The 112758-nt window shown below is 64.0% G+C and carries 106 protein-coding genes, 1 tRNA gene, 3 pseudogenes and 1 riboswitch (1 of these 111 only partly in view); of the genes and pseudogenes, 63 read left to right on the top strand and 47 right to left on the bottom strand.

The window, feature by feature from the left end; translation table 11 throughout:
* On the top strand, positions 1 to 691 hold the end of the coding sequence (locus X741_RS159355; RefSeq protein WP_023776835.1) for a pyruvate dehydrogenase complex dihydrolipoamide acetyltransferase. It extends 713 nt beyond the left edge of the window; only the last 691 of its 1404 coding nucleotides appear in the window; the start codon falls outside the window, past its left edge; its stop codon occupies positions 689 to 691.
* 112 nt (positions 692 to 803) lie between these two features.
* Positions 804 to 1172, top strand: coding sequence for a hypothetical protein (locus X741_RS159360; protein WP_023776834.1), 369 nt, complete (start codon positions 804 to 806; stop codon positions 1170 to 1172).
* A gap of 23 nt (positions 1173 to 1195) precedes the next feature.
* Here X741_RS159360 and X741_RS159365 read toward each other — a convergent pair whose 3' ends face one another.
* Positions 1196 to 2167, bottom strand: a complete 972-nt coding sequence (locus X741_RS159365; RefSeq protein ID WP_023776833.1) for a sugar-binding domain-containing protein — start codon at positions 2165 to 2167, stop codon at positions 1196 to 1198.
* Positions 2168 to 2430: 263 nt separating this feature from the next.
* Here X741_RS159365 and X741_RS159370 point away from each other — a divergent pair, with 263 nt between their 5' ends.
* The 6 genes from X741_RS159370 to X741_RS159395 all read left to right on the top strand — a co-directional run bounded on the left by X741_RS159370 (position 2431) and on the right by X741_RS159395 (position 9442).
* Positions 2431 to 3417 carry an ABC transporter substrate-binding protein gene (locus tag X741_RS159370; RefSeq protein WP_023776832.1) on the top strand — a complete coding sequence of 329 codons (987 nt, stop codon included), beginning with the start codon at positions 2431 to 2433 and terminating at the stop codon, positions 3415 to 3417.
* Positions 3418 to 3506: 89 nt separating this feature from the next.
* Entirely contained in the window at positions 3507 to 5210 is a 1704-nt protein-coding gene (locus tag X741_RS159375; protein ID WP_023776831.1) for an iron ABC transporter permease, read from the top strand.
* Positions 5198 to 6271 carry an ABC transporter ATP-binding protein gene (locus tag X741_RS159380; protein WP_023776830.1) on the top strand — a complete coding sequence of 358 codons (1074 nt, stop codon included), beginning with the start codon at positions 5198 to 5200 and terminating at the stop codon, positions 6269 to 6271. The genes X741_RS159375 and X741_RS159380 overlap by 13 nt, the downstream gene beginning before the upstream one ends.
* The gene (locus tag X741_RS159385) at positions 6271 to 7431 is read left to right on the top strand and encodes an MBL fold metallo-hydrolase (RefSeq protein WP_023776829.1); all 1161 of its coding nucleotides are present in this window, start codon (positions 6271 to 6273) and stop codon (positions 7429 to 7431) included. The genes X741_RS159380 and X741_RS159385 overlap by 1 nt, the downstream gene beginning before the upstream one ends.
* 70 nt (positions 7432 to 7501) lie before the next feature.
* Positions 7502 to 8245, top strand: coding sequence for a 5'/3'-nucleotidase SurE (locus tag X741_RS159390; protein WP_023776828.1), 744 nt, complete (start codon positions 7502 to 7504; stop codon positions 8243 to 8245).
* A gap of 105 nt (positions 8246 to 8350) precedes the next feature.
* Positions 8351 to 9442 (top strand): DUF930 domain-containing protein, encoded by a 1092-nt coding sequence (locus X741_RS159395; protein ID WP_023776827.1) that lies wholly within the window; start codon positions 8351 to 8353, stop codon positions 9440 to 9442.
* Between the two features lie 19 nt (positions 9443 to 9461).
* Here X741_RS159395 and X741_RS159400 read toward each other — a convergent pair whose 3' ends face one another.
* Together X741_RS159400 and X741_RS159405 are read right to left on the bottom strand one after the other, a co-directional pair.
* Entirely contained in the window at positions 9462 to 10136 is a 675-nt protein-coding gene (locus tag X741_RS159400) for an HAD family phosphatase (RefSeq protein WP_023776826.1), read from the bottom strand.
* A gap of 80 nt (positions 10137 to 10216) precedes the next feature.
* Positions 10217 to 10858 carry a hypothetical protein gene (locus tag X741_RS159405; RefSeq protein ID WP_023763811.1) on the bottom strand — a complete coding sequence of 214 codons (642 nt, stop codon included), beginning with the start codon at positions 10856 to 10858 and terminating at the stop codon, positions 10217 to 10219.
* Positions 10859 to 11050: 192 nt separating this feature from the next.
* Between X741_RS159405 and X741_RS159410 the strand changes: the two genes are divergently transcribed.
* The 5 genes from X741_RS159410 to ptsP all read left to right on the top strand — a co-directional run bounded on the left by X741_RS159410 (position 11051) and on the right by ptsP (position 15864).
* On the top strand, positions 11051 to 11488 hold the full coding sequence (locus X741_RS159410) for a transcriptional regulator GutM (protein ID WP_013892732.1): 438 nt from the start codon (positions 11051 to 11053) through the stop codon (positions 11486 to 11488).
* Positions 11489 to 11540: 52 nt separating this feature from the next.
* Positions 11541 to 12302 (top strand): PTS glucitol/sorbitol transporter subunit IIC, encoded by a 762-nt coding sequence (locus X741_RS159415; protein ID WP_031249864.1) that lies wholly within the window; start codon positions 11541 to 11543, stop codon positions 12300 to 12302.
* A gap of 16 nt (positions 12303 to 12318) precedes the next feature.
* Positions 12319 to 13323 (top strand): PTS glucitol/sorbitol transporter subunit IIB, encoded by a 1005-nt coding sequence (locus X741_RS159420; RefSeq protein WP_023776824.1) that lies wholly within the window; start codon positions 12319 to 12321, stop codon positions 13321 to 13323.
* Positions 13324 to 13459: 136 nt separating this feature from the next.
* Positions 13460 to 13840 (top strand): PTS glucitol/sorbitol transporter subunit IIA, encoded by a 381-nt coding sequence (locus X741_RS159425; protein WP_023776823.1) that lies wholly within the window; start codon positions 13460 to 13462, stop codon positions 13838 to 13840.
* 56 nt (positions 13841 to 13896) lie between these two features.
* On the top strand, positions 13897 to 15864 hold the full coding sequence (gene ptsP / locus X741_RS159430; protein WP_023776822.1) for a phosphoenolpyruvate--protein phosphotransferase: 1968 nt from the start codon (positions 13897 to 13899) through the stop codon (positions 15862 to 15864).
* 9 nt (positions 15865 to 15873) lie between these two features.
* On the opposite strand, the gene X741_RS159435 is transcribed toward ptsP, so the two are convergent.
* Positions 15874 to 16674 (bottom strand): hypothetical protein, encoded by an 801-nt coding sequence (locus X741_RS159435; protein WP_023776821.1) that lies wholly within the window; start codon positions 16672 to 16674, stop codon positions 15874 to 15876.
* Positions 16675 to 16830: 156 nt separating this feature from the next.
* Here X741_RS159435 and X741_RS159440 point away from each other — a divergent pair, with 156 nt between their 5' ends.
* Positions 16831 to 17856 (top strand): sugar-binding transcriptional regulator, encoded by a 1026-nt coding sequence (locus tag X741_RS159440; RefSeq protein ID WP_023776820.1) that lies wholly within the window; start codon positions 16831 to 16833, stop codon positions 17854 to 17856.
* Here the strand turns inward: X741_RS159440 and X741_RS159445 are convergent.
* The 3 genes from X741_RS159445 to X741_RS159455 are packed head-to-tail and all read right to left on the bottom strand — an operon-like array spanning position 17843 to position 21021.
* Positions 17843 to 18694, bottom strand: coding sequence for a TIGR01459 family HAD-type hydrolase (locus X741_RS159445; protein WP_023776819.1), 852 nt, complete (start codon positions 18692 to 18694; stop codon positions 17843 to 17845). The genes X741_RS159440 and X741_RS159445 overlap by 14 nt on opposite strands.
* Positions 18691 to 19965, bottom strand: coding sequence for an FGGY-family carbohydrate kinase (locus X741_RS159450; protein ID WP_023776818.1), 1275 nt, complete (start codon positions 19963 to 19965; stop codon positions 18691 to 18693). The genes X741_RS159445 and X741_RS159450 overlap by 4 nt, the downstream gene beginning before the upstream one ends.
* A gap of 12 nt (positions 19966 to 19977) precedes the next feature.
* On the bottom strand, positions 19978 to 21021 hold the full coding sequence (locus tag X741_RS159455) for a class II aldolase/adducin family protein (RefSeq protein ID WP_023776817.1): 1044 nt from the start codon (positions 21019 to 21021) through the stop codon (positions 19978 to 19980).
* A gap of 179 nt (positions 21022 to 21200) precedes the next feature.
* Here X741_RS159455 and X741_RS159460 point away from each other — a divergent pair, with 179 nt between their 5' ends.
* The 9 genes from X741_RS159460 (at position 21201) to X741_RS1000000167420 (ending at position 29963) form a co-directional block, all read left to right on the top strand.
* Positions 21201 to 21983 carry a DeoR/GlpR family DNA-binding transcription regulator gene (locus tag X741_RS159460; RefSeq protein ID WP_023776816.1) on the top strand — a complete coding sequence of 261 codons (783 nt, stop codon included), beginning with the start codon at positions 21201 to 21203 and terminating at the stop codon, positions 21981 to 21983.
* Positions 21980 to 23359: an FGGY-family carbohydrate kinase gene (locus X741_RS159465; RefSeq protein ID WP_023776815.1), complete on the top strand. Its 1380-nt coding sequence runs from the start codon at positions 21980 to 21982 to the stop codon at positions 23357 to 23359. The genes X741_RS159460 and X741_RS159465 overlap by 4 nt, the downstream gene beginning before the upstream one ends.
* Positions 23356 to 24900 carry a sugar ABC transporter ATP-binding protein gene (locus tag X741_RS159470; RefSeq protein ID WP_023776814.1) on the top strand — a complete coding sequence of 515 codons (1545 nt, stop codon included), beginning with the start codon at positions 23356 to 23358 and terminating at the stop codon, positions 24898 to 24900. The genes X741_RS159465 and X741_RS159470 overlap by 4 nt, the downstream gene beginning before the upstream one ends.
* On the top strand, positions 24897 to 25907 hold the full coding sequence (locus X741_RS159475) for a ribose ABC transporter permease (protein ID WP_023776813.1): 1011 nt from the start codon (positions 24897 to 24899) through the stop codon (positions 25905 to 25907). The genes X741_RS159470 and X741_RS159475 overlap by 4 nt, the downstream gene beginning before the upstream one ends.
* A gap of 78 nt (positions 25908 to 25985) precedes the next feature.
* Positions 25986 to 26924 (top strand): ABC transporter substrate-binding protein, encoded by a 939-nt coding sequence (locus tag X741_RS159480; protein ID WP_023763825.1) that lies wholly within the window; start codon positions 25986 to 25988, stop codon positions 26922 to 26924.
* Positions 26925 to 26993: 69 nt separating this feature from the next.
* Complete coding sequence (locus tag X741_RS159485) at positions 26994 to 27887, top strand: sugar phosphate isomerase/epimerase (protein WP_023776812.1); 894 nt, start codon at positions 26994 to 26996, stop codon at positions 27885 to 27887.
* 127 nt (positions 27888 to 28014) lie between these two features.
* Positions 28015 to 28368, top strand: a complete 354-nt coding sequence (locus tag X741_RS159490) for a cupin domain-containing protein (protein ID WP_023763827.1) — start codon at positions 28015 to 28017, stop codon at positions 28366 to 28368.
* A gap of 205 nt (positions 28369 to 28573) precedes the next feature.
* Positions 28574 to 29038 (top strand): DUF2231 domain-containing protein, encoded by a 465-nt coding sequence (locus tag X741_RS159495; protein WP_023776811.1) that lies wholly within the window; start codon positions 28574 to 28576, stop codon positions 29036 to 29038.
* A 304-nt stretch (positions 29039 to 29342) separates the two neighbouring features.
* Complete coding sequence (locus X741_RS1000000167420; RefSeq protein WP_051410419.1) at positions 29343 to 29963, top strand: hypothetical protein; 621 nt, start codon at positions 29343 to 29345, stop codon at positions 29961 to 29963.
* A gap of 148 nt (positions 29964 to 30111) precedes the next feature.
* On the opposite strand, the gene X741_RS1000000170800 is transcribed toward X741_RS1000000167420, so the two are convergent.
* The 3 genes from X741_RS1000000170800 to X741_RS159505 form a co-directional block, all read right to left on the bottom strand.
* On the bottom strand, positions 30112 to 32031 hold the full coding sequence (locus X741_RS1000000170800) for a hypothetical protein (RefSeq protein WP_245272667.1): 1920 nt from the start codon (positions 32029 to 32031) through the stop codon (positions 30112 to 30114).
* Between the two features lie 317 nt (positions 32032 to 32348).
* Positions 32349 to 32425: transfer RNA gene (locus X741_RS159500), tRNA-Arg, on the bottom strand.
* Positions 32426 to 32543: 118 nt separating this feature from the next.
* Entirely contained in the window at positions 32544 to 33707 is a 1164-nt protein-coding gene (locus X741_RS159505) for a M20 aminoacylase family protein (protein WP_023776808.1), read from the bottom strand.
* A gap of 214 nt (positions 33708 to 33921) precedes the next feature.
* Between X741_RS159505 and X741_RS159510 the strand changes: the two genes are divergently transcribed.
* Positions 33922 to 35085 carry a D-alanyl-D-alanine carboxypeptidase family protein gene (locus X741_RS159510; protein WP_023763832.1) on the top strand — a complete coding sequence of 388 codons (1164 nt, stop codon included), beginning with the start codon at positions 33922 to 33924 and terminating at the stop codon, positions 35083 to 35085.
* Between the two features lie 5 nt (positions 35086 to 35090).
* Positions 35091 to 36191 (top strand): GTP-binding protein, encoded by a 1101-nt coding sequence (locus tag X741_RS159515; RefSeq protein WP_023776807.1) that lies wholly within the window; start codon positions 35091 to 35093, stop codon positions 36189 to 36191.
* A gap of 3 nt (positions 36192 to 36194) precedes the next feature.
* On the opposite strand, the gene X741_RS159520 is transcribed toward X741_RS159515, so the two are convergent.
* From X741_RS159520 to X741_RS159540, 5 genes are all read right to left on the bottom strand, one after another.
* A complete protein-coding gene (locus tag X741_RS159520) occupies positions 36195 to 36437 on the bottom strand; it encodes a sulfurtransferase TusA family protein (protein ID WP_023763834.1) in 243 nt (80 codons plus the stop codon).
* Between the two features lie 10 nt (positions 36438 to 36447).
* On the bottom strand, positions 36448 to 37746 hold the full coding sequence (locus tag X741_RS159525) for a murein L,D-transpeptidase family protein (RefSeq protein ID WP_023776806.1): 1299 nt from the start codon (positions 37744 to 37746) through the stop codon (positions 36448 to 36450).
* Positions 37747 to 38006: 260 nt separating this feature from the next.
* Positions 38007 to 38957, bottom strand: a complete 951-nt coding sequence (locus tag X741_RS159530; RefSeq protein ID WP_023776805.1) for an acetyl-CoA carboxylase carboxyltransferase subunit alpha — start codon at positions 38955 to 38957, stop codon at positions 38007 to 38009.
* A gap of 98 nt (positions 38958 to 39055) precedes the next feature.
* On the bottom strand, positions 39056 to 39973 hold the full coding sequence (locus X741_RS159535; protein ID WP_023776804.1) for a site-specific tyrosine recombinase XerD: 918 nt from the start codon (positions 39971 to 39973) through the stop codon (positions 39056 to 39058).
* A gap of 26 nt (positions 39974 to 39999) precedes the next feature.
* A complete protein-coding gene (locus tag X741_RS159540) occupies positions 40000 to 40152 on the bottom strand; it encodes a hypothetical protein (protein WP_013892767.1) in 153 nt (50 codons plus the stop codon).
* A 217-nt stretch (positions 40153 to 40369) separates the two neighbouring features.
* Between X741_RS159540 and X741_RS159545 the strand changes: the two genes are divergently transcribed.
* The 3 genes from X741_RS159545 to X741_RS159555 are packed head-to-tail and all read left to right on the top strand — an operon-like array spanning position 40370 to position 43012.
* Complete coding sequence (locus X741_RS159545) at positions 40370 to 40981, top strand: shikimate kinase (RefSeq protein WP_023763838.1); 612 nt, start codon at positions 40370 to 40372, stop codon at positions 40979 to 40981.
* Positions 40978 to 42114, top strand: coding sequence for a 3-dehydroquinate synthase (aroB, locus tag X741_RS159550; protein ID WP_023776803.1), 1137 nt, complete (start codon positions 40978 to 40980; stop codon positions 42112 to 42114). Before X741_RS159545 ends, aroB begins: the two co-directional genes overlap by 4 nt.
* Position 42115: 1 nt before the next feature.
* The gene (locus X741_RS159555; RefSeq protein WP_023776802.1) at positions 42116 to 43012 is read left to right on the top strand and encodes an HlyC/CorC family transporter; all 897 of its coding nucleotides are present in this window, start codon (positions 42116 to 42118) and stop codon (positions 43010 to 43012) included.
* 33 nt (positions 43013 to 43045) lie between these two features.
* Here X741_RS159555 and X741_RS159560 read toward each other — a convergent pair whose 3' ends face one another.
* From X741_RS159560 to X741_RS159570, 3 genes are read right to left on the bottom strand one after another with little or no spacing between them, the layout of a single operon-like run.
* A complete protein-coding gene (locus X741_RS159560; protein WP_023763841.1) occupies positions 43046 to 44590 on the bottom strand; it encodes a SpoVR family protein in 1545 nt (514 codons plus the stop codon).
* A gap of 10 nt (positions 44591 to 44600) precedes the next feature.
* Positions 44601 to 45911, bottom strand: a complete 1311-nt coding sequence (locus X741_RS159565) for a YeaH/YhbH family protein (RefSeq protein ID WP_023776801.1) — start codon at positions 45909 to 45911, stop codon at positions 44601 to 44603.
* Positions 45912 to 45930: 19 nt separating this feature from the next.
* Complete coding sequence (locus X741_RS159570) at positions 45931 to 47880, bottom strand: PrkA family serine protein kinase (RefSeq protein ID WP_023763843.1); 1950 nt, start codon at positions 47878 to 47880, stop codon at positions 45931 to 45933.
* Between the two features lie 179 nt (positions 47881 to 48059).
* On the opposite strand from X741_RS159570, the pseudogene X741_RS01000000166350 reads away from it, so the two are divergent.
* Both X741_RS01000000166350 and X741_RS159575 read left to right on the top strand, forming a co-directional pair.
* Positions 48060 to 48865: pseudogene (locus X741_RS01000000166350) on the top strand (alpha/beta hydrolase).
* A gap of 120 nt (positions 48866 to 48985) precedes the next feature.
* On the top strand, positions 48986 to 50539 hold the full coding sequence (locus tag X741_RS159575; protein WP_023776800.1) for an acetolactate synthase large subunit: 1554 nt from the start codon (positions 48986 to 48988) through the stop codon (positions 50537 to 50539).
* 24 nt (positions 50540 to 50563) lie between these two features.
* Here the strand turns inward: X741_RS159575 and X741_RS159580 are convergent, their stop codons facing one another.
* The gene (locus X741_RS159580) at positions 50564 to 50866 is read right to left on the bottom strand and encodes a BolA family protein (protein WP_023763846.1); all 303 of its coding nucleotides are present in this window, start codon (positions 50864 to 50866) and stop codon (positions 50564 to 50566) included.
* 181 nt (positions 50867 to 51047) lie between these two features.
* Here X741_RS159580 and X741_RS159585 point away from each other — a divergent pair, with 181 nt between their 5' ends.
* The 4 genes from X741_RS159585 to X741_RS159600 all read left to right on the top strand — a co-directional run bounded on the left by X741_RS159585 (position 51048) and on the right by X741_RS159600 (position 55722).
* Entirely contained in the window at positions 51048 to 51677 is a 630-nt protein-coding gene (locus tag X741_RS159585) for a J domain-containing protein (RefSeq protein ID WP_032927598.1), read from the top strand.
* 123 nt (positions 51678 to 51800) lie between these two features.
* On the top strand, positions 51801 to 52787 hold the full coding sequence (gene cobS / locus X741_RS159590; protein ID WP_023776798.1) for a cobaltochelatase subunit CobS: 987 nt from the start codon (positions 51801 to 51803) through the stop codon (positions 52785 to 52787).
* Positions 52788 to 52798: 11 nt separating this feature from the next.
* Complete coding sequence (gene cobT, locus X741_RS159595; protein WP_023776797.1) at positions 52799 to 54697, top strand: cobaltochelatase subunit CobT; 1899 nt, start codon at positions 52799 to 52801, stop codon at positions 54695 to 54697.
* Positions 54694 to 55722, top strand: a complete 1029-nt coding sequence (locus X741_RS159600) for an esterase-like activity of phytase family protein (RefSeq protein ID WP_023776796.1) — start codon at positions 54694 to 54696, stop codon at positions 55720 to 55722. Before cobT ends, X741_RS159600 begins: the two co-directional genes overlap by 4 nt.
* A gap of 109 nt (positions 55723 to 55831) precedes the next feature.
* Here X741_RS159600 and X741_RS159605 read toward each other — a convergent pair whose 3' ends face one another.
* From X741_RS159605 to rpmB, 3 genes are all read right to left on the bottom strand, one after another.
* A complete protein-coding gene (locus X741_RS159605; protein WP_023776795.1) occupies positions 55832 to 56509 on the bottom strand; it encodes a spermidine synthase in 678 nt (225 codons plus the stop codon).
* Between the two features lie 59 nt (positions 56510 to 56568).
* Positions 56569 to 57249: a queuosine precursor transporter gene (locus X741_RS159610; RefSeq protein WP_023776794.1), complete on the bottom strand. Its 681-nt coding sequence runs from the start codon at positions 57247 to 57249 to the stop codon at positions 56569 to 56571.
* Between the two features lie 190 nt (positions 57250 to 57439).
* Positions 57440 to 57736 (bottom strand): 50S ribosomal protein L28, encoded by a 297-nt coding sequence (rpmB, locus tag X741_RS159615; RefSeq protein WP_010911765.1) that lies wholly within the window; start codon positions 57734 to 57736, stop codon positions 57440 to 57442.
* 259 nt (positions 57737 to 57995) lie between these two features.
* On the opposite strand from rpmB, the gene X741_RS159620 reads away from it, so the two are divergent.
* The 3 genes from X741_RS159620 to X741_RS159630 are packed head-to-tail and all read left to right on the top strand — an operon-like array spanning position 57996 to position 60418.
* Complete coding sequence (locus X741_RS159620; protein WP_023776793.1) at positions 57996 to 58784, top strand: DUF3108 domain-containing protein; 789 nt, start codon at positions 57996 to 57998, stop codon at positions 58782 to 58784.
* Between the two features lie 48 nt (positions 58785 to 58832).
* On the top strand, positions 58833 to 59747 hold the full coding sequence (locus X741_RS159625; protein WP_023776792.1) for an EamA family transporter: 915 nt from the start codon (positions 58833 to 58835) through the stop codon (positions 59745 to 59747).
* On the top strand, positions 59744 to 60418 hold the full coding sequence (locus X741_RS159630) for a lysoplasmalogenase (protein ID WP_023776791.1): 675 nt from the start codon (positions 59744 to 59746) through the stop codon (positions 60416 to 60418). Before X741_RS159625 ends, X741_RS159630 begins: the two co-directional genes overlap by 4 nt.
* Here X741_RS159630 and X741_RS159635 read toward each other — a convergent pair.
* Together X741_RS159635 and gloB are read right to left on the bottom strand one after the other, a co-directional pair.
* Positions 60393 to 60833, bottom strand: a complete 441-nt coding sequence (locus X741_RS159635) for a cupin domain-containing protein (protein WP_023776790.1) — start codon at positions 60831 to 60833, stop codon at positions 60393 to 60395. The genes X741_RS159630 and X741_RS159635 overlap by 26 nt on opposite strands.
* Before the next feature lie 13 nt (positions 60834 to 60846).
* A complete protein-coding gene (gene gloB / locus X741_RS159640) occupies positions 60847 to 61614 on the bottom strand; it encodes a hydroxyacylglutathione hydrolase (protein WP_023776789.1) in 768 nt (255 codons plus the stop codon).
* A 164-nt stretch (positions 61615 to 61778) separates the two neighbouring features.
* Here gloB and X741_RS159645 point away from each other — a divergent pair, with 164 nt between their 5' ends.
* From X741_RS159645 to X741_RS159650, 3 genes and pseudogenes are all read left to right on the top strand, one after another.
* The gene (locus X741_RS159645) at positions 61779 to 62558 is read left to right on the top strand and encodes a methyltransferase domain-containing protein (protein ID WP_023776788.1); all 780 of its coding nucleotides are present in this window, start codon (positions 61779 to 61781) and stop codon (positions 62556 to 62558) included.
* A 137-nt stretch (positions 62559 to 62695) separates the two neighbouring features.
* Positions 62696 to 64469: pseudogene (locus X741_RS01000000166345) on the top strand (ABC transporter ATP-binding protein/permease).
* Between the two features lie 85 nt (positions 64470 to 64554).
* A complete protein-coding gene (locus X741_RS159650; RefSeq protein WP_023776787.1) occupies positions 64555 to 65358 on the top strand; it encodes a DUF1194 domain-containing protein in 804 nt (267 codons plus the stop codon).
* A 29-nt stretch (positions 65359 to 65387) separates the two neighbouring features.
* Here the strand turns inward: X741_RS159650 and X741_RS159655 are convergent, their stop codons facing one another.
* Positions 65388 to 66302 (bottom strand): glycosyltransferase family 2 protein, encoded by a 915-nt coding sequence (locus X741_RS159655; RefSeq protein ID WP_023776786.1) that lies wholly within the window; start codon positions 66300 to 66302, stop codon positions 65388 to 65390.
* Positions 66303 to 66677: 375 nt separating this feature from the next.
* Between X741_RS159655 and X741_RS159660 the strand changes: the two genes are divergently transcribed.
* On the top strand, positions 66678 to 66998 hold the full coding sequence (locus tag X741_RS159660; RefSeq protein WP_023776785.1) for a DUF1330 domain-containing protein: 321 nt from the start codon (positions 66678 to 66680) through the stop codon (positions 66996 to 66998).
* A 12-nt stretch (positions 66999 to 67010) separates the two neighbouring features.
* Here the strand turns inward: X741_RS159660 and metW are convergent, their stop codons facing one another.
* Positions 67011 to 67625, bottom strand: a complete 615-nt coding sequence (gene metW, locus X741_RS159665) for a methionine biosynthesis protein MetW (protein WP_084018396.1) — start codon at positions 67623 to 67625, stop codon at positions 67011 to 67013.
* A gap of 172 nt (positions 67626 to 67797) precedes the next feature.
* A pseudogene (locus X741_RS01000000166340) lies at positions 67798 to 68945 on the bottom strand (homoserine O-acetyltransferase).
* 120 nt (positions 68946 to 69065) lie between these two features.
* Positions 69066 to 69143: riboswitch (SAM riboswitch) on the bottom strand.
* A gap of 174 nt (positions 69144 to 69317) precedes the next feature.
* Between X741_RS01000000166340 and hisC the strand changes: the two are divergent.
* Both hisC and X741_RS159675 read left to right on the top strand, forming a co-directional pair.
* Positions 69318 to 70427 (top strand): histidinol-phosphate transaminase, encoded by a 1110-nt coding sequence (hisC, locus tag X741_RS159670; RefSeq protein ID WP_023776783.1) that lies wholly within the window; start codon positions 69318 to 69320, stop codon positions 70425 to 70427.
* Between the two features lie 39 nt (positions 70428 to 70466).
* The gene (locus X741_RS159675) at positions 70467 to 71402 is read left to right on the top strand and encodes a prephenate/arogenate dehydrogenase family protein (RefSeq protein ID WP_023776782.1); all 936 of its coding nucleotides are present in this window, start codon (positions 70467 to 70469) and stop codon (positions 71400 to 71402) included.
* On the opposite strand, the gene X741_RS159680 is transcribed toward X741_RS159675, so the two are convergent.
* Positions 71399 to 72328, bottom strand: a complete 930-nt coding sequence (locus X741_RS159680; RefSeq protein ID WP_023776781.1) for a sugar kinase — start codon at positions 72326 to 72328, stop codon at positions 71399 to 71401. The two genes, X741_RS159675 and X741_RS159680, sit on opposite strands and share 4 nt — an antisense overlap.
* A gap of 10 nt (positions 72329 to 72338) precedes the next feature.
* A complete protein-coding gene (locus X741_RS159685; RefSeq protein WP_023776780.1) occupies positions 72339 to 73337 on the bottom strand; it encodes a DUF2125 domain-containing protein in 999 nt (332 codons plus the stop codon).
* Between the two features lie 155 nt (positions 73338 to 73492).
* On the opposite strand from X741_RS159685, the gene X741_RS159690 reads away from it, so the two are divergent.
* From X741_RS159690 to X741_RS159700, 3 genes are all read left to right on the top strand, one after another.
* On the top strand, positions 73493 to 74014 hold the full coding sequence (locus X741_RS159690; RefSeq protein WP_023776779.1) for a gamma-glutamylcyclotransferase: 522 nt from the start codon (positions 73493 to 73495) through the stop codon (positions 74012 to 74014).
* Between the two features lie 117 nt (positions 74015 to 74131).
* The gene (locus X741_RS159695) at positions 74132 to 75079 is read left to right on the top strand and encodes an aldo/keto reductase (protein ID WP_023776778.1); all 948 of its coding nucleotides are present in this window, start codon (positions 74132 to 74134) and stop codon (positions 75077 to 75079) included.
* Positions 75080 to 75169: 90 nt separating this feature from the next.
* Positions 75170 to 75796: a LysE family translocator gene (locus X741_RS159700; RefSeq protein WP_023776777.1), complete on the top strand. Its 627-nt coding sequence runs from the start codon at positions 75170 to 75172 to the stop codon at positions 75794 to 75796.
* Positions 75797 to 75815: 19 nt separating this feature from the next.
* On the opposite strand, the gene X741_RS159705 is transcribed toward X741_RS159700, so the two are convergent.
* Both X741_RS159705 and X741_RS159710 read right to left on the bottom strand, forming a co-directional pair.
* Complete coding sequence (locus tag X741_RS159705) at positions 75816 to 76604, bottom strand: 1-acyl-sn-glycerol-3-phosphate acyltransferase (RefSeq protein ID WP_023776776.1); 789 nt, start codon at positions 76602 to 76604, stop codon at positions 75816 to 75818.
* Between the two features lie 77 nt (positions 76605 to 76681).
* Positions 76682 to 77587, bottom strand: a complete 906-nt coding sequence (locus tag X741_RS159710; protein ID WP_023776775.1) for a LysR family transcriptional regulator — start codon at positions 77585 to 77587, stop codon at positions 76682 to 76684.
* A gap of 98 nt (positions 77588 to 77685) precedes the next feature.
* On the opposite strand from X741_RS159710, the gene X741_RS159715 reads away from it, so the two are divergent.
* The 3 genes from X741_RS159715 to X741_RS159725 are packed head-to-tail and all read left to right on the top strand — an operon-like array spanning position 77686 to position 79441.
* Positions 77686 to 78237, top strand: a complete 552-nt coding sequence (locus X741_RS159715) for a peroxidase-related enzyme (RefSeq protein WP_023776774.1) — start codon at positions 77686 to 77688, stop codon at positions 78235 to 78237.
* Positions 78238 to 78292: 55 nt separating this feature from the next.
* A complete protein-coding gene (locus X741_RS159720; protein ID WP_023776773.1) occupies positions 78293 to 78763 on the top strand; it encodes a DUF1348 family protein in 471 nt (156 codons plus the stop codon).
* Positions 78764 to 78808: 45 nt separating this feature from the next.
* Complete coding sequence (locus X741_RS159725; RefSeq protein ID WP_023776772.1) at positions 78809 to 79441, top strand: pyridoxamine 5'-phosphate oxidase family protein; 633 nt, start codon at positions 78809 to 78811, stop codon at positions 79439 to 79441.
* A 7-nt stretch (positions 79442 to 79448) separates the two neighbouring features.
* Here X741_RS159725 and X741_RS159730 read toward each other — a convergent pair whose 3' ends face one another.
* The 3 genes from X741_RS159730 to ftsE form a co-directional block, all read right to left on the bottom strand.
* Positions 79449 to 80174 carry a YdcF family protein gene (locus tag X741_RS159730; protein ID WP_023776771.1) on the bottom strand — a complete coding sequence of 242 codons (726 nt, stop codon included), beginning with the start codon at positions 80172 to 80174 and terminating at the stop codon, positions 79449 to 79451.
* 121 nt (positions 80175 to 80295) lie between these two features.
* Positions 80296 to 81288, bottom strand: a complete 993-nt coding sequence (locus X741_RS159735; RefSeq protein ID WP_023776770.1) for an ABC transporter permease — start codon at positions 81286 to 81288, stop codon at positions 80296 to 80298.
* Positions 81281 to 81940, bottom strand: coding sequence for a cell division ATP-binding protein FtsE (ftsE, locus tag X741_RS159740; RefSeq protein ID WP_010911739.1), 660 nt, complete (start codon positions 81938 to 81940; stop codon positions 81281 to 81283). Before ftsE ends, X741_RS159735 begins: the two co-directional genes overlap by 8 nt.
* A 192-nt stretch (positions 81941 to 82132) precedes the next feature.
* Here ftsE and X741_RS159745 point away from each other — a divergent pair, with 192 nt between their 5' ends.
* From X741_RS159745 to X741_RS159755, 3 genes are all read left to right on the top strand, one after another.
* Complete coding sequence (locus X741_RS159745) at positions 82133 to 82771, top strand: hypothetical protein (RefSeq protein WP_023776769.1); 639 nt, start codon at positions 82133 to 82135, stop codon at positions 82769 to 82771.
* 23 nt (positions 82772 to 82794) lie between these two features.
* Positions 82795 to 83337 (top strand): hypoxanthine phosphoribosyltransferase, encoded by a 543-nt coding sequence (gene hpt / locus X741_RS159750; RefSeq protein ID WP_023776768.1) that lies wholly within the window; start codon positions 82795 to 82797, stop codon positions 83335 to 83337.
* A 118-nt stretch (positions 83338 to 83455) separates the two neighbouring features.
* Positions 83456 to 83827: a response regulator gene (locus X741_RS159755; RefSeq protein ID WP_023763880.1), complete on the top strand. Its 372-nt coding sequence runs from the start codon at positions 83456 to 83458 to the stop codon at positions 83825 to 83827.
* Here X741_RS159755 and X741_RS159760 read toward each other — a convergent pair whose 3' ends face one another.
* Positions 83828 to 84775, bottom strand: a complete 948-nt coding sequence (locus tag X741_RS159760) for a DMT family transporter (protein ID WP_023776767.1) — start codon at positions 84773 to 84775, stop codon at positions 83828 to 83830.
* A gap of 222 nt (positions 84776 to 84997) precedes the next feature.
* On the opposite strand from X741_RS159760, the gene X741_RS159765 reads away from it, so the two are divergent.
* Positions 84998 to 85876: a LysR family transcriptional regulator gene (locus tag X741_RS159765; RefSeq protein WP_023763882.1), complete on the top strand. Its 879-nt coding sequence runs from the start codon at positions 84998 to 85000 to the stop codon at positions 85874 to 85876.
* A gap of 22 nt (positions 85877 to 85898) precedes the next feature.
* Here the strand turns inward: X741_RS159765 and X741_RS159770 are convergent, their stop codons facing one another.
* Entirely contained in the window at positions 85899 to 88502 is a 2604-nt protein-coding gene (locus X741_RS159770; protein ID WP_023776766.1) for a TIGR02302 family protein, read from the bottom strand.
* A 116-nt stretch (positions 88503 to 88618) separates the two neighbouring features.
* Positions 88619 to 89560 carry a threonine/serine dehydratase gene (locus X741_RS159775; RefSeq protein WP_023776765.1) on the bottom strand — a complete coding sequence of 314 codons (942 nt, stop codon included), beginning with the start codon at positions 89558 to 89560 and terminating at the stop codon, positions 88619 to 88621.
* 50 nt (positions 89561 to 89610) lie between these two features.
* Here X741_RS159775 and X741_RS159780 point away from each other — a divergent pair, with 50 nt between their 5' ends.
* On the top strand, positions 89611 to 89913 hold the full coding sequence (locus X741_RS159780; RefSeq protein WP_023776764.1) for a metalloregulator ArsR/SmtB family transcription factor: 303 nt from the start codon (positions 89611 to 89613) through the stop codon (positions 89911 to 89913).
* A gap of 121 nt (positions 89914 to 90034) precedes the next feature.
* Here X741_RS159780 and lysA read toward each other — a convergent pair whose 3' ends face one another.
* From lysA to argH, 3 genes are all read right to left on the bottom strand, one after another.
* Positions 90035 to 91303, bottom strand: a complete 1269-nt coding sequence (gene lysA, locus X741_RS159785; RefSeq protein ID WP_023776763.1) for a diaminopimelate decarboxylase — start codon at positions 91301 to 91303, stop codon at positions 90035 to 90037.
* Positions 91304 to 91373: 70 nt separating this feature from the next.
* Positions 91374 to 91580: a hypothetical protein gene (locus tag X741_RS159790; protein WP_023763887.1), complete on the bottom strand. Its 207-nt coding sequence runs from the start codon at positions 91578 to 91580 to the stop codon at positions 91374 to 91376.
* A gap of 117 nt (positions 91581 to 91697) precedes the next feature.
* Entirely contained in the window at positions 91698 to 93098 is a 1401-nt protein-coding gene (gene argH / locus X741_RS159795) for an argininosuccinate lyase (protein WP_023776762.1), read from the bottom strand.
* Positions 93099 to 93135: 37 nt separating this feature from the next.
* Between argH and X741_RS159800 the strand changes: the two genes are divergently transcribed.
* Entirely contained in the window at positions 93136 to 93816 is a 681-nt protein-coding gene (locus tag X741_RS159800; RefSeq protein ID WP_023776761.1) for a TlpA disulfide reductase family protein, read from the top strand.
* A gap of 31 nt (positions 93817 to 93847) precedes the next feature.
* Here the strand turns inward: X741_RS159800 and X741_RS159805 are convergent, their stop codons facing one another.
* Positions 93848 to 96298, bottom strand: coding sequence for an EAL domain-containing protein (locus tag X741_RS159805; RefSeq protein ID WP_023776760.1), 2451 nt, complete (start codon positions 96296 to 96298; stop codon positions 93848 to 93850).
* A 503-nt stretch (positions 96299 to 96801) separates the two neighbouring features.
* Here X741_RS159805 and X741_RS159810 point away from each other — a divergent pair.
* From X741_RS159810 to X741_RS159830, 5 genes are all read left to right on the top strand, one after another.
* Entirely contained in the window at positions 96802 to 98154 is a 1353-nt protein-coding gene (locus X741_RS159810; RefSeq protein WP_023776759.1) for an extracellular solute-binding protein, read from the top strand.
* 141 nt (positions 98155 to 98295) lie between these two features.
* Positions 98296 to 99180: a sugar ABC transporter permease gene (locus X741_RS159815; RefSeq protein ID WP_023776758.1), complete on the top strand. Its 885-nt coding sequence runs from the start codon at positions 98296 to 98298 to the stop codon at positions 99178 to 99180.
* Between the two features lie 7 nt (positions 99181 to 99187).
* Positions 99188 to 100102 (top strand): ABC transporter permease subunit, encoded by a 915-nt coding sequence (locus X741_RS159820; RefSeq protein ID WP_023776757.1) that lies wholly within the window; start codon positions 99188 to 99190, stop codon positions 100100 to 100102.
* A gap of 10 nt (positions 100103 to 100112) precedes the next feature.
* The gene (locus tag X741_RS159825; protein WP_023776756.1) at positions 100113 to 101213 is read left to right on the top strand and encodes a sn-glycerol-3-phosphate import ATP-binding protein UgpC; all 1101 of its coding nucleotides are present in this window, start codon (positions 100113 to 100115) and stop codon (positions 101211 to 101213) included.
* Positions 101214 to 101277: 64 nt separating this feature from the next.
* Entirely contained in the window at positions 101278 to 102108 is an 831-nt protein-coding gene (locus X741_RS159830) for a phosphodiesterase (RefSeq protein ID WP_023776755.1), read from the top strand.
* A gap of 29 nt (positions 102109 to 102137) precedes the next feature.
* On the opposite strand, the gene X741_RS159835 is transcribed toward X741_RS159830, so the two are convergent.
* The 3 genes from X741_RS159835 to X741_RS159845 form a co-directional block, all read right to left on the bottom strand.
* Entirely contained in the window at positions 102138 to 103220 is a 1083-nt protein-coding gene (locus tag X741_RS159835; RefSeq protein ID WP_023763897.1) for an ABC transporter ATP-binding protein, read from the bottom strand.
* Positions 103217 to 104797 (bottom strand): iron ABC transporter permease, encoded by a 1581-nt coding sequence (locus X741_RS159840; RefSeq protein ID WP_023776754.1) that lies wholly within the window; start codon positions 104795 to 104797, stop codon positions 103217 to 103219. Before X741_RS159840 ends, X741_RS159835 begins: the two co-directional genes overlap by 4 nt.
* 172 nt (positions 104798 to 104969) lie before the next feature.
* The gene (locus tag X741_RS159845; protein ID WP_023776753.1) at positions 104970 to 105977 is read right to left on the bottom strand and encodes an iron ABC transporter substrate-binding protein; all 1008 of its coding nucleotides are present in this window, start codon (positions 105975 to 105977) and stop codon (positions 104970 to 104972) included.
* A gap of 320 nt (positions 105978 to 106297) precedes the next feature.
* Between X741_RS159845 and X741_RS159850 the strand changes: the two genes are divergently transcribed.
* From X741_RS159850 to X741_RS159860, 3 genes are all read left to right on the top strand, one after another.
* Positions 106298 to 106849: a sigma-70 family RNA polymerase sigma factor gene (locus X741_RS159850; RefSeq protein ID WP_013892831.1), complete on the top strand. Its 552-nt coding sequence runs from the start codon at positions 106298 to 106300 to the stop codon at positions 106847 to 106849.
* Between the two features lies 1 nt (position 106850).
* Positions 106851 to 107489 (top strand): NrsF family protein, encoded by a 639-nt coding sequence (locus tag X741_RS159855; protein ID WP_023776752.1) that lies wholly within the window; start codon positions 106851 to 106853, stop codon positions 107487 to 107489.
* Between the two features lie 162 nt (positions 107490 to 107651).
* Entirely contained in the window at positions 107652 to 109634 is a 1983-nt protein-coding gene (locus tag X741_RS159860; RefSeq protein ID WP_245272665.1) for a PAS domain S-box protein, read from the top strand.
* A 35-nt stretch (positions 109635 to 109669) separates the two neighbouring features.
* Here X741_RS159860 and X741_RS159865 read toward each other — a convergent pair whose 3' ends face one another.
* The 3 genes from X741_RS159865 to X741_RS159875 form a co-directional block, all read right to left on the bottom strand.
* Complete coding sequence (locus tag X741_RS159865; protein WP_013892834.1) at positions 109670 to 110548, bottom strand: 3-hydroxybutyryl-CoA dehydrogenase; 879 nt, start codon at positions 110546 to 110548, stop codon at positions 109670 to 109672.
* A 210-nt stretch (positions 110549 to 110758) separates the two neighbouring features.
* Positions 110759 to 111688 (bottom strand): electron transfer flavoprotein subunit alpha/FixB family protein, encoded by a 930-nt coding sequence (locus X741_RS159870; RefSeq protein ID WP_023776750.1) that lies wholly within the window; start codon positions 111686 to 111688, stop codon positions 110759 to 110761.
* A 20-nt stretch (positions 111689 to 111708) separates the two neighbouring features.
* On the bottom strand, positions 111709 to 112458 hold the full coding sequence (locus tag X741_RS159875) for an electron transfer flavoprotein subunit beta/FixA family protein (protein ID WP_023763904.1): 750 nt from the start codon (positions 112456 to 112458) through the stop codon (positions 111709 to 111711).
* Positions 112459 to 112758 lie beyond the last annotated feature (300 nt).

Raw genomic sequence — 112758 nt, 5'->3', positions numbered from 1 at the left:
CGACAATATGCGCAAGACCATCGCGCGGCGCCTGGTCGAGGCCAAGACCACCATCCCGCATTTCTATTTGACGCTCGACTGCGAGCTCGATGCGCTCTTGGCATTGCGCACGCAGATCAATGCGGCGGCGCCGATGAAGAAGACCGAAAAGGGCGATGCTCCGGCCTACAAGCTGTCGGTCAACGACATGGTCATCAAGGCGATGGCGCTGGCCTTGAAGGCGGTGCCGGATGCCAACGCCTCGTGGACCGAAAGCGCCATGGTCAAGCACAAGCATGCCGATGTCGGCGTTGCCGTCTCGATCCCCGGCGGCCTGATCACGCCGATCATCCGCAAAGCGGACGAAAAGACGCTGTCCACCATCTCCAACGAGATGAAGGACCTGGCAAGCCGTGCCCGCAGCCGCAAGCTGAAGCCGGAAGAGTATCAGGGCGGTACGACGGCGGTTTCGAATCTGGGCATGTTCGGCATCAAGGACTTTGCCGCCGTCATCAACCCGCCGCATGCGACGATCCTGGCGGTCGGTGCCGGCGAGGAGCGGGCGGTGGTCAAGAACGGCGAGATCAAAATCGCCACCGTGATGTCGGTGACGCTGTCGACCGATCATCGCGCCGTCGATGGCGCGCTCGGCGCCGAACTGCTCGTCGCCTTCAAGCGGCTGATCGAAAATCCGATGGGCATGCTGGTCTAGCCCTCTGTTGCAAGCCGGTGCCGATTGGTGCGCCGGCTTACGACGGAAATGACTTGTCAGGCGCCGACCCTTGACCCATCTTCTCTGTGGACCGCGATCCAGGGAGGCCAGCATGCCCGCATTCGACCCATCTGGTGTCAAAACCCTGTTTGGCAAGGTCATGGGCGCCTCGCCATCCGACATCAAGCTGGTGGCGCAGCGCCTGCACGACCATGCCTTCGAACCGCGCATGTCGGCGGAAGAGACGAAGCAGCTTGTCGCAAGCCTCGGCTACGACAACTTGGATGCATTCTGTGCCGATATCGGCCTGCCCATGCATATCGCCGAGCGGTGGAACCGGCTTGGCGTTTCCGGCGAGATGAAGCAGGTGTTCACGCTGCTGGCTGCCCAGCGCAAGCGAGTGGCCGAGGCGATCGCCGAATTCGAATCCATGACCCATGTCGGCGTCGAGGATTTTTTGCGCGAACGCGGACTTATCTAGCTCGAACAGGAATCGAAGCTCTCCTAACCGCTTTTCGCCAGCAGCGCGGTCGCCGTGTCGCTGTCGGTGATCAGCACATTGATGCTGACGGCCTTCAGCGCGGCGAGGATCGCGGCCACCTTGCGTTTTCCGCCGGCGGCCAGCACGACATTCGGCACCTGGCCGACCATTTCGAGATCGATGGCCATGACGCGCCCATTGACCTCGTGGTCGACCAGCCTGCCCGCGGCATCGACGAAGTAGCACAGCATGTTGGCGACCGCGCCTTTCGCCTTCAGCGACGCGATCAGCGACGACGGCACGATGCCGTGCCGGAAGATGGTGGCGTCCGGCGACATGTCGCCGACCGTGAGCAACGCGATGTCGGCGGCGGCCGCGCGCTGCCGCACATCCAGCAGGGTCGGCTGCGCCCACAGGAGATCGCGAAGCGAGGGATCGTCGACCGTCACCGGCGCGGTGATCTGATAGCTGTCGACCTCGAAGACATCGGCGACCTTGGCGGCGACGATCGACGGGTTGATCCATTGCGAATGCGGCAGGCTGCCGACCAGCGCCACCACCGAGGCGCGCTTCAACTGCCGGCGGGCGAGAAAGCCCAGGCTGGCATGCAGCGTCGCGCCGCCGCCGATGGCGAGCGTCATGCCGTCCTGCATCTGCTCGCCGAGAAAGGCGGCGACGGCGTGGCCGATCGCCTTTTCCAGATGGTCCTGGGCCGAGGGCGTCGGAATGACGACCGCGGCATTGAGGCTCCAGCGCTTCTCAAGCGCCCGTTCGAGCGCCACCTGCTCGGCGGTCGGCGCGTTGATCATGGTGACGACGATGCCTTCGGCGGTGCAGGCGGCCAGCGTGCGCATGACCTTTACCCGGGAGACATCGAGCTTTTCGGCGATCTGCTCCTGCGTGAAGCCCTCGACGTAGTAGAGCCAGGCCGTCTTGACGTTGAGATCGGACGACACCATCGGCAAAAGGGCCGGTGTGGATTTCTGCGTGGGCATGTCTTCTCGTCCCTCATCAGCCATGGCCGGGCCGCGTTCTCCTCATCGGAGAAACGCCGGCCGGATGTCAACCGGATGCCGGGTTGCGGCCTGCCGATAGTTGCACATCTCTGTTCATTTGTAATTGACATTGTACATATGAACATATTTTGTGCGTTTCACGCGCTATGTCATCCACCAGTCATATGCGCCGTGCAGGGAGGAAGAGACGGGGAGCCGGCCTGGGGCCGGACCGGTCATGCACAGACAAGACAGGAGGTCTCATGAAGACGCATTTCGTCAAGCTGCTGGCCAGCCAGCTGGCGCTCTCGGCAACTTTGTTTGTCGGCGTGGCAAACGCCGAAACACTGACGCTCTACACATCGCAGCCCGAGGCCGACGCGGCCAAGACCGTGGACGCCTTCAAGAAGGCGCAGCCCGGCATCGACGTGACCATCTATCGCTCCGGAACCAGCGACATCCTGACCAAGATGGCGGCCGAGTTCGCCGCCGGCAGCCCGCAGCCCGACGTGCTTCTGATCGCCGACGCGGTCTCGATGGAGCTGTTGAAGAAGGACGGCCGGCTGATGCCTTATCCCGAGGCAAAGCTCGACGGCATCGAGGCCGATGCCTATGATTCCGACAAGACCTATTTCGGAAGCAAGCTGATCACCACTGGCATCGTCTACAACACCGCGGCCGCCGAAAAGCCGGAGCATTGGGCCGATCTCGCCAAGCCCGCCTATGCCGATGGCCTGGTCATGCCGAGCCCGCTCTATTCGGGGGCAGCCGCCTACCTGCTCTCGGGCTTCGTCGGCGACGCCAATTATGGCTGGGATTTCTTCCAGAAGCTGAAGACCAACAACACCGTCAGCGTGCGTGGCAATGGCGCGGTGCTGAAGTCGGTGGCATCGGGCGAGAAGCCCTATGGCATCCTGGTCGACTTCATGGCGATGAATGCCAAGAAGAAGGGCTCGCCGGTCGAGTTCGTGTTCCCCAGCGAGGGCGTGCCCGCCGTGACCGAACCGGTCGCCATCATGAAGACCGCCAAGAATGTGGAAGGCGCCAAGAAGTTCGTCGACTTCATTCTTTCCGATGACGGCCAGAAGCTGGCGCTGTCCATGGGCTACCTGCCGGCGCGCGCCTCGATTGGCCGTCCCGACTGGATGCCGGAAGGCGTCAAGGTCAAGGTGATGTCGTTCGACACCAAGGCGATCGTCGCCAAGACAGACGCCGACAAGGCGAAGTTCTCCGAGCTGTTCGGCGGCTGAGCAGGCAATCGCTTCGGGGTGCCGCCTCGACGGCATCCCGAAGCGCTACGAACAAAGCCGATCGCGGATCGATCTCAGGAAAATCAATCATGTCCACACGGATAAGGGAAAGTCGGGGCCAGGAAACGGCCCTGACGGCGGCGGTGGCCGTCGTCATCGTGCTGCTTTCCCTGCTGCCGATGCTGCGGCTCCTCAAGGAGATCGTGGCGCCTGGCGGCACGATGTCGACCGTGGCCATCGAGGCCGGGCTGAGAAGCCCGGCGACCTGGATCGCCACCTGGCACACGCTGGTCATCGGCATCGGCGGCACCCTGCTTGCGGTGCTGTCGGGAACGCTGGTGGCAGTTCTCGTCTCGCTGACGGACATTCGCGGCCGGAGCGCCCTGGTGCTTTGCTACGTCATGCCGTTGATGATCGCCCCGCAGGTGACGGCGCTGGCCTGGCTGCAACTGTTCGGCCCGGCCAGTCCGTTTCTCAAGCTGTTCGGCGCAGCACCGCCGCTAGGCACGAAAAACCCGCTCTATTCGACCTCGGGCATCATCCTGCTGCTCGGCGTGCAGTATGGCCCGCTGGTTTTCCTGCTGGTGCGCGCCGGCCTGCGCAAGCTGCCGCGCGAACTGGTCGAGGCGGCCCGCGCCGGCGGCGCCGGCTGGTTCACCGTGCTGGTCACCATCGTGCTGCCCCTGATGACGCCGTCGATCATGGCCGCGGCAGCACTCGCCTTCGTCTCCTGCGTCGGTAATTTCGGCATCCCGGCCTTCCTCGGCATTCCCGCCAACTATCTCGTGCTGCCGACGCTCATCTACCAGAAGCTGGCCGGCGGCGGCCCCGCCGTGCTTGGCGAAACGGCTTTCCTGTCGGTGCTGATCGGCGTCATCGCCATGGCGGGCATTCTCGCCCAGGAGCTCATGAGCCGCCGCCGCGACTACCGCATCAGTTCCACCTCGCTGCCGGCCGAGCCCTACGAGCTTGGCCGCTGGCGCCCCGCCGTCCAGGCCGGCATGTGGCTGCTGATCGTGCTGGTGCTGTTCCTGCCCTTGTTCGGGCTGGTGCTGACCTCGCTGGTGCCCGGCTACGGCATTGCGCTCACCGCCAAGACGGCGACGCTCGACAATTATCGCTTCGTGCTGTTCGAGCACGATGCGGCGAGTCGCGCCTTCTTCAACAGTTTCTGGCTGTCGATCGCGGTGGCCTTCTTCGCGGTCCTCGTCGCCGTGCCGATCGGCTATCTGATCGCCTGGGGCAAGCAGCGCTGGGTGCGGCTGCTCAATCTATCGGTGGAGCTGCCCTATGCCTTGCCCGGCGTGGTGCTGGCGATCGCCTCGCTGCTGCTCTTCCTGCGGCCGATCCCGCTGACCGGCATCCAGCTCTACAACACCGTCTGGATCATCCTCTACGCCTACCTCGCCCGCTTCCTGGTGCTGGCGCTGCGGCCGACCATCAGCGGCTATCACCAGATCGACCGGGCGCTGGAAGAGGCGGCGCAGGTGGCGGGCGCCGGGCTGTTCACGCGCATGCGCACCATCATCTTTCCACTGGTGGCCCCGGCGGCGATCGCGGGCGGACTGCTGATCTTCATGACGGCGCTCAGCGAACTCACCGTGTCGGCGCTGCTTTGGTCGTCCGGGTCGGAGACGATCGGCGTCGTGATGTTTTCCTTCGAGCAGGGCGGCGATTCGAACTACGCGGCGGCGATGTCCGTCATCACGGTCGCGGTCGCCTTCGTGCTGATGCTGGTGACCAATCTGCTTGCCCCTCATCTTCCGAGTGGAGTTCTGCCATGGCGCGACTGACCCTGGACCATGTGACCAAGAGCTTCGCCGATTTCGACGCCCTGAAGGACGTATCGATCGACGTCGCCGACGGCGAGTTCCTGGCGGTGCTCGGGCCGTCCGGCTGCGGCAAGACCACGCTGCTGCGGCTCGTCGCCGGATTCGAGAAGGTGACGTCAGGCGAGATCCGCATCGGCAGCGAAATCGTGTCGGCCAAGGGCGGCAGCGTCGCGCCGGAAAAGCGGCGCGTCGGCATCGTCTTCCAGAACTACGCGCTGTGGCCGCATATGACGGTCGCCGAAAATATCGGCTATTCGCTGAAAGTGGCGAAGCTCGACAAAGCGGTGGCGCACCGGAAGGTCGAGGATGCACTCACCTTGGTCAACCTGCAGGGCTTGGGCGAGCGCAGGCCCGCCAATCTCTCCGGCGGCCAGCGTCAGCGCGTTGCCTTGGCGCGCTGTCTGGTCGCCGCGCCGTCGCTGGTGCTGTTCGACGAGCCGCTCGCCAATCTCGACGTGCATTTGAGAGCCTCGATGGAAGACGAGTTCGCCGCCTTCCACAAGCGCACGGGCACGACCATCGTCTACATCACCCACGACCAGGCCGAGGCGATGGCGCTGGCCGACCGCATCGCGGTGATGGATCACGGGCGCCTTGCGCAGCTGGCGACACCGCGCGAACTCTATCATGAGCCGGCAAATGAGATGGTGGCCTCCTTCATCTCGCAAGGAATTTTGCTCCCTGCCGATGTGCTGAGTGCCGAAAATGCCGGTCATTGCAAGGTCAGGGTTCTCGGAACCGAGTTGGTGGTGCGCTGCCGGGCCGGTGAGCAGCCACGCGCCGGCGCAAAGATATGCTGCCGCTCCGCCGATCTCGACGTTTCGCCTGACGGACCCGGCTTCGACGGCCTCGTCAAGCGGGTGATCTACCAGGGAGGTGCCGCGCGCATCGAATTCACGCCTTCCGCCGGTCCCGATCTCACCTTGCATTTCGAACAGCCCGATCCCGTGGTGCTGGAGAGCGGAGCCCAGGCTCGGCTGCGCATAAAGTCCGGTTGGCTGATCCCGGGGGCCGCACCGTGATGATGCTGGATTTGCTTGGCGGCTTTGGCGAAAAGGGCCGCACCAGCCTCGCAGTCAGCAGCGGCAGTGATCGCATCCTGCTCGATGTCGGCATCAAGGTTGGCGCGACGGGAGCGGAATACTATCCGGCGCTCGACGGTTCGGTCGCCGGCATCGACGCGGTCTTCGTCTCGCATGCGCATGAGGATCACGTCGGTGCGCTGAGTTGGCTGCTGTCGCGCGGCTATGCCGGCCCGATCTTCATGACGGCCGAGACCCGCGACGAGGCGCCGGCGACACTTGCCGCCTATGCCGATCCCGCGGACTTCAAGCGTTTTCCAATTCCAGACGATCGTATCGAAATCTTCGAACCCGGCGACACGCTGAAAAGCGGCAATCTGGCGATCAGGACGGGACGGTCGGGGCATGTCGTGGGCGGCGTCTGGTTCGCCGTCGATGACGGGAAAAGCCGTGTCGCCTATTCGGCCGATGTCGTGCCGGACAGCAACGTCTTCGTCATGGATATGATCCCGCACTGCGATCTCCTGGTCTTCGATGCCTCCTACGGCGCGGACCCTGTGCCGGGCGCGGCGCGGGCACGCGAAATTTCGCAGTGGGTGGCAAGGCATTCAAATGGGTGCCTGCTGCCGACGCCGCTGTCGGGACGATCGCTGGAGCTGATCGCGACCTTGCCGGGGCCGTTTGCCGTCCACGCCGGCATGCGTTCCTCGCTGGAAGCGCAGATCGGCGCCACGGCGGCCTTGCTGCCCGGGGTTTGCGAACTGCTGCGTGCCCGCTTGGCAAGTGCCGCCGACTGGACCGATGCGGATCCGTTGCCGCTTCTGCCGCTGCTCGCGGATGACGGCATGGGCGCCGCCGGTCCGTCGTCGCGCCTTCTGCCGCGCGCCGACCAGGCCGGGTTGCCGGTGCTTCTTACCGGACATCTGCCTGCCGGTTCACCGGGCGATCTCCTGCACAAGGCCGGCCGTGCCGACTGGGTGCGCATGCCCACCCATCCGACGCTTTCCGGCAATGTCGGTATCTGGGAGAAAGCGGGACGGCCCGACGCGCTCGGTCATTCCTGCACCACCGATCTCCTGGATGACCTGAAAAGCCACATCCCGTCGCTGCGCACTCAATGCCGTACCGGCCAACGCATCGCGGTGCCGCCTCTAAATTAAGGAGATCGAGCATGATGTCGTCCGAAAAACCGCTTCACACTTTTCGGCATCATGCTCTGGGGAGCGAACAATGAGAATCCTGATCTGCAACGATGACGGCATCGAAGCGCCGGGACTTGCCCGTCTCGTCAACGCCGTCACTGGTCTGAGCGACGACGTCTGGGTGGTCGCGCCCGACGGCAAGCGCACCGCCGCCGGGTCTTCGCTGACGATCGCGAGACCTTTGACGATGCGGCGCGTCAGGCCGAATTGGTATTCCTGCTCCGGCACGCCGGCCGATTGCGTGGTGAGCGCCATGACATGGCTCTTCGCCGATGAGAAGAAGCCGGACCTCGTGCTGTCGGGCGTCAATGACGGCCGCAACGTCGCCGAGGATCTCGCCTATTCCGGCACGCTCGGCATTGCGCGAGAAGCGACCTTCTGGGGCGTCCCGGCGATCGGCTTTTCGCGTGTGAAGAATCCTGATTTTACTGATGGCGACGACCACTGGCTCGGCACGTTGATTGCTTCATTGTGGGCATCGCGCGGGGATTGGACGAGCGAGGGCCATTGGCTCAGCGTCAACCTGCCGACTTCGCTGCCGGCCGAGATTCGTCAGCCACGCATTGGCCGCGACAAGATCGGGCGGACGGCCGAAATCCTGGAAAGCGGTGGCGATCGCACCGTCATCACCGTGCCGCGCGGTCGTGCCCATGCAAGCAAGCCGGGCGACGAGAACGCGGCGATCGATGCCGGCTTCGTCAGCATCAACCGGCTGAACTGGTTTGGCGAAACGCCGCTCGGCGAACGGTTTCTGGACGGGATTCTGGGCTGATCTTCTGCGCGTGATCATCCAGATCACCAAGCTGTCAGCGGCCAAATTGCGCCAAGCCTGTGCTTATGCTTGAAGCCGCCGCTATTTCATTCCACATCGGTCAGGATGAAGGACGAGGCACGAGAACGGCGTCGGAATCTGCTGTGGGGCATTCCCGCATCGCTGATCCTGCACGCGCTTATCGCGGCGCTGCTGGTTTATGGCCTGCGCGTGCCTCCCCCACAGCCGCTGGAGGAGCAGCCGGTCAATGTCGCGATCGTGCCGCCGCCCGAGACGCCTAAGCCGAAACCTGCGCCAAAGCCACCGGAGCCGAAACCTGAGAAGAAGGCTGAAAAGCCGCCTGAACAAAAGCCGCCTCCCGAACCGCCGAAACCATCAAACTACCACGTTCTGAAGCGCGTTTTCCAGTACGGCCAGAAAGATACCGGGCCGGAGAAATCGCTCGACGGTGGCAGCGCCAAGCCCAACACGCCGCCCACGCCGACCGAGCTTGCCCCGGCTGCAACGCCACAACAGAAGGCAGAGCCCAGCAAGCCGGACGAAAAGCCAGCCACCGTTGCGCCGGACGAAAAGCCCGCGCAAAGCGAGGAGAAGCAGGCGGCCGAGGGCACTGACAAACAGCCGCCGGAGGTCGCACCGCGACCCGCCGAAAAGCAAGCGGCCGTGACGCCAGAGCCATTGCCGCCTGAGACGGGTGGTAAGCCGGCGCCTCCAGCCTCGGCCGAAAAGGCAAAGCCCAAACCTTCAAAGCCTATGAAGTTCAAATCCGCAAGAGCCTTGAAGGCCCCAGGCGGGGATGCAGGGAAGCCAGGTTCGACGAACAACGAAGTTGCGGGATCGCCGATCTATTCCGGCCTTCCGGGTGTGCGAAAGCTCTACTCCCAGGGGGCAACCGGCAATGCGTTCGCCACAAGCTCCATGGAGAACGTGCCGCGCGATCAGCGCATTGCCAACCTTTGCGCCAACGTACTGAACCAGGAATTGCAGCAGGCCGACTATTCTCCCAAATGGCTGCCAACCATTCCGCTTAAGGCAGGCAACGTCCTCAGCCGACCGGAGGCCGCCTTCAGCACGATGACCACTTGGTACCAACTGAGCTTCCGGTGCGAGGTCGACACCGAGGCGACGAGGGTCTTGTCGTTCAACTTCCGTGTCGGCGCTGTGATCCCACGGAGCCAATGGCCGCGGCCTCTCTAGAATTGCTCCAACGCCTCGCCTAGGCGGGCACGCCGAGCCCAGATAATTGCCGGCTAACTTCATGCCAGTCGGCGCAGACGAAATCGGCGCCGGCCGCCGTCAGCCGCGCGCCATGCTCGGCATAGGTATGGCCGCCGCCGGTGTAGCCGATCGCCGTCATGCCGGCAGCGACCGCGCCCTGGATGCCGAAGGGGGAATCCTCGATGACGATGCAATCCGCCGGATTGGCGCCCATCCTGGCGGCGGCGAACAGGAAGATGTCGGGCGCGGGCTTGCCGTTCTTGACCATCGAGGAACTGTAGATCGCGTCACCGAAAAACCGCGCTAGGCCGGTGACGGCAAGGCTGTGGTTGATGCGCTCAACCGACGATGACGAGGCAACGCAGCGGTCGCCCTCGAGCGTTTCCAGGAACGCGGCGATCCCCGGCGTCGGGTTCAGCTCTTCGGAGAACAGGATCTTGGTCTCGGCCCAGATGTCGCCGTCCGCCGAAGCGGGAAACTGGTGACCGGTTAACTCTTTGATTCGGATGATGATGTCGGACTGCTTCATGCCGACGCACTGGGCGATGATGCCGCCATGGACGCCCGGCATGCCGTGCTTTTCATAGACGCGTTCATAGGCCTTGGCGGCCAGCGGCTCGCTGTCGACGAGGACGCCGTCGCAATCGAAAATGATGGGCCTTGGTCGCGCCACGCGCCTCTCTCCGGACTCGATCTCGCACATCGCTATCGGCAAAAAGTCAAATGTTCAATAGCGCGATGTTTGTGGTGGGGTCAAAGCTGGCGCAGCGCGTCGCTGGCGCGGGCGGATCCGAGCGCCCGTTGCATGGCTTGCCGGGACTGCGCGCGGTCCGGCGTGATCCAGTTCGGTTCGGCGCCGAGGAAGCGGTCGAGGAAAGCCACCGCATAGGCCGGCATCTCGGTGACGTTCTCGCGATAGGACCACCAGGTACGCAGATCGTCGGCACATTTGTCGATGCTGGGTGCCGTGCCGAATTCCTGCTCGTAGATCGCCGAAATGACCGAGACGCAGTAGTTGGTGTAGAGGAAGCCTTCCGGCCAGAAGCGGATGATTTCCAGCGTGCCGGCATTCTGGTCCGTCTCGATGAGCTGCGCGAGGCCCGAGATTTCCCTGGCCGGCGCCTGCTTGATCAATTCGCGCAGCACGAGGCCGGCGGCAAAGACGATGAAGTCGGCGCGGTCGACAGCGGCGAAGCGCTTCTGCTCTTCCATGATCTCGACCCAGTCGAGAAAAGCCCGGGTCAGCTTCGCCTCGTCGATCTCGAAACGCACGCCGAACGTGTCCGAGACCACCTTGGCGCTGCCGCGGAAGGTGGCGCGGAACCAGCGCAGCTGCCGCAACCGGTGGCGCAGGTCGGGCATGAGGGCCAGTTCGTCCCTGAAGGGCAGTTCCATTTCACGCATCCCGTTTCGTCACAGGCTAGCACAGCCGTGCCGCCGCCGAAATCGGCCGACGGCCCTGTGGATGACCGTGACCAGGGTCAATATCATACATATTGACATTCGCGGAAACAAATGTTCTCACTTTGCTGTTGTCGCGCGCCGGTCCAAGGTGAGCTTCAACTGAGACTTCGGGAGGAGAACCGAATGGCGATTTGGCAGTGGGGACTGCTTCTGCTGGTTATTGTGTGGGCGCTGCAGTCGCTCGGCGTCTGGCTGCAGATGCGGCACTATTCGGATGTCTTCCGCGGTGTCACCGACCAGTACAAGGACGGCTTCGTCGGAGCCGGCAATTTTCGCGGCCGGCTGGCCAAGGGCACCATCGCGCTGGTCGTGGTGACGCCTGACCTGGTCGTGCGCCGCGTGATGGTGATGAGCGGCCGTTCCGTCTTCACCAAATTCAAGAGATTTCAAGAATTCGAGGGCGTTGCCCTCGATCGACTCCGGTCCAACCCTGCAATCATGGGGGAGGGGGAACCCGGTGTGGCCGAGGCCGTGAAGCGCGCGATCGAGCAGATCGACAAAGCACGGTCGGAGCCGGGGAAGAAGCCGGGCCTATCCGGTTTGAACGTAGCAAGGGCCTAAAGCACGCCGCGCACCGACTGGGATAAACCGGCGGGCGGCATAAGGAGGAGAAATGTCTGTATTTTCGTTGTTGGTGCAGCATGCCGACATGGCCGTGCACAATCTGCATGTCGCAGGTGCCATGGTTTCGGATGCTGCTTTGCATGGCAAGCTCGCCGTCGAGCATGCCTCCGACCATCTCGTTGTCCTCGCACAGGCGGACAGCGGACCGATCACCGTCGATCAGTTCAAGGAAAAGCTGAAAGAGGTCCAGCAGGAAGAGCAGCTCGGCTGGCTGACCGCCATCGGCAAATACTTCATCGGCATCTTCCAGAAGGGCGGCGAAGTGTTCGCCGGCTTCGTCACCGGCATCATCCCGACGCTGGTGGTGCTGATGACCGGCTTCTACGCCGTCACCGAGCTGGTCGGCGAAGAACGCGTGCACGGCCTGGCGCGCGGCGCCGGCCGTATCGCGCTGACGCGCTACACGCTGCTGCCGCTGCTGGCGGTGTTCTTCCTCACCAATCCGATGGCCTATACGTTCGGATCGTTCCTGGAAGAAAAGCACAAGCCGGCCTTCTATGACGCGGCCGTGTCCTACGTGCATCCGCCGCTTGGCCTGTTCCCGCACATCAATCCCGGCGAATATTTCGTCTGGGGCGGCATTCTCGTCGCGCTTCTGGAGCTGGAAAAGAAGGGTGCGGTCGTTGCCGGTTACCACGTCAAGGTGGCGATCTGGTACGCCATCGTCGGCCTCGTCGTCATCCTGCTCAAGGGCATGCTGACCGAGCGCATCACCGCCATCATGGCACGCCGCCAGGGCGTAGAGCTGTAAGGGCGGGGAGGACAACATGGCCAAGACATACAAAGCCGTACGCATCTCCAGGGGCAACACAGGCTGGGGCGGCCCGCTCGTCATCGAGCCAACCGCGCAGCGCGACAAGATCGTCTCCGTTACGGGAGGCGGCATCCATCCCGTGGCACAGCTCATCGCCGACATGACCGGCGCCACGGCTGTCGACGGCTTCAAGGCGCCGCCTGTCGAAGGCGAGATGGCGGTCGTCGTCGTCGATTGCGGCGGTACCGCCCGCTGCGGCGTCTACCCGCGCAAGCGCATCCCGACCGTCAACCTGACGCCGGTCGGCCAGGCTGGGCCGCTCGCCCAGTTCATCACGGAAGACATCTACGTTTCGGGCGTGAAGCCGGCCAACGTCACAATGGCGGACGGATCTGAAACGGTCACCACTGCGGGGGGAGCAGCATCGATGGGTTCAAGCAATAGCAATGCAGCCGCGGCACCACAGCCGCTGCCGAGCGAAGGCGGGCTTATCGGCCTGATCAGCTCGATCGGCCGCGTCATGGGTCGTGTGGTCGGCATCTTCTTCAATTCCGGCCGCCGCACCATCGACCAGGTCGTGCGCAACGTGCTGCCGTTCATGGCCTTCGTGACCATGCTCATCGGCCTGATCCTGTACACCGGCATCGGCGACGTGCTGGCCCAGCCGATGGGACCGCTGGCCAACAACATCGTCGGCCTGCTGATCATCTCGGCAATCTGCGGCCTGCCGTTCCTGTCGCCCATCCTCGGGCCAGGCGCGGTCATCGCGCAGGTCATCGGCGTCGCCATCATCGGTCCGCAGATCGCCAACGGCACGATTTCGCCGGCGATGGCCCTGCCGGCGCTGTTTGCCTACAACACCCAGGTCGGCTGCGACTTCGTTCCGGTCGGCCTGGCGCTGGGCGAAGCCAAGCCGAAGACGATCGAAATCGGTGTGCCGGCGGTGCTCATCAGCCGCCAGATCATGGGTCCGGTCTCGGTGCTGATCGCCTGGGTCGTCAGCCTGATCGTGTTTTAAGAAGCAATTCCAGGAAAAGTGTTCCACGGTTTTCCGTCCGGAATTGCTTCAAAACAAAAGAGATAGAGTGGCTCGCCGTTTCCATAAAGCGATGAGCCACTCTATCTCAGGAGAGTTGGAAAATGAGGTTCGCCATATGACGGTTCTGTTGAGAACACGGGTCACAGCCATCGGACCCGAAGTGGCGGACCTTGCCGAAGGGGGCGTGGTCATCCTGTTCGCGGATGGCTCGCCGCCCGAGCTCGCCGAGGTTTCCGTGCTCCACAAGATGGAGCACGGACCCAGCGACGGCGCGCCCCAGAAGGGCGCGTCGATCACCCTTGGCGATGTTTCCGCGACCATAACCGCGGTCGGCTCCAGCGCATGGAGCAAGGTCCTGGAGATGGGCCACGTCGTGATCTCGTTCAACGGCGCCAGCGAGGCCGAGAGGCCGGGCGAGATCTGTGCATCGCAGGTCGATACACAAGCGCTCGTGACCGCCCTGAAGACAGACGCGATCATCACCATCGCCGCCTGAAAGCATCGCGCCGCGACCCATCTGGTTTTGGCGCGCAAAAAAGCAGAGTATTTGCCATGGAACGCTCGACCATCGTCAGAGTGCATGAAGGTCTGCACGCCCGTCCCGCCACGCGGTTCGTCAAGCTCGCCAAGGGTTTCGAATCCGATGTCGAGCTGGTCAAGGACGGCAAGGCGGTCAGCGCCAAGAGCTCCGTCAAGCTGATGCTGCTGGCGATCAAGGAAAACCAGGAAGTCACGGTGCGGGCGAACGGCGCCGACGCCATCGAGGCCATCGAGGCGCTGATCGGCTATCTGGAAAACCCCAAGGCCGGTCTCGACGATGAAGAACCGCAGAGCCCGGCGAATGATGCCGCACCTGCACCGGCGCCCCAACCGGCGCCGGCCGCATCCAGCGAAGCAAACAGCTTGCGCGGTGTCGCCGCGAGCGAAGGTGTCGCCATCGGGCCGGCCTTCGCGCATTTCCCGCCTGACATTGCCGGGCAAGGCCGCCTGTTGCAGGCCGATGAGATCGCCGGCGAGATCGACAGGTTCCGCGCCGCCATTGCCGCCGTCCAGGCGCGCATGGACCGGGCGTTGGCGCAGGACAGCCTGTCGGCCGGAGATCGCGGCATCGTCGCCGCGCTCAGGGATATCGCCGCCGACGACAGCCTGACCGGCGAGGCCGAAAAGGCCATCAGGGGCGGCAATGACGCGGTTTCGGCCCTCATCACCGCCGCCTCTACCATCGCCGCCGATTTCAGCGCCGTTGACGATCATTATCTCAATGCCCGGGCCGACGATGTCCATGCCGTCGGGCGGCAGATTTGCCTGGTGCTGCTGGGCCAAGACGACGTCAGCCTCGAAAACATTCCCGAAGGCGCCATTCTCATCGCCGACGACATCGGCGCCTGGGATCTGGCGCGAGCGCCGCTGAAACGCATCGGCGGGGTGGTTTGCGGCCATGGCGGCGCCACCTCCCACATCGCCATCATCGCCCGCTCGCATGGCATTCCGGCGGTGCTGGGCCTCGGCAACAAGGTCAATGCCCTGCGTGCCGCTCAAGAGGTGGCGCTCGACGGCAACAGCGGCCATGTGATCGTCGACCCCGATGCGGCGACGCGCGCCGATTTCGCGGGCCGCGTCGAGGCGGCGGCAAAGGAGCGTGCCGGGCTTAGCGTCTTCAAGACGGTGACGCCGAAGCGCGCCGACGGCAGGGTTATCGAGGTCGCCGCCAATATCGGCTCGCTGGAAGAGATCGAGGCGGCGCAGGAAGCCGGCGCCATGGGCGTCGGCCTGTTCCGCACCGAGCTTCTGTTCATGCGCCACATGCATCTCCCCTCGGAGGACATGCAGGCCGAGACCTATGCGGCGCTGGCCAAGGCCTTCGCGCCCCACCCGGTCATCGTGCGCACGCTCGACATCGGCGGCGACAAGCCGATTGCCGGCATCGAGTTTCCCGACGAGGAGAACCCCTTCCTCGGCTGGCGCGGCATCCGCATGTGCCTCGACCGGCCCGACATCTTCAAGCGCCAGCTCAGGGCACTGCTCCGGGCAGCCGTGCACGGCAACATCAAGGTGATGCTGCCGATGGTGTCCGATATTTCCGAAGTCACGCGCACCCGCGCACTGGTCGATGAATGCGCCGCCGAGCTGAAGGCCGAAGGCGTGCCTTACGCAACGTTCGACCTCGGCGTGATGATCGAGACCCCGGCCGCCGTGCTGATCGCGCCGGCGCTGGCAAAAGAAGTGGCCTTCTTCTCGATCGGCACCAACGATCTCACCCAGTACATCATGGCCGCCGACAGGCTGAACCCTACGGTGGCCAAGCTCAACGACGTCACCAATCCGGCCGTCATGTCGGCGATCGAGCTCACGGCCAAGGCTGGCGTCGCCGCCGGCATCATGGTCGGCATGTGCGGTGAAGCGGCCGGGCGGCCGGATCTCATTCCCACCTTCGTCGAGATGGGGCTGACCGAACTTTCGATGAGCCCGGCCTCGATCCAGCGCGCCAAGAAAACCATCACGGCCATGGCCGGGGACTAAATCCCTGAGCTACGGCAAATGCGCAAGCAAGGTGGCAAAGACGGGGGTCAGTTCAGCGACCGGGCTCGCCCTGCCGCAGGCCTGAACGATGCGGTCGTGACGGATATCGGCCGCCAGGATCGCGATCTCCAGCATGTCGGGCTCCGGCGCGCCGTCGCGGCCAGTTGTCGCCAGGCCGCAAGCCAGAACGACCGGCGCCAGGCAGCTTATGTCGAGCGCCCGGTCACCCGCCGCCGTCGTTTCCGGGGCGGTTTCGCCAAAGCGGACCGGACGCTGGCCGAGGCACTCGACCAGCAGCGCCGAACAGGTGGCCGCGATCGCCTGCAGGCCGGCACCGGGCGCGGTCAGGGCGGCCAGCAGATCGCCATGCCGCTTGCGCATCGTGGCATGAACGGCGGCGAAATCGGCTTCATGGATACGGGCATTGTCGATCTTCAACCCGGCAAGCACCGCCTTGGTCAGATAGTACATGTCGCGCCGGAACAGGCGCTCCGCGCTCAACTGCCGGTCCTCGTTTCCGGCCGGGAAATAGGTGCCGAGGCCCTTTACGGTCGTTCCATCGACCTTGATCGGGCGCTCGTGCGGGACAAAGGATTCGGCGATCGACAGGGCTTCGTCGACGGCACTGGCGGCGTGGCTGAGCAGGCCTTCGATGCCTTTGCCCGGAAATGGCGGCAGATGGCTGGTGGCTTCGCGCAGGAGGCTGGCGTCGCCGGTGCCGTCATGGCGGCTCTGGCGGATGATGTCGCGGACTTCCCGCAACCGGTCCTTCAGGTTGACGCGGACATCTTCGGAGATTTGTCGGAGCATCGCGGGTCGCCTCGAAAGTGCCGTGGAGGGCCGTCAGCAACGGCCGGCCACCAACACTACATTGTTCCTATCGATTGGCAGATCAATAGGCGATACTAAAACAGCATGCAGAATCGGCAATGGCGTGCTGGTCCATCGCTGCGGGGGAGGGATGATTTGGGCAGGCGACGACAAATCGGAGAGGGGCGGGCCGACGAGGGGCGGATAGGAGCCGAAGCGACCGAGCAGGTCGCCAGCGAGAGCCGGACGGATCGCCTCAGGATCCGCGCCGCCTGGATGTATTTCGTCGAGCAGATGACGCAGAACGAGATCGCCGACGTACTCGGTGTCGGCCGCGTCACCATCGTGCGCATGCTGGCGGAGGCCCGCGCGCGCAACGAGGTGAAGATCACCATCGAGAGCGAACTCCTGGAGATCGTGCGGCTGGAGCGCGCGCTCGAAAAGACCTTCGGCCTGCAGCAGGCGCTGGTGGCGCCGCTGACGGCGGCCAATGCCGATCCGATCCCGGCAATCGCCGCCAAGACCGGCATGTTCCTGTCCGATGCGATGAAATCGGGCATGCGGGTCGGTGTCGGCTGGGGTGTGACGCTGTTCCACACTTTGCCGTTCATCAGCGCCAAATCGCTGACCGATTTCAGCGTGATATCGCTGCTTGGCGGTGTTGGCGTCGCGCGCCGGGTCAACCCGGCCGAGTTCGCGTGGCGCTTCGCCCAGATCTTCCAGGGTGACGGTTATCTGATGCCGACACCGGCCGTGGTCGACAGCGTCGAGACCAAGATCGCGCTGGTCGAGCGCTGCGGCCTGCAGGAGATTTTCGAAATGGCCGACGCGCTCGATGCCGTCCTGCTGAGCGTTGGCGGCATCGCTTCTGCCACCACCTTCTCGCGCGGCGGCTTTCTCAAGGAAGCGGACCGGGAGGCGCTGCTTGCGCGTGGCGCCGTCGGCGACCTTCTGTTCCATTTCTACGACCGCAACGGCGATCTGGTCGACCATCCCGTCAACAGCCATGTGATGTCGGTGGATGTCGATCGCCTGCGCAAGGCGCCAATCCGCATCCTCACTTCCGGCGGCGAGGAGAAGACAGCGGCGCTGCTCGGCGCCATGAACCTGATCGCGCCGACGATCCTGATCACCGACGAGGAAAGCGCAAGGCGCATGCTCGATGCGGTCAGCGGAAGCTGAAGGAAGCCGTGATGTAGTCCGGCCAGGCCCGCTGTTCGTCGAAAACGGCGGCAAGATCCGATGTGTCGGCCAGGATTCCGCTCAGCACCAGCGCCGTGGCGACGCCGGCGCCATTTCCGCCCGCTATGTCGTGCTCGACGCTGTCGCCGACGCAGACCACGCTGCCACGGTCCGGCTCGCCGGCCAGCGCCAGCGCGGCGTCGAAGATCGCCGGATAGGGCTTGCCGATGCGGGTGACGCTGCCGCCAAGGCTTTCGTAGAGATCGGCGAGTTCGCCCGCGCCGAAGCGGGGGCCGACCGCCGTCAGCATGATCCTGTCGGGATTGGTGCAGAAGCATGGCACCTGCCGTGCCGCCGCCGGGGCAAGCAGCCTGCGGTAATGGTCGAACTCGTAGCGGTCGCCCTCGCTGGCCGAGATCAGCACCAGTTCGGCGTCTTCGCCGGCCTCGGTCAGCACAAAGGGCAGGCCGTCGATCGCCGTGCGGTCGCCGTCGCGGCTGATCAGCAGGCATTTTGTCCCCGGCCGCAGCTTTCCCGATGCCGCCATGTCATTGAAGGAGCGCCATGCCACCTCGCCGGACGACACAAAATGGTTCCAGCTTCCGGCGACGAAGCCGAGCTTGAGCAGGCGCTCCTCGTTGGGCCTTGCGCGCTTGCCGGAATTGGAAATCAGCACCACCGTCTTGCCGGCGTGCTTCAACGCCGACAATGCTGCCACCGCGCCGGGATAAGGAGCCTGGCCGTCATGCAGCACGCCGAACTGGTCGAGCAGGAAAACCTGGTAGCGCTCAGCCAGCGGCGCGATGCCGTCGAGACGTTCGATCCTTTTCGCGATCATGCCAGTCCTGCCTTGGCCGCGCCCTTCAGCGCCAGCTTGGCGGTGCCGGCGGCAGCCTCGTCGGACAGCGTGGGCAGGAAATCGACGCCGAGCTTGCGCTGCCGGATCGCCGTCCATGCCGGATTTGCCGCGCCGCCGCCGACGCTCCTGACCGATGTCAGCGCCGGCGCGCCAAGCTCTGCCAGCCTGCCGTAGCCGAGCGCCTCGATCGCGGCCATGCCCTCGAGCATCGCTTTGAGGTAGTCGGCGTCGTCTGCCGGCTTAGGGGTGAGGCGTGGCGGCAGGGCCGGATCGGCGATGGGGAACCGTTCGCCCGCTGTGCTCAGCGGATAATAATCGAGGCCGGTCTCGGTCGTAGGGTCGATCGCCGCACTGAGTTCGATGATCCGCGCTAGCGGAAAATGCTGGGCCAGTACCTTGCCGCCGGAATTCGAAGCGCCGCCCGCCAGCCAGGTGTCGCCGAGGCGATGGCTGTAGATGCCGAAGCGCGGCGCCGAGATAGGCCGGTCGGACAGGATCTTGATGGTCAGCGAGGATCCCAGTGCGGTGACGCCGTCGCCGATGGCCGTAGCGCCGGTCGCCAGGAATGAGGCGCAGCCATCGGTGGTGCCGGCAACCACGGCCACATCGCGCGGCAGGCCGAACAGATCCGCCATGGCTGGGGTGAGGGTGCCGGTGACATCGCCGGGCGCTACCACGCGCGGCAGCAAGTCCATGCGCATGCCGGCGGCCGCGATCCAGTCCGGCCAGCGCCGGGCCTCGACATCATAGCCTGACTTCAGCGCGTTGTTCTCGTCGCTGACGTCGAAACGTCCGGACAGGTTTCCCGCGGTCCAGTCGGCCTGGTGCAGCACCGCCGCGATGCCGGGCAGATGCTGGAATAGCAAAGCCTTGGCGAGGCCCGACGTCGCCCCGTGGGCGGCGCTCGCTTCCGGCGCCTCGCGCGCGATCACGGCCAGGATGCCGTCGTCGGCGACCTTGTCGTTGTACATCAGCGGTTCCGCCAGCGGCCGCCCGGCGGCGTCGACCGGCAGCAGCGTGCCCGACGTGCCGTCGACGGCGATGGCACGAACCGCGGCGCCGTCGATGCCCGAAAGCAGCTCCGTCAGCGCCGCCTGGACCGCTTGCCACCATGCCGAGGGCGCGCGTGGATCCTGGCTGAACGTGTCGAGGCGGACAGCGGACTGGCCGGCGATGGAAAAATCCGGACGCATGGCGACGGCGCGCGCGCCCGACGTGCCGATGTCGATGCCGATGACAAGAGGCATCATCTCAGTCCTTTGCTAGCCGCCGGCCGCGTTGAGCTTCTGGCGATACTGCTCGGCGTCCCAGTTGACCAGTTCGTCGTTCTCGGCGGCGGTGAGATAGTTCAGCCGCGCCGCGACATCGACGCGTGCCGTCACGTCGGCGAGGCAACGCTGCATGGCATCGGCGCCGGCACTGGCGTCACCGCGCATCAGGACCCCGGCGCCGGGAAACAGGATCGCCACCGGAGCAGCGCCGAGCCGCGCGATGACACCGGCCGCGCCTTCGCCTGGCTCGGCCACGACCGAGCCCTGGCCGAGGAAGATGACATGGTCGGGGTAGAGGCTGCCGACCTCGGCCATGCGGCGGCTTTCCGGATCGAGCGCGACCGCATGCGCCTCGATATCCGCCGGCAATCGGTAGACGCTGTCGCCGGCAAGCGTCGTCAAGGCCGCGATGTCTGGCGCGGCGGTAACGCGTGCCGGTCGCGCCAGGAGCGCGCGGACGCGGCGCAGCAGGAGGTCAGCCTCGGCCACGGTTTCGGCGGCGACGACCAGCCCGTGATTGCCAAGGATCAGCACATCGACACCGGGCCGCAGCTTCTCGGCAATGCCGCGGGCGAGCGGCAGACCTGGACGGAAATAGGGGACATAGGCCCATTCGATGCCGTCCAGCCGCCTGGCGACCTCGGTCTCGCCATTGGCCTGCACGGCAAGCGAAATCGTATCGACGCAGTGGACATGCAGAACCACGCGCTGCGGCATCAACGCATGCACCGTAGTCTCGATCGATGGGCGCAGGCCGCGCGGATTGAGTTCATCGATGGCAAAGGCCTGCGGCTTGTCGGCTGCCGGATTGCGCTCTTCGACCGCCTTGAGCAACGGCGCCATCGCCACCGGCACCATGATGTCGTCGCTGAGCGCATCCTTCAGCCATGTGCCCGAAGCCTTGATCCACAGCGTATCGCCGGCCTTGAGCGAGGTGTTGCCGCCCGCCGCCTGGGTCATGTGGGGGTTCAGCCCGATGCCGGCCGAAAGCGCCCGCAAGGCTGCCAGTTCCTGTGCATCAGCCTGGTTTGCCATGGCGCCTTCTTCTCCCTGCACGAAATCCCGTCGCCGGGACCGACATTTGGCGGAGATATCGCAGATATGAGTGATCTACGTCAACAATGATCTAATATCCTCAAAACAGCTTGCAATCCGACTAATGTTGAGTAAGTTGCGCCAATTGTCATGAAAAATGGCATTTCGGGAGGGAAGTGTTGAGCGACTTCGGCCGCCAGCGTCAGATCGTCGAACTGCTGCGGGACCGCCCGTTCGCCTCGGTACGCGAGTTGCAGGAGCGGCTCGGCGTTTCGGCGGCGACGGTCAGGCGCGATATCGACAGGATCGACGAAGCCGGGGAAGCACGGAAGGTCTATGGCGGCATCTCGGCGCTCGACGGCGCTGCCCATGCGGGCGTCGCCTATGCCCGGCCCTATGACGAGAACCGTGACCTCGCCGTCGAGGCCAAGCGGCAGATCGCAGCCGTTGCCGCGACCATGGTGCGCGACGGCGACGCGGTCATCGTCCATGGCGGCTCGACCTGTTTCCATCTCGGCGTCAAGCTCGCCGAACGCAACATCCGGCTCTACACCAATTCGATGCCGCTCGCGGCCTATCTCAGCGATCACGGCCATTGCAGCCTGACGGTTGCCGGCGGCGAGCTGCATCGCGAACCCGGCATCATCCATTCGCCGACCCAGGCCACCTCCTTCTACGCCTCAAAATTCTTTCTGGGCGCGCAAGGTCTCAATCAGGAAGGGCTATTGGAGTCGCACCCGCTGCTGGTGCGCTCGATCGTCGATCTCAGCCTGTGCGCCGACCAGATCGTGGTGCTGGCCGACAGCCGCAAGCTTTCCATCCACGCACGCAATGTCTCGCTGCCACTGTCGCGCATCGGCACGCTGATCACCGATGATGGCCTCTCCGATACCGATGCACGCATGCTGGACGATGCCGGCGTCATGGTGCGGATTGCTTCCACCTTGGGAGCCGTCCCATGAAACTGGCGGTGCTCGACTTCGGCAAGACCAATTCGAAGCTGTTCGTCTTCGGCCAGGACGGACGCATCCTCGACGAGCGCCGGACCCAGCCGAAATGGACGCGCCAGAACGGCTTCAGCGTGCTTGACGAGGCCGACCTCCACGATTGGGCGCTCAGCGCCGTCACTGACGCGGTCGACAACCATAGTGTCGAAGGGGTGATGGTATCCGGCCATGGCTGCACCTTTGCCCTGGTGGACGATGAGGCGCTGACGCACCCGATTCTCGACTACGAGCAGGAGCCGCCGGCCGAGATCGCCGCTCGGATCGATCCTCGCATTCCGGATTTTGCCGAGACGTTCTCGCCGCGCCTGCCGCTCGGTTTCAACTATGGCCGCCATATGCTGTGGCTGCAGGAGGTCGATCCCGGCGCATTCGCGGCGGCGACATCGATCCTCGGCTATCCGCAATATTGGAGCTGGCGTCTCGGCGGCAGGCCGGTTTGCGAAGTGTCCTATCTCGGCTGCCATTCGCATTTGTGGGCGCCGCGCCGGCGTGATTTCTCTTCGCTGGTCGACGCCGAGGGGTGGCGCGGCCGGATGCCGACCTTCGCGCGTGCCGGCGCCGTCATCGGCGAGCGGCATCTTGGCGGCGCCGCGCGGCCGGTCGCCATCCACAACGGCGTCCACGATTCGAATGCGGCTCTCCATGCCTATCGCCGGCAGGAGCTTGGCCCGCTGACCGTGGTGTCGACCGGCACCTGGGTCGTCGTGCTCAATCCCGATTGCCCGCTCGAGGCACTCGACCGGGACCGCGACATGCTGGTCAATGTCGATGTCGACGGCGGCCCGGTGCCGACCATCCGCTTCATGGGCGGGCGCGAATTCGCCGTCATCAGCGATGGCTGGCAAGGCGCGATCCCGAATGGCTCGATCCAGCAGGCAATCGACGCCGGCATCATGGCGCTGCCGAGCTTCGCGCCGGGCGGGCCGATGCCGGATCGTCCCGGCCGGCTAGTCGGGCGCATGCCCGATGCCGGGGAGCGCGCGGCCGTGGCACTGCTGTATGTCGCACTGATGGTCGATCTCTGCCTCGACCTGATCCATTCGCAAAACACCGTCATCGTCGATGGCGGGCTGAACGCTGGCGGACTGCTTGCCGGGCTGCTGGCGCAGCTGCGTCCCGGCCAGGGCTTTATGCAGGGCGCCTCGCTGGAAGGCAGCGCCACGGGTGCGGCAGCGCTCGCCTTTGAGAGTGTCGGGCGCGAATTCGCCGCCGAGGTGCCGGGACTGGTGACAGAGGCGCGCTTTACCGGCCTTGCCGGCTACCGTGACGACTGGCGCGATCTCGTCGCCGGCCGCGGCACGGCGGGCAAAGCGGCGGGAGGCGCGCGATGACCGCGATGGCCAAGGTCGAAACCACACGCCAGCCGGTGCTGGAGATGCGCCACATCTCCAAGACCTTCGGTGCGATCCGCGCCTTGCACGATGTCTCGCTCAGCGTCCATGCCGGCGAACTGCACGCGCTGATGGGCGAGAATGGCGCCGGCAAGTCGACACTGATGAAGGTCCTGTCGGGCGCCTATCGGCCAGATCCCGGTGGCGAGATCCTGATCGACGGCGTGCCCGCCGCGACTGGCGATCCGATCAAGGCGCGCGCTGCCGGCATCGCGGTGATCTATCAGGAGCTGTCGCTGGCCCCCAATCTGACGGTGGCGCAGAACATCTTTCTCGGCAATGAGCCGCGCCGCTTCGGCGTCGTCGATCGTGACCAATGCAACCGGCGCGCCAGCGAGATCGTCGGCCGGCTCGGCGTCTCCTTCTCGGCGCGCGTCCTGGTCTCCAGCCTGTCGCTCGGCGAGCGCCAGCTGGTCGAGATCGCCCGCGCTTTGTCGACCAATGCGCGCATCATCGTCATGGACGAGCCGACGACGTCGCTGACCTCGCGCGAGACCGACCGCCTGTTCGAGGTGATCGCGACGCTGAAGGCGCAAGGCATCGCCATCATCTATATCAGCCACCGCATGGAAGAGGTCTACCAGCTCGCCGACCGAGTCAGCGTGCTGCGCGACAGCGGCTATGTCGGCACGCTTGAGCGCGCCGACCTCAACGCCTCGCGCCTGGTGTCGATGATGGTCGGCCGTGACCTCTCGGCTTTCTACAAGAAGGATCATCGCCCGCCGGACGAGAAGCGCGCGGTCGCGCTCTCGGTGCGCGGAATGTCCGACGGGCGGCTGCTGAAGAACTGTTCGTTCGATCTCCACAAGGGCGAGGTGCTGGCCTTGGCCGGTCTCGTCGGCTCCGGCCGCACCGAACTCGCCCGGCTGATCTTCGGCGCCGACAAGCGAAGCGCCGGCACGATGGAACTCGACGGCAAACCGATCTCCATCGGCTCGCCGCGCGAGGCGCTCGACGCCGGCATCGCCTACCTCACCGAGGACCGCAAGGAACTCGGCTTGTTCCTCGACATGTCGATCTCCGACAACATCAGCATGGGCGTGCTGGCCAGGGACGCGCGGGCGGTCGGATTCCGCGACTTCACCGCCGCCGAGAGACGTGCGGCAAAGGCCATTGCGGACCTCTCGATCCGCACCCGCTCGGCGCAGGCCAATGCCGGCTCGCTGTCGGGCGGCAACCAGCAGAAGGTGCTGCTCGCCCGGCTGCTGGAGACCGACCCGAAGGTCGTCATCCTCGACGAGCCGACCCGCGGCGTCGATGTCGGCGCGAAGTCGGAGATCTACCGGCTGATCGACAATCTCGCCAACCAGGGCATCGCCATCCTGATGATCTCCAGCGAATTGCCCGAGGTGATCGGCGTCGCCGACCGCGTGCTGGTGATGCGCGACGGCGCCATATCGGGCGAGGTGACGGCATCCGGTGGCGAGCCGCTTCGTCAGGAAGCGATCATGGAACTTGCGACGGGAGCGGCCCAGGAATGATCGACAGAACGACCGACAAGACGACCGGGACGGCGGCAGTGGACCAGGCGGCGGTCAGGAGCCGGCGGCTGCGCACCGTTTTCGCCGCGCTTGGCATGCTGCCGGTGCTGGTGCTGCTGGCGGGCGGCTTCCAGTTCATCAATCCCCGCTTCCTCACCCAGACCAACTTGTTGATCGTCACGCAGCAATCGTCGATCAACATCGTGCTCGCCGCCGGCATGACCTTCGTCATCCTGACCGGCGGCATCGACCTGTCGGTCGGCTCCATCCTCGCCGCCTCGGCGATGGTGGCGGTGCTGGTGTCGCTGGTGCCAGACTGGGGCCTGCTCGGCGTGCCGGCAGCCATTCTCGTCGGCCTCGGCTTCGGCCTCATCAACGGGCTGCTCGTCGCCTACGTCAAGCTGCCGCCCTTCATCGTCACGCTCGGCTCGCTGACGGCGGTGCGCGGCGTTGCCCGCCTGCTCGGGCAGGACACGACCGTGTTCAACTCCGACCTGCCGTTCGACTTCATCGGCAATGGGTCGCTGTTCGGCATTCCCTGGCTGGTCGTCATCGCGCTGGCGGTGGTGGTGCTGTCCTGGCTGGTGCTCAAGCGCACGGTGCTCGGCACCTGGATCTACGCCGTCGGCGGCAATGCCGAGGCGGCGCGGCTGACCGGCATCAAGGTGCCGCTGGTGCTGCTCTTCGTCTATGGCGTTTCGGGCCTGCTCGCCGGCCTCGGCGGCGCCATGTCGGCGGCACGGCTCTACGCCGCCAACGGCTTGCAGCTCGGGCAGTCCTACGAGCTCGACGCCATCGCCGCCGTGATTTTGGGCGGCACCAGTTTTGTCGGCGGCGTCGGCTCGATCTGGGGCACGCTGATCGGCGGCCTGATCATCGCGGTGCTCTCCAACGGGCTCATCTTGGCCGGTGTCTCGGACATCTGGCAGTACATCATCAAGGGATTGGTCATCATCGTGGCGGTCGCCCTCGACCGCTACAGGCTCCAGGCAGGGGCAAGAACGTGAGTGACCTGGTCGCCGGCGCAAATGCCGGCTTGTGTAACGCACCGTGAGAGGCGCGGGCAATCGGAGGAAGTAAGCGTAATGAAGACCATCGCCAAACTGCTCTGCGGCGCCGCATTCGCGGCCGTCGCCATCGCACCGGCATCGGCCAAGGATCTCAACAAGGTCGGCATCTCTGTCGGCCTGCTCGGCAACCCCTTCTTCGTCGCCACCATCAAGGGCATCGAGGACGCGGCCAAGAAGATCAACCCGAAGGTCGAGGTGACGTCGGTATCGGCCGACTACGACCTCAACAAGCAGGTTTCGCAGGTCGATTCCTTCATCGCCGCCGGCGTCGACGTGATCATGCTCAACGCGGTCGACGCCAAGGCGATCGCACCGGCGGTGAAGAAGGCGCAGGCCGCCGGCGTCATCGTTGCCGCGTTCGACGTTTCGGCGCCGGGCGCCGACGTCACCGTGATGACCAACAACGTCAAGGCCGGCGAGGAGGCCTGCCAGTATCTGGTCGACAACACTGGCGGCAAGGGCGACTACGTCATCCTCAACGGCCCGGCGTCGTCGTCGATCCTGGAGCGGGTGAAGGGTTGCAAGAACGTGCTCGCGCAGCATCCCGACATCAAGATCCTTTCCGACGACCAGAATGCCGAAGGCTCGCGCGACGGCGGCCTGAAGGTGTTCCAGTCGCTGCTCACCCGCTTCGACAAGATCGACGCGGTGTTCGCCATCAACGATCCGACGGCGATCGGCGCCCAGCTTGCCGCCAAGCAGCTCAACCGTTCGGAATTCATCATCACCGCGGTCGACGGCGCGCCCGATATCGAAAAGGAGCTCGCTTCCGGCAAGTCGATGATCAAGGCCTCTGCCTCGCAGGATCCCTATGTGATGGCCGGCCAGTCGCTGACCATGGCGGCCGAGCTGCTGGCCGGCAAGAAGCCGGCGGAAGCCACCGTGCTGCTCGATCCCAAGCTGATCACCGCCGACAACCTCAAGGACTACAAGGGCTGGACCGCGGCCCGCTGATCATTTCAACAAGCGCGGCCGGTTGATCCCGGCCGCGCCCATCCTTTTCGCCGCAATCCGGAGACGATCATGTCGCGCATCGGAATCCATTCTTTCGTCTGGTCGGCAAGCTCGGCGCAAGGCGAGCTCGAACGCACGCTGGCCAACACAAGGGAGGCCGGCTTCGAGCTGATCGAATTCTCCTATCTCGACCCGGCGGATGTCGACATTGGCGGGCTTGCCAAACGCATCGCCGATCTCGGGCTTGGGGTGGCGATCAGCATCGGACTGCCCGCCGACGGCGACATATCGAGCGCCGACAAGGCGGTCGCGGCGCGCGGCGTCGAAATCCTCAACCAGACCATCGCGTTGACGCGCGACCTTGGCGGCCGAAAGGTCGCCGGCATCCTGTCGACCAGCCACGGCTTGCAGGTCGAGGCGCCGACACGCGATCAATGGAACCGCAGCGCGGCGGCACTGGCCAAGGTCGCCGAGACGGCCAAGGCCGCCGGCGTCACGCTCAATCTCGAAATCGTCAACCGCTTCGAAAGCAACCTCCTCAACACCGCCGCGCAGGGGCTCGCCTTCATCGAGGACACCGGCTCGGACAACATCTTCCTGCATCTCGACACCTTTCACATGAACATCGAGGAGGCCGATGTCGGGCTCGCCATCCGCCACGCGGCGGCCAAGATCGGCTATGTCCATATCGGCGAAAGCCATCGCGGCTTCCTCGGCACCGGCAACATCGACTTCGCGGCGATCTTCGATGCGCTGACGGCTATCGGCTATGCCGACGATCTCAGCTTCGAATCGTTCTCCTCGGAGATCGTCGACGAGAACCTGTCGAAGAAGACCGCCATCTGGCGCAATCTGTGGACGGACAACATGGCGCTCGCCAAGCACGCGCGCGCCTTCATCGGCCTTGGACTGGAGACGGCGCGGCGCAAGGCGGAACTCGTCTCGGCCAGGCACAAGCCATAGGTCCGTTCGTCGAGGCGACTGTCCGGGATGTCAGCCGCTTGCGGCGGCATTGCCGGTTGCGGGTGCATCGGATATCCCACCGTCCAGGCACATGATGCCAGCACAATTGACCAGACGGAGCCCTGACATGACAGACCAGACGATCTTCAAATTCGGCCCGGTCGAACACGCGGAGGCCGGCGATCTCGCCGGCTGGATCGTGGTCGAGGGCAGGCCGACCATGCAGACCGCCGTCCAGCACACGACCGAGGACGGCAAGGTGATGTCGGGCACGTGGCGGGCGACGCCGGGCACCTATCACGCGACTTATACCGATTATGAGTTCGTGCACATGATCGCCGGCCGCATCATCATCACCCCCGACGGCGGCACGCCGGTCGAAGTGGGTCCCGGCGACGCCTTCGTGGTGGAAGCCGATTTCAAAGGCACCTGGAAGATCATCGAGCCGGTGACCAAACATTTTGTGGTCAGGGTTGCCTGAGGCGGGGTGATCCGTCCGGCCGCATGAAAATCCCGCCATGGTTCGCCATGGCGGGCGAATGCTCAAGCGACGCCTTTCGTGCCTCGGGGGGCTCTGCCGTCCGGCTTGTGGAACATTCACCTGGTGCCAGCGTTTGCTTGTACGCTGTCTTTCAGGAATGAACTGCAGGCTGCGAAGGGGTGCGCTGCCTATTGGAGGCACTGCCATGAGCCGCAACCCACAAACCACGGCACGTGTTGCCGGCCATCCCATCCACCCGATGCTTATTCCGTTCCCGATCGCCTTTTTTGTCGCCACCTTCGTTTGCGACCTGATCTTCTGGCGAACAGGCAACCCGGGATGGGTCACCGCCAGCCTTTGGCTGCTTGGGGCGGGCCTGATAATGGCCGCCTTGGCCGCGCTTGCCGGCCTGACGGATGTCTTGGGCGATGTTCAGATCCGCAATCTGAGTGATGCATGGCTCCACGCTGGCGGCAATGTGGTCGTCGTCCTGATCGAACTCTACAACTGGTACTCGCGATACGCCCACGGCGAGGCGGCGGTGGTGCCCACCGGCGTGATCCTGTCGTTGATCGTGGTTCTCATCCTCCTGTTTACAGGTTGGAAGGGCTGGGAAATGGTCTACCGACACCGCGTGGGTGTCGCCGATGGCTCGGAGGAGGTGCGCTGACCCTGAGCCGCGGTAAGCGTGATCGCTGATCTGTGCATTTTCCTTCGCCGGGGCATCGGCCGGGCCACTTCCGCCATTGAGTCATAAAGGCGTCGGCGGCGTTGTCCAGACGGCCTCGACATCAGCGATGAGGCACTCGCCAGCCAAGCGATCTCATCGATCCCTACCAGCTAAGTATCCTTGATACACCGGATTCATCCCCTAGTTCCTTCACGGGCGCGGCAATCGCGAGGTTGCTCGGGGCAGCGGCGGTTCGCGCCGTTCTGACTGCACGCCGCGGAAGGACGGTTGGACCGACGCATCCATGGAGGTCGTCGTGCGTCAATCGCGTGGATTCACCTGTGCGTATTTCGTCTTAGCTTGCTCGATCGCGGTGCTTTGCGCAGGAGCTGCAACCGGCGGCCAGCACGGCGGCGGCCATGGTTCTGGCGGCAATGGCGGCGGAGGGCATGGCGCTGGCAGCCAAAATGGCGGCTCGCACAAAGGGACTGGTAACAATCCCGGCGGCTCCGGTTCGCCAGCGGACGATGAGACCAGCACAACCGGCACGACGACGGCCCCTGGGGCGGCCACTGCCACCGCTGTCGCGTCCGCAAGAGGCGGACAGGCGCTCGACCTCCCGGCTGCTCTCCAGCCTCCCAGCGACAGCAGCACTCAATCAACGGTCAGCCGAATCGAGGCGGTGCCGGGCGTCCCGGATGAAGTCGTTCGGGCCTGCCATGATGCCATCGAGTCGGCAGCCGCGCCGTTTGGCGCGACCAGCGTGCGCGTCAGCAGCGCGGGTTTCGTACAGTTGAGTCGGGATACGATCTCGGCTCCCGTTGAGGTCAGCATCGACTATGTACGGCAGGGCAGCGTGGAAACGCGGCAGGCGCCGATCAAATGCGAATTGAATGCGACAGGCAGCGTGATCGGGCTGACCTAGCGCATCGCGCAGAATTCCTCGCCGATGAGGGCGTGAATTCGAGCGCATTCATCCTTTGCCCGAAATGGCAGCAGGTCTCGCGCGTGCTGCCAAGGGGTGCGGGGCATTCAAAGACCCATGGCCTTCCACACAAGGGATCAGCCGGAAATCACTGCGATGTCGCGTATGTCGGCAAGAGCGAATAGGGAAGTGTGATCGAGCGCACCCGGGTCACCCGCGAAGGGTTGCGAACCTTGCCAGTCTTCTGGCTGACGGCCTTCACCTGGCCGGCGGCTGTCGCGCGGGCAGAACGTGGTTTCGCAGGCGGCTCGATCTGCGCGCTGCGGCGCTCGGTCCTGAGCCTGTCATTGTCCGCGCGCGCGGCGGTCAAGTCGCGGGCAAGAGAAACAGTGGCTTCGCGTTGCTTGTCCAGGGCCTCCTGCAGCTTGGCGACACGCAGCAAAAGAGCTTGGGTGGCCGCGCGCTCGATGCGAGCCTTGTCGGGATCCTTACGATTCAAGGCCGCTGCAGCACGTTCCCGTGCCAGAGCCTGTGCCGTCTCGGTCGTGGTCTGCTCAGCACGCTCTTTCGCTGAGACTGCTCTGGCTCGCTCCTGTTGAGCCGCCTCGCGCTCGATGCGAGCCTGTTTCAACTCTTCGAGAGTCGATGCTACCGCAGCGCGTTCTCGTGCCAGCGCCCGCTCCGTGTCAGCTGCGGTCCGCTCCACTTGCTGTCTCGCTGTGACCGTGCCAGTCCGTTCCTGCTCAGCCGCATCCGCACGCTTCGAGAGTGCGGCATTGGACAGGTTCGCTTCGGCGAGATCGCCACGAAGCTGCTCCGACTTCCGGCGCTCGTCGTCGAGCATGCCACTCGCCCGCGCCAGTGAAGCCCTGGCCGCGGCACGATCCTTGGCGGCCCCGGTCTCAAGCTGTTCAATTTGCGCCCGCGCTTGCGATAGATCGCGCGCCTGCCTCTGCGCTTGCTGCTGCTCGAGATGAGCAGCGGGCATCTCCTTGAAGACATAGCTGGTGGTCTCGTCCACCAGCGTGCGGGCATCTCCCGCAATGCGCTGTAACGCGTCAAGGGTGCGGGCTGCGGCGAGTTCGTTGCGCAATCGCTCCTCGCGTGCGTTGTCGGCAGCTGCCATGCTTGCCCTCAGCGTATCGATCTGCTTGCTCGATTCGAGGAGCGCTCCCTGCAGGGCGGCGCTCCTGGCACGCTCGCTTTCCGTCGCCCGGTGCTCCTGGTCGGCCAATTGTCTCGCGGCGGCCGCCTGAGCACGATCTGTCCCGGCCTGCACCTGGTTAGCCGTGAGATCCGGGCTTGGCAATTCGACACTCGCCGAAAGCTCCAAGGGGTGGGAAAGGTCTCGATCAGCTTCGCTTTGGGCTTGCGAAATGGCGGGGGCGCTTTCGACCCAGATTTGTCTCGTCGCCGCATAACCAATCGGCGCGGCCAGACAAATGGCGGCGAACCCTAGGCGGAGCACAAGACCGACCGGCCTGCGAACGCCAGGGGGTGAAGCAGGCGCTGGGTCGGCTTCTCCCGTTTGAGCTGTGAAATTCAAACCGCGATCGGCGGCAGAGGCTAACGGAACAATTTGTGGCGAAGCTTTATGGCGCAGTTGGTCCCATCCCGATCCGCAAATCCGCTTCCCATGTTCCGCGACCGCCTTGATGGGCGCTGCAAGTCTTCCAGGTTCCAGCCTGTTCGGGGCAGGAGCATTGGTCTGGACCGCCGACGAACCTCCCGAGGCTTCGGGCGTCACGTTGACATGCTCGACTCGCACTCCGAACCGAGAGTAGTTGGCGTTTTGAGCTCGAACATCCAGGTCGGCGGTACCCAAGGGATTGGCAGCCCTGGAAGAAGCAGGTTCGGCGACAAGCCTGGCCGGGCTTTCCCATTCCCAAGAAGCCTCGTCGGCGAGATCGGATCTGCCTTCGTCAAGCGATGCAAGGCGGCGTCGTCGCACCGCGGCAAGGATACGCCTGAGCACAAAATAGACGCCAACCGATACAAGCGTCACCACTGCGCCAAGAATGGCCAGATTTACGTCGTTCGCGTGAATTTCGGCAAGATAATTTGGCATTGCCGTGCCCGTGCGGTCTGGGGTGTATTGTCAAGTCCATAAAGCGATGTCTGTCGCTGCGGACAATTCGCCATCTCCCGGCTCTGGACTGTTCATCATGAACTTTAAGCTAGGTCACAGCCCACCACGGTCAACCATCACCTCGTAATGATCCTGCCGACAGCCTTCGGCCGGATAAAAAAGGCCATTGTAGCGGTCGTTCTTCGTGGCAAGGCTGGATCGTTCGTCCTGTGGAGATGCATTCCCGCAGACAATACAATTCGTCGTACTGTTTCGCGAAAAGTACGACGTCAACTTGCTAAGCCGTTGAAAATGCATGGTGATCCCGACAGGAATCGAACCTGTGACCTACAGATTAGGAATCTGCCGCTCTATCCTACTGAGCTACGGGACCACGCGGCCCGACACATAGCCGCTTCGGATCGTTTCGCCAAGAGGCTGGCCGAAGGCAATTCAAGAGGCCGGCCGAAGGCAATTCGGCGGCCTCTTGTCATCGTCCGTCAATGCGCGCCTCAGGCGGCCAGCGCGGTTTCGGCCAATTTCACCCAGTAGCTCATGCCGTGCGGGATGGCCTCGTCGTTGAAATCATAGGCCGGGTTGTGGAGGCCGGCGGTGTCGCCATTGCCGATGAAGATGAAGGCGCCGGGGCGGGCTTCCAGCATGTAGGAGAAGTCCTCGCCGCCCATCACCGGCTGGATGCCGCGGTGGACATGGGCGTCGCCGGCGACGTTGGCCGCGATATCGCTGGCGAACACCGTTTCTTCCGCATGGTTGAAGGTGACGGGGTAATTGGCCTGGTAGTCGACCTCGATCTTGGCGCCGAAGGCGATCGCCAGCCCGTCGCAGATGGTGCGGATGCGCTCTTCGGACTTCTTGGCTATTTCCTTGCGCAAGGTGCGCACCGTGCCGGCGATCTCGGCCGATTCCGGAATGATGTTGTAGGCATCGCCGGCATGGAACTTGGTCACCGACACCACCACCGCCTCGACCGGGTCGGTGCTGCGCGAAGCGATGGTCTGCAGCGCGCCGACCAACTGGCTGGTGATGACGATCGGGTCGATCGTGCCGTGCGGCATGGCGGCGTGGCCGCCACGGCCGTTCACCGTGATGGTGAATTCGGCCGTCGCCGCCATGATCGGGCCCGGGCGGATGGCGAACTGGCCGACAGGCAGGCCGGGCATATTGTGCATGCCGAACACCTTGGAGATGTCGAAGCGCTCCATCATGCCGTCCTTGACCATCTCGTTGCCGCCGCCGCCGCCTTCCTCGGCCGGCTGGAAGATCACCGCCACGGAGCCCGCGAAATTGCGTGTTTCGGCGAGGTATTTCGCCGCGCCCAGAAGCATCGCCGTGTGGCCGTCATGACCGCAGGCGTGCATCTTGCCGGGAACGGTCGAGGCGTAGGACTTGCCGGTGATCTCGTTGAGCGGCAGCGCGTCCATGTCGGCGCGCAGGCCGATGGTGGCGCCGTCACCCTGGCGGCCACGGATGATGCCAACGACGCCGGTCTTGCCGAGGCCGGTCACCACGTCGTCGCAGCCGAATTCTTTCAGCTTCTCGGTCACGAAGGCGGCGGTCTTGAAGACGTCGAAGTTCAGTTCTGGCGTCTGGTGCAGGTGTTGGCGCCAGCCGGCGACTTCGTCCTGCATTTCGGCGGCTCGGTTCAGGATTGGCATGGTGGTTCCATCTCGCTGTTGGAGCAGGCGGGCTGGCCCGCTGCCTTTCAATTGTGATCGTCAGGCACTTTGCCATGTTGGCGTCACATAGGGTAAATAGCACCGCAACGATGCGGTCCGTTTTTGAGGGGCGGACTCGTTATGCTGGCGGTCACGTAACGAAATCTTACGGAGCCAGGGGCGACTACGGCAAGAGGCGATTTCGGATTTGATCATGCGGCACAGGCATTTCCTCAAACTATTCTCGGCTGGCGCGATCGTGCTGTCGGTGCTGGCTGGGCCAGCGCTGGCCAATCCGGTGGTGGTCTTCGACCTGAAGAGCGGCCAGATCCTGCAGCATCAGGATGCCTTCAAGCGCTGGTATCCGGCGTCGCTGAGCAAGCTGATGACCGCTTACGTGACCTTCCGGGCGATCGCGGCCGGCGAAATCCAGCTCGATTCGCCGATCATGGTGACGAAACACTCCGCCGCCGAGCCGCCAAGCAAGATGGGCTTCAAGCCGGGCTCGGTGATGCGGCTCGACAATGCGCTGAAGATGATGCTGGTCAAATCGGCCAACGACATTGCGATGGCCGTCGGTGAGAATGTCGGTGGCTCGCAGGCAGCCTTTGCCGAGCGGATGAACGCCGAGGCGGTCCGGCTCGGCATGAACGGAACCCATTTCGTCAATCCGAACGGCCTTTATTCGCCGGACCAGTACACCACGGCGCGCGACCTTGCCGTGCTCGTGATGGCGATCCGCCGTGAGTTTCCGCAATATGCGCCATGGTTTTCGATCGAGGGGCTCGCGGTCGGCAAAAAGGCGATCCCGAACTACAATCTGCTGATCGGCCGCTATCCCGGCGCCGACGGCATGAAGACGGGTTTTGTCTGCCCTTCGGGCTTCAACATGATCGGTTCGGCGACGCGCAACGGGCGCACCCTGGTGGCGGTGGTGCTTGGCGAGAAGTCGGCCGTCAGCCGTGCCGAGACCGCGGCCAAGCTGCTCGACCAGGGTTTTGATGCGCCTGTCGCCGGCTCGACCACGGTCGCCATCCTGGCGCCTTACGGCGACACCACCTCGTCCAACGACATGAGTGACGAGATCTGCAAGAAGAAGAAGCCGCATGAGCAATCGGAGGCGCCGCCGGCTGTCGCCAAGGACGCGCCGAAATCGCCCTATCAGGAAAAGCTCGACCATGTGCCGACGCTGGTTGCCGTCGGTCTTGGCGGCGCCACCGGCCCGGCGCCGAAGGCGATACTCGACCAGGGCGGCCAGGAATATGCCGACGTGCCGATCCCGACCTGGCGACCGGACAAACCCCAGCCCGCGGGGACCGGTCCCAAGATAGCAGGCGCCGACGCGCAAGGTGACCAGTCCGCCAAGACCGCGAACTGACCGCAATGGCGGGCTTCCCGATACCCGTCTCGGTGCTGACCGGCTTCCTCGGCGCCGGCAAGACGACGCTGCTCAACCGACTGCTGAAGGATCCGGCGCTGGCCGACACGGCGGTCATCATCAACGAGTTCGGCGAGGTGGCGATCGACCATCTGCTTGTCGAGCAGGCCTCCGACGGCATCATCCAGCTTTCCGACGGCTGCCTGTGCTGCACGGTGCGCGGCGAACTGGTCGATACGCTGGCCGACCTGGTCGACCGGCTGCAGACCGGGCGCATCGCACGCCTTGCCCGCGTCATCGTCGAGACCACGGGGCTCGCCGATCCGGCGCCCGTGCTGCAATCGATCATGGCGCATCCGGCGCTGGTCCAGGCTTTCCGGCTCGACGGCGTCATCACGCTGGTCGATGCGGTCAATGGCGACGCCACACTCGATACCCATGTCCAGGCGGTCAAGCAGGTCGCGGTCGCCGACCGCATCGTGCTGAGCAAGGCCGACCTGGTTGCCGATCCCGCAGAGCTCGAAAGGCTGCGGGCGCGCCTACGGCAGATCAATCCGGGTGCCGAACTGCTCGATGCCGACGATACGGGGACGGGCGTGGCCGCGCTGTTCGACTGCGGCCTCTACAATCCAGCCACCAAATCCGCGGACGTGCGGCGCTGGCTCGGCGAGGAAGCGGCGCACGACCACCACCATCATGACCATGACGGGCACGATCATGATCACGGTCACCGGCACGACCAGCGCGTGCGCTCCTATTCACTGGCCCATGATGGTCCGGTGCCGTTTTCGGCCATCGAGATGTTCCTCGACCTGTTGCGTTCGACGCATGGCGAACACCTCTTGCGCATGAAGGGCGTCATCGAATTGCAGGAAGATCCGTCACGGCCGCTGGTCGTGCATGGCGTGCAGAAAATCCTGCATCCGCCGGTGCAGTTGCCCTCCTGGCCGGACAGCCAACGTGGCACGCGGCTGGTGCTGATCACGCTCGATATGCCGGAAGACTATGTGCGCCGGCTGTTCGCCGCCTTCACCAACCGGCCCTCGATCGACACGCCCGACCGCGCGGCGCTGGAAAACAATCCGCTGGCGATTGCCGGACGGTAAACGCTACGATCCCTGCGCGCCGCGTTCGACCAGAAAACGGTGGCCGCCCACGACCGCCGCCGTTTCGATCAACTGATGGCCGGCGTCGGAACAGAAAGCGGGAATGTCGATGACGGCGAGCGGATCGGTGGTCTCGAGCCAAAGCCTGCTGCCCGGCAGCATGCCGGCAAGACGTTTTTTAGCTTTAAGCACGGGTAGGGGACAGTTCAGCCCCTTGAGATCATAGATCGCGGTGCGTCCGGCCAAGGATGGAACCTCAGCCGCCGAACATGCCGAGCAGCTTGTTCTTGAGCTTGGTAACCCGGCTTTCATCGGCATTGGCGGCCTGCGTTTCGGCTTCCGGCGCGGCCTCGGTCGGGGCGGCTATGGTGGCGGTGGCGGCAGGCGCCTCCTTGGCGGCCTTGGCCGCTTCCTTCTCGGCGAGCGCCTGTGCCTTGGCGGCTTCCTTGGCCTGCTTGGCAGCCTCTATGGCGGCCAGCCTCTGCTCCTCAGCCTTTTGCTTGGCGGCTTTCTCGGCGTCGAGTGCAGCCATCTTGCGGCCGGCCGGCGAATCGATGCGGCCCATGCGCGCCGTCTCGGTCACCGTGCCGTTGGAATTGAGCGAGGGCGGCTCGATCGGCACGCGCTCGCCACGCGCCCTGCGCTTCGACCAGTCGGAGACGATGCTGGCTTCCTTGATGCCGGCGATGGTCGGCCTGGGCGGCGGCACGCTGGCCTTGAGCGCGCCGGTGAACGCCGCGTCATAGGTGCTTTGATAGGCGTTGTAAGCGCTCTTCAGCGAATCCGGCTGCGTGGTCGCCGGGCACGGTCCGGTCGGATCGAATGTCTGGCCGTCGGGGGCGACCTGGTTGAAGACGTAGCGCTTTTCGCAGACGTCGACCTTCGGCGGCACCTTGGTGATCTCGAAATTGTCGTAGCCGACCTTGAGCATCTTCCAGAACTCGTAGTTCGGGTCGCTGCGATAGCGCGCCATGTTGGCGGCGGTCATGCGGAACGGAAAGGCCTCGACCTGGAACTCGGTCTGCCCGCCCTGGAAGGCGTCGCGGCCGAAGGCATAGATCTGCTCGATCTGCGCGTCGGTCATCGAATAGCAGCCCGAGGACGAGCAGGCGCCGTGCACCATCAGGTTCTGGCCGGTGCGGCCGTTGGCTCGGTCATAGGCGTTGGGAAAGCCGATGTTGAAGGACAGATGGTAGTTCGAGCGCGGGTTCATCTGCGACGGGCGAACCGTGTAGAAGCCTTCCGGCGCCTGGCGATCGCCCTCGGTGTATTTCGGCCCGAGCTTGCCCGACCATTTGCAGATGTCGTAGCTGGCGACCATGTCGTAACGGCCGTTGGTCTTGGCCTTCCAGATTTCGAGCTTGCCTTCTTCCTTGAAGATGCGCGCCATCACCGAGGAGGTGCGCACCATCCCCTTGGCCTTCATGTCGGCCAGGATCTTGTCCGGCAGCGGCTTGTTGGCCTCCGGGGCAAAGTCCTTCATCGACGAATCATTGCAGCCGGCGATAGCGATCGAGGCGACGAGGACTCCGGTACGGGCGAGCTTGGCAAACATGGATACGGCTATGTCTTTTCCCTCGGGCCGATGGCTTCGAAACGGCCGAGCCCACATGCTGAACACCGACGGACCGTAAGCCCGTTAACCTTGAAAATTCCTTACCGCAAGCGTCGACTAGCCCCTCACGGCAACTTCCCAACCCTTCGTTGCAAATTTATTGACCCGAATGCGGCGGCATTTTTGTGGCGAAATTGCTCATTGACGCCACATTGCGGTGGGCAAGCCGCTTCCGATGACCACGTTCCGGCGTCAGCCGGTCAGAGGCTGCGGCCCATCGCCAGGTATTTCTCGCGGCGCTGCTCGCGGAAATCGGTGTTGGCGCCGGCAAAGTCCTTCATCGTCTTGGCAATGAGGTCGCCGGTCGCGGCAATCACCGTCTCGGGCGCGCGCTGGGCGCCGCCCATCGGCTCAGGAATGATGGCGTCGATGATCTTCAATTCCAGAAGATCCTGCGCGGTGATCTTCATGTTGGTCGCCGCGTCCTTGGAGCGGGTGGTGTCGCGCCACAAGATCGAGGCCGCGCCTTCCGGTGAAATCACCGAATAGATGGCGTGTTCGAGCATGTAGACACGGTTGGCGGTGGCGATCGCGATGGCGCCGCCGGAGCCGCCTTCGCCGATGACCACCGAAATCGACGGCACCTTGAGCGCAAGGCAAGCCGAGGTCGAGCGGGCGATGGCTTCCGCCTGGCCGCGCTCCTCGGCGCCGACGCCGGGATAGGCACCCGCCGTGTCGACCAGCGTCAGGAGCGGGATCTTGAAGCGATCGGCAAGCTCCATCAGCCGCACCGCCTTGCGATAGCCTTCGGGGCGCACCGAGCCGAAATTGTGCTTCAGCCGGCTGGTCGTGTCCGAACCCTTTTCCTGGCCGATGATCGCGATGGGCTCGCCGCGGAAGCGGGCAAAACCGCCGACGATCGCCTGGTCCTCGCCGAAATTGCGGTCGCCGGCGAGCGGCGTGAAATCGCTGAACAGACCCCTGATGTAGTCGACGCAGTGCGGCCTGTCGGAGTGGCGCGCCACCTGCACTTTCTGCCAAGGCGTCAGCGCCTTGTAGAGATCGCGCAGCGCGTCGCGCGACCGCTTCTCCAGCCTGGTGATCTCGTCGGCGACGTCGACCGCCTCGCCATTCTCGGCAAGCTTCTTCAGCTCGAGGATCTTGAGCTCAAGATCCTGCACCGGCTTTTCGAAATCGAGGTAATTGTACATGCGTGAGCGGACCGATACGTCGGAAGGCAATGACTGCGGAACCGTTTAATCCAAGGCCCCGGGCGGTGAAATGTCGTCCTCACATAGCGATATGAGGCCTAGTCGGCAAGCGGATGATGATCGTTGACCAGCCGCACCAGCCGCTCCTCCAGCACATGGGTGTAAATCTGTGTCGTCGATATGTCGGCATGGCCAAGCAACTGCTGCACGGCCCTGAGATCGGCGCCGTTCTGCAGGAGATGGCTGGCGAAGGCATGGCGCAGCACGTGCGGTGAAATCTTGGCCGAGGCGATGCCGGCGCGCGCCGCCAGCCCTTTCAGGTCGCGGGCAAAGACCTGGCGCGAGAGATAGCCGCTGTCGGAGGCGGCCGGAAACAGGAACGGGCTTTCGGCGAAGGCGGGCACTCCGGCCCGGGCGGCAAGCCAGGTTCGCATCGCCACGCGCGCCTTGGACGACAGCGGCACCATGCGTTCCTTGTCGCCCTTGCCGCGCACCGTGAAGAAGCGGTCGTCGCGCTGCGCCACCGTCACCGGCAGGCCGACCAGTTCGGAAACGCGCAGGCCCGTGGCGTAGAGCACCTCGACCAGCGCATGCAGGCGCAGGGCCGCCAGCCTGTCGGCATGGCCGAGCCCGGCGTCACCGGCTTCGGCCGCGGCGAGGTCGATCAGCCTGCCGGTGTCGGCCTCGGACATCGTCTTGGGCAGCGGCCGCCCCTTTTTCGGGCTGTCCAGCGTGCCGGTCGGGTCGTCGCCACGCAGGCCCTCGGCGTAGAGAAACTTGAAGAACTGGCGGATCGCAGACAGTTTGCGCGCCTGTGATGTCGACGCGAAGCCGCGGGCGGCAATGTCGTCGAGATAGCCGCGGATGTCGGCGGCGGCCGCACCGGCAAGCCCGCCATCGATCCCGTTCGAAGCGTCTTCGAGATCGCGGCGATAGGAGGAAAGCGTGTTCTCGGCGGCACCGCGCTCGGCGCTCATCATTTCCAGGAAGGCCTCGATGCGGGCGGCGCTGTTCATCCTTGAGGATCAGTTCTTCTTGGGACTCAGTTCTTCTTGGGATTCAGCTTTTCCAACGGGATGCGCACGCTCATCTCCGCTTTTTTCGGCTCGACGAACATCACCAGCGCGAACATCGTACCATAGGCAATGCCGGCCAGAATCGCGAGGGTCACGACAAAGCGAAACAGTGTCGGCATCAATTTTCGCCCGTCTTCTCGTTCTGCGTTTCCAAACCCTGTGCCCTTATGGGACGCCAATCCGGCCAATTCAAGGACGAAGCGGAGGCTTGTTAGCAACTTCTGACGCAGGCATTCCTCGGCCGATATAGGCTTGCCTTTACTCGGCATGCTTGACGCAAACGGGCTTTTCATGTCGATACGCCGGCAAAGAGGGTCCCGGAACCGTCATGGTGTCATGAACGCGCTACACGCAAATCCGCCAGGCGAGACCAGCGCCGCGCTGCTTGGCCGGCTGGGCAGCCGGTCCATTGTCTTTGTCGGGCTGATGGGCGCAGGCAAGACGGCGATCGGCCGCAAGGTGGCGACGATGCTTTCGCTGCCCTTCATCGACAGCGACCAGGAGATCGAAAGCGTCTCGCGCATGACCGTGCCGGAGCTGTTCGAGCGCTATGGCGAGACCGAGTTCAGGGCGCTGGAACAGCGTGTCATCCTGCGCGTGCTGGAAAATGGCCCCCAGGTGCTCTCCACGGGCGGCGGCGCCTTCATGAACGCACAGACGCGCGAGGCCGTCGCCACGCATGGCGTGTCGGTGTGGCTGAAGGCCGAGCTCGACCTCTTGATGGAACGCGTCTCCAAGAAGCAGAACCGGCCGCTGTTGAAGAGCGCCGATCCCCGTGCCGTGCTGGAGCGGCTGATGGGCGAGCGCTATCCAGTCTACGCAACCGCTGATGTCACCGTGCCGACCCGCGACGACCGCAAGGAAATCATCGCCGCCGAGGTGCTGGAGGCGCTCTGCCGGCATTTCGGCATCGAGGAAAATGCCGCGACAGGCGAGGTCGAATCGTGAGCGTGGATCAGCCTGTCACCGTCGAAGTCGGGCTTGGCGACCGGGCCTACGACATACTCATCGGCTCAGGGTTGCTGTCTCGCGCGGGTGAGGAGATCTCGCGCCGGCTGCCGGGCATGGGCGCGGCCGTCATCACCGACGCCAATGTCGCGGCGGTGCATCTCGAGGCGCTGAAGGCCGGGCTCGAAAAGGGCGGCATCCGGCCCGCCGTCATCACGCTGCCGCCCGGTGAGAAGACCAAGAGCTTCGCCCATCTCGAAGAGGTGGTCGACGGCGTGTTGGCCGCCAGGCTGGAGCGTGGCGACATCGTCATCGCCCTTGGCGGCGGCGTCATCGGCGACCTCGCCGGTTTTGCCGCCGGCATCGTGCGGCGCGGCATGAATTTCGTGCAGATCCCGACCTCGCTGCTGGCCCAGGTCGATTCCTCCGTCGGCGGCAAGACCGGCATCAACAGTCCACGCGGCAAGAACCTCGTCGGCGTTTTCCATCAGCCGAAGCTGGTGCTGGCCGACACTGAAGTGCTCGACACGCTGCCGATCCGCGAATTCCGCGCCGGCTATGCCGAGCTCGCCAAATACGGGCTGATCGACCGGCCCCAATTCTTCGCCTGGCTGGAAGAAAACTGGGGGCAGGTGTTCGCCGGCGGGCCGGAGAGGGCGCAGGCGATTGCCGAGGCCTGCCGCGCCAAGGCCGACGTCGTCGCCCGCGACGAGTTCGAGACCGGCGACCGGGCGCTGCTCAATCTCGGCCATACGTTCGGCCACGCGCTGGAAGCCGCGACGCGGTATGACGGCGCCCGCCTCGTCCATGGCGAGGGGGTCGCCATCGGCATGGCACTGGCGCATCGGTTCTCCTCGCGCCTCAATCTGGCCAGCCCCGACGACGCGGCCCGCGTCGAGACGCATCTGCGCGCCGTCGGGCTGCCGTGGCGCATGGCCGATATTCCCGGCGATCTGCCCGACGCCGAGGCACTGCTGGCCTTCATCACCCAGGACAAGAAGGTGTCGCGCGGCGCGCTGACCTTCATCCTGACGCGCGGTGTCGGCCAAGCCTTCATCGCCAAGGACGTGCCGGCCTCGGAAGTGCTGTCGTTCCTCCGGGAGAACCACCCGGCCAACGGGAAAGCCGGCTGAGATGAGCAACCAGACGGGCTGGGTCGTCGTCGCCGTCCTTGCAATCCTCGTCCTGCTGATCGTTGCCCTGCGCACGCGCCTGCTTGCCATGTTCGGCTACGAGCTGTCGCGCATTGAGCCGCAGCGCTCGAGCCAGGACGAGTTGCGCGGTGCGGTCGACGATTTCCGCCGCGACGGCCAGGTGGTGCGCGAGGATCGTGATCGCATTGGCGGTCTGTTCGATCTCGAGGAGCTCGAAGTCTCCGATGTCATGGTGCACCGCACCAACATGCGCTCGGTCAATGCCGACAATGCGCCGGAAGCGGTGGTGCGCGAGATCCTGCAGAGCCCGCACACGCGCATGCCGTTGTGGAAGGGCTCGCTCGACAACATTGTCGGCGTGCTGCACGCCAAGGACCTGCTGCGCGCGTTGAACGAAGTCGGCAATGACTTTTCCAAGATCGACGTGATGAAGATCGCCTCGAAACCCTGGTTCGTGCCGGACACCACGACCTTGCAGGAACAGCTCAACGCCTTCCTGCGCCGCAAGGCGCATTTTGCCGTCGTCGTCGACGAATATGGCGAGGTCGAAGGGCTGGTGACGCTGGAGGATATCATCGAGGAGATCGTCGGCGAGATCGCCGACGAGCATGATGTCGACATCCATGGCGTCAAACAGGAGGCCGACGGTTCCGTCGTCGTCGAGGGCACGGTGCCGATCCGCGACCTGAACCGGGCGCTCGACTGGAACCTGCCCGACGAGGAGGCGACCACCATTGCCGGCCTCGTCATTCACGAGACGCAGTCGATCCCCGAGGAAAAACAGGCCTTCACCTTCCACGGCAAGCGCTTCACCGTGATGAAACGCGACAAGAACCGGATTGCCCGGTTGAGGATCAGGCCTGCCGCCGACACTTAAGCGCGTCGCGCTGAAACGGAGCCCGTCCGGCGCTCAGCAGTCCTTGGTCCAGCGTTCGCTGAGCGTTGCGTCTGTTTCCGCATCGACCGACGCCAGGCTGACCTCATAGCCCCAAAGGCTTCGGATGTGGCGAAGTGTTGCGTCGCGGCTCTCATTGTCGAGCAGGACGCCGTCCTTCACCTTGTGCTGCAGTCGCAAATGCCGGTCGCCGAGCAAGTCCACGTCCACGATCTGGATGTCGGGCCGGTTTGCGCCCCAATCATAGTTTTGGGCCAGCGCGGCTCGTATCTTGTTGTAGCCCCGCTCGTCGTGGATCGATGCGACTTCGTAGTGCGGTCGGTCGGATCCGTCGGCCAGCACGAAGAGCCGCCATTTCCGGATCAGGGTCGGACTGAGATATTGGCGAATGAAGGATTCGTCACGGTGATTGGCCCAGGCGTCGAGCAAGGTTTCGAGCCAGTCGCCGCGGCCGGCAATGTCGGGGAACCAGTCGCGGTCTTCCGCCGTCGGCTCGGTCGAGATGCGCTGGATGTCCTGCATCATGTCAAGGCCGAGGGCATAGGGGTTGATGCCGGAAAACCGCGGATCGTCGAAGGACGGCTGGAAGATCACGTTCGAGTGATTGCGCAGGATTTCGAGCATGGTGCCTTCATTGATCCGGCCACGATCGAACAACATGTTCATCAAGGTATAGTGGACGAAAGTGGCGCAACCCTCATTCATGACCTGGGTTTGCCGCTGCGGGTAGAAATACTGTGCGATGACCCGGACGATGCGGAGGATCTCGCGTTGCCAAGGTTCCAGGACGAGGCTGTTCTTTTCCAGGAAATAGAGCAGGTTCTCCTGGGGCAGGCTCAGCGATTTTTTCCGTTCGGCCAAGACTTCTTCCCCGGCTTCGGCGTTGTCGGCGCCCTGCACCGGAGGCAGCGTCCGCCAAAGATCATTGTAGGAGCGCTCCTCGTATTCGAGACGTTCGCGTAGGCCTTCGCGTTGCTGCTCCGACGAGAGTTTCGGCGGCCGGTGGTATCGGAACACGCCTTGCTCCATCAGCGCGTGAGCCGAATCGAGAACCGCTTCCACGGCGGCGAGGCCGTAACGCTCCTCGCACCGGGCAATGTAGCCTTTCGCGAAATCCAGATAGCTCAGGATTCCGCCTGCGTCGGTCCACTGGCGGAAAAGGTGATTGTTCTTGAAGAAATGGTTGTGTCCGAGTGCCGCATGGGCCGTCACCAAGGCTTGCAGGGCCATGGTGTTTTCTTCCATCAGGTAGACGATGCAGGGATCGGAATTGATGACCAGCTCATAAGCCAGACCGCGTCCGCCTTTGCGGTAGAGAAGCTCGTTGTAGAGGAAATGCTTACCGAACGACCAATGCCGGTACATCAGCGGCATGCCAACCGAGGAGTAGGCGTCGAGCATCTGCTGCGAGGAAATGACCTCCATCTGCACCGGGTAAGTGTCGAGGTGAAGCTGATCAATCGCGATTGCCTCGATCTCGTCATAGGCTCGCGACAGTGTCTTGAAGTCCCAGTCGGACCCTGAGAAAAGCAACCTGGATTTGCCGGCTTGGCTTGCCATCCGACAGACCTCACGCGCTCGCATGCATCGCCGGCTGCCTGGCGAAGAGCTGGCGAAAGACGGGGTAGATATCCGCTGGGGATGCGATGCGCCGCATCTGGAAATTCGGCCATCTCTGATCGATGGCGCTATAGGCACGCCAGAGCGACGTGCCATTTTCGGTCGACCCAAAAATATGGCTTTCGCGCTCGTCGATGATCTCCACATAGGCGAAATACTGGCACAACCGCATCAGCTTGCCGCCGAGCAGCTCGATGCAGCGTTCGGAATCGGTGGCGAAATTGTCGCCGTCGGAGGCCTGGGCGGCATAGATGTTCCATTCCGTCGGGGGATAGCGCTGTTCGATGATGCGGTGCATTTCCTCGAGCGCCGTGGAAACGACCGTGCCGCCGCTCTGGGTATGGTAGAAGAACGTCTGCTCGTCGACCTCCTGGGCCTCGTGGGTGTGACGAATGAAAACGATGTCCGTCCGCTCGTAACGCCGCGTCAGGAACAGGTGGAGCAGCACGAAGAAGCGTTTGGCCAGATCCTTTTCGCGCTCCCCCATCGATCCCGACACATCCATCAGGCAAAACATGACGGCGCTGGCATTGGGCTGCGGCTGGGGGTCGAAGCGGTTGAAGCGGATGTCGACCGGGTCGACATAGGAAATTCGCCGGCGACGACGCTCCATCAAATCGAGTTCTTCGCGCAGGGCAGCGATGCGTTCGCGCCCCGCCGCGTTCGGGGGTTGCGCTTCGAGCAGTGCAAGCTGGCGGGCGATCTCATCCAATTGCGCCTGTTTGGGACGCCGGAGCGCAATGCGGCGACCATGGCTGTTGCGCATCGTGCGGCCGACATTGATGTTGGTCGGCGAGCCGCTGGCGCTGAAGCCCGCCCGCTTCGGCTTGAACGTCAATATCTGCTTGAGATTGAGCTTGACCAGATCTGGCAGTTCAAGATCCTCGAAGAAAAGATCGAGAACCTCCTCGCGTGACAACATGAAACGAAAATCGTCTTCGGATTCGCTGTTTCCCGGAGACGAAGAGCCCACGCCTCCCAGGCCTGGCTTTGGGATCAGATCTCCGGAAATGTAAGTTCTGTTGCCAGGCAAGATGTGCTGGCGCCGGCCGCTGTCCCTGGCGTCGGTGAAGACCGGCTCGCTGGTGCCTTTGCGAGGCATGGGCACGGCATGCTCCCGGTCAACCTCGGCGATGCGGCCGGCGCGGACCTGGTCGCGGATATTTCGCTTGAGTTCCTCCCGCGCGCGCTTCAGAAACCGCTGGCGGTTGCCCAGGCTTTTGTCCTTCGGATTCAGGCGTCTGTCGATAAAGATCGGCATGGAAGCATCCGGGCCTGCCTCAACCCGCCTTGTTCACACGCATGTACCAGTCGACAAGCCGGCGCACCTGCCGCTCGGTGTAACCACGTTGCACCATGCGCTGCACGAATTCATTGTGGCGTTTTTCCGTGACGCTGTCCTGTTTGGAGCCGAAACTGATCACCGGCAGGAGGTCTTCAACCTGTCCGAACATCCGCTTCTCGATCACTTCACGCAGCTTTTCATAGCTGGTCCATGACGGATTGCGGCCATGGTTGCGCGCCCGGGCGCGCAATGTGAATTTGACCACTTCGTTGCGAAAATCCTTGGGATTGGCGATGCCGGCCGGCTTTTCGACCTGCGACAGTTCCTTGTCCAGGATCTCGCGGTCGAGGATCTGGCCGGTATCGGGGTCCTTGTAGTCCTGATCCTCGATCCAGGCATCGGCATAGGCGATGTAGCGGTCGAAAAGGTTCTGGCCGTATTCGCTGTACGACTCCAGATAGGCCTTCTGGATTTCGTGGCCGATGAACTCGGCATAGCGGGTCGCGAGTTCCGACTTGATGAATTCGAGATAGGCGGCTTCCGTTTCCTTCGGGAACTGCTCGCGCTTGATCGCCTCTTCCAGGATGTACATCAGATGCACGGGGTCCGCCGCGACCTCGTTGGTGTCGTAGTTGAACGTCTGGGACAGTATTTTGAAGGCGAAGCGCGTGCTTACGCCGGTCATGCCCTCGTCGACGCCGGCTGCGTCGCGATACTCCTGAACGGACTTGGCCCTGGGATCGACCTCCTTGAGGTTTTCACCGTCATAGGCGCGCATCTTGGTATAGAGCGGCGAATTGTCGTGCTCGGCAAGGCGAGTCGAGACGGTGAACCGGCTGAGAATGTCCAGCACTTCAGGTGCGCAGGGGCTGCCGGCCAGTTCGCTCTCGCGCAGCAATTTCTCGTAAATATGCCTCTCTTCGGTGATCCGCAGGCAATATGGCACCTTGACCACGAGGATGCGGTCCAGAAAGGCCTCGTTGTTTTTGTTGTTCTTGAACTGCTGCCACTCCGATTCGTTGGAATGGGCAATGATGATGCCTTGATAAGGGAAGGCGCCGAAATTCTCGGTGCCATTGTAGCTGCCTTCCTGGGTCGCCGTGAGCAGCGGGTGCAGGACCTTGATGGGCGCCTTGAACATCTCGACGAATTCGAGCAGGCCTTGCGTGGTCCGGTTCAGGCCGCCGCTGTAGGAATAGGCGTCCGGATCGGACTGGCTGAAATTTTCCAATTGCCTGATGTCGACCTTGCCGACCAAGGCCGAGACGTCCTGGTTGTTCTCGTCGCCGGGCTCTGTCTTGGCGATGGCGATCTGGCGCAGCCGCGACGGCATCAGCTTGACGACACTGAACTTGGAAATATCGCCGGACAGCTCATCGAGCCGCTTGGCCGCCCAGGGCGAGATAAGTCCGTTGAGACGGCGCCGGGCTATCCCGTATTTGTCTTCCAGCAGGTCGCCCATGCGGTCGGGATTGAAAAGGCCGAGCGGCGATTCGAAAATCGGACTGATCTGGCTGCCGACCTTCAGCGTGTAGATCGGCCGTTCCTCCATCAGTTTCTTCAGCCGTTCGGCAAGAGAGGATTTGCCGCCGCCGACGGGGCCGAGAAGATAGAGGATCTGCTTGCGCTCCTCCAATCCCTGGGAGGCATAGCGGAAATATCCGGCGATGCGCTCGATCGTATCCTCCATCCCGTAGAACTCGGAGAAGGATGGATAGACCTTGACGGTGCGGTTCGAAAAAATGCGGCCGAGCCGTTCATCCTTGCTGGTGTCGACCAGGTTCGGCTCGCCGATTGCCTCGACCATCCGCTCGGGGGCGGAGGCATACATCGACTTGTCTTCGCGGCAGGCCAGGAGATATTGCTGGAGGCTGATCTCTTCCTGAGCCGCATTGGCATAAATCTCCGAAAACAGATCGAAGATGTCGGACTGATTCTCGCGCATGATGGTTGCCCTCAGAGCCGTTTTGGCTGCCGGACGGCTCGTCACCTATTCAACTGCCGGGACGCATTGTTGTTCCCTTCACATCAAGGCGAGTATGCGTATTTGGCCATGAAACCGGGATGCCGCCCCGCGCGTTTGGACGTTTGCTGAGGATTATGGTTGATGGTGGTGGGAGCACGATGATCGATCGACGAAGCTTTGTTCTGGCTTCGATGGCGGCGCTGCTGCCACTGCGTGTGTCGGCGGGTTTGTGCGAGCCCCAACTCGTGCCAACGACCTTCGATTACGGCCCGGCCAAGCTCGACATCTACGCGCCGGATGGCGCGAAAAACCTGCCGGTGGTGTTTTTCGTCCATGGCGGGGCCTGGCAGTTCGGCAAACGCAGCCAGGTGGGTGCAAAGGCGGCTTTCCTGCTCGCCAATGGGTTCTGTTTCGTTTCCATCGATTATCGGATGCTGCCGCAGGCGGATGTCTCCACCCAGGCCAGCGATGTCGAAAAGGCCTATGCCTATGTCAGGGCCAACATTGCCGGGCATGGCGGCGATCCCAAGCACATCGTCGGCATGGGGCATTCGGCCGGCTGCCATCTGATTGCGCTGACGGGAATGCGCGGCGGGCTGCCAGGCGTCGCCGGGCTGCTTCTCGACGATACCAGGGCCTATGATCTCGCCAGGCTTGAGAAAAATGGCGGCATGGTGCGGGCCTATGCCCGGGTGTTTTCCGATCCATCGCAATGGGCGGCACTGTCGCCGGCCAACTATGTCGAGGGCCGCAACCATCCGCCGACCTTCATCGCCTATTCTCGTGCCCAAGGTCGCGGCGAGGAGTCGAAAGCCTTTGCCGAGCGCTTGCGCGCCACCGGTACCAAGGTCACGCTGTTCGACGGCAGCGCCTATACGCATCGTCGATCAATCGCGATTTCGGCGAGGACGGCGACGCGCTGACTGTCGCCGCGCTGGCATTCCTGAAGTCGACGGTCGGCTGATCTCACCTTAACGAAGGGCAGGCGTCAGCTGCACTGGATCAGACCAAAAGCGACGGCGGGATATTGCCGTGCGGCCATCGGCGAGTGCTATTTGTGTTCGTGAATGGGGAGAAAAATTGCATGAATGGCGCCGATGTCCTGTGCGATGTGCTTTTGGCCAATGACGTGACGGTCTGTTTCGCCAATCCCGGCACATCCGAAATGCATTTCGTCGCCGCGCTTGACCGCAAACCGCGGATGCGTTGCGTGCTCGGCCTGTTCGAAGGCGTGGTGACCGGTGCCGCCGACGGCTATGCGCGCATGACCGACCGTCCTGCCGCGACTTTGCTGCACACTGGGCCCGGTCTGGCCAACGGGCTGGCCAACATGCACAATGCCCGGCGTGCGCTGAACCCGATGATCAACATCGTCGGCGACCATGCGTCCTACCATTTGCCGCTTGATGCGCCGCTGACCAGCGACATCGAGGGCCTCGCGGCACCGATGTCCAATTGGGTCCGCCGCATCTCGGGACCAGCCGATGTACAACCCGCCACGGAGGCGGCGTTCCGCGCTTCGCTCACGCCGCCCGGCGTCACCACGCTGATCCTGCCGGCCGATGCCGCTTGGGGTGGTGCCAACCCGGCCGCGCCAGGCAAAGTCGTTCTCTCGCCACCACCACCCGTCGACAAGGACGCCGTGCGCGCGGTGGCGGCAGCGGTCCGGGCCAAACCGGGCCGCGTCGGCATGATCGTTCGTGGCCGCGCGGCGCGCGCCGATGCGCTCGACATCGCTGGCCAGATTTCCACCGCTGGCGGTGTCCGGCTGCTGAGCGACGTCCTGATCGCGCGGCTGCAGCGCGGACGCGGGCGCGTGGCGCCGACCCGCATCCCCTATCCTGTCGATGCGGCGACGGCGCTGCTCAAGGACATCGACGTCCTGGTGCTGGTCGGCGGCAAGGAGCCGGTCGCCTTCTTCGCCTATCCGGGAAAACCCGGACGGCTGGTCCGCGAAGACTGTCAGGTGCTGACGCTTGCAGCCCATGGCCAGGATCTGCACGCGGCGCTGGAGGCGCTTCGCGATGAACTCGGCATCAAGCCATCGCAGCAGACGATATCGGCGACGGCTTTCCCGGACGAAGCAACGCCGAACGGCGGACTGACGGACGATGCCATCGCGCTGTCAGTGGCGCGCAAGCTGCCCGACAATGCGATCGTCTGCGATGAAGCGGTCACCTCGGCGCGGCGTTTCTTCGCGCTGTCGGCCTTTGCCGCACCGCACGACTACATGATGGGCACAGGCGGGGCGATCGGCGGCGGCATTCCGATGGCGACCGGGGCGGCGATCGCCTGTCCCGACCGCAAGGTGATCAATCTGGAGGCCGATGGCAGCGGCATGTACACGGTGCAAGGGCTGTGGACGCAGGCCCGGGAAAATCTCGATGTGGTGACGATCGTCTTTTCCAACCGCACCTACGCCATCCTGCATGGCGAGATGAAGAACGTCGGCGTCGGGGCGATCGGCGAGAACGCCAGGCGCATGCTCGACCTCGACCATCCGTCGCTGGACTGGGTGTCGCTCGCCAAAGGCATGGGCGTGGAGGCGGCTCGCGCCGACACTTGCGAACGGTTCGACGCGCTGCTGGATGGCGCCTTGTCGCGACGCGGGCCGTTCCTCATCGAGGCGGTGCTCTGAGCGCCTGTCGCAGGGCCGGCTGACTTACCAGCGCGTCTTTTCGCCGGGAGCCGCCGGTTCGATCGCCAGCGCGTGCACGCCGGCCTTCAACTCGTCGGCGAGCAGTTCGTTGACGGCGCGGTGGCGGTCGATGCGGTTCATGCCGGCAAAGGCGGACGAGACGACACGGACGCGAAAATGCGTTTCGCCGGTGCCATCATAGGTGCCGTGATGGTCGGAGCCGTCATGATGGTGGCCGGCATGGAGATGGCTTTCGTTGATGATCACCAGCCGCTCCGGCGAAAATGCCTTGTTGAGCTTGTCTTCCATGGTCGCCTGTATGGACATAGTCGTCTCCGTTCACCACATATGGCCGGCACGCCAGCGTGAAAACCGCAAACCGGTTCATACGGGGGTCGCTACCGCGCAACAAAATCCGCCATTCGCCTGCTTTATGCCGCGATTCAGCGGTTAGGGCGATGATCGCGAAAATGTCAATTCTTGTTTCGCATCTGCGAACGCCCCATAAATGGGTAAGATGAAGCCGTATCCCAAATATTTCGAGAAGATTCGCGTCCGCCCTGACAAGGACGCGGAGCTGAAGTCGCATTCGCCGATTTGCCAGTGGGACGGCTGCAAGGAGGCGGGGACCCATCGCGCGCCGGTCGGGCGGATGAAGGAGGGCGAGTATTTCCGCTTCTGCTTCGACCATGTGCGCGAGTACAACAAGGGCTTCAACTACTTCTCCGGCGTGCCGGACACCGAGGTCGCACGCTTCCAGAAGGAAGCGATGACCGGCCACCGGCCGACCTGGAAGATGGGCGTCAACGGCGCCTCGACACGTTCGTCGCCCGATATGGCGCAGATGCGCTCCGGCCGCGCCGGCTACTACAACCGCATGCGCGACCCGTTCGATCTGTTCAAGGGGCCGAAGGATCCGCGTGAGGCGCGCGAGCGCAAGGCCAAGCCGCTTGAGGCCAAGGCGCTGGAAACGCTTGGCCTTGATACAAAGGCGACTGGCAAGGATATCAAGGCGCGCTATAAGGAACTGGTGAAGCGCCACCATCCGGATGCGAATGGTGGCGACAGAGGTTCGGAAGACCGGTTCCGCGATGTGCTGCAGGCCTATCGCGTGCTCAAGCAGGCGGGCCTGTGCTGAGCGACCCAATGGTTTGTGTCGTTTTCCAACTTTCATAAGGGTGGAAAAGGCTTTAAGACCGCCCCCGAACAAAATCGATTGCCGGCGAAACGGGACGTTTCGCCCGTGGAGACGTTGAGAGATATGAACAAGGTCGATCGCGACATCGCCAACCTGCCCGACACGACGGTCTCGGTGAAGGACAAATTCGGCTTCGACTCCAAGATGGTGGTGCCGGCCTATTCGGTAACCAGCGAACATGTGCCGGATGTCGATCCGGACTATCTGTTCGACAAGGCGACCACCTTGGCGATCCTTGCCGGCTTCGCCTACAACCGCCGCGTCATGGTCTCGGGCTATCACGGCACCGGCAAGTCGACCCATATCGAACAGGTCGCCGCCCGGCTCAACTGGCCCTGCGTGCGCGTCAACCTCGACAGCCATGTCAGCCGCATCGATCTCGTCGGCAAGGACGCCATCGTCGTCAAGGACGGGTTGCAGATCACCGAATTCCGCGACGGCATCCTGCCATGGGCCTATCAGCACAATGTCGCGCTGTGCTTCGACGAATATGACGCCGGCCGTCCGGACGTGATGTTCGTCATCCAGCGCGTCCTGGAATCGTCGGGCCGCCTGACGCTGCTCGACCAGAGCCGGGTCATCCGTCCGCATCCGGCGTTCCGGCTGTTCTCGACCGCCAACACGGTGGGTCTCGGCGACACCACCGGCCTCTATCACGGCACGCAGCAGATCAACCAGGCGCAGATGGACCGCTGGTCGATCGTCACCACGCTGAACTATCTGCCGCATGACAATGAAGTGAACATCGTACTGGCCAAGGCCAAGCACTATCGCGACGGCAAAGGCAAGGACATCGTCAACAAGATGGTGCGCGTCGCCGACATGACGCGCTCAGCCTTCATCAACGGCGATCTGTCGACGGTGATGAGCCCGCGTACCGTCATCACCTGGGCCGAGAATGCCGAGATCTTCGGCAATATAGGCATGGCGTTCCGGCTGACCTTCCTCAACAAGTGCGACGAACTGGAACGCTCGGTGGTGGCCGAGTTCTACCAGCGTGCCTTCGGCGAGGATCTGCCGGAGAGCGCGGCCAACGTGGTGCTGGGCTAAGCAGAGTCTCGATGGCGGGTCCGGGCGACAACACGCGCAACAAGTCGAAGACGGGGTCTGAAGCCGATACCTTCAAGCGCGCCGTCACCGTCTGCATGCGCGCCATTGCCGGCGACAAGGAAATGGAAGTCGGCTTCGCCAAGGATAGGCCGGCGCTCGCCGGCAGCCGCGCGCGCTTGCCCGAACTGCCGAAGAAGGCATCGAAGACCGACATTGCGATCACCCGCGGCCTCGGCGATTCCATGGCGCTGAAGCGCGCCTGCCACGATCAGCGCATCCACACCAAGCTGGCGCCGGAAGGCAAGGCGGCCCGCGCCATCTATGACGCGGTCGAGCAGGCCCGTGTCGAGGCGATCGGCAGCCGCGCCATGCAAGGCGTCGCCGACAATATCGGCTCGATGCTGGAGGACAAATACGCCAAGGCCAACCTCATCGACGTCAAGGACAAGGCCGACGCGCCGATCGAGGAAGCGCTGGCGCTGATGGTGCGCGAGAAGCTGACCGGCCGGTCGATCCCGAAGAGCGGCGAGCGGCTGGTCGAGCTCTGGCGCCCCTGGGTCGAGGAAAAGGCCAAGGCCGATCTCGAAGGCCTGTCGGCCAAGCTCGACGACCAGCAGGCCTTCGCCCGCGTCGTGCGCGAGATGCTCGCCTCCATGGAAATGGCCGAGGAACTCGGCGACGACCAGGAGACGGAAGACTCCGAGGACAATGACGACAACCAGCCGCAAGGCGAGGAGCAGAGCGAGGAGGGCGGCGAAGAGGATTCCGGCTCCGAGCAGTCGCAGTCCGAGGATGCCGAGGCTTCGGCCGACGATGAGCAGTCGTCGGAGACGGAAGCGTCCGACGCCACCGCCGACGATCTCTCCGACGACGACGATGCCGATGCCGAGACGCCCGGCGAGGCGCGCCGCAACGACAATCCCTTCACCAACCTGCCGAAGGAAATCGACTACAAGGTCTTTACCACCGCTTTCGACGAGACGGTCGGCGCCGAGGAGCTTTGCGAAGAGGAAGAGCTCGACCGGCTGCGCGCCTTCCTCGACAAGCAGCTTGCCAATCTGTCCGGCGTCGTCGGGCGGCTCGCCAACCGGCTGCAACGCCGCCTGATGGCGCAGCAGAACCGGTCCTGGGATTTCGACCTGGAAGAGGGCTACCTCGACCCGGCGCGGCTGGTGCGTGTCGTCATCGACCCGATGCAGCCGTTGTCCTTCAAGCAGGAGCGCGACACCAAATTCCGCGACACGGTGGTGACGCTGGTGCTCGACAATTCGGGCTCGATGCGCGGCCGGCCGATCACGGTCGCCGCCACCTGCGCCGACATCCTGGCGCGGACGCTGGAACGCTGCGGCGTCTCGGTCGAGATCCTCGGCTTCACCACGCGTGCGTGGAAGGGCGGGCAGGCGCGCGAGAAGTGGCTGAAGGACGGCAAGCCGCCGAACCCCGGCCGCCTCAACGATTTGCGCCACATCATCTACAAATCCGCCGACCATCCGTGGCGGCGGGCACGGCGCAATCTCGGCCTGATGATGCGCGAGGGCCTGCTCAAGGAAAACATCGACGGCGAGGCGCTGCTGTGGGCGCACAACCGCCTGATCGCCCGGCCGGAGCAGCGCAAGATCCTGATGATGATCTCGGACGGCGCGCCGGTCGACGATTCGACGCTGTCGGTCAATCCGGGCAACTATCTGGAACGCCATCTGCGCGCCGTCATCGAACTGATCGAGACGCGCTCGCCGGTCGAACTCTTGGCCATCGGCATCGGCCATGACGTCACGCGCTACTATCGTCGCGCCGTCACCATCGTCGATGCCGAGGAGCTGGCCGGCGCCATGACCGAGCAATTGGCCTCGCTGTTTGCCGAGGAAAGCGCGCGCGACACGCGGCGTGGCGGCATGCGGCGCGCCGGATGATCCTTTCGCGGGGCGGTTTTCGACGGACGTTTTTCGCTGCCATCGCCCTGTTCGCCGGCATCGCTTCGGCGCCGGCCGGTCCGGTCCGCTCCAGCTCTGTCGAGCCGGTCGAGATCTCGGCCCGCCCGATCACCCGGTTTCATATCGGTCGCGCCGACAAGCAGTTCGGCCCGCTCGAATTTGTCGGCGGCCTGGAGATGACCTCGCCGACGCGCGATTTCGGTGCGTTGTCGGCCTTCCGCTTCGTGAAGGCGGGCGGCGATTTCATCGGGGTGGCCGACACCGGCTTCTGGTTCTTCGGCACGGTGGTTCGCGACGCCGACAAGCGGCCGTCCGGCATCCAGAATTTCCGCATCCAGCAGATGGTCGATGAAAACGGCCAGCTGATCGACGAGAAATGGATGGTCGACGCCGAAGGGCTCGACGTCAAGGACGGCATCGCCACTGTCGGCTTCGAACGCAACCATCGCGTCGCCCAGTTCAAGATCGACCCGAGTGACATGAAGGCGCCGTTCAAGCAGCTGGATTTCCTCATTCCAGCCTGGGAGTTGCGCCAGAATCGCGGTTTCGAGACCGTCACCCATGCCAATGCCAATAGCCAGCATGAGGGCGGGCTGGTGGTGGTGTCGGAAAAGAGCCTCGACAAATCAGGCAACATCTATGCCGCCATCATCGAAGGGCCGCACAAGGGCGTGTTCACCGTCAAGCGCAACGGTGATTTCGACATCACCGACGGTGCGTTCCTGCCGGATGGCGACCTGCTGCTCCTGGAGCGCAGCTTCTCGATGGCAGGCGGCCTCAAGATGCGGCTGCGGCGTATCTATGGCGAGAGTGTCGAGAAGGGCGCGGTCGCCGACGGGCCGGTGCTGCTGGAAGCCGACATGGGCTACCAGATCGACAATATGGAAGGGCTCGACGTCTGGACCCGCGACGACGGCGCGCTGATGGTGTCGCTGGTCTCCGACGACAACCACTCGATCCTGCAGCGCAACCTCTATCTGGAATTTATTCTCCACCAGGACTGACGTTGAGGGTCTTCAACAGCGGGTTCGATCTTCGGTGGAATTCGATTTTGGTCGGGCGCCTTCCCCCACTCCGGCTCGGCGAAGCCGAGACGGAGTGGGGGTCGACTGCTCATCGCGAGCCGTTGGTAGCGATCCAGATGACGTGACGCGCGCCGCGCTTGCCGTTGGCGCGCGTGGCGACCTCTTCGACGACGAAGCCAGCCTGCTTCAGCCGCCGCGTGAAGCCGCTGTCCGGGCCTTGCGACCACACCGCCAGCACGCCGCCAGGCTTCAGCGCCGTGCGTGCGGCCTTGAGGCCTGTCAGGCTGTAGAGCGCATCGTTGCCCTTGTGGACGATGCCTTCGGGGCCATTGTCGACATCGAGCAGGATGGCGTCCCAGCGGGAGGGCTCGGACCGTATCAGATCTCCGACATCGGTCTCCCGGACCTCGACCCGGGGATCGTCGAGACAGCCGCCAAACACTTCCGCCATCGGGCCACGTGCCCAGGCGACCACCGCCGGCACCAGTTCCGCGACGACGATACCGGCGTCACTGCCCAATTCGGCGAGAGCGGCGCGCAGGGTAAAACCCATGCCAAGTCCGCCAATGAGGACCCTCGGTTGGCGATGGCGGGCAATCTTCTGGCAGGAAAGCCTGGCCAGCGCTTCCTCGGAGCCGCTGAGGCGGCTGTTCATCAGCTCGTTGGTGCCGAGCATGATCGAGAATTCGGAACCGCGCCGCTTGAGGCGAAGCTCCTGCGCGCCATCCCCGGTCTTTGCCGAATCGAGCTGGACCCAGGGGATCATGGGCTTTGTCTGACCACGATCTTTTCGGAAAACCGGAGGCCACTTTTCGGGATCATGGTTTAAGCCGCGACCGCCGGCTGGCTCCAGCGGGCAGCGAGCAGCCGGTAGGGGATGAGTGCGACAACGGCGATGATCAGCTTCACCGAGAGGTCGCCCAGCGCCCAGGAAACCCAGCGCATCGCGTCGACATGGAAAACACCCATCAGCGGCGCCGTTTCGAGCGCAAAACCGTCATTGGGGCCGGCGAAGGCGAAAGCGGCTGAGAATGCGACGGTGAAGAAGACCATCGTGTCGAACACGGAGCCGACCAGCGTGCCGACGATCGGCGCCCGCCACCAGCTCTGCCGACGCAAACGGTTGAACACGGTGACGTCGAGCAATTGCGCGGAGAGGAATGCCGCCCCGGAAGCCGCCGCGATGCGCACCAGCCGGTCGGCGGCGGTCTCGAATTCGATCAGGCCATGACGGAACAGGAAGGGCGGAACGAGGATCGAGCAGACCACCGCTGTCATGAAGCCGACAAAGACGATCCGACGCGCCACGGCGGGGCCATAGCGGCGGTTGGCGAGGTCGGTGACCAGGAAGGAGAAGGGGTAGGTGAAAGCGCCCCAGGTCAAAAGGTCGGCCAGCGACAGGCTGCCGATCTGGCCCTGCATCGGGAACTGCACGAGAATGTTCGATGCCACGACGACAAGCGCCATGGCGGCCACGAAGGGCAAATACCGCGAAAATGAAGTCATTTTTTTATCCTGGGTAATGGAACCAGCGGAGCATTATGCTCGCTCGTATTCGAGCATCGGATTGTCAAACCTTGCGGCTTCTATCCGATGCCCCAGAGGCCAACAAGGGGTTGGCCAGAGACCAACAAGATGTTGACCGGAGACCAACAAGAGGTTGGTCAGGGCGGTTGTCCCCCGCCTTTAAACGATGTCAGGCAGCGACCTGCTCGGCCAGCTTCTTGGCGATCTGCTTCTTCAGCAGACGCGCACGCTGCGACAGTTCCTTGACGTCGGCCTTGGCGAGGAAAGCATCGAGACCACCGCGATGTTCGACCGAACGCAGCGCGTTGGCCGAGATGCGCAGGCGCACGTTCTGGTTCAGCGCTTCCGAGATCAGCGTCACATTGACGAGGTTCGGCAGGAAGCGACGCTTGGTCTTGTTGTTGGCGTGGCTCACATTGTTGCCGGTCTGGACTGCCTTGGCAGTGAGTTCGCAGGTGCGGGACATGGTTCTAACCTTCAGTTCTCTCGGGACCTGCCAAACCTTTGTGCCCACGCCGGGTGGCGCGCGGTTCTGGTCAGGCGGCCTTATGGAAAAAGTTGGCGTTCCATAGTTGCATTTCACCGGGGCGTCAAGCTCCGGCTTCCCCACGGAAGCGCCCGGCATTTCATATTAAGGCCGGAATTCACCCTATAAGCGGTCTCATAGGGACATGCCAGACCGGAGTTGCCCGCCTCCGGCCGAAAATCAAGGATCCGATCCCGCCATGCCTCGTTCGTCTCGTGCATTTGTTGCCGTGCTTGCCATCGCCTTGCCCTCCACCGCATCGGCGGCCTCGCCGCAGTCCTTCAAGGGCGAGTACACCGTGTCGTTCCTTGGTCTCTCGATCGCGAGATCGACCTTCGCGAGCCACTACGAGAATGGCGCCTACGCGATCGAAGGCAGCGTTTCGGCCGCTGGCCTGGCCAAACTGTTCGACGATACGCGCGGCACGATCTCGTCCAAGGGCACGATTTCAGGCCAGAAGATGGTGCCGCAGGCGTTCCGCGCCGACTATACCTCGGGCAAGAAGGCGTCGGCGATCGACATCCGCTTCGCCAATGGCACGGTGACCTCGACGCAGGTCGTCCCGGCGCCGGGCAAGCGCGACCCCAAGGCCTGGGTGCCGATCGGCGCCGGCGACCTGGCGTCGGTGCTCGATCCGATGGCGGCGACCGTCATCCATGCCGACAGCCTCGACCAGGTCTGCGGCCGCAAGGTCAAGTTCTATGATGGCGAGATGCGCGCCGACTTGACGCTGACCTACGATTCGAAAGGGACGATATCGGTGCCGGGCTACAAGGGCGACACCGTCACTTGCCGGATGGGCTTCGAGCCGGTGGCCGGCTATCGCAAGGGCCGCAAGGCACTCAATTATCTCAAGAACAAAAGCCGCATGATGGTGACGTTTGCGCCGCTCGGCCAAACCGGGGTATATGCGCCGATCCATGCCACGGTCGGCACGCAGATCGGCACCTTGACCATCAGCGCCGGACGTTTCGAAGCAGTGCAATAGACCAGGCCCGCCACTGGCGACAGAATGAGGCGCGCCACTGGAGACGGAATGGGGCGCGCAACACTGATCGGCTTTTCGGCGGTCGCCATGTGGGCGCTTTTGGCGTTGCTCACGGACGCGTCCGGAAAGGTGCCGCCGTTCCTGTTGTCGGCGATCACCTTCTCGATCGGCACCGGGGTTGGGCTTGTCGCGCGCCTTTTCATGCCGGCCTCGGATAAAAGCCAGAAAATACCACCACAGGTCTGGCTGATCGGCATTGCCGGCCTGTTCGGCTACCATTTCTTCTACTTCACCGCACTGCGCAACGCGCCTGCCGTCGAGGCGAGCCTGATCGCCTATCTCTGGCCACTGCTGATCGTGCTCGGTTCGGCGCTGATGCCGGGCGAAAAACTGGCGTGGAACCATGTCGTCGGCGCGCTGCTTGGCCTTGCGGGCACGGTGCTGATCGTCACCAAGGGCGGTGGCTTGGCCTTCGACGCACGCTTTGCCTTTGGTTACGCCATGGCCGCCGTCTGCGCCGTATTATGGTCGTCCTATTCGCTTTTGTCGCGGCGTTTTCCGTCGGTGCCGACCTCGATCGTCACCTGGTTCTGCGCGGCTACGGCGTTGCTGTCGCTTGCCTGCCATCTCCTGTTGGAACAAACGGTGCTGCCTAACGGTGCCGGCCAGTGGCTGGCGGTGCTCGGGCTTGGCCTGATGCCGGTGGGCGCCGCCTTCTACGCCTGGGACATTGGCGTCAAGCGCGGCAACATCCAGGTGCTGGGCGCCGCGAGCTATGCGGCGCCGCTGCTGTCGACGCTGGTGCTGATCGCGGCCGGGGTCGCCGAACCGTCGCTGCGCATCCTGGCCGCTTGCGTGCTCATCACCGGCGGCGCTGCCTTGGCGGCAAAATCGCTGTTCCAGCGCAAGCCGGCAGCGGCCCAAAGCGAGGCCGGGGCATCCGAAACCGGAGCCCGGGCATGACGATGCCGTTTGCCGGCGGCATCGACGCCAATGCCAATGCGACGCTGATCTTCTCACTGGTGGCCGCGATCATCTACGCCTTCACGCTCGGCATGCCGCCGTCGCTCGCCCGTTCGGCGGCAAAGACGCTCGCCGTGGCGATGCTCGCCGTGCTTTCGGCGCTGCAAGGCGGCCCGCTGCTGCTGGTGGCTGCCCTTGCGCTCAGCGCGGTCGGCGACGCCTTCCTGTCGCGCGACGGCGAGAAGGCGTTTCTGGGCGGGCTGGCGAGCTTTCTCATCGCCCACATCGTCTATGTCGCGCTGTTCCTGCGCAGTGGCGGCGGATTGGGTGTTCTCGGCGCCGAATCCTGGCGCGGCGCGATCGCGCTGGCGATGGCGGTATTCGTGATCGTCATGCTGGCGGCGTTATGGCGCCGGGTCGGCCCAGGCCTGCGCATTCCGATCGCTATCTATGTCGTGGCGATCCTGGCGATGGGCATGTCGGCGCTGACGACGAGCAGCAGCTGGGTGATCGGCGGCGCCGTGCTGTTCATGGCGTCGGATGCTCTGCTCGCCACGGAAAAGTTCCTGGTCGCCGCGATCTCGCCGCATCGCGCCTGGATGCGCTTGGCCGTCTGGGTGCTGTACTATGCCGCCCAGCTCGCGATCACGTTGGGCTTCCTGCTGGGGTAGGCTGCCAGCCCGGCGCGGCCAGTTCGAAGGCGTCGAAATCAAAGCCCGGTGCCACGGTACAGCCGACCAGCGTCCATTCGCCCAGGCTGCGTGCCGATTGCCAGCAGCCCGCCGGCACGACGATCTGCGGCCGTTCGCCCGCCGTGAGTTCGATGCCGAGCACCTGCTCGATAACGGCACTGCCTTCTTCCCACATCGACAATGCCAGCGGTGCGCCGGCATGGAAATGCCAGACCTCGGCGGCGTCCTTGACCCGGTGCCATGCCGAGACCTGGTGCTGTTCCAGCAGGAAATAGATGGCGGTCGAATGGCCGCGCGCACCGCCGGCGGCGTCGCGAAAGGTCTCGGCGTACCAGCCGCCTTCCGGATGCGGTTTCAGGCCGAGCGTTGCGATGATTTCCGCGGAGCTGGTCATGCTGACGCGGCGCTCAGAAGTTGTCCTTGCGCTTGCGGATCTCGGCGAACACCTCGGCATCGCCGGCCTTTTCCATGCCGAGATGCTTGCGGATTGCCGGATCGTGCCAGCGCAGGAAGGGATTGGTCGACAGTTCCTCGCCGATCGTCGTCGGCAGCGTCGGCTTGTTGTCGGCCCGCAGCGCCTCGATCCTGGCGGCGCGCTCCTTCAACGCCGAGTTGGTCGGGTCGACGGTCAGCGCGAAACGGGCGTTGGCGAGGGTGTATTCGTGGCCGCAGTAGATGACCGTGGCAGCCGGAAGTGCCGCAAGCTTCTTCAGCGATTCATACATCACCGGCGGCTTGCACTCGAACAGCCGCCCGCAGCCGAGCGCGAACAGCGTGTCGGCGGTGAACGCCACCTTCGATGCCGGCAGGTGATAGGAGACATGGCCGGCGGTGTGGCCGGGGGTTGCGATCACCTCGATGCGCTCCTCGCCGAGATGCAGAACAGAGCCTTCTTCGACGGTCTCGTCGATGCCGGGGATCTTGGCCTTTTCCGCTTCCGGGCCGATGATGCGCAGCTTGAAGCGTTCCTTCAACGCCAGATTGGCCTCGACGTGATCCGTGTGGTGATGCGTGGTCAGGATCATCGTCGGCGTCCAGCCGGTGCGCTTGATCGCCGCCAGGATAGGCGCCTCCTCGGGCGCGTCGATGATCGCGGTCCGGCCGCTTTTGCGGTCATGCACCAGCACGCCGAAATTGTCGCTGCGGCACATGAACTGTTCGATTTCGACCGGCATTGCATCTCTCCATCTGTCGCCGCAGACATAGGGCGCCGGCGTGCGGATGTCATCCCGGAGATGACAAGTGTCACTCCGGGAGATGACAAGTGTCACTCCAGGGATATGGCGGCCGCCTCGGAGCCTTTGTTGAATCCGGCCGATTTCACGGCTACATCCCTCAAATGCATTCCGACATCGTCGATCTTCGCTCCTTCTATTCGACAACGCTCGGCCGGTTCGCCGAGCACTCGATCACCATGGCGCTGTCGTCGATATGGGTCACTGTCCCGAATGAGCGGCTGGTCGGCCTCGGCTACACATTGCCCTGGTTGGAGCGGTTCGGCTCCGACGCCGAGCGGGTCTTTGCCTTCATGCCGGCGACGCAAGGCGCCGTCGTCTGGCCGACGACGGGGCCGACGGCGACAGCCCTGGTTTTCGACGAGGAACTGCCGCTGGTCGATTCCTGCATCGACCGCATGCTGCTCGTCCATTCGCTCGAACATGTCGAAAACCCGCGCGAGACGCTGAACGAGATCTGGCGGGTGCTGTCGCCCGCCGGGCGCGTCGTCATCGTCGTGCCGAACCGGCGCGGGGTCTGGGCGCGGTTCGAGCATACGCCGTTCGGCAATGGACGGCCCTTCTCGCGCGGGCAGCTCACGGAACTGCTGCGCGAGGCGAATTTCACGCCGGCGGCCTGGTCGGATGCGCTGTTCTTCCCGCCATCGCGGCGACGCTTCATGATGCGCTTCCACAATATGCTGGAGCGCGCCGGCCGGCGGCTGTGGCCGATCTTTTCCGGCGTCATCGTCGTCGAGGCGCAGAAGCGGCTCTATCAAGGCGTGCCGGTGGCGCAGCGCGCGTCTCGCCGCGTCTTCGTGCCGGTGCTGTCGCCGCATGGCGCGACGCGGCTCGGCCGCCGGGCCGAGGGGACTGCAGCGGCCCGCCAGGTGAAACCTTCGTGATCACGGCGGAAATTTGCATCGTGCGGCATTTCCCAACCTATCTGTCGTGGTGAATTCGCAGCCAGATTGATATGCGAATGCCGCTTGTTCTCTTCATCCGGTTTCAGCACCGCTTCTGAACGTTAGGAACCTCCGATATGGCTGATCAACCGGAAAACGGCGCCGCGGTCCAGCCCGTCGCTGTCGAAGCCAGCAGCCTGCGCGACCAGGTGGCGACAATCAAACTGGCGCTGGTGGCGTCGCCGGTTCGCAAATGGTTGCTGTGGACGTCGGTCGGCATCATGGCCGTCATCATCGCGACGTCGATCGGCCAGGTCCTGCTCAATCGCTGGAACCAACCCTTCTACGACGCGCTCGCGCGCCGCGACATGGCGGCCTTCGTGCATCAGCTCGTCGTCTTTGCGATGATCGCCGGCGGGCTTCTGGTGCTCAATATTGGTCAGACCTGGCTCAATCAGATGATCCGGCTGAAGCTGCGCGAGGCGCTGACGCTGGACCTGATCGACCAGTGGATGCGGCCGACGCGTGCCTTCAGGCTCGCCAATGCTGGCGCCATCGGCGTCAATCCCGACCAGCGCATGCAGCAGGATGCCGCGCATCTCTCGGACCTGTCGACCGATCTCGGTGTCGGTCTCTTACAGTCGCTCATCCTTTTGGTGTCCTTCGTCGGCGTGCTGTGGCAACTGTCGTCGGGCTTCGTCTTCCACGTCAATGGCTGGTCGCTGGCCATACCGGGCTACATGGTCTGGGCGGCTTTCCTCTATGCCGGTACCGCTTCCTGGCTGNACCCGCGAAGCCGAGCTGCGCTCGTCGATGGTGCGCGTCAACGAGAATGTCGATGCCATCGCGCTTTACCATGGCGAAGCCGATGCCAAGCGACGGCTCGAACTCGACCTCGGTACGGTGCTGGGCGCCATGCGGCGGATCTATACCTCCCAGATCAACCTCTCCTGGGTGACCGACACCTATGGCTGGATCACGGTGGTGGCGCCGATCCTGGTTGCCTCACCGGTCTATTTCTCGGGCGATATCAGCTTTGGCGGGCTGATGATGGCGGTCGGTGCCTTCAACCAGGTCCACTCTTCGTTGCGATGGTTCATCAACAACATCGGCAGCATCGCCGACTGGCGCGCCACGCTGATGCGCGTCGCCGACTTCCGCATCGCGCTCTATGAAACCGATGTGCTGCACGACACCGAAAAGCGCATCACCTTTGAACAAAATACCAATGGCAGCCTGACGTTCGAGAAGCTCCAAGTGGCCTCGCCCGAAGGCTGCACCAAACTCTCCGACCAGCATGTCGAAATCCGCCCCGGCGAGCGCGTCATGATCACCGGCGAACCGGGCGCCGGCAAGACGCTGTTCTTCCGCGCCATTGCCGGGCTTTGGCCCTGGGGCAGCGGAAAGATCGGCCTGCCGGCTGGAGAAACCCTCATCTTCGTGCCGCGTGTCCCGTACTTGCCGGCCGGCACGTTGCGCGAGGTGCTCAACCACGCGAACGGGCATGCGCCGGCGAGTGATGCCGAGATTTCGGCTGTATTGGCCGAGGTCGGCCTTGAACGGCTGTCGGGGTCGCTCGACCGTGTCGGGCGCTGGGACCATGAGCTGGGCGATGACGAACAGCGCTTGCTGGGCGTCGCCAGGCTCGCCTTACGGCAGCCGAAATGGGTGATCATCGACGAAGCGATGGACGCGTTCGACGGTCCGTCGCTGCGGCGGGTGCTGGCAATGCTGGAAAAGCACCTGAAGGGAGCTGCGATCATCAACATCGGGCGAGGGCAGCACAACAACCAATTCTTTCCGCGCGGCTTGACGATCGTCAAGGATCCCGACGCGCCGGCGCTGAAGCCTGTCCATGTCAGGGCCGGCGCGATCGAACCGCCGCCGGCAGCGGCTCATCGCAAAAAATAGGCGTTTTCTCCGGTTGCGAGCGCAAAACCTTATTTTGCCTTGATCGCAATGGAAGATTTCCTGCAGAAACAACCTGGCATTGGCCATGCTTGATGCGCTGCGCCTGCTTGCTTGCCTTGCCTGCGCCCAGGCAACTCCCGTCGGCTCGCCACCGGAGGCATTGGCCGTCGACGTCGAGCTGGTGCTGGCGGTCGACATCTCCTTGTCGATGGACGAGACGGAGTTCGCCCTGCAACGCGCCGGCTATGTCGAAGCGCTGCGGCATCCCGACTTCATCCAGGCTGTCCGTTCCGGCAATACAGGCCGGATCGCGATTGCTTATTTCGAATGGGCCGGCACGGTGCGCGATGACGCGGTCATCAACTGGCAGGTCATCGACGGCGCCGAGAGCGCCAACCGCTTTGCCGACAAGGTCGCGGCGCGCCCGTTCCGGAGTTTTCGCGGCACCTCGATTTCGACCGCGCTCGCCTTCGGCGCCGGGCTGTTCGACAGGACGGATTTCGCCGGCGAACGCAGCGTCATCGACATATCGGGCGACGGTCCCAACAATATCGGGCCGCCGGTCACCGCCACGCGCGATGCGGCCATTGCCAAGGGCATAATCATCAACGGCCTGCCGATCCTGATCAAGCCGTCGCCGACCTTCAGCCATCTCGACCGGTATTATGCGCAGTGCGTGACCGGCGGTCCCGGTTCCTTCGTGCTGCCGATTTATGCGTCCGCGGAGTTCTCGACGGCGATCCGGCGCAAGCTGATCCTCGAAGTGAGCGGTATTCAGGACAAGGCCAAGGTCACCCCCATCGAGACGGATGCGCCGATCGACTGCCTGCAAGGCGAGCGGGACAGGCGGTTCCTGTCAGATCCGTATTTCCCGGAACTCGACCGGTAAATCGTCGGCAGCGCCGGCGCTGCGGCAAACTAGTCGCGAACTTCATCGTAGAGATCGCGACGCCAACGCCGGCCGTGGACGTAGCCATTGATCAGTTCCGGCAAGGAGTATCCAAGCGCTTCCGACGAGCGGTTAGCCATATAGCCTGCGAAGGCCTCTGGTATCCGACCTTTGAGAAGATCGGCGATGATCTGCCGCGTGATCATGAAGGGCGGGACGTGGGGGTAGCAGCGGGCGATATGCGGGTGCTTGCCAATCAGGTCCGCATAGGCTTCGACGTAACCCGCCCTGCGGCCAGAAATCGAATTCTGCGAACTGTGTTTCGTCCAGTCGATATCCCTGGACAATTGCGCGCCGAAGCGTCTTGCCAGGCGCAGCAACAATTCCCGATCCTGCATCCGGGTGATGTCGCTGTCGTAGCCGCCGATCGCCAGCAAGGCGTCGCGACGGGCCGTTATCGCGGAGCCGGCGACGAAGGCCGTCTGTGCCACCACCGCTCGCTCCAGCATTGACGGGGTCAGAAATGCAGTCCGGTTGACGCTGTTGGTGGCTCGGTTTCCCTTCATTGAAACGTATGAAGAGAGCAGCACCTGAAGCGCCGGATTGTCATCAAACCATTTCAAGGTCCGTTCGACCCGATGCGGCAAGTAGACGTCGTCCGAATCAAGGAAGGTCACCACCGGCGCCCGCGCCCGCTCGATGCCGGCATTCCTGGCGGCGTTGGCGCCCCGCCATTTCGCGCCGACATAGATCAGCCGTGGGTCGCGAATACGGGCCAGCGCCGCCTCCGTACCGTCGGTGGAGCCGTCGTCGACGACGATATGCTCTAGCCTCGGCATGCTCTGGGAAAGCACGCTTTCGACGGCGCGCAACACCTTGTCGCGTCGGTTGTGGGTCGGCGTGATGACCGTGATGAGGGGAGAGCGCTCCGTTTTCGCGGTCATGGCGCGTCAGCCGCTTCCAGCGCAAATGTGCGCTTCCTGTCCGGTCTATCGATCTTCAGGATGGTCGAATGGATCGGACTCCCCCTCCGTGACTCCTCGGTCGTGTTTGGCTGAGGCTATAAAAAACAGCCGCTCCTGTCACGCGTCGTGCAACGGTTCAATCCCGCGCGAGACGACGAATTGGTGCAGCGCGCGGTTCAAATGCAACACCGTCGCCCTCCAGTCTTCCCGTGAATCAGTCTTGCGAAGACGGCCCAGCCCGGAGCGGATTGCATGCATTCCTTTACGTCAGACGTAATCGCATCGCTGCCGGAGCTTGGGCAGATTATTCTGGCGAGGCCGGCTGATCGGCTTCGACCCGAAGGGAGCAAGATCATGACCGCCTACGCCGTTGCCCATATGCGCCAAGCCACAATGGGGCCGCAGATTGTCGAATATCTGCACAAGATCGATGCCACGCTGGAGCCCTTCGGCGGCCGGTTCCTGGTCCATGGCAGCGATGTCGAGGTGATCGAGAACGACTGGCAAGGCCACCTCATCATCATCGAATTCCCCGACAGGGAGCATGTGCGCGGCTGGTACAACTCGCTGGCTTATCAGGCGATCCTCGCCCTGCGGACCGACAATTCGCAATCCGACGTCGTCTTCGTCGATGGTGTCGAACATCCGCACAAGGCCATCGATGTCCTGGAATAGATGCGTGCTGCCTTATCGTTTCAGCAGGAACACTGCCTGCTGGCCGAAGAAGTTCCAAAACCACCAGGGCATCGACAGGGCGATCTTCTGACCGTTGGCGTCGAGCGCGGTTGCCTTTTCCACCGTAGCGCCAAGCTCCTCGCACAGATTGACGAAGTCGCGGATAGTGCAGAAGTGGATGTTGGGCGTGTCGTACCAGGAATAGGGCAGGTCCGAGGTCACCGGCATGCGGCCCTTGACGAACAGCGACAGCCGCACCCGCCAGTGGCCAAAATTGGGGAAGGACACGATCGCCCGGTTGCCGATCCGGAGCAATTCGTCGAGCACCAGCTTCGGGTTGCGGGTGGCCTGCAAGGTCTGCGACAGGACGACGAAGTCAAAACCCTTGTCGGGATAGAATTCGAGATCCTTGTCGGCATCGCCCTGGATGACCGAGAGGCCGCGTGCCACGCATTCGTTGACGCCACGCTGCGACAGTTCAAGACCGCGGCCGTCGACCTGCTTGGTGTCCTGCAGCAGTTCGAGCAGCGAGCCGTCGCCCGAACCGACGTCGAGCACCCGCGACTGCGGCGGGATCAGGTTGGCGACGACCTCGAGGTCGACGCGCTGGTTGCCGTTGACGCTCATGAGGTCGCCCCTTGCCTGGCGCATGATCCTGATCCGAAAAGTCTGCAACTTTTCGGGGTCATGCGCTGACGCCTGGCACATGATCCCGATCCGAGAAGTCTGCAACTTTTCGGGGTCATGCGCTGACGCCTGGCGCATGATCCTGATCCGAAAGGCCTGCAACTGTTCGGGGTCATGCGCTGAGCCCTCTCGCCCTTGCCGCCGAGCCGATGAAGCCGTTGATGGCGGCNGGAAGGCGTCGTGGCCGCGATCGGTCTCGATCTCGACGAAGGATACCGAGGCGCCGGCGGCGTTGAGCGCATGCACGATCGAGCGGCTTTCCTCGGTCGGAAACAGCCAGTCGCTGGTGAAGGACACCAGGCAGAACCGGGTCTTGGTGCCGGCAAAGGCGTCCGCCAACCGGCCGCCATGGTCGGCGGCGAGGTCGAAATAGTCCATCGACCGCGTCATGTAGAGATAGGAATTGGCGTCGAAGCGGTCGACGAAGGTCATGCCCTGGTGGCGCAGATAGCTCTCGATCTGGAAGTCGGCGTCGAAGCCGAAGGTCAGCGCTTCGCGATCCTGCAGGTTGCGGCCGAATTTCCGGTGCAGGGCGGCTTCCGACAGATAGGTGATGTGGGCGGCCATGCGCGCCACCGCCAGGCCCTTTTCCGGGCGCTTGCCGTGCTCGAAATATTTGCCGCCATGCCAGTCCGGGTCGGCCATGACGGCTTGCCGGCCGACCTCGTGGAAGGCGATGTTCTGCGAGGAATGGCGCGCGCCAGTGGCGATCGGCAGCGCCGAGAAGACGCGCTCGGGATAGCTCGATGCCCATTCCAGCACCTGCATGCCGCCCATCGAGCCGCCGAGCACGCAGAACAGCTTCTCGATGCCGAAATGGTCGATCAGCATCTGCTGCGCGCGCACCATGTCGCGGATGGTGATGATCGGCAGGTCGAGCCCGTAGGGCTTGCCGGTGGCTGGGTTGGTCGATGCCGGGCCGGTCGAACCCAGGCAGCCGCCGATGACGTTGGAGCAGATGACGAAGAAACGGTTCGTGTCGATGATCCGGCCCGGGCCGATCAGAACCTCCCACCATCCAGGCTTGCCGGTCACCGGATTGGTGCTGGCGACATGCTGGTCGCCGGTCAGCGCATGGCAGACGAGGATGGCGTTGGAGCGAGCATCATTCAGCGTGCCATAGGTCTGGTAAGCGATCTGGAACGGCGACAGCAGCGTGCCGGCGTCGAGCTTGAGCGGCTTGTCGGACCCGAAACGCAACACCGGGCTCGACGGCGTGTCGAACTCGTTGTTAGTCTTTCCTGCGCGCAGAGCGGCCATCAATTCTCTCTTGTTGCACCGTGCTTTTCTCGGAAATCGCTGCCGATCTCCGCGTCGCCGATGCGTTCGTCCGGCCGGCAGCGGACAACAAAAAACCGGCATTGCCTTCGCAAAGCCGGTTACGTCACGCAAACGGCCCTTTAGCGAATTGTTTAACGTGGCTGCAAGCCGACCGGCCAAATCACCACGGAACTGTCGCTGTCCTTCTAGAACTCGCCTGGCTCGCCGTCAATGCCGGTCCACTGGGCCGGTCACTGGGCCGGGTGCTGGGCCGGCCGCCGGCACCAATGGCACCTCTCGACATTGCGGGCCATGGCTTGTATTTCCGCAGCGGCCTCCGGGTGGAGGCGGTTTCGACGGATTTTGCAAAAAATGAACCAGACACCGGATCGGGCACGTCCCACCCCGCGCGCGGGCATCATGGACATAGATGCCTACGTGCCCGGCAAGAGCACGGCGCCAGCCGGGGTCGCCAAGGTCTACAAGCTGTCGTCGAACGAGAATCCGCTCGGCCCGTCGCCAAAAGCGATCGAGGCCGCGCGGGAGATTGCGGGAAAGCTCGACGTCTACCCCGATGGCACGGCGAGGCGGCTGCGCGAGGCGATCGCCGAGGTGCATGGCCTCAACCCGCAGAACATCATCTGCTCCAACGGTTCCGACGAGATCCTTGGCCTGCTGGCGCAGACCTACCTCGCGCCGGGCGACGAGGCCGTGTTCACCGAACACGCTTTCATGGTCTACAAGATCTACATCCAGTCGGCAGGTGCCGTGCCGATCGCGGTCAAGGAGACCGACGAGCGCGCCGACATCGATGCGATACTGGCCGCAATTACGCCGCGCACGAAGATCGTGTTCCTCGCCAATCCGAACAATCCGACCGGCACCTATGTGCCGTTCCAGGAGGTGCGCCGGCTGCATGCCGGCCTGCCGCGCAACGTGCTTCTGGTGCTCGACGCGGCCTATGCCGAATATGTCCGCCGCAACGATTATGAAGCCGGTATCGAGCTGGTAGGCAGTGCCGAGAACGTGGTGATGACGCGCACCTTCTCCAAGATCGGCCTCGGCGGGGCACGGATCGGCTGGATGTACGGGCCGATGCACATCGTCGATGCGATCAACCGCGTGCGCGGCCCTTTTAACGTCAATGCGACTGCGATCGAGGCCGGCATCGCGGCGATCCGAGACCGTGCCCATGTCGAGCGCAGCGTGGCGCATAACGAGACCTGGCTCGCCTGGCTGAGCCAGGAGATGACCGGACTTGGGCTGCGGGTGACGCCCAGCGTCGGCAATTTCATCCTCATCCATTTTCCCGACGACCAGAAGCATTCCGCGGCGGCGGCCGACGACTACCTGACGGCGCGCGGCTATATTTTGCGGCGCGTTTCCGGCTACGGATTTCCCAACGCGCTGCGCATGACCGTCGGCACCGAAGAGGCCAATCGCGGCGTTGTCGCGGCGCTTACGACATTCCTGAAAAGCTAGAACGCCTGAAAAGCCAGAACGCCCAGAGCTGGAAACACCATGACATCACCGATGTTTGAAAAGATCGCGCTGGTCGGCATCGGCCTGATCGGCTCGTCGCTGGCCCGTGTCATTCGCCGCGAGGGTCTTGCCAGCCATGTCGCCATCTCGACCCGCAGCGCCGCGACACTGGCGCGAGCTGAAGAGCTTGGGCTCGGCTCCTCCTACACCACGGATGCGAAGGAAGCGGTGCGTGATGCCGACCTGGTCATCGTCTCGGTACCCGTCGGCTCGTCCGGCACGGTGGCGCAGGAAATCGCGCCGGCGCTGAAGAAGGGGGCGATCCTCACCGATGTCGGCTCGACCAAGGCCTCTGTCATCGCGCAGATGCAGCCGCATGTGCCTGATGGCGTCCACTTCATTCCCGGACACCCGCTGGCCGGTACCGAAAAATCGGGGCCGGACGCCGGGTTTGCCGACCTGTTCGACAATCGCTGGTGCATCTTCACGCCGCTGCCGGATACCGATCCGGACGCAATGGAGCAGCTATCGGAATTCTGGCGCCGCTCCGGCGCCAACATCGACACGATGGACCCCCAGCATCACGACATGACGCTGGCCATCGTCTCGCATTTGCCGCACATCATCGCCTACAACATCGTCGGTACCGCCGACGATCTGGAATCGGTGACCAAGACGGAAGTGATCAAATATTCCGCCTCCGGTTTTCGCGACTTCACGCGTCTCGCCGCCTCCGACCCGACAATGTGGCGGGACGTCTGCCTGCACAACAAGGATGCCATCCTCGAAATGCTGGCGCGGTTCTCGGAAGATTTGGCGTTCCTGCAGCGCGCGATCCGCTGGGGCGACGGCGACAAGCTCTTCGACCTGTTCACCCGGACGCGCGCCGTGCGCCGGTCGATCATCGAGGCCGGCCAGGATATCGACGCGCCCGATTTCGGCCGCCAGGCCGTCGAGCATCCCGCAAAAAGCTAAGCCTGTCCAGGCCAGGTCGCGGCGACCATGGCCAGTGTCTCGGCCCGGTTTGGCGCGCCGAGCCTGCCGCCGAAGCGCAGGCATTTGAGCGCGGCGGCGGCGCTGGCAAAGCGCAAGGCCTGCTCGGCGGGCATGGCTTCCGCCAGCCCGACGGCAAAGGCGCCGTGAAAGACGTCGCCGGCGGCCAGCGTGTCGACCGCCTTTATTCTCGGCGCCTCGACATGGCGGATACCTCTGCCCGCACGATCGGACCACCATGTTCCGGACGCGCCGGCAGTCACCGCGACAAAAGCATCGGTGCGGGAGGCAAGGTCGGCGCAAGCGGTCTCCAGATCCAGCGCCTGGCCGCATATGATGCGGACCGCCGGCTCGGAGGCGACGATGTGCGAGGCCAGCGGCAGCAACTGCTCCAGCACCGCCAGCGGCGCTGTATCGGCATCGAGGATGGCCGGACGGCCGGCGGCGCGGGCGGCCTTCAGGGCAAGTGCCGCCGCGCCCGGCCAGCGCACGTCTGCCAGCACGGCATCGAAGGCGGAGAGGTCGGCGACCGGCAGCGCTTCGGGGTCGGCCTGGGCCTTGCTGTCGTAAAACGGCACGATGATGCGCTCACCATGCGCGTCGACCAGGATCGAAGCCAGCGCCGAACGGGCGCCGCTGACGCGGCGGACATAGGTGCAATCGACGCCCTCCGCCTCGATCCCGGCAATCAGCTGATCGCCGACGTGGTCGTCGCCGGCGCTCGCCCACAGCGACACTTCCGCGCCGAGGCGCTGCGCGGCGCAGGCAGCGCTCGTGGCCATGCCGGAGGCGATCTGGATGCCGTCGGAGGCGATGAATTTTCCCTGATGCGCGGGGAGGGTGTCGACCCGAAGAATGGTATCGAGCGTCAGCGCGCCGACGCTCAGAAGCTTTGCCGGTCTGTCCATGCCGGAATGCTTAATTGACAGGCTTGAGCTTGCCCAGCGGAATGAAGCCGAGCGAGGCCTTGCCCTTGACGACCTTCAGCGGCATCGACGGTTCGCTGCCAAGCATGGCGAGTGCTGCGAAACCCTGTTCGATTGCGTTCTTCTGCTCGGGTATGGCGCCGGCCAGAATGGCTGCCACGGCCTTGGGATCCTTGATCCTGATCATCAGATCGGCATTGACCAGGCCTTCGGCATCGACCGACAGCGGCCCGGAAAGGGTGACGCGTGCTGTCCCCGACGACAAATCGAGGTTGCGGATCTCGACGCTCTGGCCGCGCAGGCTTTTTACCTGTGTGCCGACCAGCGCAACGCCGTTGTTCAGGGTGACGTCGCCGCTTGCATCGAGCGCCGGCAGCACCCGGCCACCGATCGCGTCGGCGTCGATCTCCAGATCGCCAAAGCTGCCGGCATAGTCGAGATTCCCGCCATTCGGCTGCAATTGGCCCGATGCCTTGCCGGCGCTGAACAGTTCGACAGGGTCGGTGTCGTCGGCCGGATCGGTCTGGCCCGACAGGCCTTCGGCCTGCAGCGATATGCGGTGCGGCAGCGGATACCACAATTTGACATTGGCCTGCAGGTTGTCCCAGTCGATCCACAGCGGCATCATGCCCGGGACGGAAGTCCTGAGCGGACCGCGCAGACTGGCGACCGGCGACAAGGGCTGGACGATCTGGGCGACGGCATTGAAGCTGCCGGCAGACGCCGCAATGTTCTTGGCATCGTCCTCGTAGGCGAGATTGTCGCAGGAGACCGTGAAGTTCAGGGGATAGCCGCTGACCTGGAGATTGGCGCAGCCGGCCTCGATGCCGCTCTTGTTGAGCGTGGCAACCGCTTTGTCGGCCTCGGTCCTGACCCTGTTGGCCAGATAGAACCAGCCGGCGCTGTAGATGGCGAACAGCACAACCATAAACGCCACAAGCCAGAACAGGCCGCGGCGGGATTTTGGTTGGCGTTCGTCACTTGACGTCATGCTTTGGCTCTCATTAACGCAATGGGTATCGTGGACGGACCTTCGATTCCGACAACACCAGGTAGATATTGACGAACAGGTAGACGGGGACGGACGGAAAAAACACCGGTTTCCGGTGCGGCATTGTCATTCTTTTTGCAATCAGGCGCGGCGATATGGGCGATTTTTGGGTGTTTGGCTATGGTTCGCTGATCTGGCGGCCCGGTTTCGCGCATGTCGAGACACGACGTGCCCGCCTGCACGGCTACCGGCGCTCGCTTTGTGTCTATTCCTTCGTGCATCGCGGCACGCGCCGGCGGCCCGGACTGGTGCTCGGCCTCGACCATGGCGGTTCCTGCGTCGGCCTGGCGTTCCGCGTCCCCGGCGAACTGCGCGACGAGGTCATTGCCTATCTGCGCGAGCGGGAGCTCGTCACCAGCGTCTATCTCGAGCGGACGCTGAAGGTTCGCCTCGATGGTGGCGGGACAGTCGAAGCGGTGGCCTACATCGTCGATCGCAAGCATGAGCAATATGCCGGCGCGCTCGACGCGGCGGCTGCGGCAGCGGTGGTGCGGGGCGCGGCCGGCCAGTCCGGCGACAACGAGGATTATGTCCTCAGCACGCTGAAGCACCTGGAAGCACTCGGCATTCGCGATCACTGGCTGGAAGAGGTGGCGCGGGAGATAGCGCCTTTGTGAAGCGCTGGCTCTGCGGAAAAGGCGGCCAGGCCTTTGATCTCGAAGCCGCGAGACCTAGGTTAGGCTGCGAACCCAGCCAACGGGCGGCCTCCGCCCTGCCAATCACGGAGATCCGTCTTGCAGAAACGCCGTCTCGGTCGCACCGACCTTTCCATCGCGCCGCTGGTTCTGGGTGGCAATGTCTTCGGCTGGACCGCGGACGAGAAGACTTCGTTCGACCTGCTCGACCGCTTCGTCGGCGCTGGCCTGAACGCGGTCGATACGGCGGACGCCTATTCGCGCTGGGTGCCCGGTCACAAGGGCGGCGAATCGGAAACCATCATCGGCAAATGGATGAAAGACCGCGGCAATCGCGACAAGGTCGTCGTGGTGACCAAGGTCGGCTCCGACATGGGGCAGGGCCACAAGGACCTTTCCGCCGCCTATATCGAGAAGGCCGTCGATGCGTCGCTGAAGCGGCTGCAGACCGAAGTCATCGACCTCTATCTGTCGCACTGGCCGGATCCGGCCACGCCCTATGAGGAAACGCTAGGCGCCTACGAAAAGCTGCTCGCCAAGGGCAAGGTTCGTCATGTCGGCTGCTCGAACCTCGACGCCGGCCAGTTGCGCGCCGCTCTCGACGTGGCGAGCCTGCGCAGCCTGCCGCGCTACGAAGTGCTGCAGCCGGAATACAATCTCTACGACCGCTCGTCCTTCGAAGGTCCTCTGCGCGATCTCTGCGTGGCAGAGGATATCGGCGTCATCACCTATTTCAGCCTGGCCAAGGGTTTCCTGAGCGGCAAATACCGCAGCGAGGAGGATCTTGGCCAAAGCGAGCGCGGCGAAGATGTCGGCAGCTATCTGAATGCGCGAGGCATGCGCATCCTTGCGGCACTCGACGCGGTGTCATCAAGGCATTCCGCCAAACAAGCTGAAGTGGCGCTTGCCTGGGTGATCGCGCGGCCCGGTGTCACCGCACCGATCGCCAGTGCGACCAAGCCTGACCAGATGGATAGCCTGATCAGGGCAGTATCGCTGAAACTGACGGCGGACGACATGGCCGAACTCGACAAAGCGAGCGGCTGACGCTTCCGGCAACCACCGGCGCACGAACGTCCAAGACGATCCGCATCGCCTGCCATACCGTCCTTCGCACGGGGCAGGATAGAGGATCGGATGGCCGGACCGATTGTTTCGCAGCCGGAGCTTTGGCGCCAGCTGCTCGCGCTCGTGCTTGCCGCCACTGTCGTCATGGGCAGTCCCGGGCCGGCGACGATAAGCGTCACCGCCGTCGGCGCCGCCTTCGGCCTGCGCCAATCGCTGCGCTACACCTGCGGGATCGTGCTTGGCACCGTCGCCGTGCTGCTGGTCGTGGCGACCGGGGTCATGGCGGCGCTGACCTCGATGCCAAGGTTGGCGCCCGTGCTGGCGGTCGCGTCCGCCGCCTATATCCTCTATCTCGCCTTCAGGATCGCCACCGCACCGCCGCTGGCGGCGCATGCCGCCGAGACGTCGCGCCCGACATGGCTGGCCGGGTTTCTCCTGGCGATAGCCAATCCAAAAGCCTATGTGGCGATCGCCGCCGTGTTTGCCGGCGCCGCTCCAAAGCAAGGCGCCGCCGAGCTTGCCCTGTCGTTGAAGCTGACGGTCCTGGCGGCAATGATCATTGTCATCCATGCCGTGTGGCTGCTCGTGGGTGCCGCGTTCGCGCGTTTTCTGCGCCGGCCGGTGGCATCCCGGGTCATCAATCTGGTCTTTGCCGCGACGCTGGTGCTGACCACGGTGCTGGCTGTGTTCGGCTGACTTGTCTGGCAGCAAGGCTTCAGGATTTCGCGCCGAGTTCCCGCAGCCGCTTCAACGCCGTTGGCGGCAAGGCCGGCGGATTCGGCGCTTGAGACGCTTCGACGAGGAGCTGGTCGCAGGCGGCTTCCGTGTCGCCGATCAGTCGCGCCATGAATTCGTCCTTGCCCAGGCCCGGCGGGATCGGTGGCAGGAAACGCGCCTTGATGGTGCCGGGATAGCGCAGGAACTTGCGGCGCGGCCAGTACAGGCCGGCGACATGGGCAACCGGCACCACCGGAACGCCAAGCTGCGCATAGATTTCGACGATGCCGTATTTGTAGGCCGGCTCGTCGCCCGGCGCGCGGCGCGTGCCTTCGGGATAGATGATCAGCTGGCGCGGGTTGCGCGCCAGTTCCTCCCTGGTCGCCGCGACCACCGCCTTCAGGGCCTTGGAACGGCTGCCGCGATCGACCGGGATCATGCGCATCTTCATGATGTACCAGCCGAAGAACGGGATCCAGGTTAGCTCGCGCTTGAGGATGTAGAGCGGATCTTGGAGGAATGGGAAGAAGGCGATCGCGTCCCAGAATGACTGGTGCTTGGGTGCCAGGATAAAGGAACCCTCGGGCAAGTTTTCCAGCCCGGTGATGTCGTTCTTCGTTCCGGCGATCTTGTCGTAGAGCCACATGCAGGTGCGCGACCAGAATTTCGGCACGAACCAGGCGCGGTGACGGGGCGACAGGAAATAGTAGGGGGTCCAGAGGATCATCTGGACGATCAGATTGACGTAGAAGACGAAATTGAACGCCAGCGATCTGACATAGAGCATGGGGGAGGTCCGGTGAGGAAGTGTGCGTTGGTTACACCAAGCAGGCGCAAAAAGGAAACGCTACAATACGGCTCATTCTACCAGGTCGCCTGCGCCAGACGTTCCCTGAGGCGCGGGCCGGCAAAGTCCAGGAAGGCGCGCAGTTTCACCGGCAGCCGGCCCTGGCCGGCATGCACCAGGTTTACCGGCCACGGCTCAGGTTCGAAATCCTCGAGCACGGGCTGCAGTGCCCCTGAGCGTACAGCGGCGACGATCTGGTAGGAGAGCACGCGCGTCATCCCGACCCCGGCAGTCGCCGCATCGATCGCCGCCTCTGCGGTGTTGACCCGGAGCCTGGAACGGACAGGGACAGGAATGTCAGCCTTGTCCACCGCGAAGGTCCATGTGGCGAGTGAGCCCATGCCCTCGAAGGTGATGCAGCTATGCGTTTCAAGGTCTTTCGGGGTTTTCGGCGCCCCGTGCTCGGCCAGATACGCCGGACTTGCGCAGACGACATGCCGGATCGAACCGACCCTGGTCGCGACCATGCGCGAGTCCGGCAGCCGGCCGATGCGGATGGCGAGGTCGATATGGTCCTCGGCCAATTGGGCTATCCTGTCGCCGAGCGTCAGGCGGATATCCACCTGCGGGTAAGCGGCGAGAAACGCCGTGACGACCGGCAGTACATGGAGGCGGCCGAAAACGATCGGCGCGGTGATGATCAATTCACCTGTCGGTGCGCTGTACTCGCCACCAGCGGTACGCTCGGCGTCTCCGACGTCTTCCAGGATACGACGGCACGCGGCAAGATAGGCATGGCCCGCATCGGTCAGCGTCAGCCGCCGTGTCGACCGGTTCAACAAGCGTGTCTTGAGATGCCGTTCCAGTTCGGAAACCTTGCGGCTGACGGTTGCCAGAGGAGTGCCCAGATGACGCGCGGCGGCGGAAAGGCTGCCGGACTCCGCCGCTGCGACGAAAAGGGACATGGCTTCGAGGCGATCCATGGTTTTTCCAGAAATTGGAAGGATGAATTGCAATTATGGCACCTACATCCGCAAGATGGAAGGATGCATATAGGAGGGGCAAATCCAGAGGAATTCTCATGCCCCGCATCGCCACGCCTTCATCCATCGCCACCGCTCCCGCAGCCGCGCAGCCCATGCTGCGGGCAGTGGAAAAACAGCTCGGTGTCGTGCCGAACCTGTTTCGGATGGTCGCCAACAGTCCAGCCGCGCTTGAAGGCTATCTCGGCATGTCGGGTGCGCTGGCCAAGGGCCGGCTGCCGGCGCCGACGCGCGAGCGCATCGCGCTGGCGGTGGCCGAGATCAATGGCTGCAGTTATTGTCTTTCCGCGCACAGCTATCTCGGCAAGAATCTCGCCAAGCTCGACGACGCCGAGATGGTCGCCAATCGCCTTGGCGGTTCCACGGATCCCAAGGCGGCCGCGGCGGTGCGTTTTGCCGCCAGGGTTGCGCAAAGCCGCGGGCATGTCGGCGATGAGGATGTCGCCGCTGTAAGGCTGGCGGGCTACGATGACGGGCAGATCATCGAGATCGTCCAGCATGTCGCCCTGAACGTCTGGACCAACTATATCAATGAGGTAGCCCGCACCGCGATCGATTTTCCGGTTGTTTCCGCCCGCGATGCTGCCTGAATGAGGGCAGGGCCGGCGGTGTCAGCCGGTCCGCCCTTATGCCGCAGAGGAATCCATGTCTGAAAGCCGCCCGCCGCTTCCGCCCTTCACCGCCGAGACCGCAGCGCAGAAAGCGCGCATGGCCGAGGATGCATGGAATTCCCGCGATCCAGCACGGGTCGCGCTCGCCTACACGACCGACAGCCGCTGGCGCAACCGCGCCGAATTCCTGCAGGGCCGCGATGCCATCCAGGCTTTCCTGACCCGCAAATGGAGCCGCGAACTCGACTACCGGCTGATCAAGGAGGTCTGGGCCTTCCACGGCAATCGCATCGCCGTGCGCTTCGCCTATGAATGGCACGATGACTCAGGTTCGTGGTTCCGCAGCTACGGCAACGAGAATTGGGAGTTCGATGAACACGGGCTGATGCGCCTGCGCATCGCCAGCATCAACGACCTGCCGATCGGCGAGGCCGACCGCAAATATCACTGGCCGCTCGGCCGCCGGCCGGACGACCACCCGACATTGTCGGAGCTCGGGCTCTAGCATCGTCTCTCAAGTGTTTGGACCGGAGACATCAAGGAGGTTTCGATGAACGCACATGCTTTCACCAGCGACGTCGCCTTCACACCGACCGTCAAGGCGATCCAGGCCCGCAAGGGCTCGCGCCAGTCCTATGCGCGGGTCGAGGAGCGTGGCGGCTGGCAGGGCGTCATCACGCCCGACCTTGCGGCTTTCCTCTCGATGCAGACCAGCGTCTTCCTGTCGACGGCCAATGGCGATGGCCAGCCTTACATCCAGCACCGGGGTGGGCCGGCCGGCTTTCTCAAGGTGCTCGACGAAAAGACGATCGGCTTCGCGGATTTTGCCGGCAACAGGCAGTTCATCACCCAGGGCAATCTGGCCGACAATCCGAGGGCCTTCCTTTTCCTGATCGACTATATGCTGCGCCAGCGCATCAAGATCTGGGGCACGGCGCGCGTCGTCGAAAACGATGCCGAGCTGATGGCGAGGCTGATGCCGCAGGACTACAAGGCGCGGCCCGAGCAAGTCATCCTGTTCACGGTTTCGGCCTGGGATGCCAATTGCCCGCAGCACATTCCGCAGCGCTTCGAGGCGGCAGATGTCGCGGCAGCGCTTGGAGAGCGGGACCGGCGCATTCAACAGCTCGAACAGGAGATCGCGAGTCTCAAGGGAATTTCAGAGACTGCGGTCGAGGGCTGATACCGGCTCAGCCGCCAGCCGCGGTTTCGGCCAGCGCTATGCCGTCTGGGGTCGGCTTCACCGGCACGATGCCGCGCGCCAGCGCCAGCAGATATTTGGTGTATTCGGTAAACAGCACCCGCAACGCCCGCGGCTTGGTCAGCCAGCCGCCATTGTCGAGATTGGAATTGACCACCGGATAGGGCTCGAGCCTTGCGCCATGCAGCAGCCGGCCCATTTCCAGCAGGCTGCGCGGCATGTGATAGTTGTTGGTGACTAGGATCACCGTGCCATAGGCATGGTTTGTCACCCATTTGGCGCTTTGCTCGGCGTTGCCGATCGTGTCGAGCGCCGCGCGGTCGATGTCGACGCAGCAGGAAAACAGCTTCTTGTCGCCGCCGGTAGCCGCCTGGAGCTGGCGTCGGCTGGCGGAAGGATGCACACCGCTGATCAGCAGCCGCTCGCCCTTGCCGGATGCCAGCAATTCCATCGCGGCGTCGAGGCGCGACTGGCCGCCGGTCAGCACGATGATGGCATCGGCTTTGGTCGGATTGGTAGGCGTGGTCAGATGGCTGACCTTGTTGGCGAACCAGCCGAAGCCGCCGGCGAACAAGGTTGCGAGGACGAGGAGCGAGAGCGCGGAGATCCGAATTGCCGTCTTTAAACGGCTAGCCTTGTCGTGGTCGCGCGAACGAGCAACCACCACTGGCATCTGCCCAGCCGTCCCGGTCGAATCCCGCACGTCCATGGCCATATCGTTAATCCCGAAATGCGGCCTTTGATAGGTAAAAGACGCACTTTGCGTTACGCTGTTTCTCCATCCGTGATCCGTCTCGTTTCCATCCACGTCCTCGACCCAAAGACACGCTCCCTTTTCATGCGTCGGGTTGGCGGACGTCGATGTCGCTGAGATAGGTGACGACGGTGGCATGGGAGGTTGCCGCCGTCAGTGCGCCGATCACCAGCACCATCAGCACGACGCCGAAATAGCCGGCCGAGCCGATGGCGAAATTGCCGAACAGGGCAGTAGCCTGGTCGGCCTGCGGCGTTGCCATGTTGCGTGACGACCACCAGGAAAAGACGATGAAGACGAGCACCGCGGCCGCCCCGCCGGCGGCCGCGCCCTTCATGCCGGTGACCAGGAAATGCCGACGGAACTCGCGCGCGATGAAAGCCGCCTCGGCGCCGACGAAATGCAGCACCTCGATGATATGGCCGTTGCCAGCCATGGCGCCGCGGGTCGCGAACACGACCGTCAGCACGGTCGCCGCCAGCATCAGCGCCAAAACGGCGATACCGATGGTCACCGTGGTGCGGGCCATGGCCACCAGCCGGTCGACCCAGGTGCGGTGATCGTCGAGCGAGGCGCTCGGCAGCTTCGGCGTGATCGCGGCGCGCATGGCGGCGAAATCGGGCGGGCTGTTCTCGTCGATGGTGACGATGATCAGGCGCGGCACCGGAAGGTCGTCGATGTTGAGGCCCGAGCCAAGCCACGGTTCCAGCAGCCTGGCGGTCGCCTCGCGGTCGATGATCCGCGTCGACTTCACGCCGGGGAACTCGCCGGCGATCTGCGAGGCCTGGGTGAGCGCTGCCTCCATGTCGAGGCCGTCGGCCGGCTTGACCTGGATCGTCGCCTCGCGCGAGATCTGGTTCTCCCAGACCGAGGCCGTATCACGCACCAGCGTCACCGCGCCGAAGGTCAGGCAGGACAGGAAGGTCATGATGGCGATGACCAGCACCAGGGCGCGGCCGGCGATGTTCTGCGCCGGCACGATCGGCGCCATCTTGCGCTGGGCGCGTGGTCTTGCCTCGGCCGTGTCGGCTTCCTGTTCGTGCTCGTGGAGATGTTCGACGGACAAATCAGTCATAGATGTCCAGCCTTCCGCCGGCCAGGATCATGCGGCGCGCGTCGACCTGTTCCATCAGGCCGAGATCGTGGGTCGCGATCACCACGGCGGTGCCGAGACGATTGAGTTCGATGAACAGCCGCAGCAGCCGCCGCGCCAGTGGCGGATCGACATTGCCGGTCGGCTCGTCGGCGAGCAGGATCTCCGGCTGCTCGATCAGCGCGCGCGCTATCGCGGCGCGCTGCTTCTCGCCGCCCGACAGGACCGGCGGCAGCACATGCATGCGCTCGCCCAGCCCCACCCATTTCAACAGCTCGGTGACATCGGTGCGGTAGCTTGCTTCCTCGCGCCCGCGCACGCGCAGCGGCAGCGCGACGTTCTCATAGGTGGTCATGTGGTCGAGCAGGCGGAAATCCTGGAAAACCACGCCGATGCGGCGCCGCAAATGCGGCAGTTCGGTGCGCGAGATGCGCGAGCGGTCCTTGCCGAAGATGGTGATCAGCCCGCGCGTCGGCTTCAGCGACATGAACAAAAGGCGCAGCAAGGTCGTCTTCCCGGCGCCCGACGGCCCGCTCAGGAACTGGAACGAGCGCTCCGGAATATGCAGGGAAATGTCGCGGAGGATTTCCGGACCCATGCCGTAGCGGAGGCCGACATTTTCGAAGCGAATCAATTTCGACGACCTGAATTTCGTGGCAGCGCATAACCTGCCTGTTCTGCGAAAAGACCATCGGCCGGCATGGTTAACCGGCGGTTAATTCCTGGGTTCTTTCGGCTCGTCACAAGGGCTCCGGTGGGGAAGCGTTAACCATTTTTGTTTACGCAAAAGAAACGAAAAGCGAACACGTGCTGCAACGCTGGGGCCATGATGGCTGACGAACGAACCGCGCGCCCGGTTTCCGGCGAAATCATGACCGATCCCCCGGCAATCGCCGCGGCGGACCGGTTCATGCGCGGTCCCGCGGCCGACATCGTCGATGCCGATTATGTGGTGATGTCGCGGCCCCCGGCCGAAAGCGTTCCACCGCCGCCGCGCGCGATCGTCACGCCACCCATCGAGGGCATGGATATGCTGCGCAAGCCCGAGGCGCCGGTGGAGCGGCCGCCAGCCTCGCGCGGCGGGCCAATCTTCTGGATCGCCGGCATTGCCGCCGCCCTTGCCGCCTTCTGGGTCTCCGGCGGGCACGCGCTGGTGCGCCAGGCACCGTTTCTCTCCGGTGGGCAAACATCGGCGCTGACGATTTCGGGCGTCACCTCTCGCGTCGACGCCTCCGGACCCAATCCCGTGCTGTTCGTCGATGGCGAGGCCGCCAATGACGGGGCGAAGCCGGCACAGTTGCCGCCGCTCGAGATCCGGGTGACCGGCAATGATGGGCGCACGACCCGCTATACGTTGGGGACATCCAGCCATTCGCTGGCGTCGGGAGAAAGATTTGGCTTTGCCAGCCGGCTCGACGTGCCTAAGAACGGCGTAAGGACCGTTTTGGTCACTTTTGCGCAGTAGGCGATCACCGGGGAAGACGAGCAATGCCCATCGTACGCGACAAGGACATCGAGGTCCTATTTTCGGCGTCGGCGATTGCACGGCGCAATCTTGAGCTGGCCAAGGAGATCGCCGAGCACGACTATCACGATCTCCTGGTGATTTCGGTGCTGAAGGGCTCGTTCATCTTCGCCGCCGATCTGATCCGCGCCATGCACGACGTTGGCCTGTCGCCCGAGGTCGAGTTCATCTTCATCTCCAGCTATGGCGCCGGCACCAGCAGCGGCGAGGTGAGGGTGCTGCGCGACATCGACAATGAGGTCGCCGGCCGCGATGTGCTGCTGATCGACGACATCCTCGAATCAGGCAAGACGCTGAGCTTCACCCGTGACCTGATGCTGTCGCGTGGCGCGAAAAGCTGTTCCATCGCCGTGCTGCTCGACAAACGCATGCGCCGCCAGACCGCGCTCAACGCCGACTATGTCGGCTTCGACTGCCCGGATTATTTCGTCGTCGGCTATGGTATGGACGTTGCACATGCTTTTCGCGAATTGCCGTTCGTGGGTGTTGTGAAAGGCGATGCGTAAGGCCTTTGCCTCGCGTGGCAATTCTGAAAAAGGCCTTAACGGCGTCCAAGAAAATTAGCCCGCCGGCCAGCCGGGACTTTCAGGAAAAGTCAACGTTTGGCCGCCAAATATGCCGGCCATGGCAAAGCTTCTGATCGTCGAGGACGATGAGTCCGTCCGCACCCTCGCCGCCCGCGCGCTCGAACGCGCCGGCCACACAATCGATATCGCCGCCGATGGCGCGCAAGGGCTTTCGCTGATCCGCGCCGCGAATGGCGGTTACGACCTCGTGGTCTCCGATATCCGCATGCCGGAGATGGACGGCATCGAGATGGCGATCGCGGCGGCCGCGCTTTTCCCGGCGATGAAGATCCTGCTGATGACCGGTTATGCCGACCAGCGCGAGCGCGCCGAGGAGTTGAACGGCATCATCCTCGATGTCGTGCAAAAGCCCTTCACGCTGGCTGAAATCCGCTCGCGGGTCGAACGGGCGCTGATCTGCTTCGCCTGATCAGGCTGGGTCGGTGGCAGCCAACGCCGCTGCCGGGCTCTTGCGCAATCCGCTGTTGAGCGCCAGCAGGCCGGCGCCAATGATCAGGGCCGCACCGATGACGGTCGTCGACCGCGGCACTTCGGCGAAGAACAGAAAACCCCACAGCGGCGACCACAGGATGCCGGTGTATTCGAAGGTGGCGACGCGGTTGGCCGGCGCCAGCCGGTAGCCCTGCGACAACAGGATCATGCCGGCCGAAGCGACGAAGCCGCAGGCCGCCATCTTGAGGAAATCCGCCAGCGTCGGCCATATCCACGGCCGCACCAGGAATTCCAGGCTCGGGTGGACGGCGTGGGTGATGCCGGCAGAGTGGAACGAGCCGGCGACCATGGCAGCACCGATGAGATAGGCGCCGTTCTGATAGAAGGCCATGACGGTGGACGATTCGGTATCGCCGATCTTGCGGGCCATCAACTGCGAGAAGCCGTAGAGCGCCGCCGAGCCCAGCGATAGCAGGGCCGCCCAGTCGAACAGGCCGGCGCCCGGGCGCACCATCACGACGACGCCAAGCAGCCCGATCAGCACGGTCGCCAGCGTGCGCCAGGAGACGCGCTCGCCAAGATACGGCCCGGCCAGCGCCATGATGAACAACGGTGCCATGAAGTAGAGCGCCACGGCATCGGCCAGCGGCAGGGCGGCGATGGCCAAATAGTACATGGTATAGGAGGTGAACTGGATGAAGGCGCGTATCGTCAGCAGGCCGAACCGCCGCGACAGGATTGCCGGCAGGCCGACATCGGCGTGGACGAGAAGGATCAGGATCGGCAAGGCGACGATCGAGCGGGTCGCCATCACCTCGGTCACCGGATAGCCGCTCGACACTGCCTTGACGAGCGGATCCTGCAGCGAGAAGACCAGCACGCCGAGGCACAGGCTCAGGATGCCGCGCACCATCCTATTTTGCATCCGCGTTCAGGCTCCCGCGTGTACGACCGGAGGCCCCCGCCTGCAGATCAAAAAGAACCCGCCACCGTTTCGGGCAGCGGGCACGAGTGAGGACTCTCGATTGGTCCGCGGCTGATTCCGCAGCCGCATATCCAATGGGTGAGGCGACTATCGTCCGGTGTTTGACATGTTGCAAACGAATTGGAATGATACCAGCAATCAAATTTTCTTATGGCGGATTCCATGCGGCCGACCCTCGACAGCGATCTCCTGCGCACCTTCGTGGCCATTGCCGATGCCGGCAATTTCACCAAGGCGGCGGAGTTGGCCGGCCGCACCCAGTCGGCCGTGTCGATGCAGATGAAGAAGCTCGAAAGCCTGGTCGGCGACAGCCTGTTCGAGCGCGGTTCACGCGGCGTCGCACTGACGCGGCGCGGCGGCGAACTCATCGTCAACGCCCGCCGCATCGTCGCGCTGCTCGAGGAAACGGCGGCGTCGATGACGGCCGCGCCGCTCGGCGGGCCGGTGCGCATCGGCATTCCGGAGGAGTATGGCCACGCCATCCTGTCGCGGGCGCTCGGCGCGTTTTCGAAGCGCCACGCACAGGTCGAGGTCACCGTGCGCTATGCCCATTCCTGGGCGCAGATGGCGTCGCTCGCAGCCGGCGAACTCGATCTGTGCGTGGTGTTCGAATGGCAGGATGCTTCCGGCGGAGAAGTGCTGATGCACGATCCGACCGTGTGGGTGACATCGACCCTGCATCACATGCATGAGGAGCGTCCGGTGCCGATCGCGCTCTACAACCGGGCCGGCTGGTGCAAGGATTTCGCCATCAAATCGCTGGAGCAGCGCGGCCTTGCCTATCGCGTCGCCTATACCAGCGACACCAATGGCGGCCTGAAGCTTGCCGTCACCTCGGGGCTGGCGATCGCGCCGATTTCGCGCAGCAACATTCCGGACGGCTGCCGTGAGCTGACGTCGGCCGACGGGTTCGGCGACATCGATTCCTCCAATGTGGTGATGCATCGCAACCCGAACGCATCGGGCGAGGCGATCGACGGCATGCAAGAGGCGATCCGGGAAGCGTTCGTCAACAGGCAAGCCCAGCCTGCCGTTGCATAAAGCAGCCGGTTGCTCCGCTGTCCTATTTCAATTCCAGCAGCCGTTCGAGATAGCTGCGCTCGACATCGGGGCTGAGCGCATTGCCGAGCCGCTTGCGGATCGCTTCCAGGATCTGGCGCGCGCGCTGGACGTCGATCTCGTCGGGCACTTTCACCGAATCGCCGAAATCCGGCCCCTTGCTGGCGCGTGGCCTGCCAAGCGGGTCGCGGTCGGCATTCTGCTGGCGGCCGCCTTGCTCGCTGCCGCCCTGGTCGCCCTGCATGGCCTGCATCTGTTTCATCATGTCCTTGGCGCCCTTGCGCAGCGCCTCCAGAGCCCGGCCCTGATGGCCGACGGCTTCGTCGCCCTGGCCCTCGCCGAGCGCCTGCTCGGCGTGGCCCATGGACTTGCCTGCCTCGCCAAATCCTTCATTGGGCTCCATGCCCATGCCTTCGAGGCCCTTCTTCAGCTTGTCGAGATCGCTCTTCAGCTGGCCCTGGCCTTCCTGCAACTGCTTCAGCGCGTCGGCGAATTCCTGCGGCGTCATCGGCTTCTGCCTGGCGAGAGGATCGCGATCCTCGCCAACGCCCGGCTTGTCCTGGTCCTCGCCGCCGCCCTGGCCAAGCTGCTCGTCGCGGTTCTGTCCGCGCTGGCGCTCGCCGCGCTGCATCTGGTCCATGCGGAAGGTGTCATTCATCATCTCCTGCTGGCGCCGCAGGATTTCGCCGAGCTTGTCCATCTGCTGGCGCATCTCGCTGTCCTGCTGGCCGCCCTGCTGCTGACGGCCGGCCTGGAGGTTGTTCATCATGTCCTGCAGTTGCGACAGCAGTTGCTGCGCCTTGTCGCGATCGCCCGACTTCGCCAGGTTCTCGATCTGGTCCATCATGCGGTCGATGTCGCTCTGGCGCAGTTCCTGGCCATTCTGCTGCATCTGCGGCGCGTTCGGGTTCTGCTTGGCGCGTTCGGCGAATTCCTGCAGGAACTGGTTCATCGCCTCGCGCAGTTCCTTCATCGCCTTTTCGATTTCCTGGTCGCTGGCGCCGTTCTTGATGGCGTCCTGCAACGCCTGTTGCGCCTGACGCAGCCGCTTTTCGGCGGCAGAGAGGTTGCCCTCCTCGATGCCGAGCGCGATTTCCCAGAGATAGGTGACCTCGCTGCGCAGCTGATCGTCGCTTGCGGCCAGCTTCAGCCGGCTGCGCGCGCTCATGATGGCGAGGTAGTGGGACATGTTGTCGAACGTGTCTTCCGGCCGCAGCGTGATGGCGTCCATCAGGTCGAGCACGCGCGGCTTGGCATTGGCGTCGAGAGCCAGCAGCCGGCGCTGTTCGATCACCGCCCGGGCGAGCGGGTTGGAGAACGGCCGTTCGGGCATCACCAGCGTCTTGGTCTCGCTCGACGCGGTGTGCCCGGCGTCGTCGGTGGCGACGAGCGTCAGCTTGATGCTGCTGCCGGCCCAGACGTGCTCTGTCAGGTCCTTCGAGGTCTTGGCCGCATTCGACTTGCCGCCGCGGCGCGGGAGCGTCAGCGGCATCTCGGGCGGGCCGTAGAGCGGGCGTGCACCCGGCACCTGCGGGCCGGCCAGCGCGAACATCGCCTTGGCGTTGGCGGCACCGTAGTCGTCGTCGATCTGGTAGTTGAGTTCGAAGGCGCCGTTGGCGGCGCGTTTGGGCTCGCCGACGAAGCGGATCTGCGGCGGCTTGTCGGGCACGACGGCGAAGGCCCAGCGGCCGAGCTGATCCTCACCCGACTTCAGCGTCAGCGTGCCGTCGCCGGTCAGCTTGCCGATGAACTGGCGTATCTTCGACGGCGAAGAGGATGGCGCTGCGCCCGCGGCCGGCTTGGCGGAGGCAGCCTGCTGGCTGGCCGGGTCGATGGCGCGGGCGTTGCCGTCCTTGTCGGCATAGGCGAGCGTTTCCTCGCCCGAGCCTCCGGTGACGCGCAAGGAGACCTCGCTGCCCTCGGGGACATGAAACGTCGGCGTCGCCTGGTTGGCGTCGGCGGTCAGGAAGATCGGCGGCTTGCCGGTATAGGCCGGCGGCGTCACCCAGGCGTCGATGCGCGGCGGCACGGTGTCATATGTGCCATGGGCCATGAATCCATCGCTCAGCCGGCCACCCGTCGGTCCGAAGGAGAAGGCAAAGGCGGTGACGAGCAGAAGTGCGGCCACGGCGCGCAGCCCCCAGGGGTCGCGCTCCGGCACGCGCGTGCGCGGCAAATCGGCGCCGAGGCTGTCGAGCTTTGCGGCCATGCGCTTCTGATGCTCGCGCCAGAGCGCCTGGGAGAAGCTGCTTTCCCTGCCGCTTGGCCGGTCGGCCTGCGTCAGCACGGGGCTGTGCAGCAGGCTGTTGGCTGCCTCGATGCGGCGATCGATCTCGGCAGCACCTGGCATGCGGAAGAAGCGCAGCGGATAGAGGCCGGCGAGCCCGGCGACGCCGAAGGCGGCGACAAGGCCGATGCGCAGCATATCCGGCAGCCGGGAGAAAATGCCGAACCAGGAGGCGCTGAGGAACAGGGTGGCGAGGATGACGAGCGGGAGCAGCAGCGGCCAGCCACGCTCGACCACCATCGAGACCCGTGTCGCCAGCCGGCTCAAGGCGAGGCGCCCGGCCAGGCCGCGGTCGTTGCTGAAGATGGGTCGTTGCGTCATCGGCCCTTCCATGGGACGGGCAAAATAGCCCAAGCCTCACGACTCGAAGAATACCAGCAAACACGGCAAAGGCGAGGCAGTTTGAAAAAACGTGAAGCCGGCCGAAATGGTTGCAATCAAAAATTGGCGGGGTTTGCGTTGGCGCCGCAGACCAGCACGGCGACGCGTTCTCCCGATGCCGGCGCGTAGCGGCCGGACAGGATCGCGGCGAAGGCGGCGGCACCTCCCGGCTCGGAGATGATGCGCACGCTGCTCCACAGCGCTTTCTGCGCCGCGATGATGTCGTCGTCGCTGACCAGGATGGAGCGTTCGACGAAGGCTTCGGCGATCGGAAACATCATTTCGCCGACGCGCTTTGGCGCCAGCGAATCGGCGGCGATGCCTTCCGCCGGCGCATCGACGGGGTGACCCGCCTCGAAGGCGCGGTGAAGCGTCGGCGCGCCTTCCGACTCGACGGCGACGATGCGGATGCGGCCTGCATACCAGGCGGCGATGCCGCCGATCAGGCCACCGCCGCCGACCGCGACCAGAAGCGTGTCGATCTCGGGCAGGTCGCTCTCGATCTCCAGCCCGAGCGTGCCCTGGCCGACCAGCGTCTCCTCCTGATTGAAGGCGTGGATCTGCAGAGCGCCGGTTTCCTCGGCGAAACGTTCGCTGGCGGCCAGCGCTTCGGCATAGCGGGCGCCGCCGACGACCAGTTCGGCGCCATAGGAGTGAATACGCTCCAGCTTGGCCTGTGGGCTGACTTCGGGAACGAAAATGGTCGCCTTGTGCCCAAGCCGCATGGCGGCGTAGGCGACGGCGGCGCCATGATTGCCGCCCGACGCGGCGACGACGCCAGCCTCGGGGACCTGGCGTTCGAGAAGATTGGTAAAGGCGCCGCGTGCCTTGAACGAGCCGGAATGCTGCAGGCATTCAAGCTTGAGGTCGACCGCCAGCGGCGGCCGGTCGAAGTCGGCCATATCGACGCGCAGCACCGGCGTGCGCCTGATATAGGGGCGAATGCGCGGCTCCATCGCGGCGATGCGTTCGCGTGTGACGGTGTTGCCTTGCGGCATGGCGATCTCCTCGGGATTGACTGTAATTAGTAACTTGGCAAAATAGCTAAATGCAAGAGGTTGATATCTTCAAGGCGATTGCCAACGAGCGCAGGCTGCAAATCCTCGACTGGTTGAAGGATCCGCGCGCGCATTTCCCGGCCCAGGCAGATGGCGATCTTGTCGAGGACGGCGTTTGCGCGCTGCTGATCGCGGAGAAGCTCGGCATTACGCAGGCGACGCTCTCCGAGCATATGCGCGTGCTTGCCCATGCCGGCCTGCTGCGCACCAAGCGCATCAAGCAATGGACGTTTTATCGCCGTGACGAGGACAGGATCGCCGATACAAGGGCGCTCATCCAGAACCGGCTATAGCTCGACAGGCGGTGCGGCTTCTAGAGCAATTCCAGGAAAAGTGTGCGCGGTTTTCCGTACGGAATTGCGTCAAAACAAGGAGACAGAGCGGGTCGCCGTTTCGATGAAACGGTGAAACGCTCTATGCCAGCCAATCGGGCACCGAATCCAGCCCGATCAAATCGTCATAGGTCAGGCGCGGACGCACGACGTGGAAACGGTCGCCATCGACCAGCACCTCAGGCACCAGAAGACGCGTGTTGTAGGTGCCGGCCTGCACCGCGCCATAGGCGCCGGCCGTGGAAACCGCTACCAGATCGCCGGCCTTCAGCCTGGGCAGGTCGCGGTCGAGCCCGATATAATCGCCGGTCTCGCAGACCGGCCCGACCACATCGACCATCATGCGCGGCGTGTCGGCCGGCGGCTGGACGACCGGCCTGATGTCGTGGAAGGCATCGTAGAGCGTCGGCCGGATCAGGTCGTTCATGGCGGCATCGACGACCAGAAAATTCTTGGCGTCGCCTTCCTTCACGAAGATCACCTCCGAGACGAGGATGCCGGCATTCCCGACGATCAGCCGGCCCGGTTCGAACATCACCTTGAGCCCAAGCTTGGTGACATGCTTCCTGACGATCTGCGCATAGGCATCAGGCAGCGGAGGCGGGTTGTTGTCGACACGGTAGGGAATGCCGAGGCCGCCGCCGACATCGATATGCTCGATGGCGTGGCCGTCGTCGCGCAGTGCACCGACCAGATCGACAAGCAGCGCGAAAGCATCGTCGAAGGGCTGCAATTCGGTGATCTGGCTGCCGATGTGGGTGTCGATGCCGGTGACCTTGATGCCCGGCAATTCGGCAGCGCGGGCATAGACCTGACGCGCCCGCTGCCACGGAATGCCGAACTTGTTCTCCGCCTTGCCGGTGGAGATCTTCTTGTGCGTCCTGGCGTCGACATCGGGATTGATGCGCAACGAGATCGGCGCCACCTTGCCGAGAGCCACGGCGCGGGAGGACAGGAGTTCGAGTTCCGGCTCGGATTCGACATTGAAGCAAAGGATGCCGGCGGTGAGCGCAAAATCCATTTCAGGCGCCGTCTTGCCGACACCTGAGAACAGGATCTTGCCGGCCGGGATGCCGGCGGCCAGTGCCCGGCGCAACTCGCCTTCCGACACCACGTCGGCGCCGGCGCCGAGCCTCGCCAACGTCCGCAGCACCGCCTGGTTGGAATTCGCCTTCATGGCATAGCAGACCAGCGCGTCGAGCCCGGCAAAGGCCTGGGCGAATACGCGGTAGTGCCTGGTCAGCGTGGCCGTCGAATAGCAATAGAACGGCGTGCCGACCTCCGAGGCGATATCTGGTATCGCCACGTCCTCGGCATGCAGCACGCCGTCGCGGTAATCGAAATGGTTCACGAGAGTGTTTTCCGGAAAGTTGGGGCACTGTGAGATCAGGTTTGGAAGACCAAACCCGCTCTCTTCGGCTCTAGATCAGCGGGTCGAGGAAGAACTTCTTGTCCTTGACCGGTTTTTCCGGCTCCGGCGGCACGGGCTGCTTGGCCTTCTCGGCATCCTTGCGGGCCTGCACGGCCGCCTCGTAGGGCGTATCGAGGCCGGCCCTGCGGCCGCAGGCCGTCACCGCGGCGATCGCCACCAGAAGCGTCAGCGTCACCAAAATCCTGCTTCCGGTCATCGATCCATCCGTCCGAAACGTTTGCCAGCCGCCGCTTTTAGCCGAGTTCTCGGCGCATTGCACCCCGGATATTGCTGGTCGCAATATCCGAATATTGCCGATCGCAATATCCGGGTATTACGCCTTTGCGATGCGCTTTTTCCAGGCGCGGATCTGCTTCCTCACCTCCGATGGCGCCGTGCCGCCGAAACTGGTGCGGCTCTTGATCGAGTTCTGCACCGCCAGCACCGAGAAAATATCCGAGGTGATGCCGGGGTTGATCGACTGCAGATCCTCCAGCGAAAGCTTCTCCAGCCCGACCTTCCTCTCCTCGGCCAGCGCCACCGCGCGGCCGGTGACGTGATGCGCCTCGCGGAACGGCAGTCCGAGCGTGCGCACCAGCCAGTCCGCAAGGTCGGTGGCGGTGGCGTGCCCGGAACCGGCGGCTTTCTTCATCGCCATGGCGTTGACCGTCATGTCCGAGACCATGCCGGTCATCGCGGCGAGCATCAGGTCGAGCGTCTCGGCGGCATCGAAGACCGATTCCTTGTCTTCCTGCATGTCCTTGCCATAGGTCAAAGGCATGCCTTTCATTACCGTCAGCAGGCCGACAAGATGGCCGTTGACGCGGCCCGTCTTGCCGCGCACCAGTTCGGCGGCGTCGGGGTTCTTCTTCTGCGGCATGATCGAGGAGCCGGTGGAAAACGAGTCCGACAGCCTGACGAAGCCGAACTGCGGCGTCGACCAGATGATGATCTCCTCGGCGAGCCGCGACAGATGCGTGGCGCAGATCGCCGCCATCGCCAGGAACTCCAGCGCGAAATCGCGGTCCGAAACGCTGTCCAGCGAATTGCGCATCGGCTCGCGGAAGCCGAGCGCCTTCGCGGTCTGATGGCGGTCGATCGGGAAGCTGGTGCCGGCCAGGGCGGCAGCACCCAGCGGGCTCTCGTCCATTCGTTCGATGGCGTCGCGCACGCGCGACAGATCGCGCCCGAACATCTCGACATAGGCCATGCAGTGGTGACCGAAGGTCACCGGCTGCGCTGCCTGCATATGGGTAAAGCCCGGCATCACGGTCGCCGCGTGTTCCTCGGCGCGTTCCAGCAGCGCCCGGATCAGGCCCTTCAATGCTTCGGCGACGCGAAAGCACTCGTCCTTGACCCAGAGCCGCAGGTCGACCGCCACCTGGTCGTTGCGCGAGCGGGCGGTGTGCAGCCGGCCAGCCGCCGGACCGATGAGGTCGGCGAGGCGAGCCTCGATATTCATGTGGATGTCTTCCAACCGGGTCGAAAACTCGAAGCTGCCGGCCTCGATCTCTTTCAGGATCGTGTTCAGGCCGTGAGCGATTTTTTCTTGATCGGCCGCCGAAATAATGCCCGTTTGCGCCAGCATCTCGCTATGGGCGATCGAGCCTCTGATGTCCTGCGCATAGAGTTTGCGGTCGAACGAGATCGATGCGTTGATCGCTTCCATGATCGCGGCCGGACCCGAGGCAAATCGTCCGCCCCACATCTGGTTGCTGGTCTTCTTGTCGCTCATCGCTATAAAACCCGTGCTTCGGAGCAGTTTTGAGAAAATGGCAGACGGAAACAGATTTTTCCCGGCCCCGCGCCTGATCCTCGCCGCCCTGGTGGCGGGAGTGCTGGCCGGCGCGGTCGCGGTATATGTCAGCGAGAGCCGGTCTGGCAACAACGCCGCGCCGCAAGCGGCCGTCAACGACGGCAAGGACGACGTCGCCTGCGCCGCCAAGAGCGACCGTGCCAAGAAGGTCGCCGCCGCTGCCACCGGCGAGGTTGCGGCACTGTTGCCGGCCGATCCGCCGCAATCCATGAAGCGCCTCGCCTTCAACGGGCCGGACGGCAAGCCGATGACGATCGCCGACCATGCCGGCAAGACGGTGCTGCTCAATCTGTGGGCGACATGGTGCGCGCCTTGCCGTGCCGAAATGCCGGCGCTCGATGCCCTGCAGAAAGAGAAAGGCAGCGACGCCTTTCAGGTCGTCGCCGTCAATGTCGATACCGGCGACGATGTGAAGCCGAAGAAATTCCTCAAGGATACCGGTGTCGAGACGCTCGGCTACTACCGCGATTCGACGATGGCGCTGTTCAACGACCTCAAGACGCGCGGCCTGGCGCTCGGCCTTCCCGTCACCATGCTGATCGACGGCGATGGCTGCCTGATCGCCCATATGAACGGGCCGGCCGAATGGTCGGGTCGTGATGCCAAACGGCTGGTCGAGACGGCACTCGGATCGTGACCCAAGCAGGATTCGGCGTCGGGCGACCGTTTTACGCCGACCGTACGTTTGGCCTAGGCAATAGGAGGCTGCCACCCTGGCGGTCGGCGCGCAGCGACGCGCGCTTGCCGAGGCCGGTCAGGTCGTCGAACGCCTCGATCGGCGCCGGTTTGCCGAGATAATAGCCCTGGCCGATCTCGCAGGCCTCGGCGTCCAGGAACTTCAACTCACCAAGCGTCTCGACGCCCTCCGCCAGGACCGGCAGGCCAAGGCCGCGCCCCAGCCCCAGCACGGCGCGCACGATCGCCGCGACCTGGCCGTTGGTGTCCACCGCCTTGATGAAGGAAGAATCGATCTTGATCTTGTCGAAGGGGAAGGCGCGCAGGTTGGAGAGGGAGGAATAGCCGGTTCCGAAATCGTCCATGGCCACGCGCACGCCAAGCGCCTTGACCTGCCGCAGGGTTGCCAGGGCGCGCGGCATGTCCTTCACCAGCGCGGTTTCGGTGATCTCGAGTTCCAGCCTTGTCGCTGCAAGGCCTGTCTTCAGCAAGGTCTCATGGACCTTGCGGCTGAAATTGGGATTGTGGAGCTGTACGGCGGAGACGTTGACGGCGACCATGAGCGGGTTTTCCCAGCGGACGGCCTCCTCGCAGGCAGCCTCGAGCACCCAGTCGCCGATCTGCCCGATGGCGCCGCTGTCCTCGGCCACCGGGATGAATATGGCGGGTGAGACCTCGCCACGCTCGGGATGGCGCCAGCGGATCAGGGCTTCGAAGCCAACCATCCTGCCGCTGCTGATCTCCTTCTGCGGCTGATAGACGAGATAGAATTCGCCACGCGCCACGGCCTGGCGCAATTCGTGCTCCATCACACGCTTGTCGCGGGCCTCGGCACCCATCGACGCCTCGAAATAGCGATAGGTGTCCCTGCCTTCGATCTTGGCGCGATAGAGTGCCGTGTCGGCATGGCTGATCAGGCTGGTCTGGTCATCGGCATCGAGCGGATAGATCGCTATGCCGATGCTGGCCGAGACCAGACCGCCGCCGACGGCTGCCCGGTTTTCCTCGCGCATGGCGGCGAGCACTGCGCCCGCGATGCGGCCCGCCGCCTGCGGGTCGGGCAGGTTGGGGGCGATGATGGCGAATTCGTCGCCGCCGAGGCGCGCCAGCATTTGCCCGGGACGCAGAACGCCGGCAGCGCAGCTTGCCACCCTCTGCAGCATCGCATCGCCGGCGCCGTGTCCATAGAGGTCGTTCACCTCCTTGAAGCGGTCGAGGTCGAGCAGCAGGAGTGCAAGATGCCTGCCCTTGACGTCTGCGCCGGTGTTCCCGATGCGGTTCATGGACGCGATTTCCGCGTCGAGACGGCCGGAAAAGGAGCGGCGATTGGCAAGTCCCGTCAAGGGGTCGAAATGGGCGAGGCGAAGGATCTCCTGCTCCGCCTTTTTGCGTTCGCGGATGTCGCGGACGGCAATGACATTGTGGGGCTTGCCGCAATAATCGATGCTTCGGGCGATCAGCTCGACGGGAATTCGCGTTCCGTCGCGGTTTTTCAACTCCGCCTCTCGCGGCTGGCCTTCCAGGCTGGCCGTGCCGGATACGGCGTGTTCGTCGAAGAGACCGTCCAGCTCCGTGCCGTTCAGCATTGCGGCCACCGTGCCGGTCAGCTTGCCCATGCTGTCATTGGCGCTGACGATGCGGTTGCCGTCGCAGACGATCAGGCCCTCCACGGCGGCGTTGGCCAGGCCGTGCATGCGGTCTACCTCGAGCTTCTGGCGGCGAAAGCGCAGATCGATCCACAGCGCCGATGCCGACAACACCAGGATCACCAGCGTGGCGGCAGCGGCCGCGAAAGCCTGCGAGGTCGGCTCGATCGTGTATTCGGATATGACGATCGAGGAATCGGGAAAGATCGAGACCGCGCCCATGCCGATGAAATGCAAGATGCAGATCGCTAACGTCAGCAGCAGCGCGCCGACCGATGTCGCCGACAGAGAGGGGCGGCGCAGAACGGTACGCAGCGCCAGCGCCGCGAGCGCCACGCCGGAGAGCAGGGAAGCGGCGACAAGCAGCAGGTTCCATTCGATCCGGCCCTGGACCTCGAATGCCGCCATGCCGATGTAATGCATGGCGGCGATACCGCCGCCCAGGATGGCGCCGCCGACGAGATGATGGTCGAACTCGTCCCGCAAGGTGGCGATCCACATGCCGGCCGCCGTCAGTGCGACCGAGGCAGCGAGCGAGAGCACGGAGAGCTCCGGATCGTACGCGCTCGGTATGCCCGGCGTGAAGGCAAGCATGGCGATGAAATGCGTTGCCCAGATGCCGAAGCCGGTCGAGGTCGCCGCGATCATCAGCCAGACCAGACGGTTCCGGTCGGTCGAGCGACTGATGTGGTGAAGCAGGTTGACGGCGGAGAAACAGGAAATACCGCAGATCAGCGCGGCGAGTGCGACCAGTCTCAGATCGTGCTGGTTCACGATACAATTATAGACCGTCAACATCTTATTTCCCCCAACCCCTTGGAAATAAAACCGGAGATATGACTGATTAATGCTTGGCCGTTGAAGGATCTATGAAGACGCCTGCAACCACAGCGTGCTCCACGGACGTAGCCGCGCCGCGGCAACGGGATATTCTGGCCGAAGCCAGCTATTTTTAGGCGAACGGTCAACGCCAGGGGGCTTCATGCACATGGCCTGCCCGTCGCGCATCGCCTGCCTGTCGGCGACGGGTACAGGCGTCAGCTTCCGCACCAGCATTTCATCATCCCTTTAGCCGACTAATCATGACGGCCTTTGATGGTCTTTACGTCCTCGACAGCCGCCCTAGCTACCTAGGGCGCCGGTGTGACGTTTTCATGCCGGGGCAACCGCCGAGGGGGAGGAAAGACTGGCTGTCCACAGGCCCGAGAGGCCACAACAGAACTGTCACATACCTTCTCTAAGAGAGCGGGCAAGGATTTGCGCAAGACCCTTGTCAACAGCCATTCAAGAGGGAAGAAATCATGACCATCTTCAAGCGGGGCCTCGCTGCCCTTGCCGCTGGCGCGCTCGGCAGCGCGCTGGCGGTTCCTGCCTTCGCGGAGCCGGTGAAATTCGACTTCTGGTTCGGTCTTTCGGGCGACCTCGCCCGCGTCGTCGACACGATGTGCAAGAACTTCAACGAATCGCAGAAGGACTATGAAGTCGTCTGCACCAGCCAGGGCAATTACGACGCCACGCTTCAGAACACCATCGCCGCCTTCCGGGCCGGCAAACAGCCCACCGTCGTCCAGGTTTATGACGTCGGCACCGCCACCATGATGCTGTCGGGCGCCTACAAGCCCGCCGACAAGTTGATGGAAGAGAATGGCTACAAGATCGACTACGCGGACTATTTCCCCGGCATTGCGCGCTACTACGCGACGTCGAAAGGCGAGATGCTGTCCTTCCCGTTCAATTCCTCGACCGCGCTGATGTACTGGAACAAGGACGCCTTCGCCAAGATCGGCAAGACCGAAGCACCGAAGACCTGGGAAGACGTCGGCGCCGACCTTCAGGCCATGAAGGACGCCGGCTATGAATGCCCGATGGCGATCAACATCTCGGCCAACGAAAGCTGGCAGTTGATGGAGCAGTTCTCGGCGATCCACAACCAGCCGATCGCCACCAAGAACAACGGCTATGACGGCCTCGACGCCCGTCTCGAAGTCAACAAGACCAAGTTCGTCCAATACGTCACTGATCTCAAGAAGTGGTATGATGCCGGCCTGATCAAGATCAAGTCGAAGGACCTTGGGCAGGACATGGTCCAGGCCTTCGCGTCCGGCACCTGCCAGGTGATCCTGACCTCGGTCGGCGACCACGGCACCGTCGGCAGGACCCAGAAGGAAGGCATGAACTGGGATGTCGCCGAACTGCCGGTCTATGCCGGCACCGAGCGCAAGAATTCGCTCGTCGGCGGCGCTTCGCTTTGGGTTCTCTCGGGCAAGTCGGATGCGGAATACAAGGGCGCGGCGGCGTTCCTCAACTTCATCCACGATCCGAAGACGGCGCTGTTCTGGTCGACCAACACCGGCTACATCCCGGTGACCAAGTCGGGCTTCGATTACATGAAGGGCCAAGGGTTCTACGACAAGGCGCCCTATAAGGGGCGTGAGGTCGCGATCGCCAGTTTGACCGCGTCCGAGCCGACCGAGATCACCCGCGGTATCCGCCTGGGCAATTTCACACAGATCCGAGCCGAGTTCGGCACGCAGATGCAGGCGATCTTCGCCAACAAGGTCAGTGTCCAGGAAGGTCTCGACACGCTGGTCAAGAATGGCGATGCCATCCTCGACCGCTTCCAGCAGACCTATCCGGGCAAGACCTTGCCCTGATCGCGACAAACTCATGGCCGCCCGCGGACGCTTCCAGGCATGACCTTCCGTTTCGGAATCATGCCTGGGTCGACGGGCGGCCATTTCGTTATTAATCTCTCTTTTGCTTAGAGCTAGCTGTCTAGCGGCGCCGGCGGACCGATGGAAAAACGCGTTACTTTCAGCAGATGGACGATCGGCATCCTCTTCGCGGTGCCGCAGTTGCTGCTGATCTTCACGTTCTTCTACTGGCCGGCCGGCCAGGCCGTATACTGGTCGCTGACGCTGCAGCAGCCCTGGGGCGGTGGCAATATCTGGGTCGGGCTCGATAATTTCCGCTCGATCCTGGCCAATGCCGACTATTGGAACTCGATCACCGCCAGCCTGGTCTTTGCCGGGATCAGCACCGGCCTGGCGATGTTCATCGCGCTCGTGCTCGCTGCGCTGACCGATCGGCAACTCACCGGCTCGCGCTTCTATCGCGTGGTGCTGATCTGGCCGTACGGCATCGCCGCGCCGGCACTGGCGCTGGCATTCCGCTTCATTCTGGCGCCGGAGGCGGGGTTCCTTTCCGTCATCAACCGGATGTGGCCGGGGATCTGGGATCCGGGTCTCGATGGCGCGGATGCCATGGCGTCGATCATCGTCGCCTTCTCCTGGAAATATGTCGGCTACAACTTCATTTTCTTCCTGGCCGCGTTCCAGGCCATCCCGCGTTCGCTGATCGAGGCGGCGGCGATGGACGGTTCCGGCGTCATCAGGCGGTTCTGGGACATCCAGTTCCCGCTGATCACGCCGACGATCTTTTTCCTGCTGGTCATCAACATCACCGAGAGTTTTCAGGATTCGTTCGGCATCGTCGACATCATGACCGCCGGTGGCCCGGCGAACGCGACCAATCTGATGGTCTACAAGATCTATTCCGACGGCTTCAAAGGCCTCGATTATTCAGGCGCGGCCGCGCAGAGCATCATCCTGATGCTGCTCATCATCGCGCTCACCATCTTCCAGTTCCGCTTCATCGAGCGGCGCGTACACTACGGGTGAGGGTGACATGGTCGAGCGCACCCCATTCCTCAATTTCTTCACGCATCTGATCCTGTTCATAGGCTTTGTCTTCTGCGTCGCGCCGTTCTTGATCGTCGCTATCGCCGCATCGCACAATCTGAAAGACGTCAACGACGTGCCGATGTCGCTGCTGCCGGGCAGCGACTTCTGGGTCAACATCAAGACGGCGTGGGTGACGGCGGATCTCGGCCCCAAGCTACTGAACAGCTTCATCGTCGCCGGCGGCGTCGCGGCGGGCAAAGTGATCATTTCAGCGCTCACCGCCTTCTCGATCGTCTATTTCCGCTTTCCCGGCCGGATGTTCATCTTCTGGCTGATCTTCGTGACGCTGATGCTGCCGCTGGAAGTGCGCATCGTGCCGACCTACGCGGTCGTCGCCAATGTGCTGTCGCCCTATCAGACCATCCTCGACCTGACAGGCTTGAGCTGGCTGATCGAGAAGGTGTCGGGCGTGCAGGTCTCGCTCAGCCTTGGGTTGCTCAATTCCTACCCCGGACTGATCCTGCCGCTGGTCGCCACCGCCACCGGCACGTTCCTCTATCGGCAGTTCTTCCTGACCGTGCCGGACGAGCTGACCGAGGCCGCGCGCATGGACGGCGCCGGGCCGCTACGCTTCTTCATCGATGTCCTTCTACCGCTGTCGCGCAACAACATGGCGGCACTCGGCACCATCATGTTCCTGTGGGCCTGGAACCAGTATCTGTGGCCGCTGCTCATCACAACCGACCAGTCGCATGCGATGGCAGTGACCGAGTTGAAGCAACTCATTCCCAATGTCGGCGGCACTCCGGAATGGCACATCGCCATGGCCGGCACGCTGATCATCATGCTGCCGCCGCTGGCCGTCGTGGTGCTCATGCAACGTTGGATCGTGCGCGGCCTGATCGCCACCGAAAAATAAGGAGACAAACATGGCCTCCATAACAATACGCGGCGTCAAGAAGAACTACGCCAAGACGCAGGTCGTGCACGGCGTCGACCTCGATATCGCGTCGGGCGAATTCGTCGTCATCCTTGGTCCGTCGGGCTGCGGCAAGTCCACTCTGCTGCGCATGATCGCCGGGCTGGAGGATATCTCGGGTGGCGAGATCGCGATCGACGGCACGGTGGTCAACAGACTGGAGCCGCGCGAGCGCGGCTGCGCCATGGTGTTCCAGAACTACGCACTCTATCCGCATATGAGCGTGGCGCAGAACATCGGCTATTCGCTCAAGGTCGCCGGCGTTCCCGCCGCCGAGCGTACCCAGCGCATCCAGGCGGTCGCGCGCACGCTGGAACTCGAACAGCTGCTCGACCGCAAGCCGATGGCGCTTTCCGGCGGCCAGCGGCAGCGCGTCGCCATGGGGCGCGCCATGATCCGCGAACCGAAAGTGTTCCTGTTCGACGAGCCATTGTCCAACCTCGATGCCAAGCTGCGCGTGCAGATGCGGTCGGAAATCCGCAAGCTGCACCGCCGGCTGAATGCCACCTCCGTTTTCGTTACCCATGACCAGGTCGAGGCGATGACGCTCGCCGACCGGCTGGTGGTGATGAATGGCGGACGGGTCGAGCAGGTCGGCACGCCTGGCGAGATCTATACCCGCCCGGCCAGCCGCTTCGTCGCCACCTTCGTCGGCGCGCCGGCGATGAACATGCTCGAAGGCATGGTCGAACTCGACGGGTTGTCGCTGCTCGACGGCAGCCGGCGCCTGACCATGGCCCGCGCCGGCCTGCCGGTCGGCACCAAGGTGGCGATGGGCATCCGGCCGGAAGCCGTCCGGCTGGTGGCGCCGGGCACGACGGGCTCCCTCAAGGCCTCAGTCGACCTGGTCGAGGAACTGGGCGCCGGGCGTGTCATCTATGTCGATCTCGACGGCGCGCCGTTTTCGGTGATGACGTCGGAGGCCGTGCACCCCGAGCCCGGCAGTGCCGTCGGCCTGATGCTTTCGCCCAATGACATGCATTTCTTCTCGTCGGAGACCGGAACCCGCCTCGATGTCTTCAAGGCTTCCGTTCCCGAACCGGCGCTCTGATCCCGAAGCCTCCATCATCGCCCGGAGACAGACCTTCGGCCTTCGACACCTCCAGGAAAGCATCATGAAAATCATTCAGGTCACGGATGTGCATCTTGGCCGTAGAGGCGAGCGCCGCTTCGGCGCGGACCTGCATCAGCGGCTGGCCTTATGTATCGCGCACATCAATGCACATCACGCCGATGCGGCACTTTGCGTCTTCACCGGCGACCTGACCGAGACCGGCGCGCCGGAGAGCTATGCCGATGTCAGGGCGGCTCTGGGTACGCTGTCGATGCCCTGGCGGCTGCTGCCGGGCAACCACGACAGGAGGGCCAATCTCGTCGCGGCGTTTCCGGAAATTCCGGTCGACGAGAACGGCTTCGTGCAGTCGGTCCATGACAGCGGAGACGAAGTCTTGCTGTTCCTCGACTGCCTTGCGGAAGGGCGCATCGAAGGCGAACTGTGCGGAATGCGGCTTGCCTGGCTGGAAACCCGGCTCGAACAATCAGCCGGCAGGCCCGCCTACATTTTCCTGCACCACCCGCCGGTCGCGCTCGGCTTGCCGCAGCTCGACCCGCTGGCGCTCGAACAACCCGAGCGGCTGCTGGGACTGCTGCGGGACCATGGCAATGTCCGCCACATCTTCTTCGGCCATGTCCATCGCGACATCGCCGGCACGGTCGCCGGCATTCCGTTCTCGGCGCAGCGCGGCCTGCACGCCCGGTTCGAGCTTGCGCTTGGCCGATCGGGCGAGACCGTCGAGCAGGCGCCGCCCTCCTATGCGGTCATCCTCATCGACAGCGCCAACCAGCGCGTGGTCGTGCATGGCTGCGACTTTCTCGAGCGGTGGCCGGTCTATTCAGCCGAGACCGGCGCGCTCGTCTTGCCGGGCACCGCACCGGAGATGGACTGAGGCCGCATCTTGATCCGTGTTGGCGCCGGTCAGGCGAACACGTGCGCCTTGCCCGACACGGTGAGCCGCACGATCTCGCCGACCGCCGGTGCGTCCATGCCGGATTTGCGCAGGATCAGCGGCGTGTTGCCGATGGCGGCGGCGTCCGGCGGATCGAAATTGTTGAGGAGCCGCACCGCGATCGTGCATGTCGAGCCGGCGAATTCGGATTCCGTCACTTCGCCGAACAGCATGTCAGGGGTGCCCGACATGCCCTCGCGCGATGTCCGTTTCAGCGCGATCTGCTCCGGCCGCAGCATGATGCGGGCGACATCGCGGCTGTCCGGGGAGTCGACCGCGATGCGGCCCAGCGGCGAGCTGGCGAAGCCGCCCGATATCCTGGCCGGCAGGATGATGGCATCGCCGAGGAACTCGGCGATCATCCTGTCCTTCGGCCGGAGATAGAGTTCGCGCGGCGTGCCGACCTGCGAGAATTTTCCGTCACGCATAACCGCCACCTGGGCCGCGAAGGACAGCGCCTCGGCCTGGTCGTGCGTCACCAGGATGGTGGTGATGCCGGCGGCCTCCAGCAGTTCGGCCACCGCCTTGCGCATCGAGGCGCGCAGGCCGGTGTCGAGCGCCGAGAACGGCTCGTCAAGCAGCATCAGCCTGGGCTTCATCGCCATGGCGCGGGCGAGCGCCACACGCTGCTGCTGGCCCCCGGAAAGCTCGTGCGGCCGGCGCTTGAGGATCGCCTTGTCCAGCCCGACAATATAGGCGAGCTCGACGATGCGTTCGGCGCGCCTGTCCTCGCTGCGGCTCATGCCGAAACCGATATTGTCCGATATGGTCAGATGCGGGAACAGGGCGCCGTCCTGCGCCACCACGCCAATGCCGCGGCGATGTGCCGGAACGGCAACGCCGCCATTGGCCAGCACCTCGCCGTCGAGCACGATGCGGCCCTGGTCCGGCGCCTCGAAGCCGGCGATCAGCCGCAGCAAGGTCGTCTTGCCGCAGCCGGATGGACCGACGATCGCCGTGCGGCTGCCGCTGGCGATGCTGAGGTCGACGCCGGCCAGTGCGGCGACCGGGCCGTAATGCTTGTGCAGATCGCGGAGTTCAAGAAAGCTCATCGTCCGGCCATCCGTTTCGACTGGACATAGAGCAGCCAGGTCAGCGGCAGCGACATCGCCACCATGATGAAGGCGTAAGGGGCGGCCGAGGCGTAATCGATCTCGCCGCTGTAGGACCAGAACGCCATCGCCAGCGTGCGGGTGCCGTTCGGCGCCAGCATCTGGGTCGCGGTAAGCTCGTTCATGATGCCGAGCGCCACGAGGGCCATGCCGGCCGCCGCACCCGGCGCAGACAGGCGGATGGTCGTCGACCACAGCGCGTTGAGCGGACGCCGGCCGAGGCTGGACGCGGCGCGCTCGAGCTCGACCGGTGCCTGGGCGATCGACGCCCGCAGGCTGACCAGGGCACGTGGCAGGAACATGAGCGCATAAGCGACCAGGATGGTGAACAGGGTCTGATAGAGCGGAAGGGCGATACGCACGGTGATGGTGACTAGAGCCAATGCAATGACCACACCCGGTAGCGAGCCGACGATGTAGTTGCAACCTTCGAGCACGCGCTGCAATGGCCCCGGCGCGCGGATGGAGATCCAGGCCATCGGCATGGCGGCGACAGTGGCAAGCAAAGCGCCGGCAAGCGACAGGAACAGCGTCTGGCCGAGAGCCAGGCCGATCTCGTCAAGCCGCCAGACATCGGCGCCGCCGGCGAGCAGCCAGCGGCCGATGGTCACGAACGGCACGCCAAGCGCCAGCAGCGTGACGACGGCAAGCAAGGCCAGGCTGGGGATGGTGGCATGGCCAAGGCGCGCCCTTTGCTGATGCCGCGCCGCGCCGGAGCCGACACGGGCATAGCGCTCCTCGCCGCGCACCAGCACTTCCAGCCCCAGAAGCACGAAGCAGCAAGTCACCAGGACACCGGCCAGCATGTTGGCGGCCGGTCCATTGAAGGTCGACTGGAACTGATCGACGATCGCCGTGGTGAAGGTGTCGAAGCGGATGAAGACATAGAGGCCATATTCGGCCAGCAGATGCAGTCCGACCAGCAGCGAGCCGCCGCAGATCGCGAGCCTGAGCTGCGGCAACACCACGCGCCGGAAGACCCGCCAGGGTCCAAGGCCAAGTGCCGCGGCCGCGTCCTCGAGGGCGGGATCGAGGCGGCGCAGCGCCGCCGACACCGGCAGATAGAGGAACGGGAAGTAGGCGATCACGGACACCAGCACGCCGGCCCACAGGCCGTGCAGCCCGGGCACCATGGTGATCCAGGCGTAGCTGTGCACGAAAGCGGGGATGGCGAGCGGCGCCACGCACAGCCAGGCCCAGAACCGGGCGCCGGGCAGGTCGCTGCGCTCGGTCAGCCAGGCGAGCGCCACCGACAGGACGATGGCGATCGGCACGGCCAACAGCACCAGCAGGCCGGTGTTGACGAGCAGCTCGCCGACCCGCGGCCGGAAGACCAGCGCAGAGACGGTCTCCCAGCCCGTTTGCACCGCTGTCCATACGATGAAGGCGAGCGGCAGCAGCGCCAGCAGGGCGACGAAGATTGCGGCGACGACGAGCCAGCGTGCCGCGCGTCGCCGCGCCTTTCGGCGCACCTTCGGCGGCAGGCCCGGGCGCGCGAGATCGACCGCCGACTGCATCAGCTCAGGCGCCGTTCGGTTGCGGCGCGGCGGCGGCAATCATGGGACCACGGTCGCGGTCAGGAACGCAGCGTGTCGTCATGGACGAATGCATCTCGAAAACAAAACGCTCCCGCGGAAGGCAAAGTCCCGCGGGAGCACGGTCGGTTGCCCTTATTAGGACGAACGACAACTAAAGCAAGCCGGCTGCCGTCATCAGGTCGGTAACCTTCTTGGAGTTCAGCGTCGCGGCGTCGACCTTCGGCGCCTGCAGGTCGACCAGCGGCACCAGCTTGGGATTGGACTCCGCGCCCTTGCCAACCGCGTATTCGAAGGAGGTTCCGTTCTTCAGCACGTCCTGGCCGCCCTTGCCGGTCACCCATTTCAGGAATGCCTGGGCCTCCTTCGGGTGCTTGCTCGAGGCAAGCACGCCGCCACCCGAGACCGAGACGAAAGCGCCCGGATCCTGGTTCTTGAAATAGTGCAGCGCGACGTTCTTGCTGTTCTCACCGGTCTTGGCCTGATCGCCGAAATAGTAATAGTGGTAGATCACGCCGCCTTCGATCTCGCCGGCGTTGACCGCCTTCATCACGGTGCTGTTGCCCTTATAGGCGGTGAAGTTCGCCTTCATCGCTTTCAGCCAGTCCGCCGTGGCGGCCTCGCCCTTGAGCTGCAGCAATGCGCTGACGATGGCCTGGAAATCGGCGCCCGAGGGCGATGCCGCCCAACGGCCTTTCCAGCTCGGGTCGGCGAGATCGAGTAGTGACTTGGGCAACTGGTCGGCCTTGAGCTTGGTGGTGTTGTAGGCGAAAACGGTGCTGCGCGCGGCCACACCCACCCATTTGCCGCTGGCCGCCTGATAGTCCTGCGGGACCTGGGCCAGCGTGTCGGCGTCGACTGGCGCGAACAGGCCGGCGTTCTCGACCAGCACCATGGCCGGCGAATTCTCCGTCAGGAACACGTCGGCGGGCGAGGCGGTGCCTTCGGCGACGATCTGATTGGAGAAATCGCTGTCGCCGCCATTGCGCAAGGTGACCTTGATGCCGGTTTCCTTAGTGAACCCTTCAGCCCATTCCTTGGCCAGGCTTTCGTGCTGGGCGTTGTAGACGATGATGCCGGCGTCTTCGGCCATGGCCGAACTGGCGGCCAGGCCGATTGCAAGCGCGGTGGCACCGGCAAGGGCGCAAAGGGTGTATTTCATGGCGTCATCCTCGATCTCGTTGGTCTTGGCACGCTGCACCTACCTATACCTGACATCGGTAGTCAACATTGTGATCTGCTTCAATCCGTCGCTGGAGCTGCGAAGGCTGGTTCCGAAAGGGAAAATTCCACGTGATAGAGGGCCGGGTCGGCCCTTTTTTTCCCGAGATGTATTCACAATACCTGTAAGGCGACCCGGTGCGGGGCCGGGCTTCAGGATCCGCAAACTTTCGTGACTTGCCCGTAGTTTGGCTTGGACATTATTTCGCCGGCCACGTAACAAATCAGTGCCGAAGCGCGAAAATCGGGGAGTGAACTCTTGTGAGCGGCAAGGACGAGGCCGAGCTTTCCCGGCTGTTGCGGGCCGCGATCGCGGGAGATGAAAGGGCCTACGCCGACTTTCTGCACCGGATCGCCGCGCTGGTGCGCGGTTTTGTCAGGCGCAAGATCGTGCAGGGCGGGGTCGATCCCGAGGATGTCGTGCAGGAAACCTTGCTGGCCATTCATGTGAAACGGCATACCTGGCGCCAGGACGCGCCGGTATTGCCTTGGGTCTATGCGATCGCCCGCTTCAAGCTGATCGATGCATTCCGGCGGCGCGGACGGCGCATCGAGATCGATGTCGACGACATCGCCGAGACATTCGCCGAGCCGGAAACCGAGACCGTCAGCGAACGCGACATCAACCGGGCCTTGGGCGGACTGCCGCCGGCACAGCGTTCCGTGGTCTCGGCCATATCGGTGGAAGGCCGCTCGATCGGCGAGACGGCGGCGAAGTTCGGCATCAGCGAGACGGCGGTGCGCGTGTCGCTGCATCGAGGGCTTGCCGCGATAGCCAAGAGATTTGGGCAGGGGCGGTTCGGGCGGGAATGACATGAGGACTGACGATCTCATCAAGGCGCTGGACGCCGATGCAGGCAGCAAGGCGATGCCGTTGCGCTCGGCGTGGTGGCTGGCCGCCGGTGCGGCCATTGTCATCGCGGCAGTCGTTTTCCTGCTCACGATCGGTCCGCGTCCCGACTTCATGGCGGCCGCGCACACGATGCGCTTTTTGTCCAAATTCGTTTTCACCATCGTGCTGACCATCAGCGCCTTTGCCCTGATCCGCGCCCTGTCGACGCCAGGTGCCGCGACAGGCCGGGCCATGGCCGGGATGATTGCCGCGCCGCTGCTGGTGGCCGTGGCGGTGGGCCTGGAGCTCTTCATGGTACCGGAGGCGCTGTGGGGCACGCGCATGGTCGGCTCCAACATGATGATCTGCATGGGCTTCATCCCGCTGATCGGGATTGGCCCGCTTGCGATCTTCCTTTGGATGCTGCGTTACGGCGCGCCGACGCGGCCCGTGCTAGCCGGCACGGTCGCGGGCCTGCTCGCCGGGGGGCTGGCCGCGACCTTCTATGCCGCGCATTGTTTCGACGATTCGCCGCTTTTCGTTGCCACCTGGTATACGATCGCGATCGCGGCGCTCGCCTTGCTTGGCGCGCTCGGCGGACGGTTTTTCGTGCGCTGGTAGCACGATACCGCGTCCCGGCCGATGCATACCGATCCTTAATCATGCCGGCAATTGTTTGCCGGTTTCCCCTGCCGCCAGTACCCCAGACGCAACCTTTCCTTAAAATCGATCCTTCAAGGTTTTTACGGGAAGAAGCGATTGCCCACGGGGGTGGCACGGATCGTGACATTGCGAGGAATCATCGGGCCAGGATTTTACAGGCAGGCAGCGCTGGCGCTGCTTGTGGCCTGCGTTGCCATGGTGGCGGCCTCGATCCTGCTCGCGAGGCTGAGCCTCGATGCCAAGGCGCTCAAGCTCTCCCTGCAAGTGTCGGTCGCGGTGGCGGTCGGCGCGCTTTTCCTCGCCGGCCTGTTCATTCGCCGCATCTCCGACGACCGGCGGCAGATCGCGGAGAGCGAGCAGCGGTTCCGCCGGGCCATGGAGGATTCGGCGATCGGCATCGCGGTCGTCGGGTTGGACGGGCGCATCATCGAGGCCAATCCGGCATTCGCGGCCATGCTTGGCTACAGCCGCGAGGAGATCGAGGCGCTGACCTTCTTCCAGATCACGCATCCCGACGACCTGCAGATCGGGCGCGAAACGATGGACGGCCTGAAGGCGGGCACCGTCCACGCCTTCCAGTTCGAGAAGCGCTACCTCAAGAAGGACGGCACACCCATCTGGGCTCATCTTGCCGGCTCCGTCATTCGTGACGAGACAAGCGGGCGGCCGCTCTACCTCGTGTCGCAGATCGAGGACATCGACGCGCGCAAGCAGGCCGAGGTGCGTATTGCCGAGGCCGAAACGCGCTGGAATTTCGCGCTGGCCGGCGCCGGTCAAGGTGTCTGGGACCTCGACATGCGCAAGGGCGGCACGACCTACTCCTCGACCTGGGTCAAGATGCTCGGCTATGCCGACGGCGAACTCGATGGCGACCCCGACCATTGGCTGACGATGATCCATCCCGACGATCGCGAGGCTGTTGCCACTGCGGATCGGGCGCATCTCGACGGCAACACGGAATTCTTCGAAGCCGAGTTCAGGATGCGTCATAAGGACGGCCACTGGGTGTGGATCCTCGACCGCGGCAAAGCCATCGAACGCGACGCGGCCGGGCGTTTGACCAGGGCCATCGGCAGCTTGACCGACATCACCCGGCGCAAGGAGGCCGAAGAGCGCCTAACGGTCTCAGCGGCAATGCTGGCCGACGAGAAGGAACGGCTCAGGGTGACGCTGCAGTCCATCGGTGATGCGGTCATCTGCACCGATGCCGCAAATCGCGTCACCTTCATGAACCCGGTCGCCGAGAAGCTGACCGGCGTTTCCGGCGACGAGGCGCTCGGCAAGACGCTCGGCCATGTCTATTGGGCGGTCGACGAGGAGACGGGGCAGAGGATCGGCGTGGCACGGCCGGCGATCGGAGCGGCGGCGCCCTCCGACCAGAACAGCCGAGCCGTGCTCATCCGGCGCGACGACACGCGCTGCAGCATCCGCCAGGTGGTGTCGCCGATCATCAACGAGCGCAACGAATTCTGCGGGCTGGTCATCGTCTTCCAGGATTTCACGGATGCGCGCGCCCTGCAGCGGCAGCTTGCCCATGCCGCCGCGCACGACGCGCTGACCGGCCTTGCCAATCGTTCGAGCTTCATCCGCACCATGGAGGAACTGGTCGATCAGGCCCGTAAGGACGCCGCGGCGGCTGGAGGCGGCAGGCATCAGTTCATGTTCATCGACCTCGATCACTTCAAACTGGTCAACGACACCGGCGGTCACGCTGCCGGAGACGCTTTGCTGAAGCGGGTCGCCGAGGCTGTTCGCGGCGTGCTCGACCCTGAAGATATCGTGGCGCGGCTGGGTGGCGACGAATTCGCAGTCATCCTGAAATCGGCTTCGACCGCTGGCGCCGGGATCGCGGCACGCTCGATCATCGATGCGATAGCCGGCCTGGATTTCATCTGGGATGATCGGCCGCACGCGATCGGCGCGAGCATCGGGCTTACCGCGATCTGCGCCGATTGCGGCGAAGTCGACGAGATCATCGCAAGGGCCGACGCCGCTTGCTATGCGGCCAAGGCGGCCGGCCGCGGATGCGTTTCCGTGGCGCTGGACGATAAGATCAACGACGACAGGTCGGAACCATCCAAGCCGCTCGCCGCAGCATCCTGAACGGCCGACGCGTCACACTTTTTCCTGGAATTGCGTCAGCGCGTCGGAACGGGGTGCTCGCCGCGATAGTCATAGAAGCCGCGTCCGGTCTTGCGGCCGAGCCAGCCGGCCTCGACATATTTGACCAGCAGCGGGCAGGGGCGATATTTCGAGTCCGACAGGCCGTCATGCAGCACCTGCATGATCGACAGGCAGGTATCGAGCCCAATGAAATCGGCCAGCTGCAGCGGTCCCATCGGGTGGTTGGCGCCGAGCCGCATGGCGGTGTCGATGGCATCGACCGAGCCGACACCCTCATAGAGCGTGTAGATTGCCTCGTTGATCATCGGCAGCAGGATACGGTTGACGATGAAGGCCGGGAAATCCTCCGAGACCGTGATCGTCTTGTCGAGCTGCTTCACATAGGTCTTTGCCGCCTCGAAGGTCTGGTCCTCGGTGGCGATGCCGCGCACCAGTTCGACCAGCTTCATCAGCGGGACGGGATTCATGAAATGTATGCCGATGAAGCGTTCCGGCCTGTCGGTCTGCGCGGCGAGCCGCGTGATCGAGATCGACGAGGTGTTGGTCGCCAGGATGGCTTCAGGATTGAGCTGCGGGCAGAGCTGGGCGTAGATCTTGCGCTTGACCGTCTCGTCCTCGGTGGCCGCCTCGATCACCAGATCGGCGCCGGCCAGATCGGCCATCGCCGGTGCGGACGCAATGCGCGCCATCGCCTGGTTGCGCAGCTTCTCGTCGAGCTTGCCGGACCCCACCTGGCGGGCCATGTTGCCGCTGATGGTGGCGATGCCCTTCTCGATGCGGTCGGGCGAAATATCGTAGATCAGCACCTTATAGCCCGATAGCGCGGAGACATGGGCGATGCCGCCGCCCATCTGGCCTGCGCCGATGATGCCGATCGTCTCGATCTTGCTCATTACACCGATCCCGTCCGGAGCCCTTCCGCCTGAACCGCGAAAGCGCTCCACCTCTTTGTCTTACCGCAATTCCGGACGCAAAACCGCTGCGCACTTTTGCTGGAATTGCTTTTAGCCTTTGCGGCCTGCTTTTTGTGCGGTGCAAACTAAAAGGGCGGGGCGACTTCGTCTACCCCACCCCTGGTATTTAATACGCTTTGCCAGAGAGCGTCAAAGCGCCTTCTGCAACTCCGGCAGGACGACGAAGAGATCGCCGACGAGGCCGTAGTCGGCAACCTGGAAGATCGGCGCCTCCTCGTCCTTGTTGATGGCGACGATGACCTTGGAATCCTTCATGCCGGCAAGGTGCTGGATGGCGCCGGAAATGCCGACCGCGATGTAGAGATCGGGGGCGACGACCTTGCCGGTCTGGCCGACCTGCCAGTCGTTCGGCGCATAGCCGGCGTCGACGGCGGCGCGGGACGCACCGACGGCGGCACCCAGCTTGTCGGCGACCGGCAGGATGACCTCCTGGAACTTCTCCGAGGAGCCGAGCGCACGGCCGCCCGAGATGATGATCTTGGCCGAGGTCAGTTCCGGACGGTCGGTCTCGGACAGCTTGTTTTCAACAAAGGAGGACAGGCCGGGGTTGGCCGCGGCCTTCACCGTCTCGACCGCTGCCGAGCCGCCCTCGGGTGCCACCTGGAAGGAGGCGGTGCGCACGGTGATGACCTTCTTGGCGTCGGTCGACTGCACGGTCTGGATGGCGTTGCCGGCGTAGATCGGGCGCTTGAAGGTATCAGGCGAAACGACTTCGATGATCTCGGACACTTGCGCGACATCGAGCAGGGCCGCCACGCGCGGCGCGACGTTCTTGCCCGACGAGGTCGCCGGCGCGATGATGGTGTCGTAGCCGCCAGCCAGCGACACGACGAGTGCCGCGGTCGGCTCGGCGAGGTGCTCGGCGAGTTCGTCGGCCTCGGCGAGCAGCACCTTGCTCACGCCCTTGAGCTTGGCGGCGGCGTCAGCCGCGCCCTTGGCGCTCTTGCCGGCCACCAGCACATGCACGTCCGAGCCGATCTGCAGGGCCGCCGAAAGCGCCTTGGCGGTCTGGTCGGAAAGGGTGGCGTTGTCGTGTTCGGCGATGAGGAGAATGGTCATGTTATCTGTTCCTTCCGATCTCAGAGCACGCCGGCTTCGTTCTTCAGCTTGTCGACAAGTTCGGCGACGCTCTTGACCTTGACGCCCGCCTTGCGGCCGCTCGGCTCCTCGGTCTTGATGACCTTGAGGCGCGGCTTGACGTCGGCGCCGTAATCGGCCGGGCTCTTCTCGTCGAGCGGCTTCTTCTTGGCCTTCATGATGTTGGGCAGCGAAGCATAGCGCGGCTGGTTGAGGCGAAGATCGGCGGTGACGATCGCCGGCATCTTCAGTTCCACCGTCTGCAGGCCGCCGTCGACCTCGCGCGTCACCTTGGCCTTGTCGCCGTCGAGCACGACCTTGGAGGCGAAGGTGCCCTGCGCCCAGCCCAGAAGCGCGGCCAGCATCTGGCCGGTCTGATTGCTGTCGTCGTCGATCGCCTGCTTGCCGAGGATGACGAGCCCGGGCTGCTCGGCATCGACCACGCCCTTCAGCACCTTGGCGACACCGAGCGGCTCGGTCTGTTCGTCGGTCTTGACCAGGATGGCGCGGTCGGCGCCCATGGCGAGCGCGGTGCGCAAGGTTTCCTGCGCCTGCTGCGGTCCAACAGAAACGACGATGATCTCTTCGGCCTTGCCGGCTTCCTTCAGCCGGATCGCCTCTTCGACCGCGATCTCGTCGAACGGGTTCATCGCCATCTTGACGTTGGCGAGTTCAACCGACGAACCATCAGCCTTCACACGAACCTTCACATTCGCATCCACAACCCGCTTCACGGGCACAAGGATCTTCATTTGCCTGTCACCTCTTCACGCTAGTTGGGCGCGCTATAACAGCCTGCGCCCCTTCTGAGTTGTCGAAAGCCGACATTCCTGACTGAATTCCGGCCAGACGGAATTCTGGCCGGATGGAAATTCTGGTCTTTGCCCGCCCTAGGCTGCGGCGGAGACGTTTCCGTAGTTGCGGCAATCCTTGACGTCAATACGCCGCTAGCGGCTCAAATCGGTTCAGTTCGGGCCGGAGGGGTTTCCCCGGCCCCAGCGCGTCGTCGCGGCGGGCGGCTCGGGCATCGCCGGCCGGGCCGCGAGCGGCGG

It is taken from the genome of Mesorhizobium sp. LNHC221B00 (assembly GCF_000502935.1).
Classification (GTDB): domain Bacteria; phylum Pseudomonadota; class Alphaproteobacteria; order Rhizobiales; family Rhizobiaceae; genus Mesorhizobium; species Mesorhizobium opportunistum.
The sequence above is the reverse complement of the archived record's forward strand: the minus strand, read 5'-3'. Positions and strand labels throughout refer to the sequence as shown.

What these genes read in the sequence shown, in the direction of transcription:
- X741_RS159360 (WP_023776834.1), top strand. Translation starts at nt 804, where the DNA reads ATGCCCGCATTCGACCCATCTGGTGTCAAAACCCTGTTTGGCAAGGTC.
- X741_RS159365 (WP_023776833.1), bottom strand. Translation starts at nt 2,167, where the DNA reads ATGCCCACGCAGAAATCCACACCGGCCCTTTTGCCGATGGTGTCGTCC.
- X741_RS159370 (WP_023776832.1), top strand. Translation starts at nt 2,431, where the DNA reads ATGAAGACGCATTTCGTCAAGCTGCTGGCCAGCCAGCTGGCGCTCTCG.
- X741_RS159375 (WP_023776831.1), top strand. Translation starts at nt 3,507, where the DNA reads ATGTCCACACGGATAAGGGAAAGTCGGGGCCAGGAAACGGCCCTGACG.
- X741_RS159380 (WP_023776830.1), top strand. Translation starts at nt 5,198, where the DNA reads ATGGCGCGACTGACCCTGGACCATGTGACCAAGAGCTTCGCCGATTTC.
- X741_RS159385 (WP_023776829.1), top strand. Translation starts at nt 6,271, where the DNA reads ATGATGCTGGATTTGCTTGGCGGCTTTGGCGAAAAGGGCCGCACCAGC.
- X741_RS159390 (WP_023776828.1), top strand. Translation starts at nt 7,502, where the DNA reads ATGAGAATCCTGATCTGCAACGATGACGGCATCGAAGCGCCGGGACTT.
- X741_RS159395 (WP_023776827.1), top strand. Translation starts at nt 8,351, where the DNA reads ATGAAGGACGAGGCACGAGAACGGCGTCGGAATCTGCTGTGGGGCATT.
- X741_RS159405 (WP_023763811.1), bottom strand. Translation starts at nt 10,858, where the DNA reads ATGGAACTGCCCTTCAGGGACGAACTGGCCCTCATGCCCGACCTGCGC.
- X741_RS159410 (WP_013892732.1), top strand. Translation starts at nt 11,051, where the DNA reads ATGGCGATTTGGCAGTGGGGACTGCTTCTGCTGGTTATTGTGTGGGCG.
- X741_RS159415 (WP_031249864.1), top strand. Translation starts at nt 11,541, where the DNA reads ATGTCTGTATTTTCGTTGTTGGTGCAGCATGCCGACATGGCCGTGCAC.
- X741_RS159420 (WP_023776824.1), top strand. Translation starts at nt 12,319, where the DNA reads ATGGCCAAGACATACAAAGCCGTACGCATCTCCAGGGGCAACACAGGC.
- X741_RS159425 (WP_023776823.1), top strand. Translation starts at nt 13,460, where the DNA reads ATGACGGTTCTGTTGAGAACACGGGTCACAGCCATCGGACCCGAAGTG.
- ptsP (WP_023776822.1), top strand. Translation starts at nt 13,897, where the DNA reads ATGGAACGCTCGACCATCGTCAGAGTGCATGAAGGTCTGCACGCCCGT.
- X741_RS159435 (WP_023776821.1), bottom strand. Translation starts at nt 16,674, where the DNA reads ATGCTCCGACAAATCTCCGAAGATGTCCGCGTCAACCTGAAGGACCGG.
- X741_RS159445 (WP_023776819.1), bottom strand. Translation starts at nt 18,694, where the DNA reads ATGATCGCGAAAAGGATCGAACGTCTCGACGGCATCGCGCCGCTGGCT.
- X741_RS159450 (WP_023776818.1), bottom strand. Translation starts at nt 19,965, where the DNA reads ATGATGCCTCTTGTCATCGGCATCGACATCGGCACGTCGGGCGCGCGC.
- X741_RS159455 (WP_023776817.1), bottom strand. Translation starts at nt 21,021, where the DNA reads ATGGCAAACCAGGCTGATGCACAGGAACTGGCAGCCTTGCGGGCGCTT.
- X741_RS159465 (WP_023776815.1), top strand. Translation starts at nt 21,980, where the DNA reads ATGAAACTGGCGGTGCTCGACTTCGGCAAGACCAATTCGAAGCTGTTC.
- X741_RS159470 (WP_023776814.1), top strand. Translation starts at nt 23,356, where the DNA reads ATGACCGCGATGGCCAAGGTCGAAACCACACGCCAGCCGGTGCTGGAG.
- X741_RS159475 (WP_023776813.1), top strand. Translation starts at nt 24,897, where the DNA reads ATGATCGACAGAACGACCGACAAGACGACCGGGACGGCGGCAGTGGAC.
- X741_RS159480 (WP_023763825.1), top strand. Translation starts at nt 25,986, where the DNA reads ATGAAGACCATCGCCAAACTGCTCTGCGGCGCCGCATTCGCGGCCGTC.
- X741_RS159485 (WP_023776812.1), top strand. Translation starts at nt 26,994, where the DNA reads ATGTCGCGCATCGGAATCCATTCTTTCGTCTGGTCGGCAAGCTCGGCG.
- X741_RS159490 (WP_023763827.1), top strand. Translation starts at nt 28,015, where the DNA reads ATGACAGACCAGACGATCTTCAAATTCGGCCCGGTCGAACACGCGGAG.
- X741_RS159495 (WP_023776811.1), top strand. Translation starts at nt 28,574, where the DNA reads ATGAGCCGCAACCCACAAACCACGGCACGTGTTGCCGGCCATCCCATC.
- X741_RS1000000167420 (WP_051410419.1), top strand. Translation starts at nt 29,343, where the DNA reads ATGGAGGTCGTCGTGCGTCAATCGCGTGGATTCACCTGTGCGTATTTC.
- X741_RS1000000170800 (WP_245272667.1), bottom strand. Translation starts at nt 32,031, where the DNA reads ATGCCAAATTATCTTGCCGAAATTCACGCGAACGACGTAAATCTGGCC.
- X741_RS159505 (WP_023776808.1), bottom strand. Translation starts at nt 33,707, where the DNA reads ATGCCAATCCTGAACCGAGCCGCCGAAATGCAGGACGAAGTCGCCGGC.
- X741_RS159510 (WP_023763832.1), top strand. Translation starts at nt 33,922, where the DNA reads ATGCGGCACAGGCATTTCCTCAAACTATTCTCGGCTGGCGCGATCGTG.
- X741_RS159515 (WP_023776807.1), top strand. Translation starts at nt 35,091, where the DNA reads ATGGCGGGCTTCCCGATACCCGTCTCGGTGCTGACCGGCTTCCTCGGC.
- X741_RS159525 (WP_023776806.1), bottom strand. Translation starts at nt 37,746, where the DNA reads ATGTTTGCCAAGCTCGCCCGTACCGGAGTCCTCGTCGCCTCGATCGCT.
- X741_RS159530 (WP_023776805.1), bottom strand. Translation starts at nt 38,957, where the DNA reads ATGTACAATTACCTCGATTTCGAAAAGCCGGTGCAGGATCTTGAGCTC.
- X741_RS159535 (WP_023776804.1), bottom strand. Translation starts at nt 39,973, where the DNA reads ATGAACAGCGCCGCCCGCATCGAGGCCTTCCTGGAAATGATGAGCGCC.
- X741_RS159540 (WP_013892767.1), bottom strand. Translation starts at nt 40,152, where the DNA reads ATGCCGACACTGTTTCGCTTTGTCGTGACCCTCGCGATTCTGGCCGGC.
- X741_RS159545 (WP_023763838.1), top strand. Translation starts at nt 40,370, where the DNA reads ATGAACGCGCTACACGCAAATCCGCCAGGCGAGACCAGCGCCGCGCTG.
- X741_RS159555 (WP_023776802.1), top strand. Translation starts at nt 42,116, where the DNA reads ATGAGCAACCAGACGGGCTGGGTCGTCGTCGCCGTCCTTGCAATCCTC.
- X741_RS159560 (WP_023763841.1), bottom strand. Translation starts at nt 44,590, where the DNA reads ATGGCAAGCCAAGCCGGCAAATCCAGGTTGCTTTTCTCAGGGTCCGAC.
- X741_RS159565 (WP_023776801.1), bottom strand. Translation starts at nt 45,911, where the DNA reads ATGCCGATCTTTATCGACAGACGCCTGAATCCGAAGGACAAAAGCCTG.
- X741_RS159570 (WP_023763843.1), bottom strand. Translation starts at nt 47,880, where the DNA reads ATGCGCGAGAATCAGTCCGACATCTTCGATCTGTTTTCGGAGATTTAT.
- X741_RS159575 (WP_023776800.1), top strand. Translation starts at nt 48,986, where the DNA reads ATGAATGGCGCCGATGTCCTGTGCGATGTGCTTTTGGCCAATGACGTG.
- X741_RS159580 (WP_023763846.1), bottom strand. Translation starts at nt 50,866, where the DNA reads ATGTCCATACAGGCGACCATGGAAGACAAGCTCAACAAGGCATTTTCG.
- X741_RS159585 (WP_032927598.1), top strand. Translation starts at nt 51,048, where the DNA reads ATGGGTAAGATGAAGCCGTATCCCAAATATTTCGAGAAGATTCGCGTC.
- cobS (WP_023776798.1), top strand. Translation starts at nt 51,801, where the DNA reads ATGAACAAGGTCGATCGCGACATCGCCAACCTGCCCGACACGACGGTC.
- cobT (WP_023776797.1), top strand. Translation starts at nt 52,799, where the DNA reads ATGGCGGGTCCGGGCGACAACACGCGCAACAAGTCGAAGACGGGGTCT.
- X741_RS159600 (WP_023776796.1), top strand. Translation starts at nt 54,694, where the DNA reads ATGATCCTTTCGCGGGGCGGTTTTCGACGGACGTTTTTCGCTGCCATC.
- X741_RS159605 (WP_023776795.1), bottom strand. Translation starts at nt 56,509, where the DNA reads ATGATCCCCTGGGTCCAGCTCGATTCGGCAAAGACCGGGGATGGCGCG.
- X741_RS159610 (WP_023776794.1), bottom strand. Translation starts at nt 57,249, where the DNA reads ATGACTTCATTTTCGCGGTATTTGCCCTTCGTGGCCGCCATGGCGCTT.
- rpmB (WP_010911765.1), bottom strand. Translation starts at nt 57,736, where the DNA reads ATGTCCCGCACCTGCGAACTCACTGCCAAGGCAGTCCAGACCGGCAAC.
- X741_RS159620 (WP_023776793.1), top strand. Translation starts at nt 57,996, where the DNA reads ATGCCTCGTTCGTCTCGTGCATTTGTTGCCGTGCTTGCCATCGCCTTG.
- X741_RS159625 (WP_023776792.1), top strand. Translation starts at nt 58,833, where the DNA reads ATGGGGCGCGCAACACTGATCGGCTTTTCGGCGGTCGCCATGTGGGCG.
- X741_RS159630 (WP_023776791.1), top strand. Translation starts at nt 59,744, where the DNA reads ATGACGATGCCGTTTGCCGGCGGCATCGACGCCAATGCCAATGCGACG.
- X741_RS159635 (WP_023776790.1), bottom strand. Translation starts at nt 60,833, where the DNA reads ATGACCAGCTCCGCGGAAATCATCGCAACGCTCGGCCTGAAACCGCAT.
- gloB (WP_023776789.1), bottom strand. Translation starts at nt 61,614, where the DNA reads ATGCCGGTCGAAATCGAACAGTTCATGTGCCGCAGCGACAATTTCGGC.
- X741_RS159645 (WP_023776788.1), top strand. Translation starts at nt 61,779, where the DNA reads ATGCATTCCGACATCGTCGATCTTCGCTCCTTCTATTCGACAACGCTC.
- X741_RS159650 (WP_023776787.1), top strand. Translation starts at nt 64,555, where the DNA reads ATGCTTGATGCGCTGCGCCTGCTTGCTTGCCTTGCCTGCGCCCAGGCA.
- X741_RS159655 (WP_023776786.1), bottom strand. Translation starts at nt 66,302, where the DNA reads ATGACCGCGAAAACGGAGCGCTCTCCCCTCATCACGGTCATCACGCCG.
- X741_RS159660 (WP_023776785.1), top strand. Translation starts at nt 66,678, where the DNA reads ATGACCGCCTACGCCGTTGCCCATATGCGCCAAGCCACAATGGGGCCG.
- metW (WP_084018396.1), bottom strand. Translation starts at nt 67,625, where the DNA reads ATGAGCGTCAACGGCAACCAGCGCGTCGACCTCGAGGTCGTCGCCAAC.
- hisC (WP_023776783.1), top strand. Translation starts at nt 69,318, where the DNA reads ATGAACCAGACACCGGATCGGGCACGTCCCACCCCGCGCGCGGGCATC.
- X741_RS159675 (WP_023776782.1), top strand. Translation starts at nt 70,467, where the DNA reads ATGACATCACCGATGTTTGAAAAGATCGCGCTGGTCGGCATCGGCCTG.
- X741_RS159680 (WP_023776781.1), bottom strand. Translation starts at nt 72,328, where the DNA reads ATGGACAGACCGGCAAAGCTTCTGAGCGTCGGCGCGCTGACGCTCGAT.
- X741_RS159685 (WP_023776780.1), bottom strand. Translation starts at nt 73,337, where the DNA reads ATGACGTCAAGTGACGAACGCCAACCAAAATCCCGCCGCGGCCTGTTC.
- X741_RS159690 (WP_023776779.1), top strand. Translation starts at nt 73,493, where the DNA reads ATGGGCGATTTTTGGGTGTTTGGCTATGGTTCGCTGATCTGGCGGCCC.
- X741_RS159700 (WP_023776777.1), top strand. Translation starts at nt 75,170, where the DNA reads ATGGCCGGACCGATTGTTTCGCAGCCGGAGCTTTGGCGCCAGCTGCTC.
- X741_RS159705 (WP_023776776.1), bottom strand. Translation starts at nt 76,604, where the DNA reads ATGCTCTATGTCAGATCGCTGGCGTTCAATTTCGTCTTCTACGTCAAT.
- X741_RS159710 (WP_023776775.1), bottom strand. Translation starts at nt 77,587, where the DNA reads ATGGATCGCCTCGAAGCCATGTCCCTTTTCGTCGCAGCGGCGGAGTCC.
- X741_RS159715 (WP_023776774.1), top strand. Translation starts at nt 77,686, where the DNA reads ATGCCCCGCATCGCCACGCCTTCATCCATCGCCACCGCTCCCGCAGCC.
- X741_RS159720 (WP_023776773.1), top strand. Translation starts at nt 78,293, where the DNA reads ATGTCTGAAAGCCGCCCGCCGCTTCCGCCCTTCACCGCCGAGACCGCA.
- X741_RS159725 (WP_023776772.1), top strand. Translation starts at nt 78,809, where the DNA reads ATGAACGCACATGCTTTCACCAGCGACGTCGCCTTCACACCGACCGTC.
- X741_RS159730 (WP_023776771.1), bottom strand. Translation starts at nt 80,174, where the DNA reads ATGGCCATGGACGTGCGGGATTCGACCGGGACGGCTGGGCAGATGCCA.
- X741_RS159735 (WP_023776770.1), bottom strand. Translation starts at nt 81,288, where the DNA reads ATGACTGATTTGTCCGTCGAACATCTCCACGAGCACGAACAGGAAGCC.
- X741_RS159745 (WP_023776769.1), top strand. Translation starts at nt 82,133, where the DNA reads ATGATGGCTGACGAACGAACCGCGCGCCCGGTTTCCGGCGAAATCATG.
- hpt (WP_023776768.1), top strand. Translation starts at nt 82,795, where the DNA reads ATGCCCATCGTACGCGACAAGGACATCGAGGTCCTATTTTCGGCGTCG.
- X741_RS159755 (WP_023763880.1), top strand. Translation starts at nt 83,456, where the DNA reads ATGGCAAAGCTTCTGATCGTCGAGGACGATGAGTCCGTCCGCACCCTC.
- X741_RS159760 (WP_023776767.1), bottom strand. Translation starts at nt 84,775, where the DNA reads ATGCAAAATAGGATGGTGCGCGGCATCCTGAGCCTGTGCCTCGGCGTG.
- X741_RS159765 (WP_023763882.1), top strand. Translation starts at nt 84,998, where the DNA reads ATGCGGCCGACCCTCGACAGCGATCTCCTGCGCACCTTCGTGGCCATT.
- X741_RS159770 (WP_023776766.1), bottom strand. Translation starts at nt 88,502, where the DNA reads ATGACGCAACGACCCATCTTCAGCAACGACCGCGGCCTGGCCGGGCGC.
- X741_RS159775 (WP_023776765.1), bottom strand. Translation starts at nt 89,560, where the DNA reads ATGCCGCAAGGCAACACCGTCACACGCGAACGCATCGCCGCGATGGAG.
- X741_RS159780 (WP_023776764.1), top strand. Translation starts at nt 89,611, where the DNA reads ATGCAAGAGGTTGATATCTTCAAGGCGATTGCCAACGAGCGCAGGCTG.
- X741_RS159790 (WP_023763887.1), bottom strand. Translation starts at nt 91,580, where the DNA reads ATGACCGGAAGCAGGATTTTGGTGACGCTGACGCTTCTGGTGGCGATC.
- argH (WP_023776762.1), bottom strand. Translation starts at nt 93,098, where the DNA reads ATGAGCGACAAGAAGACCAGCAACCAGATGTGGGGCGGACGATTTGCC.
- X741_RS159800 (WP_023776761.1), top strand. Translation starts at nt 93,136, where the DNA reads ATGGCAGACGGAAACAGATTTTTCCCGGCCCCGCGCCTGATCCTCGCC.
- X741_RS159805 (WP_023776760.1), bottom strand. Translation starts at nt 96,298, where the DNA reads ATGTTGACGGTCTATAATTGTATCGTGAACCAGCACGATCTGAGACTG.
- X741_RS159810 (WP_023776759.1), top strand. Translation starts at nt 96,802, where the DNA reads ATGACCATCTTCAAGCGGGGCCTCGCTGCCCTTGCCGCTGGCGCGCTC.
- X741_RS159815 (WP_023776758.1), top strand. Translation starts at nt 98,296, where the DNA reads ATGGAAAAACGCGTTACTTTCAGCAGATGGACGATCGGCATCCTCTTC.
- X741_RS159820 (WP_023776757.1), top strand. Translation starts at nt 99,188, where the DNA reads ATGGTCGAGCGCACCCCATTCCTCAATTTCTTCACGCATCTGATCCTG.
- X741_RS159825 (WP_023776756.1), top strand. Translation starts at nt 100,113, where the DNA reads ATGGCCTCCATAACAATACGCGGCGTCAAGAAGAACTACGCCAAGACG.
- X741_RS159830 (WP_023776755.1), top strand. Translation starts at nt 101,278, where the DNA reads ATGAAAATCATTCAGGTCACGGATGTGCATCTTGGCCGTAGAGGCGAG.
- X741_RS159835 (WP_023763897.1), bottom strand. Translation starts at nt 103,220, where the DNA reads ATGAGCTTTCTTGAACTCCGCGATCTGCACAAGCATTACGGCCCGGTC.
- X741_RS159840 (WP_023776754.1), bottom strand. Translation starts at nt 104,797, where the DNA reads ATGCAGTCGGCGGTCGATCTCGCGCGCCCGGGCCTGCCGCCGAAGGTG.
- X741_RS159845 (WP_023776753.1), bottom strand. Translation starts at nt 105,977, where the DNA reads ATGAAATACACCCTTTGCGCCCTTGCCGGTGCCACCGCGCTTGCAATC.
- X741_RS159855 (WP_023776752.1), top strand. Translation starts at nt 106,851, where the DNA reads ATGAGGACTGACGATCTCATCAAGGCGCTGGACGCCGATGCAGGCAGC.
- X741_RS159865 (WP_013892834.1), bottom strand. Translation starts at nt 110,548, where the DNA reads ATGAGCAAGATCGAGACGATCGGCATCATCGGCGCAGGCCAGATGGGC.
- X741_RS159870 (WP_023776750.1), bottom strand. Translation starts at nt 111,688, where the DNA reads ATGACCATTCTCCTCATCGCCGAACACGACAACGCCACCCTTTCCGAC.
- X741_RS159875 (WP_023763904.1), bottom strand. Translation starts at nt 112,458, where the DNA reads ATGAAGATCCTTGTGCCCGTGAAGCGGGTTGTGGATGCGAATGTGAAG.